This window comes from Pseudochrobactrum sp. B5 (genome assembly GCF_001939785.1).
Lineage (GTDB): Bacteria > Pseudomonadota > Alphaproteobacteria > Rhizobiales > Rhizobiaceae > Pseudochrobactrum > Pseudochrobactrum saccharolyticum.
Genome location: NZ_MOYL01000001.1, coordinates 56,192 through 170,182, shown reverse-complemented (window position 1 = coordinate 170,182; position 113,991 = coordinate 56,192). Strand labels below are relative to the sequence as shown.

Below are 113,991 nucleotides of genomic sequence, written 5' to 3'. Positions count from 1 at the left end.
AAAGACACGCAGGATCGCATTGCGCTCACCACGAACAATCTTATCAATATCACCGCCCTCGGTCGACATCAGCAAAACGCCGAGCACCGCACGGTAACGCTGGATCGGAACGGCAACCGAGACAACCAACTCGCCTTTTTCATTCCGGCGCTGTGCTTTACCGGAAGAACCGGTCAAAGCTGTAATCACTTCCGGATAGACAGAACCATTACCGCCCGGCGGCTCCTGATAGAGCGGCAGGCTGTTACGGTTAATCAGATTATTGAACCATGTGCTGATCTGCTCGCCAAAGCTCTGATCATCCTCATCCAGTACCGGCAAATCATAGCTCAGCACCTGTCCGCGCGAATAGAGATGGCGCGAGTCCAGCAGGATATTGGCATTATTATCGTAAATACGCGCACGGGTACTGGTCGGAGAAATCAATGTCCGCAGCAGTGGCGCTACTTTTTCCGGATTGATCGGAAATTCCCAGTTATCCGGAGAATCCGGTGACGGAGTAATACTCTGACCGGCCTGCAGCTCCAGCAGCTTATCCGGATCGATCATAATCGAATTGGTATCAACGCTTGCCGATGAGGCAATGGAAGCCGCGATAATCTTACCTTGCGTCAGAAGACTTTCAATCTTCGCGTCCACCAGACCATCACGAAACTGGTTGAGATACATAATCCCCGAAACCAGCACCGCAAGCGCCGCCAGATTAAGAAACAGAATACGCTTGGTCAGACTGGAGAAAACATAATTGCCCAATGTACGGCGCAGCGGTGAAAACAGTCGCCGCCAGACAAGCGAACGCTGACGGCGCGCAAGACGTTCCTTGCGGCGCAATGTCGTTCTGTTTTCCGTTTCAGCGACCATTGAGGGCGATCAGTTCCTTCAGCGAATTAAGACGGAGCGGTTATGCAATGCATTATAACCGCTCCGTGCTTTTATATCAGCTATATTTGCAAAGCTTCACGCTTCGGGCTTTTTTATAGTACGAAGCGCTTACACTTCGTACTTTCTAAAATGCGAGGCTTTTACGCCTCGTGCTTTTCTTATATTGCGAGGCTTTTACGCCTCGCGGAAGCGATAGCCAACGCCGTAAAGCGTCTCAATCATTTCAAAATCATCGTCAACAACTTTGAATTTCTTACGCAGACGCTTGATATGGCTGTCAATCGTGCGGTCATCCACATAAACCTGTTCATCGTAAGCGGCATCCATCAGCGCATCACGGCTTTTCACAACACCCGGACGCTGTGCCAGCGAATGCAGGATAAGGAATTCAGTCACCGTCAATGTAACCGGTTCGCCCTTCCATGTGCAGGTATGGCGCTCCTGATCCATTTCCAGCTGGCCGCGCTGCAATGACTTTGTCGGCTGACCCGGATTTTTAACCGCACCTTCACGAGCCGCCACACGGCGCAGCACCGCTTTAACACGCTCTACCAGCAGACGCTGCGAGAACGGCTTGGTGATAAAATCATCCGCGCCCATTTTCAGGCCGAACAATTCGTCGATCTCATCATCTTTCGATGTCAGGAAGATCACCGGCAGATCAGATTTCTGGCGCAGACGGCGGAGCAGTTCCATACCATCCATACGCGGCATTTTAATATCGAAAATTGCAAGATTTGGCGGACGCGCCATCAGACCATCCAGCGCGGAAGCACCGTCTGTATAGGTCTCGACCCGATAGCCTTCCGACTCCAGAGCAATGGAAACAGAAGTCAGGATATTGCGGTCATCATCTACGAGCGCAATGGTCTGTGTTACCGGAACTTCCCTCATCAGGTCGCTTCTCCTCAATCAAATTCGACTATTCAACTTATATAGCACGTCTTTTAAGCAGGACAAATTAAGTACAAAGTAAGGCAGCAGCAATTTTTCTGATGCTTCGCCTGCAATTTATACCCGCTCCAGACACCTTGCTTATGTGGATAGCGGCAAAATAAATTGCCATAAAAACGATTTAAATAAAATTTAAAAAATTTTAAACGATTAAAGATTTGAAATTGTCTCGCTAATCTGGTTGTGACTTTGCCTTAGCGCGGAGAGAAAATGCGCTGTCGACCAACCAATGAAAACTGCGAGTGAAAATTATGATCGAGACTGGCAATCGCAATCCAGCTGCTTCCATTGCAACGACGGGGCTAAAAGACCTCGCCGCGGTCTATTATAATTTCGGACCGGCCCAGCTCTATGAGGAGTCGATCCGCCGCGGTGAATCAACTCTGACTGCACAGGGCGCTTTGATGGCCGTGACCGGACAACATACCGGACGTAGCCCTAAAGACAAATTCGTTGTGCGTGATGCAACCACCGAAGACCAGATCTGGTGGGACAACAACAAGCCGATGAGCCCGGAAAATTTTGCCAAGCTGCATGCCGATTTCATTGAGCACGCCAAAGGCAAAGAACTGTTCGTTCAGGATCTGATCGGCGGCGCCGATGCCGAGCACAATATCAAGGTTCGCGTTGTAACCGAATTTGCATGGCACTCACTGTTCATCCGCAACCTGCTGATCCGTCCTGAAATTGCTGCCCTGCAGAGCTTCATGCCGGAAATGACCATTATTGATCTGCCATCCTTCCGTGCTGATCCTGAAAAATACGGCTGCCGTACAGAAACCGTGATCGCCTGCGATCTGGTCAACAAAATTGTGCTGATCGGCGGTACTTCCTATGCCGGTGAAATGAAGAAGTCGGTCTTTACCGCTCTGAACTACATTCTGCCTGCAAAAGGCATTATGCCGATGCATTGCTCGGCTAATGAAGCACCAAACGGCGACACCGCGATTTTCTTCGGTCTGTCCGGCACCGGTAAAACCACCCTCTCCGCTGATCCGACACGCACGCTGATCGGTGATGATGAACACGGCTGGAGCGAAAACGGTATCTTCAATTTTGAAGGCGGCTGCTACGCCAAGACCATCCGTCTCTCGGCAGAAGCTGAGCCGGAAATCTATTCCACAACACAGCGTTTCGGCACCGTGCTGGAAAATGTTGTTCTTGATGAAAACCGCCAGCCGGATTTCAACGATGGTTCACGCACTGAAAATACCCGTGCAGCCTATCCGCTGGATTTCATCTCCAATGCATCCAAGACAGGCACTGCCGGTCAGCCTAAGAATGTTATCATGCTGACAGCTGATGCGTTCGGCGTCATGCCTCCGATTGCCAAGCTGACCCCTGCTCAGGCTATGTACCACTTCCTGTCCGGTTACACCGCTAAGGTTGCCGGTACTGAAAAAGGTGTGACCGAGCCGGAAGCAACCTTCTCCACCTGCTTTGGTGCGCCTTTCATGCCGCGCCATCCGTCGGAATACGGCGATCTGCTGCGTAAACTGATTGCTGAGCACAAAGTTGACTGCTGGCTGGTCAATACCGGCTGGACCGGCGGTGCTTACGGCACCGGTAACCGTATGCCGATCAAGGCAACACGTGCCCTGCTCTCCGCAGCACTTGATGGTTCGCTCAATGGTGCAGAATTCCGCACAGACCCTAACTTCGGTTTTGAAGTTCCTGTGGCTGTTCCCGGTGTTGATTCAAGCATTCTCGACCCGCGTTCAACATGGGCGGATAAAGCTGCTTATGACGCACAGGCTAAAAAACTGGCCAACATGTTCATCACAAACTTTGCCAAGTTTGAAGACCATGTAGATGCGGAAGTCCGTTCGGCTGCACCGGCTCTGGCAATTGCTGCTGAATAAATAAATCTGCATTTCTGAAATTAAGAACGGTGCCTTTCAGGCACCGTTTTTTATTTCTGCACTTATCTTCGCAGATTTCAGATATTCCGTTATAAATCCGCTCATGACGGAACAAAACAAACATCTTATCCGCATTACCAACCGGATCAGCATTCATGAAAACCTGCTGGAGGAGAGCTTTATCCGCTCTTCAGGTCCAGGCGGACAGAATGTGAATAAGGTTTCAACAGCCGTGCAGCTGCGCTTTACAGCCATGCAAGCGGGCTTGCCGGAAGATGTCTATGCGCGTCTCATCAGCCTTGCTGGGCAGCGTGCCAATAAAGACGGCGAGATTGTGATTGAAGCCAGCCGCTTTCGCAGTCAGGAAAAGAACCGTGAAGATGCCCGCAACCGTATGATTGCGCTGATCATCGAGGCTGCCAAACCGCCGCCGCCACCGCGTAAAAAGACCAAGCCGACCAAAGGCTCTGTCGAGCGGCGCCTGAAAGCAAAGTCCGGTCGCGCAGACGTCAAGAAAATGCGCCAGCGTGTCAAAGGTGATTAGAGCGACCTTTGTGTGCCAGATCTGGCACACGGCGCTCTAATACCCGATAATCCCTGTTATTTTATACGGGTGGCTTCCTTAATTCATTTACCTGCCTATATTCTTTAAGCGGATGATATCTGACACTCAAAGGAGAAACGGAATGGGAATATTTGATTTTGTGAAATCGGTTGGTACCAAACTTGGCTTTGGTGACGATGAGCCTAAAGCAGAAGATCTGAAAAAAGAGCTGGATTCCCATAATCTCGGCACCGGCGATGTGCAGGTAACTGTTCAGGGCGACAAGGCTGTACTTTCCGGCAATGTCAAAGATCAGTCCGCTTTTGAAAAAGCGATTATTGCTGTCGGTAACTCCCTCGGCGTTTCCAAAGTAGAAGCCTCGGAACTGAAAGTTGACGGCGCTGCTGAAGGTGCGGCACCGGTTTTCTACACCGTGAAAAAGGGCGACAATCTCTGGAAAATCGCTGAAGCCCAGTATGGCAAAGGCCATGGCGATAAAAACCCGAAAATCTTTGAAGCCAATAAGCCAATGCTGACCTCACCGGATAAAATCTATCCGGGTCAGGTTCTGCGTATTCCGCCGCTGGCATAATTCCGATCAAAACAAAAAGCCCCGCTGTCGATGACAGCGGGGCTTTTTTACAACTCTGAAGTTCAGATTTTGCGCAGAGCGACTTCTTCAATCATATGATTTTCGCCTTTGCGCAGGATCAGATCAGCACGCGGGCGGGTCGGCAGAATATTCTCAAACAGGTTTTTGAGATTGATATTCGTCCACAGGCCTTCGGCAATCGACAATGCCGCCTCTTCCGACAATTGCGAATAGCGGTGGAAGAAGCTCTGCGGATCACGGAATGCCGTTTCACGCAGCTTCATAAAACGGTTGATATACCATTTGTGGATCAGTACCGGATCAGCATCAATATAGATCGAGAAATCAAAGAAATCCGACACAAACGGCACGGCTTTGCCGTCCGCAGGCAGATCACGCACCTGCAGCACATTGATGCCTTCAAAAATCAGAATATCCGGCCGATCAATGGTCACATGCTTACCGGCAACCACGTCATAGGTCAGATGCGAATAGACCGGCGCCTGAACATGGCTCATGCCTGCCTTCATAGATGACAGGAAATTGAGAATGGCACCGGCATCATAACTGTCCGGAAAGCCTTTACGCTCCATCCGGCCTTCGGCACGCAGTACTTCATTGGGATAGAGAAAGCCGTCAGTCGTCACCAGCTCGACTTTAGGGCTCGATGGCCAGCGGCTCAGCAATTCCTTCAGAATACGCGCTGTGGTCGATTTTCCGACCGCAACGGAACCGGCAATACCGATGATAAACGGTGTTTTGACCGTATCATCCTTCATCAGAAACTGTTTGCGCTGTTTGTAGAGCGATTGCAGCGCTTCCACATGGGTCGACAGCAGACGCGACAAAGCCAGATAAATCCGGCGCACCTCATCCAGATCCACCGGATCGTTCAGCGAACGCAGACGTTTCACTTCATCCAGCGTCAGGGTCAGCGGCGTATCGGCACGAAACTCTGCCCATTCCGCAGCGGTAAAAACCTGATAAGGCGAATAATGCTTCTTTTTGAAAAGATCCATGGAGTGCATTTCGATCTCTGAATAAACCCGGGAACCAGATGAATGCTTCAGTCTATTCCGGTTTTCGTGCAGCTTTTTCCTGAAGACCGGTTTGCGATGTACGTTTATCCAGTTCCTGCATCACGGATTCCAGCGACACACCCGCAATCTTCCATACTACCAGCAAATGATAGAGCAGATCGGCACTTTCAGAAATGACAGCTTTTTCATCCTGCATCATCGCCGCAATAACAGTTTCAACCGCTTCTTCGCCCAGTTTCTGGGCGGCCTTATGCTGACCTTTGGCAATCAGTGAGGCTGTATAAGATGAGCCGTCTGTTGCAGCCGCGCGATTAGCCACAATCTGCTCAAGCTCAGCAAGGGTGAAATCTGTCATGCTGCACTCCTGTTTCAGTGCAATTTATAGAATGCGCGATGAGAATCCCGCACAGCAATGCGAATGCTCTTTAAAGCAAATGAGGGATGAAAAGCACCCCTCATTGCATGAAACAACTTAATTTTATCAGTAAATCAAACTGGTTTCCTCTCAGAAAACCAGTTTGATCTGTTAATTTCGAACATCATCCAGACGCATAGCAATACCGTGACTTGCCATATAGCGTTTGGCTTCTTCAATTGTGTAAGTGCCAAAATGGAAAATGGACGCCGCCAGTACCGCACTGGCATGACCTTCCTTCACACCGGCCACCAGATCGTCCAGAGAGCCGACACCACCGGAGGCAATCACCGGAACGCTCACGGCATCGGCCACAGCGCGGGTCAGCGCCAGATCATAGCCAACTTTGGTACCGTCACGATCCATCGAGGTCAGCAGAATTTCCCCTGCTCCGCGATCAACCATTGTGCGGGCAAATTCAATCGCATCAAGACCGGTTGCATTGCGGCCGCCATGGGTGAAAATCTCCCAGCGATCCGCCTCTCCTGCGCCCGATACTTTCTTGGCATCTACGGCGACAACAATGCATTGATTGCCGAATTTATCTGCCGCTTCCGCAATCAGATCAGGATTTTGTACCGCAGCAGTATTGATAGAAACCTTGTCGGCACCGGCCAGCAAGAGTTTTCGGATATCAGCAACCGCACGCACACCGCCACCGACTGTCAGCGGCATGAAACATTGCTCAGCGGTACGCGCAACCACATCGAAAATCGTCTCGCGATTGTCGGAGGATGCAGTAATATCGAGAAAGCATAATTCGTCAGCACCCGCTGCATCATAGGCTTTTGCAGCTTCCACCGGATCTCCGGCATCAATCAGATCAACAAAGTTGACGCCTTTCACCACTCTTCCATCTTTAACGTCCAAACATGGAATAACCCGTGCTTTCAAAGTCATTGTGCGGCCTCCTTTGCGGCACGTAACAGTGCCAGCGCCTCAGCCGGATCAATACGGCCGTCATAAAGTGCACGACCGGAAATTGCACCTTCCAGCTTACGGGCATCGGCTTGCGTCATACGATGAATATCATCCATCGAGGCCAGACCGCCGGAAGCAATTACCGGAATAGACACGGCTTCTGCCAAGCCCAGAGTTGACGGCCAGTTGATGCCAGCCAGAATACCGTCGCGGTCAATATCCGTATAGATAATAGCGGCGACCCCTGCCCCTTCAAATTTCTGCGCCAGTTCAATCACGCCGAGTTCTGAAGCCTCTGCCCAGCCCTCAACCGCAACCTTGCCGCCTTTGGCATCAATGCCGACAGCGACTTTGCCCGGAAATTCTTTACAGGCTTCAATCACCAGCTGCGGATCACGCACGGCAACGGTGCCGAGAATGACGCGGGAAAGTCCCTTGGAAAGCCATGCCTCAATATGTTCCAGCGTGCGGATACCGCCGCCGAGCTGTACCGGATTTTTGGTTGCTTTGAGAATAGCCTCAACCGCCGCACCATTGACGCTGGAACCTGCAAAAGCGCCATTCAGATCAACCACATGAAGCCACTCAAATCCCTGATCTTCAAAGGCTTTCGCCTGAGCCGCAGGATCAGTGTTATAAACCGTAGACTGGTTCATATCACCCAGTTTCAGGCGAACGCATTCACCGTCTTTCAGGTCAATTGCCGGAAAAAGTATCATGGCTTCCACTTCAGGAAATTAGTAATGAGTTTAAGGCCGAGGCGCTGGCTTTTCTCCGGATGGAACTGCGTGCCGACAATATTATCGCGCGCAATTGCCGCCGTTACGCTCCCACCATAGCTGGTGGTTGCCAGCACATCAGCGCTGTTTTTCACATCAAACATATAGGAATGCACGAAATAGGCATGCAAGCCATGCTCGCCGGTTTCTATATCGTTGAATACCGGATGGGCATGGTTCAGCTCAATCGTATTCCAGCCGATCTGCGGAATTTTCAGCGCGGCATCAGACGGCTTCATTTCGCGCACATCGCCTTCAATCCAGTTGAGGCCATTGGTGATGCTTTTTTCCAGCCCCCGCGTTGAAAGCAGCTGCATCCCAACGCAAACGCCGAGAAACGGTCGTGCTTTATGCTGAACAACTTCGCTCAAAGCATCAACCATGCCGGAAACAGCATCCAGACCGCGACGGCAATCGGCATAGGCGCCGACACCCGGCAGCACAATATGATCTGCGGCCAGTACGGCTTTGGCATCACTGGTCACATCCACATGAATGGGACTGCCCATATCCGATACCGCACGTTCAAAAGCCTTGGCTACCGATTTGAGATTTCCGGAACCATAATCAATAATGGCAACACGCATGTCACGACCTTCCGTGATAATCAACCAGACCGATCATAGCGCCGTCTGCAGCATGTATTGCCGCAGGAACCGCCGTGCCGGTCACAGTGCCGGACAAAACCTTATTGTCAGAAGACACAGAGACAGGCTCTGCTTTTTCTGCCGGTTTTGCAGCACCATAAAAATAAAGAGTTTCCGCATCGCTCAAGTCATTGGCGCTGATCAGTGCCACTTCCTCATAACCCTTGCGTCTGAGCGCTGTGAGATACCAGTTACGCCCTTCCAGCGCAACAAACAGCGACAGCAAAAGTGACAGGCCGGAAACGACAAAAGCAGAAGAAAGATAAGAACCCAAAACGCTGAATGCACCCCAGCCGATCAAAGCAACCATCAGCGCATGCCACCACAAGCGATGCACCAATAACCAGAGAAACGGCAGGATCAGCGCGAAGACGGTAAACTCATCGCGCACAAAAATCGTATGGTCACCCGCAACAGCTTTAACCGGTTTCAGTTTTACCGCGTCCGTTGGTTCCAGAACGATATAGCTGGCCATAATCAGCCTTTCAGCGTGCCTTTTGTCGAAGGAATGGCATCTTTCTGCCGCGGATCGGTTTCAATCGCCATACGCAATGCGCGCGCCACAGCCTTGAAACAGGTCTCGGCAATATGATGATTATTGATACCATAGCGCATATTCACATGCAGGGTAATGCCTGCATTCTGCGCCAGCGCCTGAAAGAATTCCCGCACCAGCTCTGTATCGAATGTGCCGATTTTCGGTGCATTGAATGCCACATTCCATACCAGAAACGGACGACCTGACACATCCAGCGCCGCAGAGGTCAGCGTCTCGTCCATAGCGAGATCAATCGAGGCATAACGCACAATACCACGACGTTCACCCAAGGCTTCCGCAATAGCCTTACCGATCGCAATGCCGGTATCTTCAACCGTATGATGGTCATCAATATGCGTATCGCCCTTGGTGGTGATATTCATATCAATCAGCGAATGTCGCGATAATTGCTCCAGCATATGATCGAAAAAGCCAACGCCGGTCGAAATATCGAAACGGCCCGTACCATCCAGAAAGACTTCAGCTTCAATGCTGGTTTCTTTGGTGCTGCGGCTGACTTTTGCTATACGCTGATTGCTCATATTGATAACCCGATCTTGTTCTTCTCCGGCCTTGTTCTAGAACAGTGGTTGAGTTTTGCCAAATGCTTTGATGAAACAGGCTGTATTATTGTCCGTTGTAATTTACGTATGAGATCATAAATACAGCAGATCGATTTGATGAAGACCAATCAGCGGAGTTGCGCAAATGATTGAACATAATCCGAATACAATTTACGGCACCACCATTGTCACCGTGCGCAAGGGCAATAAAGTGGTGATCGCCGGTGACGGACAGGTGTCCCTCGGCCAGACCATTATGAAGGGCAATGCCCGCAAAGTGCGCCGTATTGGCAAAGGCGGCAGTGTGATTACCGGTTTTGCCGGTGCGACTGCCGATGCTTTCACCCTGCTTGAACGGCTGGAAGCCAAACTGGAGCAATATCCGGATCAGCTGATGCGCGCATCCGTAGAGCTGGCCAAAGACTGGCGTACCGACCGCTATCTGCGCAAGCTGGAAGCGATGATGCTGGTTGCCGACAAGAATATCACGCTGGCCATTACCGGTCTCGGCGATGTTCTGGAGCCGGAAAACGGCGTGATGGCCATCGGTTCCGGCGGTAATTATGCGCTGTCGGCTGCCCGTGCACTGATTGACACAGACATGGATGCGGAAACAATTGCCCGCAAAGCAATGACCATTGCAGCGGAAATCTGCGTTTACACAAACAGCAATTTCACTGTCGAAAGTCTTGATTGCGCGTAAGAACCTGCCAATTATGCGGTATCGTTATTTAGTTTTGTAAAACACTAAAGGTTTATCGTGACCGCATCATCACTTCCGCCTGCCGCGTCAAAGCCACATTGGCAGTGGGATAAAATCCTGCTCATCATTGCAATCACAGCAGCCATTCAGGCGGTTATTTTGTACATGATGGGGCGCGTTCCGGTCTGCGAATGCGGAACAATCCGTCTCTTCGTCAATGAAGTGAACAGCAATGAAAATTCCCAGCAATTCTTTGACTGGTATACGCTGTCCCACATCATTCACGGTTTTATTTTCTACGGATTGTTCTGGCTGATTGCACCAAAAGCACCGCTGCATGTGCGGTTGCTGCTGGCGCTCGGACTGGAAATCGGCTGGGAGCTGGTTGAGAATTCGAATTTCATTATTGAGCGCTACAGGGCCAATACATCCTCCGTGGATTATTTCGGCGACAGTATTCTCAATTCCGTATTCGATACGCTCTCCATGGTGCTGGGCTTTTTTCTCGCAGCCCGGCTTCCTATATGGGTGATAATCGTCACGGCAGTGTTTTTCGAAATTCTTGCCCTTATCGTTATTCGAGACAACCTTATTCTCAATGTTATCATGCTGCTGCATCCGGTTGACTTTATCCGGCAGTGGCAAAGCGGATCCTGATAAATATGACCACATTTTCTCCACGTGAAATCGTCTCTGAGCTTGATCGCTTCATTATCGGTCAGAAAGCTGCCAAGCGCGCTGTTGCTATTGCCCTGCGCAATCGCTGGCGCCGTCAGCAGCTGGAAGGCAATATGCGCGAAGAAGTGATGCCGAAAAATATTCTGATGATCGGACCAACCGGCGTCGGTAAAACGGAGATTTCACGCCGTCTTGCCAAGCTGGCCGGTGCGCCTTTCATCAAGGTTGAAGCAACAAAATTCACTGAAGTCGGCTATGTCGGCCGCGATGTGGAACAGATCATCCGTGATCTGGTGGAAATCGCCATTGGCCTCGTGCGCGAGAAAAAGCGCGAAGAGGTGAAAGCCAAAGCCCATATCAATGCGGAAGAACGCGTATTGGACGCATTGGTCGGCAAAACTGCCAGCCCTGCGACCCGTGACAGTTTCCGCAAGAAACTGCGCGAAGGCGATCTCGATGATAAAGAAATCGAGATTGAACTGGCAGATAACAGCTCCGGTATGCCCGGTTTTGAAATTCCGGGCATGCCAGGCGCTAATATCGGCATGATCAATTTAAGCGATATGCTGGGCAAAGCCATGGGCGGGCGGACAAAGCCGCGCAAAACCACGGTTAAAGAATCTTATGCGCTGCTGATTAATGATGAATCCGACAAGCTGCTCGATCAGGATCAGGTGACACAGGAAGCACTGGAAGTCACCCAGAATGACGGTATCGTTTTCCTTGACGAGATCGACAAGATCGCATCCCGTGAAGGCGGTATGGGGGCAGGGGTTTCCCGCGAAGGCGTGCAGCGCGATCTGTTGCCGCTTGTCGAAGGTACCACCGTTGCGACCAAATACGGGCCGGTTAAAACCGACCATATCCTGTTTATCGCTTCGGGCGCTTTCCATGTTTCCAAACCATCCGATCTGTTGCCGGAATTGCAGGGACGTCTGCCGATCCGTGTTGAACTGAATGCTCTGACACGCGAAGATTTCCGCTCAATCCTGACGGAAACCGAAGTCAGCCTGCTGAAACAATATGTGGCGCTGATGGCGACAGAAGAGGTGACGCTGGAAATCACCGACGATGCCATTGATGCGCTTGCGGATATTGCCGTTGATCTCAATTCAACCATTGAGAATATCGGTGCACGTCGTCTGCAAACGGTAATGGAAAAAGTATTGGATGATATTTCATTCAATGCACCGGATAAAAGCGGCTCCACTTTCACCGTGGATGCAGCTTATGTGCGTAGCAGCATCGGTGATCTGGCCAAGAATATCGACCTGTCACGCTTCATCCTTTAATACGGATATAAGCCGACTATAAGCATTGTGTGACATTCACACATCATATGCAGTTAAGTTTTTGAAACCCTCTCGACTTGTGCGCGAGGGTTTCATATTTTCTGCGCGAAGTTAAAATGCCGTGCTTTCCTGAAATTCCCATTCAGCAGGACAAGCAAATGCGAACGGAGCAAAAATACCTATGAACCTCGGCAACAATTTTAAACGGATAGCAATTGCTGCCGGAACAGGTTTTTTTGCGCTGACACTCGTCTCCAATGCACAGGCTACAACTGTTGTGCCGGCCGGTAACCGCAATGCCGAGCAGCCGACTATTCCCGGCGCTTCCGCCAATCGCACCAAAAAAATGCGCACGACTTATGAAGCCAAATATCAGAAAATCTACGGATTGCTGAAATCGGATCGTGGCTTGCGCACCAAAATCAAATCGGCGGCCGCAGCCTATAATATTGATCCCGTGCATATTGCCGGTGCGATTATCGGCGAGCACACCTATAATGTTGATGCCTATGACCAGCTGCAGACCTATTATGTCAAAGCTATTTCCTATGTGAAACAAGGCGTCAGCTTCAGCTATAAAGGTGAATCTGTCAGCGATTTCATCAAACGCCCTGAATTTGAGAAATGTGCGGGTCTGTCAGATAGTTATTCCCTCTGGACCTGCCGTGAAAATATCTGGGACAGCAAATTCCGCGGCAAAAAAATTGACGGTAATGCCTATCCGAATAACCGCTTCGCTGCCGTGTTTTTCCAGCCTTTCTATGCAGGTCAGACCTTTGGTCTTGGTCAGATCAGCCCGCTGACGGCTTTGCAAATGTCTGACATGGTCAACCGCGTATCCGGCCTGCCGAAGCTCAGTGCCGATGATGGTGCACAGGTTTATAAAACCATTATGGACCCTGATTTGAGCCTGCACTATATGGCGGCGACCATCAAACATTCCATCACGGCTTATAATAAATATGCCGATTTCGATATTTCGAAAAATCCGGGTATTACCGCAACCCTGTATAATACCGGCGGGGCAGACAGCCGCGCCCGCGCTCTGGCGGCCATCAATGCAGGCAAACAAAATAAACAGCTGCCGCAGGAAAATTACTATGGCTGGCTGGTCAATTCCAAAATCGATGATCTGAAATCATTATTTTAAATTGAGGTTTCAGAGCGTGTCGCGTTTAATTGTATCCGCTGCGCGCGCTGTCTTCTTGTTTTTACGCATGTCGTTATCGGAAAACCGGTGCCCGCTTTCCACGACATGCTCTAGAGCGGTTTACATTCAGATTGGATCACAGCGCTCGCTCTAGATTCTTTATTTGGTCGCATTATCACGGACGTCAAGTTGATCCAACTTGACTGTGAAATGCTCTAACGCAGGCTGCGGTGTTTTTTATGAGCCAGCCGCAGCGTTGTGCTAAGGCTTTCGATCATATTCCTGTCCAGAATACGGATATGATTAGCCAAGAGATTAGCCAGTTCTGTAGCCTCCGGCGACAGGCCAGAAGTGTCGATTGTCACACGCGGATGCGAGATCATTGCCAGATTTTGCAATTCCTCTGCCTCATCCCAGATAATATTGAAATAACCGATAATTCTTTGCAGCAGATCCCATGTCGGCTGACCGCGGCGCCCGTGCTCCAGTGCTGAAAGATAGGCGGCTGACACGCGGATAGCTGTTGCCATTTCCTTCTGGCTGACACCGCGTTCCTCACGCAATTTCCGTAAACGCTGACCAAATGGTGTCATGATAATGGCCGCTTTCCTGACGGGAAGGACTGGCGCTCTGCGAGCTTCTCAGCCGGTGTTTTGCGCAGCCTGACATAGAGCGCACCTTGACCGCCGTGATGGCGCACAGCATCCTCATAGGCGCTCACATAGAGGCGGAAGAGGGGCGTGGAGAACCAATGCGGCACAGCCTGTTTTAACACGCCGTCACTGCCCATGGATGTGCCTTTGCCGGTAATCACCAAGACAAAGCGCAGACCTCTGTGCCAGGCATCTGAGAGGAAACCATATAGCAGATCATGCGCTTCATGCTGGCGCATACCATGCAGATCGATCCGTGCCTGAATTTCAACGCGCCCCTTGGCAATCTTACGGATTGTCGGCCGGTCGATATCGTGAAGCGGATTGGTGACCACTTCCTGTTTTTTACGGCTTTGCAGAGATGTTTCACCGGCTGCTTTGGCAACAGACGCTTTGACCGGCTCGGCCTCCACACGCTGCGGAATATTGATGCCATTCTCAATATCCCACAGATGCATATCCTCGATCACAAAGGCCTGTCGTGGCTTAACAGGACGCAAAGGACGGGTTGTGCGTGCAACTGTTTCCCAGAGAATACGATCCTCATTTTTGAGAAAGCCAGAATTCTGTTTTGATAAAACCTCAGCCGGATCAGGTTCCAATTTCGGATTTTTTGGTATTTTCATTGTATTTTTATCCGAAATGCGCGTGGCAGAGCGCTTATTCTTTTTGTGTTTCATAATGCTAATCCGCCACCTTTTTTCGGGGAACCAGCATTATAAAATCAGCATCATGGCGTATTCCGCCGGCAAGCGCGCCAGCCGCATCGCCGGAACCGAAAAACAGATCGCCGCGGGCAGGGCCAAGAATGGCTGATCCGGTATCCTGAGCAATCATCAAATGACGAAAAACCTCGCCATTTTCTAAATTCTTATGTGTGTTTATGAAAAACGGCGTGCCAAAGCAATGATATTTACGATCCACCGCCAGTGATCTTTGTGCGGTCAAAGGTACTTTGGCAGCCGCCACCGGCCCGGATAAAGGATCATCCACAGGAGCTTCACGGAAGAAAATATAAGACCGATTATGCCACAGAATTTCATCAATACGGGCAGGGTGCTCTGCCAACCATTGCCGGATCGACTGCATAGTAACCTTTGCAGGTTCCAGCTCGCCTTTATCAATCAGAACCCGTCCTGCACCGGTAAAGCCATGTCCTGACTTAGCCGCATAGGTCAGGCGCATTTGCGTGCTATCGTCAAAATTCAGACGCACAGCACCTTGTACATGAGCAAAATAGGCATCCACTCTATTGGCTACATAGGCAATTTCCAGACCTTGCCCTGCCAATGCTCCCTCATCAATCGCCTGCCGGTCAAAATATTCGCTAATCTGCTCACGATCAAACCGGCCAAAAGCCATGTCCTCAGGCAAATTTTTCGGACGGTTATCCGCATCCAGCTTGATGAGATCTGGCGGCTTTCGATAAAACGGCACTGAATATTGTGCAGTTTTTACACGGGAAGCAGCAATTTCCGGTTCGTAAAAACCGGTTACAAAACCGGTTTTCCGGTCATGGGGAATGATTTTAACGGGATAAAAGCAGCGCTCAAAGAATGCACGCGCTGTCTGCCGGTCAATTTGTTGTGCCGCCGCCAATGAGCGGGCCTGCGCAAAAACAGGCACAAGGTCTTCAAATTGCGGGCCAAGACTACCGCTCTTATAGAGATGCGTTTCGGCATAGATGGCGGATTTCAAAAAAGCATTAAAAGCTGCAGCGTGATTATCTTCTGCCCAGCCAGCGCAATCGGTGAAATTGAGAAGCTCAGTGGAGCAGTGCGCAGCAGACAGATCTGACATAACACTGCTCCTCAAATATTTTTAAGTTCTGACACTTACCGATGCTGACCCAGTAACAAAGATTAATCTTCCGCTTCGGTTGCCACCAGTTTCCAGTTCGGATCGCGGTTTGCAGTGTTACGGGCAAAAGTCCAGACATCGCGGATTTCCGCAACTGTTTCCAGATCGCCGTCGATAATATTGCCTTGCTTGTCCTGTGTCGCAGAGATCATCTCGCTGACAATACGCACTGTAACCTGTGCATCTTTGCCTTTCATATCAGCCGCAATGATTTTTGCCTGATTGATACCGACAAAGGTAGAATTCACTTTTTCACCACGGGTTTCGCGCTCTTTAATCGCAGCATCAAAACCTTCGTAAACATCTTTGGAAAGCAGGTTTTTCAAAGTTTTACGATCGCCATCGGCAAAGGACAGCACAATCATCTCATAGGCCATTTTGGCACCGTTGAGGAATTCTTTCGGATCAAAACCGGCATCCTGTGCGCGAATATTGCGCAGGCCGTTGTTCAGCTCCGAGCCTTCCGGTGCCATTGCATCAATTGTTGTAAAATCTTTTGCCTGATTTTCAATTGTCTGACGTTGCGGCAGCGAAACAACGTTATCTTTCTGCTGCGACAGAGCGGCAGTATCATCCTGACGCGTTGTATAAGGATCAAAAGGCGGCCGCTCATTGCCTGTGCGTTTGCCCAATACACTGCGCAGCTGCAGGAAAATAATCACTGCAACAATGAAGAAAAAGAATGTGCCAAAACTGAAAAAATTCATACCGCTCGCCAATTATCTCCGCAGTGATCTGCCGGAACTCACAATGAACTTCTAGAGCATTTCCAGTTTAAATTGAATCATTATAAATGCTCTAGTCTTTTGTTTTTATGCGTATCTTGTTCCGAAAACCGGTTCCCACTTTTCGGGATGCACTCTAGCTATTCAGTTTCAGGTTTTGCCTGTACTGAAGAATTATACAATATCTTTTTTACAGAACATATTCTGAATATGCTGTACCAGACCGGATATTGTATAATTCTTCAGTACGGGCAATCTGCCAGATGTGCTGCAACCAGTTATTAAGACGGCTCAAAGATACCATAAAAACGCTATGTTTTGAAAAAATATATAGTTCACCGCATTCCGGCATTCAAATGCCAAACCGGAATTCTTATCTGTATATCCTGTTTAAAATCATAATCCGGCATATTTACGGTAAAATCCGTCCGTGCCGCTCCACTATCAAGAGGTTCATCACCCGTGACAAAAATGCTTGGTCCGATCAGCCTGCTGCTGTTTTTAGCCCTGCCATTTATAGAGATCGCCGGTTTTGTCATTGTCGGTTCAGAAATCGGTGTGCTGGCAACACTTGGTCTGATTATCCTCAGTGCGGTTCTGGGTTTTGCATTATTGCGTCGTCAGGGTCTGAGCCTGCTTAACCAGATGAAAGCGGAAACCGCCGCAGGGCGTGCACCGCAACGTGAAATCATTCACGGAACCTTGCTGATTTTTGCCGGTATTTTGCTGATTATTCCGGGATTTCTGACCGATATTATCGGACTTTTGCTGTTTATCCCGTTTGTCCGCGACCTGATCTGGAATCGTTTTTTACGTAACCGTGTGGTGATGGCGACTGATTTTCAGGCAGGCAGCGCCAGCTATCAACATTACGGGCAAAGACATACGCCACAGGATGACGATATTATTGATCTCGACCCTGAGGATTATTCCAGTTCATCGGATGAGGACAAAAAGAGTAAGAACTCTCCCTGGGGTACAGATCCGAAAGAGATTGAAGACAACAGAAAATGAATATGCGGCGTGAAAACCGCAGAACAGCATAATTTATTGCCGGTACTGCGTTTTTACGCCTGTCTTTTTAGTATTATCAAATAATGCGCCGCGTTATTGCCTGTAAAAGGTACATATGCTAGCCAAAAGACACATGTTTCGGATTGCTTTTGCAACAGCCATTGTTTTCTGAAATCAGGGGTTCAATTTTATGGTTCAATTGCTTCTTGCGAAGTTTGTTTTACAATAAAATTGTATAAGCTTTCAAAGTGTTACAGCACAAATCATGTGTTGTCATACTGTTCGACGGTCTGTCGATCATCGTTAACAAAAAGGTATATGATAATGGCAGAGACGCCAAACGAAGCACAGAACGGTAACGGTAGTGCACAGCCATCCCTCAACATTCTGGCTCAGTATATCAAGGATTTTTCCTTTGAAAGCCCGAATGCACCGCTTTCCCTGCGTCCGCGTGAAAATGCGCCAAACATCAGCATCAATGTTAATGTGAACGCAAATCCGATCGCTGAAGGCGATTTTGACGTTGTTCTGACCCTGACCGCACAGGCCGGTGAAGGCAAAGAAGTTCTGTTCAGCACAGAACTGGTTTATGGCGGCGTTTTCCGCATTCAGAACATTCCGCAGGAACATATGCTGCCGATCCTGTTCATCGAATGCCCGCGTCTGCTGTTCCCGTTTGCCCGTCAGATCATTGCTGATGCAACACGCAATGGTGGCTTCCCGCCGCTGATGATCGACCCGATCGATTTCGCCACCATGTTCCAGCAGCGTATGGCTGAAGAACAGGCAAAAGCTCAGGTTAAAAACTAAGCTATCTGAAGAGTTTTAAAAAGCCGCTGCGTCTCAGACACAGCGGCTTTTTTATTTTCTAAGCAATAATCAGTTCAGATATTTTTTCCAGATTGCCTTATCACCCATTTTATCAATGAGCTTCTGATGCGCAGCAAGATCATCAGCAGTCAGGCGTGAGGGCAGGGGCTGAGGACGCGCTTTCAGAACAATCTCTGCAACAGGTTCATTGCCGTTCTTGTCTTCATTGGCAGATTGTACGCTCAGACCCAAAGATGTCTGACGGCCGCCGAGCAGCTCAATATAAACTTCCGCCAGCAATTCTGTATCGAGCAATGCACCGTGCAATTTACGATGCGCATTATCGACGCCATAGCGCTTACACAGTGCATCCAGCGTGTTTGGCCCCATTGGGTGCTTGCGTCGCGCCAAAGCCAGCGTATCGATCACCACGTCGGTAGAAATCGGTGTCCGGTCAATCCGCTCCAGTTCGGCATTCAGAAAGCCGATATCGAACATCGCATTATGCGCGACCAGTTTTGCGCCTTCGATAAAAGTCAGAAACTCGTCCGCAATTTCAGGAAAGGTCGGCTTATCCAGCAGACTTTCATCGGTAATACCATGAACAGCCAATGCGTCCGGATGAACCTTTTTGCCCTGCGGATTGATATAGATATGAAATGTTTTGCCGGTGATGAATTTATTCACCATCTCGATACAGCCGATTTCAATCACCCGGTCTTCATTTTTCTCAAGGCCGGTGGTTTCCGTATCGAAAACAATCTCGCGCATAGTTCGTCCTGTAAATTGCTTATACAGCTGTGTTTAACAGCTTTTTTAAAATCTCTGAAACTTGCTGACGGGCAAATTCTTTGTCCTGCCCCGTATCAACAATAAAATCGGCTTTTGCGCGTTTTTCAGCATCCGGCATCTGACGCGCCAGAATAGACTGAAATTTCTCTTCCGTCATATTCTCTCGGGAAAGCACCCGTTCCCGTTGCATTTCATAAGGTGCACTGACCACAAGGATTTTATCCACACGGTTCGTTCCGCCGGTTTCAAACAGCAGCGGAATATCCAGAACCACCAGCTTAGCACCTTTGACCTCAGCATCGCGCAAAAACTGCTGTTCTTTAGCATGGACGAGCGGATGAACAATGTTCTCAAGCTTTTTAAGCTCATCCGGCTTGCCCAGAACACTGGCCGACAGGATTTTACGATCAACTTGTCCGCCAATAACAGCTTCAGGAAAAGCTTCCGCAATCAGCGGCACGGCTTCAGACTGATAAAGCTGATGGACGACCGCATCGGCATCATAAACCGGCACACCTCTATCCGCAAAAATCTGTGCGGTTGTGGATTTCCCCATGCCGATTGAGCCTGTCAGTCCAAGCTTTATCATAAGTCTGCCTATCAAGATTTTTGAACATCATTCAATATGATCTGACGCAGTTCATCTGTCACCTCAGGACGCACGCCGAACCAGTGTTCAAAGCCCGGCACTGCCTGATGCAGCAACATGCCAAGACCATCAACACAGCGTAATCCAGCCTGACGCGCCTGAGCCAAAAACGGTGTTTCCAAAGGAATATAGACAATATCCGTTGCAACCGCACCGGCTTTGGCTGCAGAGAAATCAAGCGGAAAGGCCTCTGCCTCGCCATGACCGCTCATGCCCAGTGAAGTTGTATTCACAATCACATCGGCAGAGCTGACAAAGCCTTGTGCCTGATCCCATCCTGCCGCTTCAATTTTTGAACCAAAATGATCAGATAATGCCTGCGCCCGTTCCACAGTACGGTTCACTACAATAATTTTCTCAAATCCACGATTCAGCAAAGCATAAAGTATCGCGCGGCTGGCACCGCCTGCGCCCAGAACCAAAGCCGTTTTGCCGCCTTTGTCCCAATCCGGCAATTGCGCATCGAGATTTGCGGCAAAACCATAGGCGTCCGTATTGCCGCCATTGAGCTTGTTTTCCGCATCTATCCACAGCGTATTCACAGCCCCGATGGCCTCTGCGGCGGCATCACGTTTTTCACATAATGCAAAGGCCGCTTCCTTATGCGGAATCGTCACATTCCCGCCGCTTAAGCCTTGTTCTGCAAGGGTTTTAGCAAAATGCGGAAAGTTCTCAGGGCTGTTTTCAATAGCCTTATAAGAGCCGGTCAAACCATAGCGCTGCAGCCAGTAATTATGAATTAAAGGCGAGCGCGAATGTTTAATCGGAAAACCGGTTACAAAAGCCTGTTTCATCTCAGCCATCAATAATTCCTCTGGCACGCAATTCTTTCAGCAAAGGCAGTAATGGCAGGCCGACAATGGTGAAATAATCACCGTCTATTTTGTCGAAAAGCTGAATGCCTTCACCCTCAACCTGATAAGCACCGACACTGGAAAGCGCAATATCACCGACCCGCGCCAGATGACGGCCGATAAAGCCCGGCTCCAGATGACGCATTGTCATATTGGCAACTGAAACATGGCGCCATACGGTCTGGCCGTTTTGCACCAGCACCACCGCGCTGTTCAGCTGATGGGTTTTACCGGACAAAGCCAATAAATGACGGCGCGCACCGTCCATATCCGCAGGCTTGTGAAAAATTTCATTGCCGAGTGATAATGTCTGATCGCAGCCGATAATCAGTGCATGCGGAAAACGTTCACTCACTTCTTCCGCTTTGGTTTCTGCAAGGATCAGCGCCACGTCTTCCGGCGTTGCACCGGTTTCATAAAGCGGTGCCTCCACAGCGCGCTCATCAATATTGGCTTTCTGTGATGTAAACTGAATGCCCGCATTTTTTAAAAGTGCTGCACGAAAAGGGCTTTGAGAAGCAAGGATCAAAGGCAGTGCCATATTGAAAACTCCGTTCAAATATCAAAAACTCACTGCCATATACGCAGCTCAAAATACTTCTCTGAAGAATATCAGATATTTCACTACACAGCACAGTGAAAAAATACCTATCAATCATCCGATCTTACACGCGGGCGCAGAGCCAGAATAGCTGCGGCTGTCTCTTCAATCGAACGACGCGTCACATCAATCACCGGCCAGTTATTGCGCTCACAAATATTGCGCGCATAGGCCAGCTCCTGCGCAATATTGATACGATCCGTATAGCTTTCCGTATCCAGCCCCGGAGACGTACCCAGCAAACGGTTCTGGCGGATGTGAGAAATACGCTCGGCACTGGCAATCAGCCCGACAACAAGCGGCTTTTTCACATGGAGCAGCGCTTCCGGCAGCGGTATGCCTAAAACCAACGGAATATTGGCAGTTTTGATACCGCGATTGGCAAGATAAATACTGGTCGGTGTTTTGGATGTGCGGGAAATGCCGATCAGAATAATATCGGCTTCTTCCAGATCCGGCGGCAATTGCCCGTCATCATGTTCCATCGTGAAATTCAGCGCATCAATCCGGCGGAAATAATCGGCGTCCAGCACATGCTGCGCACTGGCACGGCGATGGGCAGGCGCACCGAGATAGGATTGAAAAGTTGCCAGCACCGGTTCCAGCACCGAGACGCTTGGAATACCCATCTGCGAGCAGGCTTCATCAATCTTCAAAGCCAGTTTCTGATCCACCACTGTGTAGAGAACAATGCCCGGTTCGGCATCAATATTCTCCAGAATTTTAGCCAGCTGTTTCTCGGTACGGATCAGCGGATACATATGCTCAATCGCCCGCGCATGGCTGTATTGAGCGGCCGCCGCACGGCCTGCTGCAAGGAGAGTCTCTCCTGTTGCATCTGAAATCAGATGAAGATGAAAGTAAGAAAGAGTCTTTGTCACAGATTTCTCACATCCCTGTTGATGGCTGTGTGTAAAAAGTACCGGCTCAGAGACGTCTTTCTTTGCCTGTTGATTTAAACAGGATTCATCCACAGCGCGCCGGACTGTATATTCGTGACAATAAACACTGTGGGTAACAGGAGCAATTCAAACTTGCACGGAATTCATTCAATGGTTTTCCACAGGATAGCTTTAGTGATATTTCCAATAAGTTACGGTTTTTATTGAGAAATTTTTGGTCGCATTGCTTTTTCCCGTTTGATGGGCAATTTATCCACATCAGCCGGTTTTCATGATCGTCCTGTGGGAAAACTCAGGGAAACATTTAATCCCCGTTATCAACAGACTCTAAGAATCATAAGAATCCAAAAATCATCACTTTCTTTATGGGATAACCGGGGAAAACCGGTGTGGGTAAATCGCATGACACGTAAAGTTCTGAACGTTCTCAAAGGTGAAACCGTCTTTCCACCACCAATCTGGATGATGAGACAAGCAGGACGTTATCTGCCGGAATATCGCCAGACACGGCAGCAGGCAGGAAGCTTTCTTGATCTGTGCTATAATCCTGAACTGGCAACGGAAGTGACACTTCAGCCTATCCGCCGTTATGGCTTTGATGCAGCCATTCTCTTTTCAGATATTCTTGTCATCCCTCACGTTCTTGGACGTGACCTTCGCTTTGAAGAAGGAAGGGGGCCTTTAATGACACCTGTGACAGTTGATGAAATCAAAGATCTCGACATTACAGGTAAAGCAGCCAAATTAAGCGCTGTTTATGAAACCGTCAGCCGTTTGCGCGAACAATTGCCTAATGAAACCACGCTGCTCGGATTTTGCGGTGCTCCGTGGACTGTTGCCACCTATATGATTGCCGGCCACGGCACACCGGATCAGGCACCGGCACGTTTGTTTGCCTATCAGCACCGCGATGTTTTCATCAAGCTGCTGACTGATCTTGCAGATATTTCCGCTGAATATCTGATTGAACAGCTTAATTGCGGTGCCGATGCAGTTCAGATTTTCGATTCATGGTCCGGCGTTTTAGATGAAGATTGCTTTGAAGATTTCTGTATCAAGCCGGTTGCCCGCATTGTTAAAAAAGTCCGTGAAACCCATCCTGATGCAGTGATTATCGGTTTTCCGAAAGGGGCAGGGATGCTCTATCGGGATTACCGCGCCAAAACCGGCGTCAATGCTCTGGGACTGGACTGGTCTGTGCCTTTGACCTTTGCTCAAGGATTACAGCAACAGGGCGCTGTACAGGGCAATCTCGACCCGTTGCGTGTGGTTGCCGGTGGCAAAGCTCTGGATGAAGGTATTGATGTCATTCTTGAGAAGCTGGGGCAGGGACCGCTGATCTTTAATCTCGGTCATGGCATCACACCGCAGGCGCCGCTCGAAAATGTCGCTCAAATGGTCAACCGTATCCGTCAGGCAGGTGCATAATGGATAAATCCGGCACAAATACAGGCAATCCTGCTGTGAGAGCAGTGATTGCTGTCGCTATCACTGCCATTGCAGCCTATGCGTTGTTTTTTGCGACAACTGATGCAGCCTATCTCTGGATCAAAGCATTTCATATTATTGCTGTGATCGCATGGATGGCGGGCATGTTATATCTGCCGCGGCTTTTTGTGTATCACAGTCAGGAAAAGTCCGGATCACAAGCATCCGAAACTTTTAAAATCATGGAACGCCGGTTGCTGCGCTATATCATCAATCCGGCGATGATTGTGACCTGGGTTTTAGGCCTGTGGCTGGCGTGGAAAATCTTTGAATTCCGCGGCGGCTGGCTGCATGGCAAGATTTTGCTGGTTGTTTTGCTGTCCGGTCTGCACGGCTATCTTTCCAAGAGCGTGCGGATGTTTGCTCAGGATAAAAATACCAAATCGACCAAACATTGGCGCATTGTGAATGAAATTCCGACAGTTCTGATGATTTTGATCGTCATTCTGGTTGTCGTAAAGCCGTTCTGATCCCTATATAAGAATAAGAAATTACGCTTTGAGCGCTGTTCAGAGCGTAATTTCCCTCTCTGAGACGATTTTATAGAGCTGCAGAGCGGTCTGCCTCTTGCTCAAATCACCGGAACCGGTTAAGGAAAGACACCTTCCTTCAAGAATAGCAGGTTTCCGATGCCGGTCATGCCCCTCATGACCATTATGAGCGCTCAACTGCATTTTTCTTTTTTCAATCTTTTATAATATGAGTTCCGCACCCATGCAGGAAATGAAACTACAAGATCTTAAGAACAAGACACCTGTCGATCTGCTCGCTCTCGCTGAAGAGCTGCAGGTTGAAAACGCCAGTGTTATGCGTAAACAGGAACTGATGTTCGCTATTCTGAAGAGCCTTGCCTCTCAGGAAGTTGAAATCATCGGTGAAGGTGTCGTCGAATTATTGCCGGACGGCTTTGGCTTCTTGCGTTCCGCAAATGCCAACTATCTGCCAGGTCCGGATGATATCTATATTTCTCCTTCGCAGATCCGCCGTTTTTCGCTGAAAACCGGTGATACGGTTGAAGGACCGATCCGCAGCCCGAAAGAAGGCGAACGTTATTTCGCACTTCTGAAAGTGAATACAATCAATTTTGAGGATCCGGAAAAGATCCGTCATAAAATCCATTTTGATAATCTGACACCGCTCTATCCGAATGAGCGTTTCAAAATGGAACTGGATGTTCCGACCAATAAAGACAATTCAGCCCGTGTGATCGATCTGGTTGCACCGCTTGGTAAAGGCCAGCGTGGTCTGATCGTGGCGCCGCCACGTACCGGTAAAACGGTTCTGCTGCAGAATATTGCGCATTCGATTACCGCCAATCATCCGGAATGCTATCTGATCGTCTTGCTGATTGACGAACGTCCTGAAGAAGTGACCGATATGCAGCGCTCGGTAAAGGGCGAAGTTGTATCTTCGACCTTTGATGAGCCGGCATCCCGTCACGTTCAGGTTGCCGAAATGGTGATTGAAAAGGCAAAACGCCTTGTTGAGCATGGCCGTGATGTGGTCATTCTGCTTGACTCGATCACCCGTCTCGGCCGCGCTTATAACACCGTAATTCCTTCATCCGGTAAGGTTCTGACCGGTGGTGTGGATGCGAATGCATTGCAGCGTCCGAAACGCTTCTTCGGTGCCGCCCGTAATATCGAAGAAGGCGGCTCGCTGACCATTATCGCAACCGCGTTGATCGATACCGGTTCGCGTATGGATGAAGTTATCTTTGAAGAATTCAAGGGTACCGGTAACTCGGAAATCGTGCTTGACCGCAAAGTTGCTGATAAGCGCATCTTCCCTGCGATGGATATTCTCAAGTCCGGTACACGTAAGGAAGATCTGCTGGTACCGCGTCAGGATCTGCAGAAAATCTTTGTTCTGCGTCGTATTCTTTCGCCAATGGGTACAACCGATGCGATTGAATTCCTGATCGATAAGCTGAAGCAGACGAAGAATAATGCTGAATTCTTCGATTCAATGAATACGTAATTTGTTTCATTATGCTGATATTAAAAACGCCGCCTCAAAAGGGCGGCGTTTTTGTTTAGAGCATTTCACAGTCAAGTTGGATCAACTTGACGGCTGTGATAATGCGACCAAATAAAGAATCTAGAGCGTGCGTTGTGTTTCAATCTGGAAATAAATCGCTCTAGAGCAGCTTCTCAAGATCAGCGGCATAATAGACCGGCGGTAAACAGACCTGATTGCGGCACAGAATGGCACAGGAGCGTTCGCCAGCCAGAGACAGGAAAGAAGCCCATTGCGGCTGCTGTGAGGCTTGGCTACGGCTTAGAATGATATCTATACGGCAAGGATCGGCATGACGTGATGCACAGCGGTATAAATCGTCATCTTTATTCTCAATAATCAGCACAAGCTTAACCGGATCAAGCAGTTGCACTGAGGCATTGAGAATTCCTGCTTGTCCATAAGCCATTGTTTGACCGCGCCCCAAGGCACGCTCTGCAAGTCTGTCGGCCTTTATTAAAAGCTCTTCATCCTCAGCTATCAGCGCCAGTCTTGTACAGGCTTCGATAATCTGGCTGGTGCTGCTTGGAATAGCTTCATCCTGATCGCCAAAAAGATAGAAAATCACATCATCATTATCCAAAGCTGTTAGCCGGTAATCACCATTCTGATCGAGATGGTGCTGATTAAGCGCGATCAGCAATGATTTGGCATCTTCAAGATAGTTTTGCTGCGGATCAGCCTGATAAAGCGACAAAGCTGCATTGATGAGTGCTGCATAATCAGAGGACAGGGCAGGGAGCTTTGATGCTGTCTTTGACCAGACATGGCTGATCGCTGCGCCTTGTTGAGGATATAATAGGTGATAGGTTGTTTTTGCGAGTTCCAGCCAATCGGTACGTTCAAAAACACGGGCAGCTTCAGCCAAAGCACGAATGAAATAGGCATTCCAGTCTGTCAGACATTTTTCATCGCGGCCGGGTCTGGTTCGCTGATTTCTGATGCCAAGCAGTTTTTCCCGCAGTGGTTTAAATATTTTATCATCTTCTTCGCTGAAATTCAGCATATCCAGCCGGTGAAGAATATTGCTGCCTTCCCAGTTTCCAGCAGGACTGACATTGTATTTTGTGATGAACTCAGGAGCATCTTCGCCGAGAATGGCCTCTATTTCTGACTGATCCCATATATAAAATTTGCCTTCAACACCTTCGCTGTCAGCATCAAGACCGGAGGCAAAACCACCATCAGGCAACACCATTTCAGATGACAACCATTGAATAACTTCTTCGATTCGAACCCGAAACAATGGATTATGCGTGCTGCTCCATGCCCACAGGCACTGCCTGATCGTCTGCGCATTATCATAAAGCATCTTTTCAAAATGCGGCACGAGCCAGAATGCATCGGTACTATAGCGGGCTAAGCCACCGGCAAGGTGGTCATAAATTCCGCCATTGAGCATTTTCTCCGTGCTGAGAATAAACAGATCATGATGCTGTTGTTGCTGGCTGATTTTCCATGATGTCCAGAGCATCGACATGAACGGAAAATTTGGAAATTTAGGTTGTCCGCTGAGACCGCCATATGTCGTATCAATACGTCTGGCTATTGTATCAGCATAGCGTTGGAAAGCGCTTTCATTATTCTCAGCAGGTTTAGCATCCGGTGTTAAAACAGTCTGCAAATGTGTTTTAAGCGCTGCCACATTGCCATTAATTCGCTCGCGGTCATTCTTCCATAAAGTGCCGAGGCTTTGAAGAATATCCATAAAGCCGGGCAGACGACCATTGGCATGTTTTGGAAAATATGTGCCACCCCAAAAAGCATCCCCCTGCGGCGTCAGAAAAATTGTGAGCGGCCAGCCACCTTGCTCTCCCATGGCTGTGAGGGCTGACATATAAATCTGGTCAATATCCGGTCGTTCTTCCCGATCCACCTTAATATTGATGAAATGCTCATTCATCAGTTGAGCAACTTGCTCATCCTCAAAACATTCATGCGCCATGACATGGCACCAGTGACAGGCGGAATAGCCGATCGAAAGCAAAATCGGCTTATCATGAATACGAGCGAGTTCGAGCGCTTCATTGTCCCAGAGCTGCCAGTTGACCGGATTTGCACTGTGCTGTTTCAAATATGTGCTGTTCGCTGTATGAAGGCGATTAGAGCTGGCATTGTTTTGTGTCGGGCTTTGCGTCGGGTTCATGGCTTTGCCTTTCCGATTTTCAAGCCGATACAGTAGTGCTTAAGGCAGCTAAAGAACGGCAATCATTCTCTTAACTTGTAACGGATTTTCGATGTCAGTGCAGTCTTTTCATCACGATACTATTTTTGCGCTTTCAAGCGGACGTTTGCCTTCGGGTGTAGCAATTATCAGATTATCAGGCCCACAAACTCGATTCATTACTGAAACTATCATTGGAAAATTGCCGGAAGCGCGAAAAGCCGTATTTAGTAATCTTAGAAGCAAAACAGGAGAAGTTCTGGACAGTGGATTGACACTCTTTTTTGAAGGCCCAAAGAGCTTTACCGGAGAAGATTGTGCGGAATTTCATATTCACGGCGGAATTGCTGTGGTGGAAAAATTTCTGGAAAGCCTGTCAGAATTTGAAAAATGCCGTTTAGCCGAAGCCGGAGAATTTACGCGTCGCGCATTTGCGAATGGCAAGATGGATTTGACGATGGCCGAAGGGCTGGCCGATCTGATTTCCGCTGAAACAGAAACGCAAAGACGTTTAGCGCAGCAAGTTGCTTCCGGCGCGCAACGCAATCTTTACATGGACTGGCGACAAAAACTCATTCAAGCGCGTGCATTTATCGAGGCGGAACTTGATTTTGCCGATGAAGGCGATGTACCGGGATCAGTATCGGATCGCGTCTGGAGTGAGATGCAGGATCTTAGTGTAAAGATTGAAAAGCATATTGAAGATGGCAAGCGCGGTTCGATGCTGCGTGACGGTTTTCATATTGTTATTATTGGCGCACCAAATGCCGGAAAATCCAGTTTGATGAATTTGTTAGCTGCACGTGATGTGGCAATTATTTCTGATGAAGCCGGCACAACACGCGATCTGCTTGAAGTGAAGCTAAATCTGAATGGCGTTGCAACTTATGTAACAGACACAGCCGGCATTCGGGAAACCTCCGGTAAAGTTGAACAGATTGGTATTCAGCGCGCAATGGATAAAGCTGCGGAAGCAGATTTGATTTTATACATAGAGGATATATCAAATCCCATCACGGTAGATATTTCTGAGTTCCAGACAGATATCTGGACGATTGGAAACAAAGCCGATCTTAAATCTGAAACCATACCAAACTATGATTATTTGATTTCTACCAAAAATAATGAAGGCATCAATAACCTTCTGGACAGGTTGAGTGCTTATATTTCAGAGAAAACAAAACTTCAAAACGATGTTGTTCCGACGCGCCGCAGACATATTGATTTATTAAATCAATGCAAATCTGAAATTGAGAAAGCCGTTAATTCGAAAACTCTACCATTGGAATTAAGAGCTGAAAATCTACGTATCGCCTCCCAACACCTTGGAAAAATTACCGGTGACGTAGACGTAGAGGATATTCTCGATCTCGTATTCTCTCAATTTTGTATCGGAAAATGATTCACGTGAAACAAATTTCATGATATAGACTGATTAACAATCAGAGATGTTTCACGTGAAACATTCTGTGGAATCTAAAAACATAATTTGACTCGATTGAATTATTCTGAGTCGACAGATTCCCACTTCTGAAATTCTTGTACACTCTTGAGTTATGTGTTCCCTTTTCAGAGAGAACATGAGAATGATGATTCACGTGAAACCAAACAAGTTTTGGATATGATTATGACAGGTTTTTACGACGTCATTGTTATTGGTGGTGGTCATGCCGGTACAGAAGCTGCCGCAGCATCAGCAAGAACCGGCGCTAAAACTGCTTTAGTAACGCATCATTTTGATACGATTGGTGTTATGTCCTGTAATCCAGCTATTGGCGGATTAGGAAAGGGACAGCTTGTCCGTGAAATTGATGCGCTTGATGGCTTGATGGGCAAGGCGGCTGATCAGGCAGGTATTCAGTTTCGTCTATTGAATCGTCGTAAAGGTCCTGCTGTTCGTGGCCCGCGCACTCAGGCGGATCGCAAATTATACCGTCTGGCTATTCAAAACTTCATCAGAGAACAGCAAAACCTGACGGTCATTGAAGGTGGTGCAGCAGATATTCTCGTTGAAAATGGTGTAGTCAAAGCTGTTCAACTCATGGATGGTACAATTATCAATTGTGCATCTGTTGTGCTGACAAGTGGAACATTCTTGAATGGCCTGATTCATATTGGTGAGAAAACTATCCCTGCTGGACGCATGGGTGAAAAACCGGCACTAGGACTATCTGAACGTTTGATTGGTCTTGGCTTTGCTTTAGGTCGTTTGAAAACCGGTACGCCTTGCCGTATTGATGGCAAGACGATTGACTGGGCAAGTCTGGATAAACAATCAGCAGATGAAGATCCGGTTCCGTTTTCAATGATGACGGATAAGATCACAGTACCACAAATTGATTGCGGAATTACACGGACAACGGATGCGACGCATCAATTGATCCGCGATAACATCCATCGCTCGGCAATGTATTCAGGGAATATTGAAGGCATTGGCCCTCGTTATTGTCCGTCGATTGAGGATAAAATCGTCAAGTTCGGTGACCGTGACGGGCATCAGATTTTTCTTGAGCCGGAAGGTCTTGATGATGATACTGTTTATCCGAATGGTATTTCGACCAGCCTGCCGGAAGATGTGCAGCTTGATATTTTGAAAACCATACCCGGATTGGAGCATGCCGAGATGCTGCAGCCGGGCTATGCTATTGAATATGACTTTATTGATCCGCGTGAGTTGCAGCGCAGTCTTGAAACACGTCGGGTTAAAGGTCTGTTCTTAGCTGGCCAAATTAATGGTACAACCGGTTATGAAGAGGCCGGAGCACAAGGCTTACTTGCTGGTTTGAACGCTTCCCGACATGCCGGTGGCAGTGAGCCGGTTATTCTTCAGCGTACAGAAGCCTATATCGGTGTGATGATTGATGATCTGACAGCGCGTGGTGTTAGTGAACCATATCGCATGTTTACATCGCGTGCAGAGTTCAGACTTTCACTTCGTGCAGATAATGCCGACAGTCGTTTGACGCCTTTGGGTGAAAACTGGGGACTTATTGGTTCAGCGCGGCAAACACGCTTTAATGACAGAAAACAAGAGCTGGATCAGGCAAGGGAGCTTGCTCAATCTTTGTCCATTACACCGAATGCTGCGGCTGGTTTTGGTTTGAATCTCAACAAAGATGGGATTCGCCGCACGCTTTATGATCTGCTTTCCTATCCGGATATTAATCTCGAGCGTCTCACAGAAGTCTGGCCGGAGCTTTCTGGTTTGTCTTCTGCGACAAAAGAAGCTCTGGAAATTGAAGCGCAATATTCCGTTTATCTGGATCGCCAGACAGCTGATATTGCTGTGATGGAACGCGAAGAGCAGTTGATTATACCACGATCAATACATTTCTCGACAATTTCTGGTCTGTCCCTTGAATTGAAACAAAAACTTGAGAAACGCCAGCCCTCAAATATTGCAGAAGCGCAAAGAATTGAGGGGATGACGCCTGCTGCAATCGCATTATTGATAACACATATCCGCAGACATGGTATTGCACAGGATATTTCGGGTGATTTGGCAAAACCAGCATGACAAAAGATAAATATTTTGATTCACTGAAACAAATATACCCATCTGTTTCACGTGAAACAGCCGATGATTTGATTGGTTTTGAAACGCTGTTCAAAAAATGGTCCAAAGCAATCAATCTGGCTTCGCCGAATACACTGGAAACACTGTGGGAACGACATATTCTTGATAGTGTTCAGCTTTTTAAACTGGCACCTCAAGCAAAACAGTGGCTGGATTTGGGATCAGGCGGCGGTTTCCCAGGTGTGGTTTTGGCAATACTGCTGAAAGAAACCGGCGGTTCAATAAGACTGGTTGAGAGTAACAGTAAGAAATCAGCGTTTTTGAGAAATGCATTGGCTCAGTTCCAGACGCGCGGACAGGTTGTGAATGCCAGAATTGAAAGCTGTTATCAGCAAATTCAGGTTCCGGAAATCATCACTGCCAGAGCCTTGGCTTCGCTGGACAAGCTGTTTGAACTGACAGAACCGTGGATGACAAAAGGTGCTAAGGCTTTGTTTCAAAAAGGGCGGGACTATCAGCGTGAAATTGATGAAAGTCTGCTGAACTGGAAATTTGACCTTGTACGACATGGAAGCGCAATAGAAGCGGATTCAGTCATTTTGGAAATCAGTAATTTACAACGCCGTTGAATGGCAATGACATTGAATGAGCATTGAAAACGGAAGTTATTCGGGACAATTATTATGAATAACAGAACACGGATTATAACGATCGCGAACCAGAAAGGCGGTGTGGGGAAAACCACAACGGCTATTAATCTGGCGACTGCTTTGGCTGCAATCGGTGAAAATGTATTGATTGTTGATCTCGATCCGCAGGGCAATGCCAGTACCGGACTTGGAGTAGACCGTAAAAATCGTCCATTGTCATCTTATGATGTGCTGACGCAGAATGCTTCTGTGCCGGATGCAGCAATTGCGACTGATGTACCAAATCTTTATCTGGTTGCATCGACACTGGATTTGCTCGGTATTGAAATGGAAATTTCCCATGCACCGGACAGAACCAGACGTTTGCGTGATGCGCTGCGCTTTGATTCAGGTATTGCCGATCATTTCAGCTATATTCTGATTGATTGTCCGCCGTCACTCAATCTTCTGACATTGAATGCAATGGCTGCCGCAGACTCTGTTCTGGTGCCGTTGCAATGTGAGTTTTTTGCTCTGGAAGGTCTGAGCCAGTTGCTCGAAACTGTCAATCAGGTGCGCAATTCGCTTAATCCTGAATTGTCGATTCAGGGGGTTGTGCTGACCATGTATGACAGCCGAAACAATCTGGCCAATCAGGTTGTTGATGACGTGCGCGCCTTTATGGGCGAGAAGGTTTACCGGACTGTTATTCCGCGCAACGTGCGGGTATCGGAGGCACCGTCTCATGGTAAACCGGCTATTCTTTATGATCTGAAATGCGCGGGAAGTCAGGCCTATCTTCAACTGGCATCCGAAGTGATCCAGCGGGAACGCCAGCTTCGTACCGCAGCATGAAACTGACTATTCGATTCGACTACGTAACAATTTGCAGAAAGCATTCAACTGATGAACGATGATCCTTCAAAAAAGCGTCTTGGTCGCGGTCTGGCAGCTCTGATTGGGGATATCGACCGGCCTGTGGAAGAACGTAAGGCACCGGTTCCGCTTGAACGTTATGTGCCTATTGAATTTGTAAGCCGTAATCCGCGCAATCCGCGTCGCATTTTTACGGAAGCTGAGCTGGAAGATCTGGCACAGTCCATTCGTGAACATGGCATTGTACAGCCAATTGTCGTGCGTCCGGCACCGGAAAATCGTGAGCATTTTGAGCTGATTGCCGGTGAACGCCGCTGGCGTGCGGCACAGCGTGCCGGTTTAACCGAAATTCCGGTTATTATGCGCGATGTGGATGATCGCGTTGCTCTTGAGCTGGCAATTATCGAAAACGTTCAGCGTGCTGATCTGAACCCTGTTGAAGAAGCAATGGGCTATCAGCTGCTGATTGATGAGCATGATTATACGCAGGCCGATCTGGCGCAGGTTATCGGCAAGAGCCGCAGTCATGTTGCAAATACGTTGCGTCTTCTTAAACTGCCGACAGAAGTGCAGGGACTGATCAATGATGGTGCTTTGACTGCCGGTCATGCGCGCACACTGATTACAATGGAAAATCCTCAGGCTGTTGCAGAACGCATCGTCAAAGAAGGTCTGTCAGTCCGTCAGGTTGAGGCTCTGTCTCAGGCTGAGAGCAAGGGTATTCCGGCGGTTAAGCCAGAACGTGCACCGGTAGAAAAAGATGCTGATACACGGGCATTAGAAAAACTGCTTTCTGATGTAACCGGTATGAAAGTTGAAATTAATCATCGTGATCGTGGTGGTGAAGTTCGCATCCGTTATAGTTCTCTTGAACAATTGGATGAAATTTGTCGCCGCTTGCAAAGCTGATTTACTAAAAAATAAAAGAAAAGCCGGTCTGAGTACCGGCTTTTTTATTATGATGAAATCAACGTCTTTGTTTATTTCTTATTGCTTCTACTGTCAGAGCAATAAAAGCCTGTCTGATGATTGCAGTTGAAAGTGCCGAATTCTGACGACTTTCCAGAACTGTGCGCTGAAGCCTGTCTGTCACCTTGTTGAGCGCTGCAACGCTCCAGAGTCCTAAAGCCGTCTCAACCAGCTTTTTACGGGCGAAGAAAATCGGTGGTTTTGCAGAATTGACAACAAGTCCTGCCGGTAGATTTCCTGTTTCCATAGCATAGCGCAATGTCTGTAATTGGCTGAACTGGCGGATAGCCGAATTGACGAGCAGGAAAGGGTGGGTGCCGGTATTAACCACGCGGTCAAAGGCAATGTTGAACTTTGGCAGATCACCGATCAGAACAGCGTCGATTACCTCATCCTGAGAAAGAGCGGCGACATCGCCGACAGATTCCCGCACATCTTCAAGCTCAATACGCTGCTGGCCGCGCGCATAAAGGCAAAGCTTTTCAAGTTCACCGCGTGTGGCCAGACGGTCGCCACCAAGGCTCAGGCGCAGAAACTGACGGGCATCATTGGAAATTTGCAAATGATTGGCTTGCAACACATCGTCGATCAAACCGTCAATGCCGCGCGCATCATCGCTATAGCAGGGCAGAGCCATGGCTGTGGAGCCGTTTTCCACATTGGTGCGCAGTGCTGCACCTTTTTTCAGATCACCGGCCTCAACCAGAATATAGGTGTCCTGAGGTGGTTCTGAAATTAGGTTTTTAACGGCCTCAGCCAGATTTTTTTGTGCCGAAGCATTTTTAATCCAGATCAGACGATCTCCGCCGAACATGGAAATTGTTCTGGCTTCATCGATCAGGCGGGCAGGGTCTTTGTCTATTTCATCCGCTTCAATGCGCAAAACCGCAAACGGATCATCGAGAGGCAGGCCGGTCAATTTGGCGAATTTTGCGCCGCGCTCACTAACAAGACCTTTGTCGGGACCATAGAGCAAGACTACCGTTCCGGTTTGAGCCGGACGCGCGAGAAACCCGTCAACTTCATGTGCTTTTTTCTGTGCCATATGTCTGCTTACAACAAAGGCAGCTAAAGTGAAATCCGTGTTTCAGCTTTCAAATAAAAATGCCGCGGGATGAGCGCGGCATTTTCAAGTTTCAGATGACAGTCCTATTTATTGGATCAGCAATGCATCATCATCCAGTGTTTCACCACGTACTTTTTTGAACATATCAATCAGGTCTTTAACAGTGAGGTTCTTACGCTCATCGCCGGAAACATCGAGGATGATATTACCGCCATGCAGCATGATTGTACGGGTACCGTAATCAAGTGCCTGCTGCATGGAGTGCGTTACCATCATCGTCGTCAGCTTGTTTTCACTGACCAACTTGGCTGTGAGTTTCATGATGAAATCTGCCATGCCCGGATCAAGCGCAGCCGTATGTTCATCAAGCAGCAAGACTTCTGATTTTGTCAGGGTGGCCATGATGAGAGACAGTGCCTGACGCTGACCACCGGAGAGCAGATCCATACGATCCTGCACACGGTTTTCCAGACCGAGATTAAGCCCTGCAATGCGCTCGCGGAACAGTTCACGACGCTTATGATTAAGCGCATGGGACAAGCCACGCTTTTGGCCGCGCATGGCAGCGAGGGCAAGGTTCTCTTCAATCGACAATGCCCCGCAGCTGCCGGTCAGCGGGTCCTGAAACACGCGTGCTACCATGGAGGCACGGTCAGCGGTCGATTGTTTGGTGACATCTTTATTGCCGATCAGGATTTTTCCTTCAGAGGCCTGAACATCACCGGCGAGGGCACCGAGCAGGGTTGATTTACCCGCACCATTGGAACCAATCACGGTAACAAATGTGCCTTCTTCAATCTTCAGATTGATGCCGGAAAGTGCCTGTTTCTGCAGAGGTGTGCCACGACCGAATACAACACCAAGATTTGAGACTTCAATCATTTGGAAGCTCCTCCGCGACGAAGGCGTGGCAGAATGAGTGCCAGTGTCACCAGTACAGCTGTTGCCAGATTAAGGTCAGATGCTTTGAGCCCGATGAAATCACTGCTCAGCGCCAGCTGGATGGCGATACGATAAAGTATGGAACCAATGATACAGCCGATCAGCGCCCAAAGCAAAAAGCGCGTGCGGAATAATGTTTCACCGATAATCACCGCGGCAAGACCGACAACAATTGTACCGACACCGGAGGTGACATCTGCAAAGCCGTTTGTCTGGGCAAATAATGCGCCGCCAAGAGCAACCAGAGCATTGGACATAGCCATGCCGAGATAAATCTGACGATCGGTTTTCACGCCCTGTGCGCGTGCCATACGCGCATTGGTACCGGTTGCACGCATGGCAAGGCCGATATTGCTTTCCAGAAAACGCCAGATGAGCAGGGCGGCGATGATAACAAGAACGCCAACAAAAAGCGGACGCACATAATATTCAGGAACACCTAATCCATAAAAAGGTGAGATCATTGTATCCTGATTAATCAGAGCGACGTTCGGCTTGCCCATCACACGCAGATTGACTGAGAAAAGCGCAGTCATGGTAAGGATGGAGGCCAGAAGATTAAGGATGCCGAAGCGGATATTCAATGTTGCGGTTACAAGTCCGGTAACAGCGCCTGCCATCATGGCAATCAGCGCGGCAAGCCACGGATTAACACCGGCAATAATTAAAACAGCAGTAACAGCGGCGCCGAGTGGAAAGGAACCATCCACAGTCAGATCTGGAAAATCAAGCACACGAAACGACAGATATACGCCGAGGGCTACAAATGAAAAGACCAGACCTAATTCGACCGCACCCCAAAAAGCGATCAGACTCACAATAATGTTCCTTCGGCTTGTGCAGACGGCCGGCACTCTCAAACGGGTCAATCACAGTTCTGTTTTGACCGTCTGATAATACGGGGCAGCCTGCCTGTTGAAATCTGAGTATCTTTTGTTTTGCGGTCTGTGCCGGATTTAAAAGATACAAAGGAGATGATCCGGATATTGAGGTCTTAAAAATTGAACCCGAATATCCGGATGATGAAAAACCGGTAAAGCTGCTTTACCGGCTAGAGCATAATTCCTTAAACTTGAATCAGTTTAAGGTAAAATTATGCTCTAATTTTAAAGTGTTAGAGCAAGTTTTGTGTGCCAAGTCTGGCACACGGCGCTCTAGAATATAGATTATTCTTTGATGACTTTGCTTGCGCGGTCGACCACAGCCTGCGGGATTTCAATCCCCATTTTCTTTGCTGCAACCAGATTGACAACCAGATCTGTACCGGCGGCAACTTTCACCGGAATATCACCTGGCTTTTCGCCCTTCAGAATACGGACAACAACTTCACCGGTCTGCTTGCCAACATCATAATAGTTGAAACCGAGAGCGATGAAAGCACCGCGGCTGACGGAATCTGTATCGGCAGTCATCAGAGGAATCTTGGCTTCTTCCGCAACACTGACCGCACCTTCAAGCGCAGAAATAATAGTGTTGTCGGTCGGGATATAAATCAGGTCTGCTTTACCGATCAAAGCGCGGGCTGCGCCCTGAACTTCAGCCGATTTGGTTGCAGCTGATTCAACCACTTCCAGACCACCTTCTTTGGCCGCAACTTTCAGGCCTTCGAGAAGCGAAATCGAATTGGCCTCACCGGAATTATAAAGGAAGCCGATGGTCTTTACATTCGGAGCTACTTCTTTGATCAGTTTGATGTGATCAGCAACCGGTGAAAGATCGGACAGACCGGTGACATTGCCGCCAGGCTTTTCCATGCTTTTAACAAGCTGTGCGCCAACCGGATCAGACACGGCAGTAAACACAACCGGAATATCACGGGTGCCGGAAACCACGGCCTGCGCAGATGGTGTGGAGATCGGTACAATTACATCCGGTGCTTCACCGATGAACTGACGGGCGATCTGTGCAGCTGTCGCAGGATTGCCCTGAGCAGACTGATAGGTGAATTTCAGATTTTCACCTTCTTTAAAACCGGCTGCGGCCAGTGCATCTTTTACACCGTCGCGGGCAGCATCAAGAGCCGGATGTTCAACAATTGCTGTGACAGCAACACTGACATCTTTGGCATTTGCCGGTGCAGCAATCATTGTTGTGGCCATAGCTGTCGACAGCAAAGCCAGGAAAAGTGTACGCATGAAAATCTCCCTCTGTTCCGCGTCCCGATCAAAACGAATAATCAGTTCTCGGAGAGAGGTCAACGCGCATCATATGGGATAGTCAAGAGGCGGACACTTTAGCGCTATTCTTACCGGCAGGCGTGGCGGTAAAAGCATAGTTGTTTCACGTGAATCATCGTGGTTAGCAAAAACTTAACGGCATTTTTTATGATTTATCGATTTCACGAAATCAAAATCCGTTATGCATATTGTTTATTCAGCTCAAGATATTCGCTCAGCTCTTTAGCTGCTGCAGCGCCTGCGCGATTGGCTCCGATGGTTGATGCCGATGATCCATACCCAACCAGATGAATGCGCGGATCTTTGACAACTTCTGTTGCCAGTCTGCCGCCCATAATAATGCCGCCATTGGTTTCGCGGATTTGTAATGGTGCAAGATGATCCAGTGAGCTGCGGAAGCCGGTACACCATAAGATGACATCGGCACGTTGTTCTGTGCCGTCTGCCCAACGGATACCTGTTTCTGTTATCTCGCTGAACATTGGCAGGCGGTTTAATGCACCACGTTCACGGGCAGCATGCAAAGCAGGGGTGAGGGGAATACCGGTTACAGAAACAACAGAGCCGGGTATCAAACCGCGGCGGACACGATCTTCGACAATAGCCACAGCTGCTCGGCCATCTTCTTCTGTAAATGGTGTTTCACGAAATTGCGGTTCGCTGCGGGTTACCCATGTTGTTGTGGTGACTTGTGAAATTTCATCAAGCAGCTGCAGAGCGGAAATACCGCCACCGACAATGACAACATGTTTACCGATGAATGCTTCAGCTGTCTGATAATCGCGGGTATGAAGCTGCTGTCCTTTGAAAAGTTCAGCACCGGTATAATGCGGTATGACCGGTGTCTCCCATGTGCCGGTGGCATTGATTAATCCGCGGGCAGTGAAAGTTTCCCTATCGGTTTCAATACGAAAACGCTCATTGCGCTCACAAACAACATTGACGCTCACCGGTCTGTAAACCGGCAAATGAAACTTCTTTTCATAGGCCGCATAATATCGGGGAACAGCAATGGATGCTTTGACCTCTGATACTTCGGGCTCCAGAACATCTGCGAAAGACATACCCGGAAGGTCATGAATCCGGTTTACTGTGCTGAGTGTGAGGGAAGGCCAGCGATATTGCCATGCGCCGCCGGCATCGGGCGATTTATCGAGAATGATAAAATTGCGGCCTGCTTTCAGACCCAGTTTTTGCAGATGATAAGCAGATGATAAACCGGCCTGTCCGGCACCAATAATCAGAATATCGGTTTTAAAGGCCATATGCAGTGCCGGTTTTGTTACAGTCTCTTGATTATCATTCATGGCCAGAATCCGCTTTATTGAACAACTAAACCTTACTTAGGTTTTTGTTCCGTTCATACAAGCGGTTGGTAGGGGGAGAGAGAAATGGTGATCCCGACTGGATTCGAACCAGTGGCCTACAGATTAGGAATCTGTCGCTCTATCCTACTGAGCTACGGGACCGGATAGTATGGTGCACACATACTGATTTTTTGACCGTAAGCCAAGGGCAGGCAGGGCAGAAAATACCGGAATAGTCTGATGAGAAATAAAAAAGCGAAGAGGGGATTATGCCTCTTCGCTGAACAGAAACCTGTTTAATTTGCAGTCTGAGATCAGGCTGCGATTTTCTCAGCCGGCGCTAGCTGCGCGTCTTTGAGACGATATTGTGCAAGCTCAACCCAATAGCTCATGCCAAAGGGCAGGGCATCATCATTAAAATCATAGGCCGGATGATGCAGGTTTGCGCTCTCGCCATTGCCGAGGAAAATATAGCAACCCGGACGCGCTTCGAGCATATAGGAGAAATCCTCACCACCCATCATTGGTTCAACTTCACGGGTGATCGGGCCATTGATACTGACCTTGTCAGCAACATCGGCGGCGATTTCTGTCTGGCCGGAATGGTTGAATGTCACCGGATAGTTGTTTTTAAAATCAAGATCGATCTTGATATTGTTGAGCAGACCAAAGGCTTCACAATGGGCACGCATACGCTGTTCGGCAAAAGCACGGTTGTGCTTTGTGAGGCTGCGTACTGTGCCCGCGAGCACGGCTTTTTCCGGAATGATATTGTAAGCTTCACCGGCATTAAATTTGGTGACCGAGATTACCAGTGAATCCAGCGGGTTTGATCCACGTGAAACAATGCTCTGCAATGCGGTGACCAGCTGGGAGCCGATGACGATCGGATCAATATTGCGATGCGGCTGTGCGGCATGGCCGCCTTTGCCGTTGATGGTGATGGTAAACTCATCAGTCGCGGCCATGATCGGGCCTTTGCAAACGGCCAGTTCACCGACAGGAATGCCCGGCATATTATGCATGCCGTAAACTTCAACAATATTGAAGCGCTCCATCATACCGTCTTTGACCATAGCCAGACCACCGGCACCGCCTTCTTCGGCAGGCTGGAAAATGACGATGACTTCGCCGTAGAAATCACGGGTCTCGCAGAGAATTTTTGCAGCACCGAGCAGCATGGATGTATGACCGTCATGGCCGCAGGAATGTGCCTTGCCCGGATTTTGCGAAACCCATTCCGGTGTGCCGGTTTCAGTTAGCGGTAATGCATCCATATCCGCACGCAGACCGATTGCCTGACCCGCACCTTTTTTGCCTTTAATGACGCCGACAACACCGGTGCGTCCGATACCGGTCACAACTTCATCACAGCCGAATTCACGCAGTTTTTGTTCTACAAATGCCGCAGTTTCATGCACGTCATAGAGTAATTCCGGTTTGCTGTGTAAATGTCTGCGCCACAGGCTGACTTCCTGTTTTAATTGTGCGGCGCGATCTAAAAGCGGCATTTCTGTTCTCCGAACCTGTGTGCCTCTCCTCCGAGGCATTATGAGCGAGGCGGTATGTGGACTGCATAAAACTGAAATCACTCGTCACAGTAATGATGCAATAAAATTATACACACTATGAGCGGGTGTGGGTAAAACACAACGCTCTCAGATAACATAGTGTGTTTTATAAAATTTCGCCAATCGGTCTTTGCCTTTTATGCGGTGTCTGAGGTAGAAAAGTTTACTTAAGAAAAATGTGCAGGCATTTTTTCTGATGACCGGATTTTTGCCGCTTTATACCGTTTGTAGACCTGACAAAACAAATGCAGGTTCTGATCTGCGGTGAAGCAGGATATAGTTCCGGATATCTGAATACCGAATATTACGCCTTGAAAGGTGGTCATCCCATGATCCCGAATATTTTAAAACAATCTGTTCTGGCAATGACTGTCTCATGCCTTGCAATTTCGCAGGCTGTTTCAGTGGCGCAAGCCAATCCCTACATGGCTGTTGATGTGTCGACCGGTAAGGTATTGGCGCATAATGATGCTTTTAAGCGCTGGTATCCGGCATCGCTGACCAAAATGATGTCAGCCTATGTGGTGTTCCGTGCTTTGCGCTCCGGTCAGAAAACACTGGAATCGCCGGTGCGTATGTCTGTTGCAGCGACAAAAGAACCGCCGAGCAAAATGGGCTATAAGGCCGGTTCGGTGATGACACTGGACAGTGCTTTGAAAATCATGATGGTGAAATCCGCCAATGACGTGTCCGTTGCGGTGGCTGAATCCGTTGGCGGCAGCAAAGCCGGATTTGCAAAAATGATGAATGCCGAGGCAAGACGCATTGGCATGTTCGGTTCAAACTTTACCAATCCGCATGGTCTGCCTGATCCGAACAATTATTCGACCGCGCGCGATATGGCTTTGCTTGCCGCGCAGCTGCGTCGTGAATTTCCTGAATATGCCCATTACTTTAATACGGAAGCGATTGATCCGGGTGAGGGCAAAAAAGTTCAGGCCAATTACAATATTCTGCTCGGCCGGTTTAACGGCGCTGACGGTATGAAAACCGGCTTCATCTGCGCTTCCGGATTTAACCTCGCCGGCTCTGCAACCCGAAACGGCCGTACAATTGTTGCTGTTGTGCTGGGTGCTGCCAAACAGGAAGACCGCGCTGTGCAGGCTGCGGAATTGCTGCAAAATGGGTTTGCTACCCGTGGCGGCGGCGGTGCAACACTTGCCAGCCTTGTGCCTTATGGCAGCAATAATAATCAGGTCACAGATTTGCGGGCGCAGATTTGCAGTCAGCAGGCTATGTCGGACCGCTGGGACGGTCGTGATGTGGAAGGCCGTTTGAAAATCAATTCGCCTTATATTACGGCGATGACCCGTGAACCGGTTGCGGTTCCTGTCGGACTGGTTGCCAAAGCACCGGAAGTGCAGGCAGGCGGCGTGCTGCATATTTCACAAGTACCGATTCCGCTGCAGCGTCCTATGCGCGGTAATCTGACAACAGCAGTGAATTAACATGTCCTTCAAACCGATCAGCGTTTCTGTGCTCACAGGTTTTCTGGGAGCAGGAAAAACCACATTACTCAACCGGCTGCTGAAAGATCCTGCCTTGCAGGATACGGCGGTTATCATCAATGAATTTGGTGATGTCAGTATAGATCATCTGCTTGTTGAGCAGACGGCTGACGGGGTTATCCAGCTTGCTGACGGTTGCCTCTGCTGCACCGTTCGCGGTGAGCTGGTGGATACGCTGGCGGATCTGATTGAACGGGTCCAGATGGGCAAGATCAACGCTTTGCAGCGCATTGTGATCGAGACAACCGGTCTGGCTGATCCGGTGCCGGTATTGCAGGCGCTGATGGGGCATCCGGTTTTAATGCAGGTTCTGAAACTGGACGGTGTGATTACCGCAGTTGATGCTGTGAATGGTATGGCGACATTGGATGCCCATATCGAGGCCGTGAAACAGGTTGCTGTTGCCGACCGGATTGTTCTGACCAAATCTGATCTTGCCGATACAGCACAGCTTGCAGCTTTAAAGACGCGGATCAGAAACCTTAATCCGGCAGCCGAAATCTATGACAATGTTGCAGACGATATCGGTTATGCAGCTTTGTTTGATTGCGGATTGTACAATCCGGCAGGCAAGACACCGGACGTGCAGAACTGGCTGAAAGCAGACAGTTATGATGATCATCATGACCATCACGACCACGTTTGTGAGATACATGGTGCAGGCTGTTCCGGCCATCATCACGGTGAACATGGACATCATCATCACCACCATCACGATGAGACAATCCGTTCATTCTCGCTGAAACATGATGCGCCGGTACCTTTTGCAGCCATTGAAATGTTTCTGGATTTGCTGCGCTCTACCCACGGCGACAAATTACTGCGCATGAAAGGGATTATCGCTGTTGCAGAAGATGCTGAACGACCGCTGGTTATTCACGGTGTGCAGCAGATTTTGCATCCGCCTGTGCGTCTGAAAAGCTGGCCGCAGGAATTGCAGGACAGCAAATATCAGACACGTCTGGTTCTGATTACCAAAGATCTGGATGAGACCTATATACGTGATCTGTTTGATGCGTTTTTAGGCAAGCCGCGTATTGATCAGGCTGATGCACAGGCGCTAACCGACAATCCGCTGGCTATCCCCGGTTTTTCCATGAAGGGCTAAAAGTCTTAGAGCGGTTTACGTCCAGATTGGATCATAGTGCTCGCTCCAGATTCGTTATTTGGTCGCATTATCACGGGCGTCAAGTTGATCCAACTTGACTGTGAAATGCTTTAGCCCTTTTGTATCAGAAAATGAAAAACCCGACCCTCATTCTGCTGTTCCAGCAGAATATGCCCTTCTGACTGGCAGAAATGGGCAATATCGAGTGGGGAAAGCGGATCAGTGGTTTCAATCCTGATCCGGTCACCGGCAGACAAGTCTTGCAATTTTTTACGGGTTTTCAAAACAGGTAAGGGGCATTGCAGCCCCTTAAAATCATAAAAAACTTCAGCTTCAGCGGTCATTTTATTGGCCGGTCAGCCGGTTCCAGAGAGATTTCTTCTCAGCTGTTGTAGCCGGCATATCCGGTGTTACCTGAGGGGCAACAACGGCTGCTGCTGCCGGATTATTGTTCGGCACAGGAACAGAAGCGGTTGCATTCTGATCCAGAACAGGCTGGGCTGCTGCCGGTACATTAGCTGCAACCGAGGTTGCAGCAGGTGCTGTTACAGGTGTCTGAGCGATCGCTGTCGGTGCTGCAGTATCCGGTGCGCCCGGTGTCTCGGAAGAGGCAGGGCTTAAGGATGGCGGCGTGCGGGATACTTTCTCACCACGTGCGCGGCGTGCACTCCAGTCAGATACCAGTTTTGCTTCCTGAACACCCATGATTGAAGGCGCAGGCTGTTTTTTCGATGATTTATTCAGCGCGCTCGAAAACGCTGCATCATAGGTTTTCTGGTAGCTGGAATAAGCAGACTGGATTGAATCCGGCTGTGACATTGGCGGGCAGGCGGCAGAAGCCGAAAGTCCCTGCTGTCCCGGGAAGTTCTGATTAAAGACGTAACGCTTGCCGCAAACATCGACTTTCGGCGGTACTTTTGTAATTTCGAACTGGTCATAGCCTTCTTTAAGCATGGTCCAGAACTGATAATTCGGATCATTCTTATAACGCGCCATATTGGCGGCAGTCATACGGAACGGATAGGCCTGAACCTGAAAATCGCGCTGACCGCCCTTAAAGGCATCGCGTCCGAAAGCATAAATTTCGGACATGCTTTCGTCAGTCATGGAATAGCAACCGGCGGAAGAACAAGCGCCATGCACCATCAGATGCTGACCGGTACGGCCATTGGCGCGGTCATAGGCATTCGGAAAGCCAAGATTGAATGACAGGTAATATTGGGAGTTCGGGTTCATCTGCGCAGCAGAGACCGAATAGAAACCTTCCGGTGCCTGACGGTCACCCTCTATATATTTAGGACCGAGCTTGCCTGACCATTTGCAGATCTCATAGGACGCAACCATGTCATAGCGGCCATTGGTTTTCTGTTTCCAGACTTCCAAAACGCCTTCTTCCTTGAAGATACGCGCCATAACCGGCGATGTCTTGTTCATGCCCTTGGCTTTGATTTTAGCCAGAACTTTGGAAGGCAGCTCACGCTCTGCTTTGGCACCGACACCATCAAAGACTGAACCCTGACAACCGGCAAGTGCTACGGTTGCGATCAGTGAAGCAAAAATTGCAGTTCTGAGTTTCATGAGTGTCACCGGCAATATTAGGCAAGAGTTGGAACAAAATATCCTGAAATAGCAAAAAGGCAAATTTTCAGCCGCGATCAGTTTGTCCCGTAGTATCGGTCAGTATGATTGATAAAGTGTTATTAACTTAGCATCGGGCAATATTTACAGCAAATGACCTGTATTGACCATATGCCTTAGAGCAGTTCCTGTGACGGCTGAATTGCCGGAACAGCTCTCTTTTTTTGTTAAGCACATTGTCCAACGTAAAACGGCTTAGCACTTTTGCCGGAAATGCTCTTAAAACATAAAGGCCGCGCTGGTTGCGCGGCCTTTATGTGGAACAAGTGGTTGAAATCACAATCAGAGATTACGACCCATGGCCAGATATTTCTGACGACGTTCCTGTTTCAGTGTTTCACCGTCCACGCCTTCAAGAGATTTCAGCGCTGTTGCAATCACTTCGCCTGCAGCATCGATAATCGCATTTTTACCGCGATGTGCGCCGCCGAGAGGCTCAGGAATAATATTATCAATGATTTTCAGCTCAAGCAGATCCTGCGCTGTGATGCGCATATTGGTGGCTGCATCTTTGGCACGGGTCGAATCACGCCACAGAATAGAAGCAGCACCTTCCGGTGAGATCACCGAATAGATTGCATGTTCGAGCATGTAAACGCGGTTGGCGACAGCAATCGCAATCGCACCACCGGAACCGCCTTCACCGATCACAACCGTGATAACCGGTACACGCAGTTTCAGGCTCATTTCCAGCGAGCGGGCAATGGCTTCTGCCTGACCGCGCTCTTCCGCACTCACACCCGGATAGGCACCGGCAGTATCAATGAATGTGATTACCGGCAGTTTGAAACGGTCAGCCAGCTCCATGATACGGATGGCTTTACGATAGCCTTCCGGACGCGGGGAACCGAAATTATGTTTCAGGCGGGTCTTGGTGTCATTGCCTTTTTCCTGACCGAGCACCGCAACAGCCTGACCGTTAAAACGCGCAAAACCGGCCTGAATGGCCTGATCTTCGGCAAAGTTACGGTCACCGGCCAGCGGCGTGAATTCTGTAAACAAGCGGTTCACATAATCCAGGCAATGCGGACGGTCCGGATGACGGGCGATCTGCACTTTCTGCCAAGGGGTGAGTTTGCGGTAAATATCTTTCAGCGCGTCGCTAGAGCGCTTTTCAAGGCGCCGTATCTCATCACTCATCTCGACACTGCCGCTTTCCTGCGCCAGCTTTTTCAGTTCGAGGATCTGACCATCGAGATCTGCGACGGGTTTTTCGAAATCAAGGTAATTATACATATGACCTGACTATTACGCTCCGGAGACTAAAACCATCAGACATTAAGGTCTGAGAGAGGGTTTCATCTGTCCTATATAGATTGTCTGACAGAAAAATCTATCTGCCGAATATGTTTCTCTTAAACTTCATAGCGTCAATCGGCAAGCGGATGATGCGTTGCAACGAGCTGATGCAGTCTTTCTTCCAGCACATGGGTATAAATTTGTGTCGTAGAAATGTCCGAATGGCCTAATAATTGCTGAACGGCACGTAAATCTGCACCATTTTGCAAAAGATGACTGGCAAAGGCGTGACGCAGCACATGGGGAGAAACCGCAGCCGCTGCAATACCGGCACGCGCTGCCAGTGCTTTCAGATCACGGGCAAAGACCTGCCGTGCCAGATAACCGCTTTCTGAGCGGGCAGGAAACAGCCAGGGACTATCCTGCCATTCCGGTACTCTGTCACGCAGACCCACATAAAGCTGCAGGACATTCTGCGCTTTGACCGAGAGCGGCACCATGCGTTCCTTGGCACCTTTACCGCGCACCAGCAGAAAGCGTTGATTGCTGCGGATGGTTTTTTCCGGCAATCCTACAAGCTCGCTGACACGCATACCGGTGGCATAGAGCAGTTCCAACAACGCATGCAGACGCACGGCGTTGAAGTAGCCGCTCATATCTTCCTGGGGCTGCGCTTCTGTTTCAGCCTGCGCCAGCAGCTTTGAAACTGTGTCTTCGCTCATAATTTTAGGCAGTGCCTGATTTTTCTTCGGCGCATCGATGATACCGGTCGGATCGTCGCTGCGCATACCTTCAGTATAGAGAAAGCGGAAGAATTGTCGCAAAGAGGAGAGGCGGCGTGCCTGTGAAGTGGAAGCGAAGCCCTGAATATTCATCTCATCAAGGCAGGCTTTAATATCGACGGAATTGGCTGAAACCAGTCCGGTTTTGCGGCCTGCCATAAATTCCGCAGCGGTTTCCAGATCGCGGCGATAGGATTCCAGCGTATTCTCGGCGGCACCCCGTTCAGCACTCATCATTTCCAGAAACGAGTCGATTGCAGCATCTGTTGAGAGATTATTCTGCATCTTCAGCCTCCGGTTCACCCTCTGTATAGGGCGATGGCACAGGGGCCGGGCTGACAGGTGCTGTATCGCGCGGTTGCTGCACCATTTTATGCGCCGGTACGCGAACAATAATCTCTGATGTCACCGGACTGACCGTTTTCACAAGCACCAGCATCAGCCCGTAAATACAGGCAGAAATCAGAGCCAGAATGATAATCAGGCGGGTGAGAGTCGGCATAAGGGTAATAGTGCTTTCACAGTGACAAAGATATTTGGTGCCATTGTGCCCTGATAATCTCAATAAAGCCTAACCAAATTCGACAGGAAAAAGAAAAGGCCCGGTAAAAACCGGGCCTCGCATTCTGTATAATCCGCAGATTACATCAAACCAATTATATCAAGGCGCTAAGATGCTGACGCATCACGCCTTGAAAAAGTTCAATCGCCACTCGGGCTTAACCAAAACTCCATGAGTCATACTCATAGGGTTTTGGTATTACATATGAATTGGCTTGTCATAAGTGGCCATTGCCGATTCACGAACAGCTTCCGACATGGTCGGATGTGCGTGGCAGGTACGGGCCAGATCTTCAGAAGAACCGCCAAACTCCATCAAAACGGTCAGTTCGTGGATCATTTCACCGGCATTGTAACCGAGGATATGCGCACCCAGAACTTTGTCTGTGGCTTTGTCAGCCAGAATTTTCACAAAACCGTCTGTGTGCTGCATAGCGCGTGCACGGCCATTGGCTGTGAACGGGAATTTGCCGACTTTATATTCAATACCGGCAGCTTTCAGTTCTTCTTCGGTTTTGCCGACAGAAGCAACTTCCGGCTGGGTGTAAACAACGCTCGGGATCACATCAAAATTGACGTGGCCTTTCTGACCGGCGATGATTTCTGCAACGGCAACGCCTTCATCTTCGGCTTTGTGCGCCAGCATCGGGCCTTTAACCACGTCGCCGATTGCATAAATGCCGGCAACATTGGTCTGCCAATGGTCGTTGATCGCAACGCGGCCGCGTTCATCAAGAGCAACACCGGCTTCGGCCAGACCCAGACCATCTGTGTAAGGACGACGGCCGGTCGAAATCAGAACGGCTTCAGCTTCAAGGGTCACTGCATCGCCGCCTTTAACAGGTTCGAAAGTCACCTTGGCGCCATTGCCGGATTTTTCAACTGCAGTCACTTTGGCGCTGAGTTTGAAATCAATGCCCTGTTTAGCCAGCATACGCTGGAACTGCTTGGAAACTTCACCGTCCATGCCGCCGAGGATCTTGTCGAGATATTCAACAACAGTCACTTTGGCACCCAGACGCGACCATACGGAACCGAGTTCCAGACCGATCACGCCGCCGCCGACAACAACCAGAGTTTCAGGCACTTTGGTGAATTCCAGCGCGCCGGTTGAAGAAACAATGACTTTCTCGTCAATATCAACATTAACGCCCGGAATACCGGCAACATCAGAACCGGTGGCGATGATGATGTTTTTGGTTTCGAGTTCTTTGACAGAACCGTCTTCAGCAGTGACAGAAACTTTGCCTGCAGCAACAACTTTACCAAAACCGGTGAAAGCTTCGATCTTGTTCTTCTTGAACAGGAATTCAACGCCGCTGGTGTTGGCTTTAACAGTTGTTACTTTGTGCGCCAGCATTTTTTCGAGATTCAGCTTCGGTGCGCTCACTTCAACGCCGAGCGCGTCGAAAGAATGACCGGCTTCCGCAAAAACTTCAGAAGCGTGCAGCAATGCCTTTGAAGGGATACAGCCGACATTGAGGCAGGTGCCGCCGAAAGTGCTGCGTTTTTCAACAACGGCAACTTTCAGGCCGAGCTGGGCAGCTTTGATAGCTGCAACATAACCGCCAGGGCCGGTACCGATAACAACGACATCATAAGACATTGCTTAATCCTTTTAACTCTTTTTAAGTCCGTTCAGGCAGGGGATTTCTGCATGAAGACAAGGGTCGATCTTTTATTCTTCGGGTGTGCAGGCTTTAAAGCGAAACACTTCCCAGTTCAGCGGCTCGGCCGGTTTGGCCGTTCCAAAATCATAACTGTCCAGCATACTGACAAAATCCGGCAGGAGGATTGCTGCGGCAGCCGGTTCATCATTGCGGGGCAGAAACTCTGCATCTGCACCATCTTTAAGCGCATATACTACGCCCTGCCAGATTGTGCAGTCATCAATTTCATCTTCAGCATTATCGTCACCCGCACAATTATAGGTGATCATGGCTGTCGGGCGGGCTGCACCGTCTGTCCATTGCACAGTGCCCTGTAATTTGAATTCAGGTTTGTCATTGGCAATGATGGTGAAACTGTTGCCTGACTGCTCATCATCTTTTTGAACAGGGCTGAAAGTCAGTGTGTAATTCTGGTCTTTGTCGGAATAGGCGGCGCGGTTCTGCATACAGGCGGCTGAGGCAGCAGCAGTGGCGGTCAGCAGAATCGTACAGCTTGCGAGACAGGCAATAGTCTTTTTGAAAATGGCTGATTTGATAGGCATTGTTCCCTCACCGGGCTTGTCAATTCTGATTTACAGCATCGGCCTGAAGCACGATCCGTAGTTCTAATGGGCTTGCTGACTGGCCAGCTTAATTCCTAATCCGATAAATACCATACCGGTCACGCGATTAAACCATGCACCCAGAGCGAAAAAGCGTTTACGCACGGGTTCCAGCGTAAAGAACAAAGTCACAATTGCAAACCAGCCGATGACGACGATTGCGATCAGAATCCCGTAAATACCCTGAATTGCAGCCGGTGTTTCATGGCTGACAAGGGATGAGAACAGGGAGAGGAAAAACAACACGGCTTTCGGGTTCAGCGCATTGGTGATGAAACCCATAGTAAAGCAGCGCTTGGCCGAAATTGCTTTTTGTTGTGGTTGAGCAGCTTCGCCGTCTGTCTGAAGAATTTTATCTGCATCGGCTGCATTGAGCGGTTTTTCCCGCAGCGCCTTGATGCCGAGATAAAACAAATAGGCAGCACCTGCCCATTTAATCAGCGAAAACAGAAACAGAGACTGGGATACGATCAGGCCGATGCCGAGGATCGTATAGGAGATGTGGAACATCAGCGATGCGCCGATGCCAAGACTGGTGATGAAGGCTGCACGGCGGCCATGCACAATGCTCTGACGCACAATCAGCGCGAAATCCGCACCGGGTGCTACGAGCAGGATCACGAATACCGCCATCAGACCGGTGAATTCGATCACATACTGCATGAGAGGCTCCGTGAGATCAGAAAAAGAAAGAGCCGCAGGGCTCAGAAAAGATGCAGTTGAAAAGAGCGCTGTCGCGGGACAGCGCTCTTAGTCAGTTTATTACAGGTCGAGAACCAGACGTTCCGGATCTTCCAAACTGTCCTTCACGCGAACGAGGAAGGTCACAGCTTCTTTGCCGTCTACGATACGGTGATCGTAGGACAGAGCCAGATACATCATCGGACGGATAACGATCTGACCGCCGACAACAACCGGACGTTCCTGAATTTTGTGCATGCCGAGAATACCGGACTGCGGTGCGTTCAGGATCGGGGAAGACATCAGGGAACCATATACACCACCATTGGAGATGGTGAATGTGCCGCCCTGCATATCAGCCATGGAAAGCTGACCGTCACGGGCTGCACGGCCGAGACGACCGATTTCTTTTTCGATTTCAGCAATCGACATCTGGTCGGCATCGCGAACAACAGGAACCACGAGACCCTTGTCAGTACCGACAGCAACGCCGACGTGAGCAAAGTTCTTGTAGATGATGTCTGTGCCGTCGATTTCGGCATTAACAGCAGGAATTTCTTTCAGAGCATGGGTTACAGCTTTGGTGAAGAAACCCATGAAGCCGAGCTTAACGCCGTGCTTCTTCTCGAAGATATCTTTGTAGCGTGAACGCAGATCCATAACAGCCGACATGTCGACTTCGTTATAAGTGGTCAGCATGGCTGCAGTGTTCTGAGCATCTTTCAGACGACGTGCAATAGTCTGACGCAGACGGGTCATTTTCACGCGTTCTTCGCGTGGTGCATCACCAGCAGGGGATGCAGGACGTGCAGCAACTGGAGCGGCGGCGGCTGCAGGTGCAGTGCCTTTTGCCAGAGCGGCAAGAACATCACCTTTGAGAACCTGACCACGCTTGCCGGAACCGTCAACCTGATCACTGTTCAGACCGGCTTCAGCCATCAGCTTGGCAGCAGCAGGAGCGGCTGGCATGGAAGAGGTAGTTGCGGCAGGTGCAGCAGCGGCTACAGGCGCTGCGGCTGGCGCAGCAGCAGCAGGTTTGGCTTGAGGAGCAGCAGTTGCGCCCGATGCATCAATCTGGCCGAGGAGGGCATCGAGACCAACATTGTCACCTTCCTGAGCGGTGATTTCTGTCAGAACGCCGGAAACAGGCGCAGGAACTTCAATAGAAACCTTGTCGGTTTCCAGTTCAACCAATGGTTCATCAGCAACGATAGCGTCGCCGACTTTTTTGAGCCATTTGCCGATGGTTGCCTCTGTGACGGATTCCCCGAGGGTGGGAACGCGGATTTCGGTTGCCATGGTTTTATCTTCCCTGGATCTTTAATCTGAATGATAGGCGACCCGCTGAGGATAAATCAGCGGGTCAGAAATTTAAATTTTAAGAACCGAGCGCATCTTCAAGGAAGGCTGCGAGCTGTTCAAGATGCTTGGACATCAGACCTGTTGCAGGCGATGCGGCAGCCGGACGGCCTGCATAGCGGGCACGCGGATATTTCGCATCAATATGCGCCAGAACCCATTCCAGATAAGGCTCGATGAACGACCATGCGCCCATATTCTTCGGCTCTTCCTGACACCAGACGATTTCTGCACCGCGGAAGCGGGACAGTTCGTTGATGAGAGCTTTTGCCGGGAACGGATAAAGCTGTTCAACACGCAGCAGGTAGATATCGTCGATACCGCGTTTTTCACGCTCTTCGTAAAGATCGTAATAGACTTTACCGGAGCAGAGAACCACGCGACGGATCTTGGCATCTTTCTGCAGCTTGATCGGCTGATCCTTGAGATATTGCGCATCATCCCACAGCAGGCGGTGGAATGTGCTGTCTCCGGACAGTTCGCTCAAGGAAGAAATCGCACGCTTGTGACGCAGCAGGGACTTCGGTGTCATCATGATCAGCGGCTTGCGGAAGTCGCGTTTCATCTGACGACGCAGAATGTGGAAGTAGTTTGCCGGTGTCGTAACATTGGCAACCTGCATATTATCTTCCGCGCAAAGCTGCAGATAACGTTCCAGACGTGCTGACGAATGTTCAGGACCCTGACCTTCATAGCCGTGCGGCAGAAGGCAGACGAGACCGGACATACGCAGCCATTTGCGCTCACCAGAAGAGATGAACTGGTCGAATACAACCTGAGCACCGTTGGCGAAGTCACCGAACTGGGCTTCCCACAGCACGAGTGCGCGCGGATCTGTCAGCGAGTAACCATATTCATAACCGAGCACAGCTTCTTCCGAAAGCATCGAGTTGATGGCTTCGTAAATTGCCTGGCCCTTCTGAAGATTATTCAGAGGGATATAGCGGCTCTGATTTTCCTGATCGTAAAGAACAGTGTGACGCTGCGAGAATGTACCGCGTTCCACGTCCTGACCGGAGAAACGGATCGGGTGACCTTCAAGGGACAGCGAACCGAATGCCAACGATTCAGCTGTTGCCCAGTCAATGCCTTCACCGCTGTCGATCATCTTTGAGCGATTGTCGAGGAAGCGCTGAATGGTGCGGTGTACGTTGAAGCCTTCAGGGGTTTCGGAAAGTTTCTTACCGATTTCCTTGAGGGTTTTCGCCGGTACGCCGGTTTTACCGCGACGCTGTTCATCAGCATTGTCAGCTGTGCGCAGACCTGCCCATGCACCGTCGAGCCAGTCGGCTTTATTCGGCTTGTAGTTCTGGCCGGCTTCGAATTCTGTTTCCAGCTTGTCGCGCCAGTCAGCTTTCATCTGGTCGATGTCAGCCTGTGTCAGAAGACCTTCGCCAATCAGCTTTTCACTGTAGAGCTGTACAGTGGTTTTGTGCTTGCGAATTTCTTTGTACATCAATGGCTGTGTGAACGCAGGCTCGTCGCCTTCGTTGTGACCGAAGCGGCGGTAGCAGAACATGTCCACAACAACCGGCTTATGGAAGGTCTGGCGGAATTCGGTTGCAACTTTTGCAGCGAAGACAACAGCTTCCGGATCATCACCATTGACGTGGAAAATCGGGGCTTCAATCATTTTCGCTACATCGGAAGGATATGGCGAAGAACGGGAGAAGGCCGGATTGGTGGTGAAACCGATCTGGTTATTGATGATGAAGTGAACTGTACCGGCAACGCGGTGACCGCGCAGACCCGACAGGCCGAGACATTCTGCAACAACGCCCTGACCGGCAAATGCCGCATCACCATGCAGCAGCAGCGGCATGACTTTGGCGCGTTCTGCCAAAGGTACGATTTCATCACGGGTACGACCAGCCAGCAGATCCTGCTTGGCGCGGGCTTTACCCATAACAACCGGATTGACGATTTCGAGATGCGAAGGGTTGGCTGTCAGCGACAGGTGAACGGAGTTACCGTCAAATTCGCGGTCGGAAGACGCACCCAGATGGTATTTAACGTCGCCTGAACCTTCCACATCATCCGGCGCATAGGAGCCGCCTTTGAATTCGTGGAAAATAGCGCGGTGGGGCTTGCCCATAACCTGAGAAAGCACGTTCAGACGGCCGCGGTGAGCCATACCGAAAATGATCTCTTTCACGCCCATGGAGCCGCCGCGCTTGACGATCTGTTCAAGGGCAGGGATCAGAGATTCACCGCCATCAAGACCAAAGCGCTTGGTGCCTTTGTATTTCACGTCGATGAACTGTTCAAAGCCTTCAGCTTCGATCAGTTTGGACATGATGGCTTTCTTACCTTCCGGTGTGAAAGCAATGCTCTTATTGGCGCCTTCGATACGCTCCTGAAGCCAGGCTTTTTCAGCCGGATCAGAAATGTGCATGAATTCAAAGCCGATTGTCGAGCAATAAGTACGCTTCAGAATATCGAGCATTTCGCGAACGGTCGCATATTCGAGGCCGAGCACGTTGTCGATGAAGATTTTGCGGTCAAAATCAGCCGGTGTGAAACCGTAATTTTCCGGAGCCAGTTCGTTATGATCATCCGGCTTTTCGGAAAGACCGAGCGGATCAAGATTGGCATGCAGGTGGCCGCGCATACGGTAAGCGCGGATCATCATGATCGCGCGAACACTGTCGCGTGCTGCCTGTGTAATTTCTGCTTCAGACAGAGCCGGTGCAGCAGCTGCAGCTTTGCCGCCTTTGCCTTTCAGCTTGTCTGTCATATGTTTTTCAACATCTGCCCAGTTGCCGTCGAGAGCATTGGTCAGCTCATCTTTCGGCGTCACAGGCCAGCTGCTTTTTTCCCAGGATGCACCGCGGGCATTTTCAATCACATCTTTCGGATTGTCACCGAGATTTGCGAAAAAATCGCGCCATTCTGCATTGACCGAATTCGGATCGGTTTCATATGCAGCATAGAGCTCCTCAATATAGTCGGCATTGCCGCCATAGAGAAACGAGGTCAGGGCGAAAACGTCATTGGCTTCTTCTTGCCGTGCCATTGTCCTTGCCGGAGTATCCACTCCGTCTCCTTATACCGGCCATACCGGAAAATCTTCCGGTCCCGTTTTAAGTTGCTGGTCTGTTGTCTCTGTTCTGAGAAATAGTGCGTTTGTACTGATTTCCAACAGAAACGGGCATAAGTTTTAGTCTAGCGAACCCGGTTCAGGCTTCAGGCGTGCCATGGGCCACGAACCGGGCTTTTTAGAGGCAGTCACGCAGTGCGACTGCCAATATTCTTTTAGTTCAAAGGGATTACCCCCCTGAGAACCTCAGCCTAAGGGCATTAGCCCTTGAGAACTTCAACAAGAGTCTTGCCGAGCTGTGCAGGAGATGGGGAAACGCGGATACCGGCTTCTTCCATAGCTGCAATCTTGTCTTCAGCGCCGCCCTTGCCGCCGGAGATAACAGCACCGGCATGACCCATGGTGCGGCCTTCCGGAGCAGTACGACCGGCGATAAAGCCAACCATTGGCTTCTTACGGCCGCGCTTGGCTTCGTCTTTGAGGAACTGAGCTGCTTCTTCTTCAGCCGAACCACCGATTTCACCGATCATAACGATCGATTTGGTGTTGTCGTCAGCGAGGAACATTTCCAGCACGTCGATGAATTCTGTGCCTTTAACCGGATCGCCGCCGATACCGACAGCAGTGGTCTGGCCGAGACCTTCATTGGAGGTCTGGAACACAGCTTCGTAAGTCAGTGTACCGGAACGGGAAACAACGCCGACCGAACCTTTTTTGAAGATGTTGCCCGGCATAATGCCGATTTTGCATTCTTCAGGGGTCAGGATGCCCGGGCAGTTAGGGCCGAGCAGGCGTGATTTTGAACGTTCCAGACGTTCTTTCACGCGTACCATGTCCATAACCGGAATACCTTCGGTGATGCAGACGATGAAGCCGACTTCAGCTTCGATTGCTTCGATGATGGCATCAGCTGCACCTGCAGGCGGAACGTAGATTACGGATGCATCTGCACCGGTACGTTCTTTAGCTTCAGCAACAGTTGCAAAAATCGGCAGGTTTTCGCCCTTGGAGCCTGTCCAGGTTTCGCCGCCCTTTTTAGGGTGGATACCGCCGACCATCTGGGTGCCGTAATAGGCAAGAGCCTGTTCAGTGTGGAAAGTACCTGTCTTACCGGTCAGACCCTGAACGAGAATCTTGGTGTCCTTGTTTACAAGAATAGACATGGATTAATTTCCCTTCACTGCAGCAACGATTTTCTGCGCTGCATCGTCGAGATCGTCAGCTGAAATAACATTCAGGCCGCTCTCGTTGATGATTTTCTTGCCGAGCTCAACATTGGTGCCTTCGAGACGAACAACCAGAGGAACTTTAAGGCCAACTTCTTTAACAGCAGCGATCACGCCTTCAGCGATAACGTCGCATTTCATGATGCCGCCGAAGATGTTCACGAGAATACCTTCAACAGCCGGATCAGCAGTGATGATCTTGAATGCAGCTGTTACTTTTTCTTTGGTAGCGCCGCCGCCAACATCGAGGAAGTTTGCCGGTTCTGCACCGTAAAGCTTGATGATGTCCATGGTTGCCATAGCAAGACCGGCACCATTGACCATGCAGCCGATATTACCGTCGAGGGCAACATAGGCCAGATCATGCTTGGAAGCTTCGATTTCTTTTTCGTCTTCTTCCGACAGATCGCGCAGTTCCTGAATGTCAGGATGACGGAACAGAGCATTGCCGTCGAAGGATACTTTGGCATCCAGCACGCGTACACGACCATTGGTCATGACGATCAGCGGGTTGATCTCCAGAAGGCTCATGTCTTTTTCAACAAAAGCTTTGTAGAGGATCGGGAACAGCTTCAGAGCGTCTTCACGGGCTTCGCCTTCGAGCTTCAGAGCATCGGCAAGCTTGGCATTGTCTTCATCGGTCACGCCTTTGGCAGGATCGATTGCAACATTGATGATCTTTTCCGGTGTTTCTTCCGCAACAGCTTCGATGTCCATACCGCCTTCGGTGGAAACAACGAAAGCCGGACGGCCGACGGAGCGGTCGATCAGCAGGGAGAGATACAGTTCGCGGTCGATGTCCGCACCATCTTCGATGTAAAGACGGTTTACCTGCTTACCGGCAGGACCGGTCTGCTTGGTCACCAGAGTGTTGCCGAGCATTTCTTTAACGTTCGCAACAACTTCTTCGATGGATTTGGCAAGACGCACGCCGCCTTTAGCATCGGCTGGCAGTTCTTTGAACTTACCTTTACCGCGGCCGCCGGCATGGATCTGGCTCTTGACCACATAAAGCGGGCCAGGAAGGGTCTTTGCCCATTCTTCAGCCTGTTCAGCGGAGTAAACAGCCACGCCGTTGGCAATCGGTGCGCCGTAGGAGTGGAGCAGGCGCTTAGCCTGATATTCGTGAATATTCATCTTATTGAGTTTCCTTTAGAAGCTTTTCCATATCATCGAGTACGTAAACTTGATGAATATTAATATTGGTAAGCCCTTTATTGCTCAGCCCAATGTCTTTCCTCATAGCCAATAAAATGTCACCTACATGCAGTAAAATAGTATTGGATGATGCGTTGGAGTTTAATCTCCAACGACCAATGGAAAGAACAACTTCAGGTGAACCATAAGCTAGTACACCTTTCATGAGTTCATATAGGGAATCTTGTAACTCTTGGGATTCTGCGTAAGGTGTTGTTGGATTTTTATTCTTAGTCTCTTTTAATATGCGAAAAACGATATCAAAAAAAATCGAATAAATTTCTGTTTTTTTCTCTCTATGAGCTTCTTGGCGTGATTTCTCACGTTCTTTCCAATACGCAAAAATTAAAGAGATTAACGCAACAAATCCTGCAATTATTGATGAAGCAAGTGCTTTATCTAAGCCCAAAAAAGAACGGAACAACCAATTAATGATATACCATCCTGCTATCATTAAGACAGCTAGAATGAGTAATCCAAAAATTGTTTGTCCGATCTTTTTTTTCATAGGCAATTATTTCAGATTTGGTGCAATCGCGATGCAGGCGTCGCAAAGACCCTGAACTGCAGCAACTGATTTCTCAAATGCGGCCTGTTCTTCTTTGTCGAGCTGGATTTCGATAACCTGTTCAACGCCGTTCGCACCGATAATGGTCGGTACGCCGACATACATGTCTTTCACGCCGTACTGGCCGGTCAGCTGAGCTGCAACAGGCAGAACGCGGCGCTTATCCTTGAGGTAGGATTCAGCCATCTGGATAGCGGAAGAAGCCGGTGCATAATAAGCAGAACCGGTTTTCAGCAGGCCGACGATTTCAGCACCGCCGTCACGGGTGCGCTGAATGATCTTGTCGAGCTTGTCCTGTGTGGTCCAGCCCATTTTGACCAGATCCGGCAGAGGAATACCGGCAACAGTCGAATAGCGGCTGGAAGGAACCATAGTATCGCCGTGACCGCCGAGAACGAATGCGGTGACGTCTTCAACGGAAACGTTGAATTCTTCAGCGAGGAAGTAGCGGAAACGGGCGCTATCAAGCACGCCAGCCATACCGACAACTTTGTTTGCCGGCAGACCGGAGAATTTCTGGAGAGCCCAAACCATCGCATCAAGCGGGTTGGTGATGCAGATTACGAAAGCATCAGGGGCGTATTTGGCAATACCGGCGCCGACCTGTTCCATGACTTTCAGATTGATGCCCAGCAGGTCATCGCGGCTCATGCCCGGCTTGCGCGGTACACCGGCGGTAACGATAACAACATCTGCGCCTTCGATGGCGGCATAGTCATTGGCACCGGTGAACTTGGCATCGAAACCGTCAACCGGTGAGGATTCCGCGATATCGAGGCCTTTGCCCTGCGGGATACCTTCGGCGATATCGAACAACACAATGTCACCGAGCTCTTTGAGACCGGCCATATGGGCGAGCGTTCCGCCGATCATGCCTGAACCGATGAGAGCAATCTTATTGCGAGCCATGCTGGTTACTTCCCTGATCTAAAATCTAACTAAAACAGCTTTACCTCTGCTTGAGCTTTCCGATCGGTTACGCCCGCAGAGGCCATTACGCTGTATGGTCGATATGCCCGTTTTCAAAATAACTCAACTAATAATTTTGTATTTAAAGATTTCAATCGTTTAGCTAAATATGTTCTTACGTAAACGTAAGTCGTTTTTGACAAAAGCCGAAGTTTTTCCTGTTTCATATCATGAAATCAGGGAAAGGAATTTTACCGGAATTTTTGTCCGCTTACAGCTGATTTTTGTTTGTTCAGAATGGCTTACAGTCAGCCCGATTGCGGAATGCTTATTTGATGAATCATAAGTGCTCTTATGATTCCCCTGACTGGCATAAATTAGGCCATGATCGTCACAAAATAGTGACGATCAGAGAATTGGCCTGTGTTTCACCTGTTACTCAGGCTGTTGCCCGTATTGCAGCTGATTCATTTGTCTCAAATGCTTCAAGATATTCCGCACTCTGCATCTCAAAAAGACGCGATGCGGTACGGTCAAATTCAAAAGCTTCTGTGCCGCTGGAGGCACTATAGAGTTTGTCGGGTGTCGCTGCGGCAGAGATGATAACACGGGCGCGCTGGTCGTAAAGTGTATCCACCAGCAGAATGAAACGTTTGGCTTCATTTCTCTTGGCAAGATCCAGCACCGGTACATGATCGATAAACATAGTGCGGAAACGCGCCATGATCGCCAGATAATCAGCAGCAGCCAGCGGTTTGGCGCAGAGTTCATCAAAAGTCACACGCACGGCTTTGCCGACAGTGCGGTTCAGATGAATGCTGCGGCCTTTGACCTTGATAACCTCTGCCGTCTCAAGCCCGCCTTCCGTCAGAATATGCCATGCCTCGTCCATTCTGGCATCTGTTTTGAGCCCGAGCGGTGTGAGATAGACCGGCTGGCGATCGAGCTTTTCAAGCCGGTAATCCGTGCGCGAATCCAGATTGATCACATCAACACGGGTTTTGAGAATGCTGACAAAAGGCAGGAACAGCTGACGGTTGAGACCATTCGGATAGAGATTATCCGGTGCCACATTGGATGTGGCAACCAGCACCACGCCACGCTCGAACAGCGCTGAGAACAAACGCGACAGGATCATCGCATCGGCAATATCTGTGACGGTAAATTCATCAAAACACAGAACCCATGCCTGTTTTTCCAGTGCTTCAGCAACCGGCGGGATCGGGTCTTCCTGTTTGGTTTCACCTTTTTTGAAAGCCTGACGGTGAGCATGAATACGCTCATGAACATCAGCCATGAAATCATTGAAATGTGCGCGGCGTTTGCGTTCAACCGGCAGCAATTCAAAGAACATATCCATCAGCATGGTCTTGCCGCGGCCGACTTCACCGTGGATATACAGACCCTTGATCGGCTCAGCCACTTTTTTGGATTTGCCGAACAGCCAGCCCAAAGCACTGGATTTGCGGGAAAGGCGTTTGCTGCAAATTGCATCAATCAGAGCATCAAAGCGCTTTGCCAGAATTTGCTGCTGCGGGTCTGCTTCAATATCTCCGGCCATGGCCAGAGAGTCGTAGCGTTCTGACACGGACGGATAGGCTTTCAGCGTTTCATTGAAAGACATGACAACCTCATTCGGGCTCATTCAGGCGCTGTTCTATAAATGAAAAGCCGCAGATTGTGTCTGCAGCTTTTATAATTCTATAATGTCAGCAAGTTTTTAGCGGGACAGGCTGATCGGCTGGCCACCGGAAGTCTGACCGTCAAAGCGGCCGTCAGCAGACGAATAGAGAGAAGCTACTGTGCCGCCATTTGCATCATAGAGAACCAGCTGCTTGCCGTTGACGGACCATGAGGACAGATTGGCGAGTTCACCCGGGCAACGCAGCGGACCCGCGCGGTAACCCTGACCGAATTTGGTCTGCGGGGTGGCAACTTTACAGCTCTGACCGGCAAGCGATGCATTCCACACACCGGCAACTTTGCCCGGTGTCAGGTCTACGGACGATGCAGGCGGCAGGCTGGCAACCTGTGTATTGCCCTGCGGCTGTGAATTCATATCATTCGGATTGGCCGGAAACTGCGATGCGTTCACATCATTCAGCGAGCCGGACTGAACCGATGTCGTCGGAGCAGGGCGCAAAGGAGCAGGCTGTGCCTGCGGGGGAGTGTTGCTGGCCATATTGTCAAAACGCGAACTCTGGCAACCGGCGAGAATGGTGGCAGCTGCAAGTCCGAGCAGGCCAATCTTAGAAACTCCCATACCCATCTCCTTGATAGTGTGGTTTCCGAAGCGGAATCTTTGAAACAGTTCCGTCCTCAGGTCAATATTGAGGCAAAATCCGCTGCACTTTAGACCATTTTGTAATCAAAAGGAATCATTGAACAAAAGGGAAATAAGTAGGATTGCACGATTTTACGGCTTCAGCCTTGTTTTAATCTGACAGGTTATGGCCTGACAATGTGAAAGCCTGTCTGGCAGCAAAATTTGAGCAGATTATGTTTTAAAGATAAACATATTTTACCGGCAGGCCAAGGCGTGATCGGTCTTCTACGGCAGATTCAGGCAAAAACGCATCACTGCTTTTCGAATCATTGGCACATATACTGGCAATTTGAGAGAAGTTCCGCCATATAGGCCTGTAAATGTATATCCGGAGTGCCTTGCGCAAAGTGTGAAGCGCTTTCAGGATGTGCTTTCAGGCAAAATCTCCGGATGCTGCCTGTTCCTCGTATCTCTGCGAACCGAATTTTGTCGATGTTCCGCATTAAGGCTGCTGATATGCCGTAACCGGAATATATCTTATAATTGTGAAACTATGTCTGTAGCTATGTCAGTTGATGCTGCTTTTGCCAAAATGAATGGCCTTGGCAATAAAATTATTGTGGCGGATATGCGCGGCCGGAGTGACCGGATCACGCCTGATGCCGCACGCGCACTGAATGCTGATACTGCGACCGGTTTTGACCAGATCATGGCGATCCATGATCCGAAAACGGCGGGTACGGATTATTATATCCGCATTATCAATTGCGATGGCAGTGAAGCGCAGGCTTGCGGCAATGGCACACGCTGTGTGGTGCAGGCACTTGCTGCGGAAACCGGCAAATCGCAATTTGCCTTTGAGACACTGGCAGGACTATTGCTGGCCGAGGAACTGCCGGACGGCCAGATCCGTGTGGATATGGGCAAGCCGCGTTTCGAATGGCAGGCTATTCCGCTTGCAGAAGAATTTCGTGATACCCGCATGATCGAATTGCAGATCGGACCGATTGATGCGCCGGTGCTGCATTCGCCGTCTGTGGCTTCGATGGGCAATCCCCATGCCATTTTCTGGGTCGATAAGGATGTCTGGTCCTATGAGCTGGATAAGTTCGGCCCATTGCTGGAAAATCATCCGATCTTTCCGGAAAAGGCAAATATTTCAATCGCGCAAGTCACGGGCAAAGACGAGCTGACCATCCGCACCTGGGAGCGTGGTGTTGGTCTGACGCGGGCTTGCGGCTCTGCTGCTTGCGCTGCCGGTGTATCGGCAGCGCGCACACGTCGTACGGGGCGCAATGTAAAAGTCATTGTGCCGGGCGGGCCGTTGCAGATCGACTGGCGCGATGATGATCATGTTTTAATGACGGGACCGGCTGAATGGGAGTTTTCGGGGCAGTTTGATCCGGCAACAGGTCTTTGGACAAAAGACACAACAGCGGAAGGTGCCTGATTATGGCGGTTGAGGTTGTAACATTCGGCTGCCGGCTGAATACTTATGAATCCGAAGTGATGAAACGCGAGGCTGATGAGGCCGGTCTCGGTACATTGGAAAACGGCGCGATTATTTTCAACACCTGTGCGGTAACGGCGGAAGCGGTGCGTCAGGCACGCCAAGCCATTCGTAAAGCACGTCGGGATAATCCGGAAGCCCGTATTATCGTGACCGGTTGTGCAGCGCAGACCGGTGCCGATGATTTTGCGGCGATGGACGAGGTTGATCTGGTTCTCGGCAATGAAGAAAAACTGAAATCCAATTCTTATCGCATGTTGCCGGACTTTGGTGTGAACCAGTTCGAGAAGGTGCGCGTCAACGATATTATGGAAGTGCGCGAAACCGCCAGCCATATGGTGGATGCGATTGAAGGCCGTGCCCGTGCTTTTGTACAGGTGCAAAATGGCTGCGATCATCGCTGTACTTTCTGCATTATTCCCTATGGCCGTGGTAATTCCCGCTCTGTCCCGATGGGCGGTGTGGTTGAACAGGTCAAGAGACTGGTCGGCAACGGCTATGCCGAAGTGGTGCTGACCGGCGTGGACATGACCTCCTACGGGCCTGATCTGCCGGGCAATTTACGTCTCGGCAAACTTGTGAAAACCGTTTTGGCGCAGGTACCGGATTTGCAGCGTCTGCGTCTGTCTTCCATCGATTCGATTGAGGCGGATGAAGACCTGATGGAAGCGCTGGCTAATGAAAAACGCCTGATGCCGCATCTGCATCTCTCATTGCAGTCAGGGGATAATATGATCCTCAAGCGGATGAAACGTCGCCATTTGCGTGATGACTCCATCCGGTTTTGCGAAGATGTGCGTAAACTGCGTCCGGATGCGGTGTTTGGTGCGGATATTATCGCCGGTTTCCCGACCGAGACGGAAGAGATGTTCCAGAATTCTATCCGTATTGTCGAAGAATGCGGTCTCAGCCATTTGCATGTTTTCCCATACAGCCCGCGTGAAGGCACACCTGCCGCACGCATGCCGCAATTGCGTCGTGAGGTGATTAAGGAACGGGCTGCCCGTCTGCGTGTTGCCGGTGATGCGGCTTATCGCCTGCATTTGGAAAGCCTCAAAGGCACTGTGCAGAATATTCTGGTAGAACGTGATGGCTTAGGCCGGACTGAAGGCTTTACACTGACTGGACTGGATACACAGGATCTGACAGCAGGACAGATTGTCAGCCGCGTGATCTCCGGTCATGATGGGGACAAGCTGCTGGCTGTTCCGCAAAATATCTGATCATCATTCGAAAATAAGAAGCGCTGTATTCATGGCTATGGGTTTTATAAAAAAGATTTTTTCTTTCGGCAAAAAGGAAGAGGTATCTTCCGCTCCGTCAGAGGAAGTCCAGTCGCCTTTAGCGGAAGAGGGCGCACCGGTTGCAGCAGAGCACACGCATGTTGAACCGCATCATGAGACTGTGCTGGAAAAGATCGAAGACCTGCTTTCCCAGCCGGTTATCGCTGATCCGGCGACGATTGAACTGAAACCGGTTTATGATACGCCGGAGCCGGATGAGACTATTGACGAAGAAAAGCCGCAGGCGGAAGAGCCGCCTCACGAGACTTTTCTGGAAAAGGTTGAGGAATTGCTTTCCCAACCGGTGATTGCCGATCCGGCAACCATTGAGCTGACACCGGTCTATCCTGAAACCGAGCCTGAAATTACCGAAGTTGATGCGGAAGTTGTCCCTGCGCCAAAACCGGTAAAAGTGACTGTCAGCAAAGCGGTTGAAGCAAAACAGGAACCGGTAGTCGTTGAAGCCGAACCGGAAAAGAAACTGTCATGGTTTGAGCGGCTGCGCAGCGGCCTGTCGCGCTCTTCACAGCAGTTGGGCGACTCCATCGGCGGTATTTTCACCAAGCGTAAACTGGATGAAGACACACTTCAGGAACTGGAAGATGTGCTGATTCAGGCTGATCTTGGTCTGGAAACCGCAATGCGCATCACAGACAGCCTGTCTTCCGGCCGTTACGGCAAAGATATTTCGACCGATGAAGTGCGCCGCATTATGCGCTCCGAGATTGAAAAAGTGCTGGTGCCCGTGGCAAAGCCTCTGGAACTTGACCTGTCGCACAAGCCGCATGTCATTCTTGTGGTTGGTGTGAATGGTACCGGTAAAACCACAACAATCGGCAAGCTGGCGGCAAAACTGACCGCAGGCGGATTGAAAGTGATGCTGGCAGCAGGTGATACATTCCGTGCCGCAGCGATTGAGCAATTGCATATCTGGGGCGAGCGTACCGGTTCACCGGTTGTGTCATCCAAGCTTGGTGCCGATGCTGCCGGTCTGGCATATGACGCATGGCAGCAGGCCAAAGATGCCGGCAGCGACGTGCTGATTATTGATACGGCAGGGCGCTTGCAGAACAAAGCCGAACTGATGGATGAGCTTGCTAAAATTGTGCGCGTGCTTGGTAAACATGATCCAGAAGCGCCGCATACAGTGTTGCAGACGCTGGATGCTACCACCGGTCAGAATGCGCTTAATCAGGTTGAAATTTTCAAAAATATTGCCGGTGTGAACGGCTTGGTGATGACCAAGCTCGACGGTTCCGCACGCGGCGGTATTCTGGTGGCGATTGCCGCCAAACATAAATTGCCGGTCTATTTTGTTGGTGTCGGTGAGCAGATTGATGATCTTGAACCGTTTACGGCGCAGGATTTTGCAGGAGCGATTGCAGGAGAAGCACGATGAACGATCATATTTTTGAGCGCGATCCGTCTGACCCGCAACGCAAGGAAGTGCCGCCGCTGTTAAAGCTGGCACTGGAACTCGGGCCTTTGCTGGTGTTCTTTTTTGCCAATTCGCGCGGTGAGTGGCTGGTTGAGCGTTTTCCGGTTCTGGCACAGATCGGTCAGCCGATTTTCATTGCAACAGCCTTGTTTATGGCCGCTACTGTGATTGCGCTGGTTGTATCATGGATCATGACACGCAGCCTGCCGATCATGCCGCTGGTTTCGGGTATTGTGGTGCTGGTTTTCGGCGCGCTGACCCTGTGGCTGCACAATGATACTTTCATAAAAATGAAACCAACCATTGTTAACAGCCTGTTCGGTGCGATTCTGCTGGGCGGTCTGCTGTTTGGCAAAGCTTTGCTCGGCTATGTCTTCGATCAGGCTTTCAAGCTGGATGCCGAAGGCTGGCGTAAGCTGACATTGCGCTGGGGTTTGTTTTTCTTCGTGCTGGCTGTGATTAATGAAGTTGTATGGCGGAATTTCCCTACCGATACATGGGTCACATTCAAAGTGTGGGGCGTCATGCCGCTGACCATTGCTTTTACAATGTTCCAGCTGCCATTGATTAAAAAACATTCTCTGGTGCCGTGGGGCGCAGAAGATGACACCGCATCAGTGAATAAAAAATAAGCGGGAGCGAAACGGATGGCTCGTCTTGAAATTGAACAGTTCTATTGTCGCGAAGATAATTTCGGCGTTCTGATTCATGATCCGGAAACGGGGCTGACAGCATCGATTGATGCGCCGGAAGAACTGGCAATCCGTTCGGCTTTGGCGCGTCGCGGCTGGAAGCTCGATTATATTTTTACGACCCATCATCATCTCGATCATGTCGATGCGAATGAAGCATTGAAACGCATCTATGGTGCGCAGATCACAGGACCCGCAGCGGAAAAGATTCCGGGTGCGGATCGTGGCGTGAAAGACGGCGACAAGTTTCAGTTCGGCTCGTTTGAAGTGCAGGTGATTTCTACACCCGGTCATACGGCCGGAGAGGTGAGCTATTATCTGCCGCAGGCAAAAGTTGCTTTTACAGGCGATACATTATTTGCGCTGGGTTGCGGCCGCCTTTTTGAAGGCACGCCGGCAGATATGTATGCATCGCTGCAAAAGCTGGCTTTGCTGCCGGTTGATACAAAAGTCTATTGCGGGCACGAATATACGCTGAATAATCTGCGTTTTGCGCTGGATGTTGACGGTACCAATCCGGCATTGAAAGAGCGCGGTCGTGAGATTGAGCGGCTGCGGGCGGAAGGTCTGCCGACCCTGCCAACCAGTATCGGGTTGGAAATGGCCACCAATCCGTTCTTGCGCGTGCATGACAGTGCAGTGCGCAAACAGCTTGGGATGGAAGATGCCAGCGAGTTGCAGGTTTTTGCGGAACTGCGTAAACGCAAAGATCATTTTTGACAAAAGCCGTTTGAGGCAAAGGTATAGTATGGTTTGTCTGTTCCGCCGTCCGGCTGTTACAATTATTGCCGGTTCTTTTCTCGCAGCGGGTTTTTTCGCTGTTATGCCTTTGACCGGTCATGCGGCATTTGCGCAGAGCTTTTCGGAAGTGGCCAAACCGGAAGTGCCGGCGGAAGTGAATAATTATCCGCTTGATGAGAAGTTTCTGACCAAGATGGAAGCCGCACAGGCCGAGCTCAACACGATGGATATGTCCGGCAGCGGTGATGATGAGGCCGGAACCGGCGATCATTCACCAAAGGCGCTGGCTGCCCGCATTGAAAAGCAGCCGAAAGTGATGGCTGTGCTCGAAAAGCACGGCCTGACCGCGCAGGATTATATTTACGGCTATTTCGCTCTGGTCAGCAGTGTAAGCGCTGTGGAATCTGAAAATGAAGAACAGCTTGTTGATGAATTAAAAGGCATCAATCCGGCTCATATAACTTTCGGCAAACAATATATTGACCGTATCCATAAGCTGTTGGGCGAATAATTGACCCTCTGGGCATATTGCTGATCATTTCGTCTGCTCGAAACGTGTTGCACGGACTTTAACCGTGCCGATCTGTGTACCGACACTGGCGGCCACAGGAGCGTAAATTCCCGCACCCTGTTTATCCGTATTCAGCGAGGCGAAACTGATAGTGATTTTGCTTTTGTCCGCCAGATAGCGCACGGATTTCTTGTCTTTCTCATAGCCGGAGACAGGGACAAATTTAGCATTGCAGGTGATTGCAGTGCCGTCGAAACCTTTGATCGAAAAGGCCTCAGTTCCTGCCGGACTTAACCGGATCTGCGCGCGTGTCTGCCCGTCAAAGATCTGTAATGTCCGGTTACAGACTGCTGCGGCAGTGGGGCTGGTAATCATCATCGCGCTGATCGGATCAAAGACTGCTTTCAGATCATCGGGACGGGTTTCCACCCACGGATCGTTTTTCCGGATCGGCGGCTGATTGTCGAAAGCACTGACCGAGCCGTTTTTGAAGCTGATGGCTGTGCGCTTGTGTTTTTTACCGCTGCGATAGGTGGTGAGATAAGAAACGGGCTGAACAGCGGCGGCAGCGCCTTGCTTGCGCATATTGCCATTAATAGTGATGGAGCCTTTGGTACTGTCAAAAATACGGGCAACTCCGGAGCTGTGAAAACTTCCGTCGAGTGCGTAAGCATTATTCGTGATTCTGGTGTTCAGTTCGGAACGCGCGATTGTTATGCCGAAAACGGAAATACCATATTCCGTGCGGTAGCCGGAATCAGCGGCAAAAGCGGTAGCGGGCATTACGGAGAGGGCAGTGAGAATTGCTGCTGCAAATATCCGGTTCTGACCGGTTGCTATATGGATTCTTGCAGCCTTGTCCGTAAACATCATTCAGATCTCCCTGAGACTCACCTGAGCGGATAATGTGCAGCACCCAGTCTGAAAATGCAGAACAGGTGACTTTTGTGCCCGCTATTTGTATGATAAAAGCGGCAAAATGCAGTCAATGACAGTCAATTCCTTGTCATTCCTGCAATTGAACCCGTAATCAGCTTGAAACGGCTTGACGGGAAGGGCTGCTTTCACTATAGAAACCCGACTTTCCCAATGGGCCGCTGTCCGATATTGCGCGCCGCGACATATCAATCACGGATTGATTATGATAGTAGCGAAGACGGTATCGGATATTTGTGCCGGGGCCTGAAACAGAATTTTGAAGGTGAGACCAATGTCCCGCGCTTGTGAACTGACCGGTAAAGCGGTCCTCTACGGCAACAATGTAAGCCATGCGAACAACAAGTCGCGTCGCCGTTATTTGCCAAATCTTTGCAATGTAACCCTGATGTCCGATGCAATGGGCCAGAGCTACCGTCTGCGCGTTACTGCGCATGCGCTGCGTACTGTTGAGCATCGCGGTGGTCTGGATGCATTCCTTGCGAAAGCTTCTGACAATGAACTGTCACAGCGCGCACGTCTGCTGAAGCGTCAGGTTGCCAAGAAACTGGCCGAAGCTGCTGCTTAATAGCTTTTACGGCTGAATTTAGTTTTGCTAAAGGCCGGTTCGTCCGGCCTTTTTGCTGGTTCCATTACCCAGGATAAAAAAATGCCTCTACAGCATAATTCCGCTATTAAAGCGTTGATTTTTCCCGTTCTGGCCATGTGTGCGGCCGTCGCCGCCTCCAATATCCTTGTGCAATATCCGGTTCATTATTTCGGCTTGCAGGATATTCTTACCTATGGCGCATTCACTTATCCGTTTGCCTTTCTGGTCAATGATCTGACAAATCGCCGCTTTGGCCCGCAGCGCGCCCGTCAGGTCGTTTATGCCGGTTTTGCGCTGGGTGTTATCATGTCGATCTGGCTTGCAAGCCCGCGCCTTGCTGTGGCCTCAGGAAGTGCATTTCTGTTTGCACAATTGCTGGATATCAGTGTGTTCAGCCGTTTGCGTCGTTTGCGCTGGTGGAAAGCACCGCTGGCGGCAGCACTTTGCGGTTCTGTGCTGGATACGATCCTGTTCTTCTCGCTGGCTTTTGCGGCACCGTTCAGCATGCTTGATACGGCTTTCGGACTGGCTGACAGCTCCATGACCGATCAGGTGCAGTGGTTTGGCCTTGCAATGCCACTGTGGCTGTCTCTGGCGCTTGGTGACTTTGGTATCAAGGTTTTGATGAGTGTGGTGATGCTGGTGCCTTACGGAGCGATTCTGGCACTGTTTGCCCCGTCTATTTATGGTGCAGGTAAATCCGACACTGCAAAACCGGCTATCCGGTAAGCGCCTGCAGAACAAGCATATCAAAAAAGCCTCCCGAAGAGATCATCCTCGGGAGGCTTTTTTATTCAGCTTTGCAAATCAGCGCCGTGCTGTCCGGCCTTTCGGCTGATCCTGATCATCAAACAGCGAGGCGAGCTGCTCAGTCATCGCACCGGCCAGTTCTTCCGCGTCAACAATGGTCACCGCGCGCTGATAGTAGCGGGTCACATCGTGGCCGATACCAATCGCAATCAGCTCAATCGGTGAGCGGTTTTCGATTTCATCAATCACTGCACGCAAATGACGTTCCAGATAATTGCCCGGATTAACCGACAGGGTCGAATCATCAACCGGCGCACCATCAGAAATCACCATCAGGATTTTGCGCTGTTCAGGACGGCCGAGCAGACGGTTATGCGCCCACATCAGCGCTTCACCGTCGATATTCTCTTTCAGCAGGCCTTCACGCATCATCAGGCCGAGATTGCGTCGTGCGCGACGCCAAGGGGCATCAGCGCCTTTATAAACAATGTGGCGCAGATCATTGAGGCGACCCGGCTGGGCAGGTTTGCCGCGATCGAGCCATGCCTCACGGGACTGGCCGCCTTTCCACGCTTTGGTGGTAAAGCCGAGAATCTCAACCTTCACGCCGCAGCGTTCCAGCGTGCGTGCCAGAATATCGGCGCAGGTGGCAGCCACAGTAATCGGACGTCCGCGCATCGAGCCGGAATTGTCGATAATCAGGCTCACAACCGTATCGCGGAAATTGGTATCGCGTTCGGTTTTGAAAGACAGCGGCTGGGTCGGGTCAATCACCACACGCACCAGTTTGGCGCTGTCGAGATGCCCTTCTTCCAGATCAAACAGCCATGAACGGTTTTGCTGCGCCATCAGACGGCGCTGCAGTCGGTTGGCGAGACGTCCGACCACGCCTTGCAAATTCGCAAGCTGCTTGTCGAGGAAACCACGCAGACGATCCAGTTCCGCATCATCGCAGAGATCGGTTGCTTCTACGATCTCGTCAAATTCACGGGTGAAAACTTTATAGTCATGATGCTTGTCGAAATCGGAAAACGGCTGGTTAGACCGGCGCGCTTCGCCCGGTGTTTCCGCATCTTCCTCTTCACCGTCATCAGCATCTTCATAGGCGGCATCTTCAGCTTCAAGATCACCGCGCTCACGGTCATCATTGGTGTCTTCAGAACTGTCGCCGTCGCCGGACTGGTTTTCTGCATCTTCTTCTGATGCACCTTCCTGCGATTCTTCCGGATCAGCCTGTTCTTCCTGTTGGCTTTCCTCGTCGTCGCTCTCGGATGGTTCGGCCAGTTCTTCAGCCATATCCAGCGCAACCAGCATTTCACGCACCAGACGGGCATAATCCTGCTGGCTGTTCAGGCGGTCGCCGAGTGTTTCGAGGCGGTCGCCGATTTTGTCTTCAATCCAATCGCGCCACAGCTCAACCACATTGCCCGCCTGTACAGGCGGACGGTAGCCGGTGAGTTTCTCACGAACCAGAAGGGAGATGGCTTCTTCAATCGGCGCATCATCGCGCGATGTAATTGCGGAATAATTGGCACGGCTGTATTTGTCAGCCAGCATGGCCGACAGATTGCTTGCCACGCCTTCCATAGCCAGAGCGCCGATCGCTTCAACGCGAGCCTGTTCTACGGCGTCATAAATAGCGCGGGCTTGGCTCCCCTGCGGCGCAAGCTGCGCATGAATGCGCGGATCATGACGTGCATGACGCAGCGCCATCGAGTCACCAAGACCACGGATGATGGAAATATCTTCTGCAGTCGGGCGCTTTGGCAGATCCGGCAGACGGGCATGATTGCCGGTCAGTGCCGGACGGTCATGGCTGAAGCCGACCTCAAATTCATTGCTGCCGGCGATTGCACGCACACAGGCTGTGACCGCGCGTTTGAAAGGTTCGGAATCGACCGGACCTTTAGGACGTTCGCGTGTGTTATCGCCGGGGCCTGCCATGATGAAACTGCCTTATATCAGAAGAACTTAACCTTGTTTCGCTGTCTTAATGAAGCGAGAGCGCCCCTGTGATGACAGGGACGCTTTGTGCGTTTTATGCAAGCACGACATTAACTGCGGATTCAGGCAGTTCCTGTCCGAAAGCACGCTGGTAGAACTCAGCAACAATCGGGCGCTCCAGCTCGTCGCATTTGTTCAGGAAGGTTAAGCGGAATGCAAAGCCGACATCGGTGAAAATATTGGCATTTTCGGACCATGTAATCACAGTACGCGGGCTCATAACGGTCGACAGATCGCCATTGATGAAAGCCTGACGGGTCATATCGGCAACGCGAACCATTTTCGAGACGATCTCACGGCCTTCCGCATTCTGGTAATGCTTGGACTTGGCGAGAATGATCTCAACTTCATTGTCATGCGGCAGATAATTCAGCGTGGTGACGATCGACCAACGGTCCATCTGCGCCTGATTGATCTGCTGGGTGCCGTGGTAAAGACCGGTGGTGTCACCGAGACCGACAGTGTTCGCGGTTGCAAACATGCGGAATGCCGGATGCGGGTTGATAACGCGGCTCTGATCGAGCAGGGTCAGACGGCCGGACGATTCCAGAACACGCTGGATAACGAACATCACGTCCGGACGACCGGCATCATATTCGTCGAACACCAGAGCAACATTGTTCTGATAGGCCCATGGCAGAATACCGTCTTTGAATTCGGTAACCTGCATACCGTCTTTGACGACGATGGCATCTTTACCGATCAGATCAATACGGCTGACATGGCTGTCGAGGTTAACGCGAACACATGGCCAGTTCAGACGGGCTGCAACCTGTTCAATATGGGTGGATTTACCGGTGCCGTGATAGCCGGAAACCATAACGCGGCGGTTATAGGCAAAGCCGGCGAGAATCGCCAAGGTTGTCTGGCGGTCAAAAATGTAATCCGGATCTGCATCCGGTACATGCGGATCTTTTTTGCTGTAAGCGGGCACGATCATATCGGAATCAATCCCGAACACGTCACGCACCGATACAGTTGTGTCCGGCATATTGTTTATGTCGAGATCAACCTTGCTCATCATGCCTCCTGAGCGGCGCCTGCATGCCGCTGTATCATCATATGTTCAGAGAGCCTTTCCCTTTTCCTGCAGCGGAAAACCCCTCTATCGCTTTCTGTTCGTCTTGGCTCAGTTCTTCCGGCACAAACAGTTCCGGTTTTTGCTGAAACTGTCTGAAGTGCTGTGCCGGTGTAGTTGTTTCGGCAGGTTAACAGGGAACGAAAGTTTTTTGCTTCCGTAATTTCCCTTAGTTCCCTGCAAATAATCTTTGTTTTACCGCATGTCTTTCACTCGAAACAGATATCCGTTTTCGGGCGGCATGCTTTAGTCTTTGCCTGTTTAGCAAAAACCTGCGGTCTTTAGCAATTGATAAGCTTGCACAACTTCGCGGAAACGTTCTTCCGAACCGCGATCGCCGCCATTGGCGTCCGGATGATGCTGCTTTACCAGCTCTTTATAGCGCGATTTGATCGCGTCACTGGTCGAATTTGCCGCAATGCCCAGGGTCGCAAAAGCCTTGGATTCGAGCGGACGGGGGCGTCTGGTCGGGGTTGCCGCTTCCGCACGGGCGCGTGTTTGTTCAAAGAGGTTCAGCGGATCACGGATCTTGTTGTGATAGGCTGCAGTGCCTGAACGCATACGGGCAAATTGCGGGGCTGACTGGCGCGAAGTGGAGTTTTTGGTGGTTGTCCATGTCGGACGGTCACCAACGGCCGCATTCTTCTGGAACTTGGCGATTTCCTCATCGCTAAGACCGGAGAAAGCATTGAAGTTTTTATTATATTCGCGGACGTGATCCAGACAGAAGTGCAGATAAAGACCTTCACGCGCACCGCCCGCAGGCGCTTTGTGTGTTCCGGTTTCTTCGCATCCTTCCCACTGGCACTGCGGGCCAGCCGGTTTTTTGTCTTCCTTGCGGGAACGGATACGGATGCTGTCAAAAAATTTTGAATTCGTTGCCATGATATCAATATTACGGGGTCAGATCTGATGATACAAGAATTGACATTTCACGACGCATGACCGAACCCTGCGGGGCCGAGAGTCGAAGCGGACGTGAAATCGGGATTTAGCTGCATTATGTATACCGGAATGGTAACGCATGCACATAACATAGTCCCTATATGGGGGCAGGAGAGCAGAATGTCTATTCCTTTGACGCGTCAAGAACGGATTACCGCAAAACTATCTGAGGCTTTTCAGCCTGTGTTGCTTGATGTCATCAATGAAAGTCATCTTCATGCCGGTCATCATCACACAGACGGCGGTCATGAGGAAGTGTTCGACGGTACCGGTGAAACACATTACCGCGTTATAATTGTGGCAGAGGCTTTTACAGGTTTGAGCCGCGTTGACCGTCATCGTGCGATCAATGCGCAGCTTGATGAAGAACTGCAGAGCGGTCTGCATGCGATTGCGCTGGAACCGAGCGCACCGGGGGAGCCGACCCGCCGTACCCGCAAGCCTGCCTGATTATTTAAAACAAGTAACCGCAGACTTCCGGTTACTTGTTTCCTTTGTCATCTGCTGTTATGAGGCAGCAGTGAGCTTTTGGCTCTTCCGTAAGCGTTTAACGTTAAGCAACGCATCCATGCCGGTCTTACACCGGACAAGCTCCTGTCTCGGGCGGGAGGGATGTGCTGATGTGTAAGACCGCAAATTTACGGAAATGATTATGCAATCTTCCAAATCTGTTCCTGCTTTTCCGAAGCTTCCGGCACGGTACATTCCGGTTGTGATGCCTTTTATTCTCTCTGTCCTGATGACTTTTGTTGTGTCTCTGATTGCGACGCTAAAAAACCTCGGGTTCAGGGCTGATCTTTTATCGCACTGGATGCCCGCATGGGGCTTGTCGTGGATCGTGGCGTTTCCGGTATTGTTGCTGGTGCTGCCACTGGTGCGGCGTCTGGTCGGCATTGTCTGTCACAAGCCATAAGGGCTTAAACAAAAACCGCTCGCAAAACTCATTTGCGAGCGGTTTTTTAAATTGGTGATATGGAGTTTTAAGCCAGTTTTTCCTGCAGGAAAGCCTGTACATCTGCCGCATTCACATCTTTGGCGATGAAAGACTGGCCAAGACCACGGGTCAGGATGAAAGTGAGCGAACCGCGAGACACTTTCTTGTCCTGTGCAATATAAGACATCAGCACATCTGCGGAAGGCAGTCCGGCAATCTCTTTCATGGAAACCGGCAGGCCGACAGCTTTCAAATGCTTTTCTACCCGCACAGCAATATCTTCTGAAATCAGACCGAGGCGTGCAGAGAATTGATGCGCCAGTACCATGCCGATGGCAACGGCTTCACCATGCACAAGGCGTGAGGAATCATAATTGGTGGCAGTTTCCAATGCGTGGCCGAATGTATGGCCGAGATTGAGCAAAGCACGGTCGCCGGTTTCACGCTCATCGCGGGCAACAACGGCTGCCTTGGCGCGGCAGGAGGTAGCAATGGCCTGCTGGCGTGCAGCACCGCCTGTAAAGATACCCTGCCAGTTGTTTTCCAGCCATTCGAAAAATTCCGGCTGGTCAATCAGACCATATTTGGCAACTTCTGCATAACCGGCAGCAAATTCACGCTTGCTCAGCGTGTCGAGAATATCCGTATCGGCCAACACCAGTTGCGGTTGATTGAAAACGCCGACAAGATTTTTACCGTAAGCGGTGTTGATGCCGGTTTTACCGCCGACAGAAGAATCAACCTGCGCCAGCAGTGAAGTCGGGATCTGGATGAAATTCATACCGCGGCGCACAATACCGGCAACGAAACCGGCAAGATCACCGATCACACCACCGCCCAGAGCAATCACGGCATCGCCACGCTCAAGGCGGGCTTTGAGAATGTCATTGGTCACGGTTTCAAGCGTGGCAAAGCCTTTGGATTTTTCACCGGCTGCAACCACGACCGGTGTTGCATTAATACCGGCAGCTTCCAAAGCGCTGAGCAGGGACGGCAAATGCAGCTTGGCAAGGTTTTCATCGGTGACCACAGCCGCACGGATGCCCGGCAGACGTGCAGCAATTTCCTGACCGGCGCGGGCAATCAGGCCGCTGCCGATCAGAATGTCATAAGAGCGGTCTCCCAGTGATACATGAACGGTTTCGGTTGCAACATGTCCGGTAGATGTCATGGGACGATACTCGTGATTATGATTTAGTCTTGGATTGGTTCGGTCTTGCGTAAATGATCGAGCAGCAAGGTGATGACTTCCTGTGCAATCACTTCACGTTTTTCATCGCGGGAGATGATGCTCAGATCAGCTGTGGCATAGACCGGATAACGTTCGGTCATCAGCTTCTGCATCACTGCACGCGGATCGTCATTTTTCAAAAGCGGACGATCCTGACGGCGCAATACGCGCTCCATCAGCACATCCAGTTCCGCATTGAGCCAGACGGAAATACCGGCAGAAGCAATATTCTCGCGGGTCTGTTCATTCATGAAAGCGCCGCCGCCGGTGGCGAGGATCATTGAACCGCCTTCCAGCAGGCGCTGCATAACACGGCGTTCAAGATCGCGGAATTCCGGCTCGCCATAGGAGGCAAATAATTCAGTAACGCTCATACGGGAGACATTTTCGATTTCCGTATCGAGATCGAAAAACGGCAAATCCAGCATTGCGGCCATTTTCTTGCCGATAGTGGATTTTCCTGCTCCCATAAGTCCGACAAGCACCACAGGGCGCTGGTTGAGGAGGGCTTTAATTTCGTCGGCCTGACTGCGCAAATGCGTCTGGTCAGCTTTTTTATTTGGGTTCGGCATCGTCTTCTTCTCGTGACGGTGCTTCCATTTGAAACACTTGAGTAAAGTCAATCGCTGCTGATCTGCGGCTTGTCAAGAAAGATCGGAGATTTTCTGCCGCTATTGATGGTGCTTAAGGGTGCGCACGGGGGTGTGCTTTATCATAAATCTCAAGCAGGCGATCGGTATCCACGCCGGTATAGACCTGTGTGGTGGAAAGGCTGGCATGGCCGAGCAGTTCCTGAATAGTGCGAAGATCGCCGCCGCGGGCCAGAAGATGGGTGGCAAAAGAATGCCGCAAAGCATGGGGAGTTGCGGTTTCCGGCAGGTTGAGCGCGGAGCGCATTTTCTGCATTTCGCGCTGAATAATACCGGCATGGAGTGCGCCGCCTTTTGCTCCGCGAAACAGCGGCATTGTGCCGTTCAAATGAAAGGGGCAGAGGCGGCGATATTCGGCAATTGCCTGATGAACAGCAGGCAGCAGCGGTACGAGGCGGCTTTTGCCGCCTTTACCCTGAATTGTCAGGGAGCGGGCTGTTGTGTCGGCCACGGCATCCGGTGTCAGACCAAGCGCTTCGGAAATACGCAAGCCGCAGCCATAGAGTAAAGTGAGAACAGCGGCATTGCGTGCGGCAATCCATGGCTCTTCCGCCAGCTGTTGCTGTGTGTTGACAACCCGCAGTGCTGCATCTGCGCTCAAAGGTTTGGGCAGAGATTTCGGCTGGCGCGGTGCGCGTATAGCACTGGCACCAGCTGCATTGGCCAGCCCCTGTTTTTCGAGATAGCGCAGCAGCGAGCGGACACCGGCAAGACCGCGCCCGAGAGTGCGGGCGCCTGCGCCGTCATTACGGCGTGAGGCCAGATAGGAGCGCAAATCTGCAATGCGTAGGTTCGAGACATCTTTCAAAGCCGGTGGTGCGCCCAGATGACCGGTCATGAATTGCAGAAACTGACGGGTATCGCGCTCATAGGCATCCAGCGTATGGGCGGCCAGTCTGCGGCTGTTGGTTAAGCTGCCGAGCCAGTCCTGACGCGCCTGATTGAGGTCGGGCGCAGCGATAATCAGAAATTCTGCTTTTGAGGTTTCGGTTTTGGCCGTTTGCATGGATTGAATCTGTAATCCGGTTATCTTAATAAAAATAGAGTTTCTCACGGCGAGGTTACGGAACCGTTGCCGCCACAGTTTAAGGTTTTTCATGTCTTCTCAGAAAAAAGGCAGTCCGGTGCGGGTTGCAAATCTTGATAATCCGGTTCAGCTCGCCGTTATCGGCGCTGCCCATGGCATCAAAGGGGAAGTGCGCGTTAAAACCTATACGGGCGACCCTATGGATCTGGGCTCCTATGGTCTGCTTTATGATGCGTCCGGTAAAAGCTATGAAGTGCTGTCGATCCGCCCGAGTAAAACCGTAGTCGTGGTGCGCTTTGCCGGTGTTGAGGATCGCAATGCGGCGGAAGCGCTGAATGGCAAAGAGCTCTATGTCGATCATGCGCAGCTGCCGCAGGATCTTGATGAGGACGAGTTTTATTACACCGATCTGATCGGCCTTGCCGTGCGCGACAGCGCAGGCGTGTCCTATGGTAAAGTCTCTGCCGTGTTTAATTTCGGCGGCGGTGATGTGCTGGAGATTAAGGAAAGCGGCAAAAAGCCGGTTATGATCCCGTTCACACTGACTTCTGTACCGGAAATCCTGATGGAAGAAGGCGCGATTCTGATTGATCCGCTGGCGGCAGGTCTTGTTGATGATGGTTCAACCTCTGCGGATGAAGAGGGTGATGAGCCTGAGACACCTGAGACTGATGATGACGGATGGGCGCGGTAATGAGTTTCAAAGCATCTGTCCTGACCCTTTATCCTGAGATGTTTCCGGGGCCGCTGGGCTCTGCCCTTGCAGGCCGCGCCTTGCGCGATGATAAATGGCAGCTGGAAACCGTCCAGATTAGAGATTTTGCGCTCGATAAGCACCGGATGGTTGATGACACACCGGCTGGCGGCAGTGCCGGTATGGTGATGAAGCCGGATGTTGTGGCGCGTGCGCTTGATAGCTTAGAACAGGATAATCGCCCGCGTATTCTGATGAGCCCACGTGGGCGACCTTTGACTCAGGATTTGGTGCGCGAACTGGCGAGCGGCGAGGGCGCAGTGATTCTCTGCGGCCGCTTTGAAGGCGTGGATGAACGGGTTATTGAAGCGCGCAACCTGATGGAAGTATCAGTCGGTGATTATATTCTCTCCGGCGGTGAAACCGGTGCGATTGTGCTGCTTGACGCGATTGTCCGCCTGATTCCGGGTGTGATGGGCAATCATGAATCCGGTGAAACCGAGAGTTTTGAAACCGGCCTGCTGGAGCATCCGCATTATACCCGTCCGCAGGAATGGGAAGGGCGTTCGATTCCTGCGGTGCTGACGTCTGGTAATCATAAGGCTGTCGATCAATGGCGGTTGGAAGAAGCAAAGCGCATTACCAGTGAGCGCCGTCCCGATTTGTGGGAGGCCTATCAGAACAGGAGTAAATAATGCAGATTCTGAGACGTGCGGAATATGCAGCTATTTTGCTGATTGCTCTGGGGTTTTATGCGCAAAGCGGTGAGGGCTGGTGGTGGTTTGCGCTGTTGTTTCTGGTGCCTGACATTACTATGGCAGGTTATGCATTTGGCAACCATATTGGTGCGCTGGTCTATAATGCCGGTCACAGTTTTCTGAGTGTGGCCGCGCTTGGCCTACTGATGTATGTGTCAGGGCAGCAATGGTTGTGGCCTTATGTGCTGATCTGGACTGCCCATATCACTTTTGACCGGATGCTGGGCTACGGGCTGAAATATGCGTCTTCTTTTCAGGATACGCATTTGGGACGGATCGGTCGCAACTGAATCAGAACTTCTTGCAGAGTTGAGTTGATTCACAGGCGGTAATGGTGTATTGCCGCCTCACATTTCGGGATTTCCTGAAATCCGATTTTCGTTGACCTGAAATCAATGAGTAGTGAAACCGCTCCTGCCTTAACGGCATAGCATGACGGCAAAGACTGTTTTGCAAGTGATAGCGCTCTGACTGTTCGAGAAGAATCAGAAGGATTAAAACTATGAACATTATTAAGCAGCTTGAAGCTGAACAGATTGCAAAGATTGCTGAAAAGCGCGTTCTGCCAGATTTCGACGCCGGTGATACAGTTCGCGTTCTCGTACGCGTAACTGAAGGTACACGTACCCGTGTACAGGCTTACGAAGGCGTTTGCATCGGCCGTTCGGGCGCAGGTCTGCAGGAAAGCTTCACCGTTCGTAAGATTTCTTACGGCGAAGGCGTAGAGCGCGTATTCCCTGTTTATTCTCCGCTGGTTGAAGGCGTTGAAGTTGTTCGCCGCGGTAAAGTCCGTCGTGCGAAACTTTACTACCTTCGTGGTCTTACCGGTAAGGCTGCCCGTATCGTTGAGAAAAAAGACAATCGTTCGAAAGCTGAACGTGAAGCAGACAAGCGCGCTGCTGAGCGTGATGCTGCTGCCAAGGCAGCTGCAGAATAATTTTCTGCATCTTTCTGCGATTATAAAATTTCCAGGGATAAGGGCGGCCTCAGGGTCGCCCTTTTTCTATTTGCAAAGATTAAATGCCGCTTGGGTAATAATCTTGCTGCGACACCCTGTTCCGCTTGTCATTTCTTGACGAAATCGCATAGCGGGTGCATATGAACCATAATCATATCGGTTCTGTGGTCCTGTGATTGCCGGGAGGTAATGGCTGCAGAACGCTTGCAAAGGATACTAAGAGCCATGAGCGCGCCGCGTACACTCTATGACAAGATCTGGGACGATCATCTGGTAGATCAGCAGGATGACGGTACCTGCCTGCTTTATATTGATCGCCATCTTGTGCATGAAGTGACCAGCCCTCAGGCTTTTGAAGGTCTGCGTATGGCTGGCCGCAAAGTGCGCCATCCGGAACGCACCCTTGCTGTTGTTGACCATAACGTGCCGACTTCGGCAGATCGTGTGAATGGCATCAAGAATGAAGAAAGCCGTATTCAGGTTGAAGCTCTGGCCAAAAATGCGGCCGAGTTCGGCGTTGAATATTATTCCGAGCGCGATAAGCGTCAGGGTGTTGTGCATATCGTCGGTCCTGAACAGGGCTTCACCCTGCCAGGCATGACGATTGTTTGCGGCGACAGCCACACTTCTACCCACGGCGCTTTCGGCTCGCTGGCGCATGGTATCGGTACGTCCGAAGTGGAACACGTACTGGCCACCCAGACCCTGATCCAGAAAAAGGCCAAAAACATGCTGGTGCGTGTGGATGGCAAACTGGCAGCAGGTGTGACTGCGAAAGACATTACACTGGCGATCATCGGTAAAATCGGCACTGCCGGCGGTACCGGCTATGTGATCGAATATGCCGGCGATGCAATCACCTCTTTGACCATGGAAGGCCGCATGACGGTCTGCAATATGTCGATTGAAGGCGGCGCACGCGCTGGTCTGATCGCGCCTGATGCGACAACTTTTGATTATATCCGTGGCAAGCCGCGCGCACCTAAGGGTGAGCAGTTTGAACAGGCGCTTGCTTACTGGAAGACCCTGAGCTCTGATGAAGGTGCGCATTTCGATAAGATCGTGACCCTTGATGCCGCTGAAATCTCACCGGTTGTCACATGGGGTTCTTCACCGGAAGACGTGGTTTTTGTGACCGATGTGGTGCCGAACCCTGATGACATTCAGGATGATACCAAGCGTTCATCGAAATGGCGTGCGCTGGAATATATGGATCTGAAGCCTGGCACCAAGATCACCGATATTGCGATTGATCGCGTCTTTATCGGCTCCTGCACCAATGGCCGTATTGAAGATCTGCGCGATGCTGCACGCATGGTTGAAGGTAAAAAAGTTGCCTCCACTGTCAATGCGATGATTGTTCCGGGTTCCGGTCTTGTAAAAGAGCAGGCTGAAGCTGAAGGTCTGGACAAGATTTTCATCGAAGCAGGCTTTGACTGGCGTGAGCCGGGCTGCTCGATGTGTCTGGCAATGAATGATGACCGTCTGAAGCCGGGTGAGCGTTGTGCATCCACTTCAAACCGTAACTTTGAAGGTCGTCAGGGCTTTAAAGGCCGTACTCATCTGGTGTCGCCTGCAATGGCAGCGGCAGCAGCCGTGGCGGGGCACTTTGTTGATATCCGCGACTGGAACTAAATACCTGATCTAAAAGTCGCCATGCTTGGCTGCAAATGGCAATTTTCTGTGCTTCCGATGCTCACGTACTCATGGCGCCGCACGTCCGTAGGACGTGCAAAGGACGCCATGATCTTTAGTTGCTGCATAATCTTATCTTTCATCGTATGATGAAAGGATTATGCAGAGGTACGCTGTGCGTCGGTTCTCGAAATCACCATTTTCGCTTGCGCCTGCCGCTTTTTGATTCAGGTATTAATTCGGCATCCTAAGAAAAAGCCCGCTCATTGCGTAAGATCAATGGGCGGGTTTTTCTTTTCAGCTAAAGCAGCATTGATTAGGCTGGTTTTTTTTAACGAAGCAGCTACTCTAGTGGATTGAATTTGACGTTTGGCTGCCGACTGACACAAGCGCTGCTCCAAACGTCAAATTCAAAAAATCCACTAGTTTTATATAGTCTTTAGTGGTCTTTTTGATTCCGACATTTGCTCTGCACAATACCCCACGGAATGCAAATGTCGGAATCAGACCACTAGTTCTTATTCGCCAAAAGGGAAGGCATCATGACACAGGATCACGCTATTGATATTTCATTGCTTCACTTACGTGATGCCCGTGAACTTGCGCCTTTGCTGGCCGATTATGCGCAGGCGCTGAAGCGTGGTGCACCGCGTCGTCCGGATGAATATTATGCGGAAAAGCTGTTGCAGGATCGCAGTGCTGAATTGCTCGGTGCGCGGCTTGATGGCGTACTGGTCGGCTTTGTGATTTTCTATGATCTGCCGGAGCCGGTATCGGGCATGCGCGCAGGGCAGGTGGATCATATTTACGTCCATCACGAGCACCGCAAAAAAGGTATCGCCAAGGCTCTGATTGATGTGCTGGCTGATAAGGCCGAAGAACGCTCATGGAGCAAGCTGGCACTCAATGCACCGCGTCAGCCGGAAGATGGCCGCAAGCTGTATGAACAGGTCGCGGCCACAGCGGACTGGAGCAGTTTTGTGATTCGTTTTGCACCACATCTCCAGTAAACCTGTTGAAACACTGTCCGGCGGCTCATAATCAGGACAATTTAACTGCCGCCGGATTTTATTTTTATCGCGGATGTCAGGTAATAGGCCGCATAAAACCGTTTAAAACGTCATCTCTCTGCTCAGGTGCGACTAATTGCATGGCTGGTCGCATGGTTGTGACTTTGACGTGGTGACAAAAGCGCAGTAGATAAGCCCTAACATGGTCGTCCTTTAAACGATCTTGGCCGTATTCGCTCTACTGCGCGGCTCCTGAGCTTGTGAAGCTTCAAGAATTGCGCAGCATGTTAAAATGACAGAGTTTATATCTATGCTGGGCGCAGGTTCATCATAGATATAGACTCTGTTGGGCATGAACAGACCATAGATTTTGCCGGTATAGCGGCATGTTTAGCAAGGCCTGTTTATCGGTAACATTTACCAGGATAGCTATGACAACAAGACCAATAGTCAAAAGCCAGCGCCCGCTGTCACCGCATTTGTCGATTTATAAACCGGCAATTACCATGACAACGTCGATCATTCACCGCATTACCGGCGGCGCACTCTATTTCGGCACCGTATTGCTTGCCGTATGGCTGATTTCCGCAGCGGTCAGTGAAGATTGCTTTAATTTCGTCAACGGCCTGTTCGGCTCATGGATCGGACGCCTTGTGCTGTTCGGCTACACATGGGCTTTGATGCAGCATCTGGCAGGCGGTATCCGCCATTTCATCTGGGATATGGGCGCAGGCCTCGAAAAACACACCGCCAGCAAAATGGCTTGGGCGACTGTGGTATTTTCCGTGATTGCGACAATCCTGATCTGGGTTGTGGCTTATAGCCTGCGCTGAGAGGACTGATATATGCAAGATATGCGCACCCCTCTGGGTAAGGTTCGCGGCCTTGGTTCCGCCAAGGAAGGCACCGGCCATTTCTGGACACAGCGTATGAGTGCTGTCGCACTTGTGCCGCTGGTGATTTATTTCATCGGCCTGATTATCTGCCTCAATGGTGCAGATTATGCAGAAGTCCGCGCTGCAATCGCCCATCCGTTTAATGCGATTGTGATGGCACTGTTTGTTCTGACCGGTGTTTATCACATGCGTCTGGGCATGCAGGTTATTATCGAAGATTATATTCACGGCGAAGGCCTGAAGATTGTTTGCGTTATGCTCAACACCTTCTTTGCGATTGTTGTTGGCGGCGCGAGTGTATTTGCAATCCTCAAGCTCAGCTTCGGAGGTTGATAGGCCAAATGGCAACAACTAAAGACACAGCTGCTAACGGCAGCAAATATACCTATGTCGATCACAAATTTGACGTTGTGGTTGTCGGTGCCGGTGGTGCAGGCTTGCGTGCAACACTGGGTATGGCAGAGCAGGGCTTTAAAACAGCCTGTATTACCAAGGTTTTCCCGACGCGCTCCCACACGGTTGCAGCGCAGGGCGGTATTGCTGCTTCGCTTTCCAATATGGGTCCGGACAGCTGGCAGTGGCATATGTATGACACTGTTAAAGGCTCCGACTGGCTCGGTGATACAGACGCCATGGAATATCTGGCCCGTGAAGCGCCTGCGGCGGTTTATGAGCTGGAACATTACGGCGTACCGTTCTCGCGTACAGAGGAAGGTAAAATCTATCAGCGTCCGTTCGGCGGCCATATGCAGAACTTCGGTGACGGCCCTCCGGTACAGCGTACCTGTGCTGCTGCCGACCGTACCGGTCACGCTATTCTGCACACTCTCTACGGCCAGTCACTCAAGAACAATGCGCAGTTCTTCATTGAATATTTCGCGCTTGATCTGATCATGACTGACGGTGTTTGCACCGGCGTTGTGGCATGGAATCTGGATGACGGCACCATTCACCGTTTCTCCGCTAAAATGGTCGTTCTGGCCACCGGCGGTTACGGTCGTTCGTATTTCTCGGCAACCTCTGCCCATACCTGCACCGGCGATGGTGGTGGCATGGTTGCACGTGCCGGTCTGCCTCTGCAGGATATGGAATTTGTTCAGTTCCACCCGACCGGTATTTACGGCGCAGGCTGCCTGATTACTGAAGGCGCACGCGGTGAAGGCGGTTATCTTGTGAACTCTGAGGGTGAGCGCTTCATGGAGCGTTATGCACCTTCCGCTAAGGATCTGGCATCGCGTGACGTTGTGTCCCGCTGCATGACCATTGAGATCCGTGAAGGCCGCGGCGTTGGCAAGAACAAAGATCACATCTATCTGCATCTGGATCATCTTGATCCGGCAATTCTGCATGAGCGTCTGCCGGGTATTTCGGAAAGCGCCAAGATTTTCGCCGGTGTTGATCTGACCAAAGAACCGATTCCGGTTCTGCCGACAGTTCACTACAATATGGGCGGCGTGCCGACCAATTATTGGGGTGAAGCGCTGAACCCGACGGAAGACAATCCTGATCGTGTACAGCCTGGTCTGATGGCTGTGGGTGAAGCCGGTTGTGCGTCTGTGCATGGTGCAAACCGTCTTGGCTCAAACTCACTGATCGATCTCGTGGTATTCGGCCGTGCGGCTGCAATCCGCGCCGGTGAAGTGATTGACCGCGCTGCAAAAATTCCTGATCTCAATCTCGCTGCCTGCGATAAGATCATGGAACGTTTTGACCGTCTGCGCTTTGCTGACGGTGGCACTCCGACTGCTGTTCTGCGTGAAAAAATGCAGCGCACCATGCAGGAAGATGCCGCAGTATTCCGTACCTCAGAATCCCTGAAACAGGGTTGTGAACGTATGGCTGCGATCTGGAAAGAAATGCCGGATATTAAAGTGACTGATCGCTCATTGATCTGGAACTCCGACCTGATGGAAACATTGGAGCTGGAAAACCTGATGGCCAATGCGATGACCACTGTTGTGGCCGCTGAAGCCCGTAAGGAAAGCCGTGGTGCCCATGCCCATGAGGATTTCCCGAACCGTGATGACGTGAACTGGCGCAAGCATTCGCTGTCCTGGCTCTCAGAAGACGGTAAAGTTACGCTTGGCAGCCGCCCAGTTCATCTTGACCCGCTGGTCAAGGAAGAAGACGGTGGTATCAGCCTCGCTAAAATTGCGCCTAAAGCGCGCGTTTACTAAGGATTGGGGAAAGAGCAATGGTAGAACTGGCACTTCCCAAGAATTCGCAGATCCGTCCCGGCAAAGTCTGGGACAAGCCTGCGGGTGCAACGAACCTGCGTGAATTCAAGATTTATCGCTGGTCGCCGGATGACGGTCAGAACCCGCGTCTCGACACATTTTATGTCGATCTTGATGATTGCGGCCCGATGGTTCTCGATGCACTTCTGTATATCAAGAACAAGATTGATCCGACGCTGACGCTGCGCCGCTCCTGCCGTGAAGGTATTTGCGGCTCCTGCGCCATGAATATTGATGGTTCGAATACGCTTGCATGCACCAAAGGCATGGAAGATATCAAAGGCACTGTTAAGATCTATCCTCTGCCGCATATGCCGGTTGTGAAGGATCTGGTGCCTGATCTGAGCCATTTCTATGCACAGCATCGCTCGATTGAGCCATGGCTGAAAACGGTTTCGCCTGAGCCGCAGAAAGAGTGGCTGCAGAGCCATGAAGACCGCGCCAAATTGGACGGCCTTTATGAGTGCATTCTCTGCGCCTGCTGCTCGACCTCGTGCCCGAGCTACTGGTGGAACGGCGATCGTTATCTCGGTCCTGCCGTGCTGCTGCAGGCTTATCGCTGGTTGATTGACTCACGTGATGAAGCAAAAGGCGAACGTCTCGATAATCTCGAAGATCCGTTCCGTCTTTATCGCTGCCACACAATCATGAACTGTGCGCAGACATGCCCTAAAGGCCTGAACCCTGCGAAGGCGATTGCTGAAATCAAGAAAATGATGGTCGAGCGCCGCGTATAATCACGGCGAATAACCAAAAAACTAAAAGGCACCGTTCGCGGTGCCTTTTTTATTGGCCTCATAAATCTGCCCGATTAAGCGCACTTAAATTTTTATGCTTTAGTCTGCAACTCTTACGCGCTGTCAGCGTTTCGTGTTTACATAAGTTGTGTAATCTTTGGCGGAGGCCGCTATGCTGGATCAGATCGGATTTATGGTCACCAATAAAGATAAAGCGCGGGCTTTTTACTCTGCTGCTTTGGCACCACTGGGCATTGATGCTGTCACGGAATTCGGCAACTGGCAGGGCTATGGCCGTCATGGCAAGCCGGAATTCTGGATCGGCTCACAAAAAGGTTCTGCCTATCAGGGGCAGATGCATCTGGCATTTCTGGCGGGCACACGCGGCGAGGTTGAGCGCTTTTATCAGGCAGCACTCAGTGCAGGCGGTGTTGAGCACAGCGCACCGGTTTTACGCCCGAATTATCATGCGGACTATTTTAGTGCTCAGGTTAAAGACCCGGACGGGCATATTATTGAAGTTGTCTGTCACATGCCCGCTTAGAGCGGTTCCAGCTCAAGTTAATAGTTAGAACCGCTCTTTTTATATGATTTGACGCACATCTTATTCCGAAAACCGCTTCACACTTTTCGGGATGCGCTTGAAAGAAAAAAGCCGCAGATCAAATCTGCGGCTTTTTTAATTGTACTCAGATTTAAAGCAATGTGGCCGTGAGATTGATTTCCAGCGCATTCAAAGCGCGGGAGACTGGACAATTTTCTTTGGCTTGTTTGGCCAGTTTCTGAAAATCATTTTCGGAAATATTGGCGACACGTGCGCGCAAGGTCAGATCGCTTTTGGCAATAGAAAAACCGCCGCCTTCATTCGGCACGGTGCTGATGGTCGCGGTTGCCTGTAATTCCGTTGGCGGTGTGCCATTGGTGGAAAGCAGGGACGACAGCATCATGGCAAAACAACCCGCATGGGCAGCACCAATCAGTTCTTCCGGATTGGTGCCTGCATTGCCGTGTATATCTTCAGTGCGTGATTTAAAGCTGTAAGGCAGCTCATTGAGTGCGGTGCTCTGGGTTGTCAGTTTTCCGGTGCCGGTTTTCAGGTCGCCGTTCCAGATGGCCGTGGCAGTTCGGTTCATTGTCTCTCTCCTAATTGATCCCGTGTCTGAGACTCTATGAAAAGAAATAGTTTTGACGTGCCTATTATCCAGTGCAATCCAAGCAGATTTTTGTCAGATCGCTTCACCTTGTAACAGGCGCGGGTTTTCCTTACCGAAACCGGCGGCCTGTTTGATGAAATAGTTCTTCATCACCGGCAGGCGGTCAACAAGACCGAGGCCGATATCGCGCACGGTGCGCAGTGCCAGATTGTCATTAGAAAACAGTCGGGTCAGTACATCGGTGCTGACGCCCATCTGCACGGTGTCGAAGCGGCGCCATGTCTGGTATTTTTCCAGCGCAGCAAATGAGCCGATATCGAGACCGAGGCGCTCGGTATCAACAATCACCTGTGCCAGCGTTGCCGCATCGCGGAAGCCGAGATTCAGTCCCTGTCCGGCAATCGGGTGAATACCGTGTGCGGCATCACCGACCAGTGCGAAGCGTGGCTTTACAAATTCACGCGCCAATGTGAGACCCAGCGGAAAAGCACGCTTGTTGCCTTCAACACGAATTTCACCCAGATGATGACCGAAGCGCTGTTCCAGTTCGGCTTCAAAAACAAAATCATCCTGCGCAACCAGACGGTTTGCATCTTCAGTGCGCTCTGCCCAGACGAGGGAGGAGCGGTTGCCTTTGAGCGGCAGAATGGCAAAAGGCCCGGCAGGCAGGAAATGTTCAATCGCGCGGCCTTCATGCGGACGCTCATGGGAGACATTGCAGACAATGCCGGACTGGCCATAGCTCCAGTGAACGGTTTTAATACCGGCCTGATCGCGCATACGGGAGCGCACGCCATCGGCGCCGACCAGCAGTCTTGTTTCCAGTATGCGGCCATCGGCCAGTGTTACAGTCACGGCATTGGATTCGGTGGTAAAACCGTCAACACCGCAGCCTTCAATCACATGAATACCGAGTTCAGCTGCCTTGGCATGAAGCGAGGCATTGAGAACCTTGTTTTCAACCATATGGGCGAAGGGTTCACCCGGATTTACTTCACCGGCAAAGGTCAGGAAAACAGGGCGCACCGGATCGGACACGCGGGAATCTGTGATCACCATGTCATTGATCGGCTGTGCATCCGGTTTGATCGCCTGCCAGCAGCCAAGCTGTTCCAGCATACGGGTGGCAGCAGCGGCAATCGCTGAAGCGCGCGGATCTTTTTTCCACTGACCGGCCGGTGCCGCATCAATGATTGTGACATCCAGCTGAGGTGCGCCGGTTTTAATGGCAACCGCCGTGGTCATCCCCACATAACCCGCGCCCGCGATCAGAACATCTGTTTTGACCGGAGCAGATGCCGCCTCAGCAGCAGCCGGAGATGATTTGCGGGACGATTTGGCCATGACGGTTTCCTTCTCTGCACGACAGGTTTGCAGGACTGTCAGTTCTCTTTCAACCAGTTCGTGCTTTATAACACATAGATGTAGATAGGCTTTAAGCCGGTTTGTCTCAAGCGGAAATGCCGCAGTTTTTACCCGCAATCCCTTGCGCCGTCAGACGACCGGTTGTAGCCATAGTTTAGAGCGGTTTATATCCGGAGTGAGGCACAGCGCTCGCTCTAGGTTTTTTGTTTGGTCGCATTGTCACGGGCGTCAAGTTGATCCAACTTGACTGTGAAATGCTCTAGCTGTCGCAGAAAATGAGTTTCCTATGTCTGAAGCAATGAAAGAACTTTTGTCGATCCTTGATCTGGAGCCGCTGGAACATAATCTGTTCCGTGGTCGCAGCCCTCAGGTGGGCTGGCAGCGGGTTTTTGGCGGGCAGGTGATCGGTCAGGCACTGGTTGCGGCACAGCGCACTGTTGAGGAAGGGCGTTTTGTCCATTCCCTGCACGGCTATTTCATGCGCCCCGGCGATCCTTCCATTCCGATTATTTATCGTGTGGAACGGCTTCGTGACGGTTCGAGTTTTTCGACCCGTCAGGTTGTGGCGATCCAGCATGGCGAGGCTATTTTTACTTTGTCTGCCTCGTTCCAGATTGATGAAGCAGGGCTTGAGCATCAGATTCCGATGCCGCTTCATGTACCGATGCCGGAAAAACTGCTCAGCATCAAAGATATGAAAGAGCAATATATTCAGATGGCGCCAAAGGCCGTGCGCAAATATCTGGAGCGCGACCAGCCGATTGATATGAAACCGGTATCGCTCAGCCATTATCTCACCAAAGATCCGCTGCCGCCGGAGCAAAATGTCTGGGTGCGCGCCTGCGGTGAGGTGCCGGATGACCGTGCATTGCAGGCGGCAATTCTGGCCTATCTCTCAGATATGACTTTGCTGGATACGTCACTGCATGCGCACGGGCGCGCAGTATTTGATCCGGGTATGCAGGTTGCCAGTCTTGATCATTCGATGTGGTTCCATCATCCGTGCCGGCTGAATGACTGGCTGCTCTATAGTCAGGACAGTCCTATGGCGACCGGTGCGCGCGGCTTCAACCGTGGTTCAATCTTTACCCGTGACGGTGTGCTGATTGCCTCTACGGCGCAGGAAGGTCTGATCCGCGTCCGCGACTGAGATATGCACTGCAAAACAGAGTGAAAATACAGAAACACGCCCGAAAACGGGCGTGTTTCTGTATTTTAAGCCTGCTGAATATGTCAAGGAATGATGGACTCATGGTTAATGCTGTCTTAACTACCGTTATTGTATGATCGGACGCGATTCATAAAATTTACCTGTCTTCCGCATTTCTGCGGATTGAAACAGGTGAAAAAAATTGAGGCAGGTTTCATGCGGCAAGGCTATTCACCGTCCTACGGGCCAGATGAACAGGAAATTCGGGGAGAACGTCTGAGGCTCAGCGCTTTGCTGCGTCGTCAGATTGATATTTTCTCCGGCCTGTTGCTGCTGGCTTTGGTGGCGGGCGCTGTTGCCGCACTTGCCACATGGAATGTGGCTGATCCGAGTTTCAGCCATGCGACTGCCAATGAAGTGACCAATGCTGCAGGTTATCCGGGTGCGGTTTTTGCCGATCTTGCCATGCAGTTTTATGGTCTTTCCAGTGTTGTTGTGCTGCTGCCGCTGGTTTTCTGGGGCATTTTGATGATCGTCAATGGTCGTATTGACCGTTTGGCACGACGTATTTCCGCATGGTTTTTTGCATCCTTGCTGTTTGCTGCGATTGCCAGCTGTGTCACGCCGCCGGAAAGCTGGCCGATGCAGATCGGGCTTGGCGGTGTGTTCGGCGATATGGTGCTCAAAGTACCGGGTGTGTTTTTGGGGGAATTCCCTACCGGTGTGATTGCGCTTGGTATTGCTGTTATTTTGTCTGTTCCGGCTTTGTGGTTATGCGCCTTTGCCAGTGGTTTGATCGGCCGTGAGCGCAGCCTGACAAAACCTGTCCGTGCCAAAGCCCGTCAGGTCGCAGATGATCATTATGATGAAGACTATGATGAGGAAACCGGTGAAATCCGCGCGGGCTTTTTCTCAACCCTGTCCGCATCGACCTTGGGTGCTGCATCGCACTGGATGCTGAGCGCCAAGGCATCGGTACGGCGCATGTTCGGTCTGAAGCGCAATCCGTCTTCATCGCGCAAACGCAACCGTGATGATGATCCGTTCGGTGATGTAACAGTCGCGCGTCGGGGTGCAGGTCAGCGCTTTGAACCGGGCTTTGAACCTGCCGGTCATGCTGCTGATGACATGCATTTTGACGATGATGATTATGATGATGGACCGGCACCGCAGCAACCTGCGGCTGCACAGGCACAAGCACCGCGCATGCAGGCGGCACGAAAGGCACCGACAGCCCGTGCACCAACGCATCCGGTGAATAATGGCGGTCGCTTCATGTTGCCGGATCTCAATTATCTGAGCGAACCGAAAGTGGTTGCGCGTGACCCGTCACTGTCAAAAGAAGCGCTGGAGCAGAATGCCCGTGTTCTGGAAGGTGTGCTGGAAGATTTCGGTGTGCGCGGTGAGATTATTCAGGTCAAGCCGGGTCCGGTTGTGACCATGTATGAGCTGGAGCCGGCGCCGGGGATTAAATCTTCCCGTGTGATCGGTCTGGCCGATGATATTGCCCGCTCCATGAGTGCAATTTCTGCCCGTGTGGCGGTGGTGCCGGGGCGCAATGCGATTGGTATTGAACTGCCTAATCCGAAGCGCGAAATGGTATTCCTGCGTGAAATGCTGGCGAGCCGTGATTTCATGCAGACCAAAACCAAACTGGCACTGGCATTGGGCAAGACCATTAATGGCGAGCCGGTGATTGCCGATCTCGCCAAAATGCCTCACGTGCTGGTAGCCGGTACCACAGGTTCCGGTAAATCTGTGGCGATTAATACCATGATCCTGTCGCTGGTCTATCGCATGACCCCGCAGGAATGCCGCCTGATTATGATTGATCCGAAAATGCTGGAACTTTCCGTTTATGACGGTATTCCGCATTTGCTTACCCCTGTTGTGACTGATCCGAAAAAAGCGGTTGTCGCCCTGAAATGGGCTGTGCGCGAGATGGAAGACCGCTATCGCAAAATGTCGAAAGTCGGTGTGCGCAATATTGACGGCTTTAACAGCCGTGTTTCACTGGCTGAGAAAAAAGGCGAGCAGATTTCCCGCACGGTGCAGACCGGTTTTGACCGCAATACCGGTGAGGCGGTTTATGAAACCGAAGAGCTGGATCTGTCGCCAATGCCATATATCGTCGTGATTATCGACGAAATGGCCGATCTGATGATGGTTGCCGGTAAAGATATTGAAGGTGCGGTGCAGCGTCTTGCGCAGATGGCGCGTGCTGCCGGTATCCATGTGATTATGGCAACGCAGCGCCCGTCGGTGGATGTGATTACCGGTACGATCAAGGCGAATTTCCCGACCCGTATTTCGTTTCAGGTTACCTCCAAAATTGACAGCCGTACGGTGCTGGGCGAGCAGGGCGCTGAACAGCTGCTGGGTATGGGTGATATGTTATTTATGGCCGGTGGCGGGCGTATCCAGCGTGTTCACGGGCCTTTTGTCGGCGATGATGAAGTTGAACAGGTGGTTCAGCACCTTAAAGCGCAAGGCGTGCCGGAATATCTGGATGCCGTTATGGAAGATGATGAGGACGAGGGCGGTTCCGCACCTTCCGGTACGTCCAATCTGGAAAATTCCGATGATCCTTACGATCAGGCTGTAGCCGTGGTGCTGCGCGATAAAAAGGCTTCAACCAGCTATATCCAGCGCCGTCTCGGCATTGGTTATAACCGCGCAGCTTCGATCATCGAGCGTATGGAGGAAGAGGGTATTGTGGGACCTGCCAATCATGCGGGCAAACGCGATATTCTTGTCCCGACGCAGGATGATGATTACTGATCTTGCTCTGCCACAGTCAGGTCAAACTGCCGGTTTAAAAGATAAAAGAACACGGTGAAAACCGTCATAACGAATACGGGAGCATATGTCTCTGATGAAACTGAAATTGCCTTTCATGGTCGCAAAATATTTCACTGCTGCATCCATTGCTCTGGGCGTGCTGCTGCCTGCCGGTTTTGCGCAGGCGCAATCAGCAAATAGTGGTGCGCAGGCGCAGGCTATTGCCAATCAGTTTACAGCTGTGAAAACCATGACCGGTGAATTTGTGCAGTTTGGCCCGAAAGGTGATCAGACCGGCGGTAAATTCTACATTGAGCGTCCGGGAAAAATCCGATTCAACTATGATAAATCGCCGATCACAGTGATCTCCGATGGCGAATCCGTCGTCGTCAATAATAAGAAGCTGGATACATGGGACTTGTATCCGCTGTCGAAAACACCACTGAAACTCTTGTTGAGCGATCATGTTGATCTGGGCGGCGGTCGTTTACGCGGTTTGAAAAACGAACCGGATGCGCTGACTATGATTTTGGGCGACAAAGCGGTTTTTGCTGATGCCACAATCGCGCTGATGTTTGATCCGGCCAATGCGGAACTGAAGCAGTGGACGATTACTGATGCGCAGCGTCAGGATACCACGGTGATGATCTTCAACGTGCAGAAAGGTGTGCGTTTTGCGGATAATATGTTCAAGATTGACTATCAGCGTCTGGCTATGAAGCGCAAAAATCGCTGATCCTTGTTCAAACTATTGAAAATGCCGCGCCTGCTTTAGCGCGGCATTTTTTATTTATCCGGCATTTGCACATCCTGCATAAGCGGCTTATGTTACGCAAACTATGGTGAAACCTCACCTGTTTTGTCTTTTACCCTTCAGCCCGTTGAGCAGTTTAATGAGTTTTTCCGTCGCCACCTGGAATATCAATTCAGTTCGCCTTCGTTTGCCGCTGGTTCTGGACTTTCTGGAGAAGCACACACCGGATGTGTTGTGCCTGCAGGAAACCAAATGTCCTGATAACCAGTTTCCGCTCAAAGAGCTGCGAAATGCCGGTTATGAACATATCGCGATCAGCGGCCAGAAGGGCTATCACGGTGTGGCCACACTGTCGCGCAGGCCGATGGAAAATACGGAAACTATCGGCTTCTGTGATATGGGGGACTGCCGCCATCTCAGCAGTGTTGTGCAGGCGGGTGGTAAATCAATCCGCATCCATAATTTCTATGTGCCTGCCGGCGGGGATGAACCGGATGTGACGATCAATCCGAAATTTGCCCATAAGCTGAATTTCCTTGAGGAAATGCGGGCAGTAACGGCAGATCGCGGTGATGGTTTTTCTTCCATTCTGGTGGGCGATCTGAATATTGCACCGCTGGAAAATGATGTCTGGTCACATAAGCAGATGCTGAAAATTGTCAGCCATACGCCGGTTGAAACCGAGACACTGGAAGATTTGCGGGTGAAAGGCGGCTGGAGTGATCTGATGCGGCAGGTTATCCCTGCAGATCAGAAAATTTACACCTGGTGGAGCTACCGTGCCAAGGATTGGGATGCATCTGATCGTGGCCGTCGTCTCGATCACGTCTGGGGTTCCAAAGATCTTGAACCGCATATGAAAGAATTGCAGGTTCTGCGCCATGCCCGTGGCTGGGAGCGGCCTTCCGATCACGTGCCGGTTATTGCCCGCTTCGATCTCGACTGAAGCATTCAAGGCATCGTGACTTGAATAAGTCACGATGCCTGTCTAAATAAATGTCACGGCTACTCATGCCGGTTAAAAGTGTATTTGAGGAGTTCATCACAATGAAGCAGACAGCACAGTTTTTCTTAACTGATGTTTTTGTTGTTTCACTGGATGCTGCTCTTGATAACTCTGTACACACTGCAAAATATTTCTGCGCAAACGCCTGACGGCCGCAGTCTTTTTCAAAATCTTTCTCTTCATCTGTCCCGTGAACGTACCGGTCTGATCGGGCGTAACGGCACGGGTAAATCAACTTTGTTGCGTATCATTGCCGGTGAAACAGCACCGGCCAGTGGTTCGCTGACCAGTCATGCCAAACTCGGATTCCTGCATCAGAATACGAATGAAGCGCATGAAACGATTGCCGACTTGTTTGGTGTGACGGCGCAACTGGCTGCACAGGCGCGTATTCTGGCAGGTGAAGGCAGCGACGATGATCTGGCTGATGCGGACTGGACATTGGAAAGCAGGATTGAGGATACGCTCTCTCAAATGGGTCTGCCAGAACTCCACCCGCAAACGCAACTGAGTACTTTAAGCGGCGGGCAGAAAACCCGTGCCGCTCTGGCTGCCCTGATTTTTCACGAGCCGGATCTGATCCTGCTGGATGAGCCGACCAATAATCTGGATATGCAGGGGCGTGAGGCTGTACTGCATTTGCTGCGCAACTGGCGTGGCGGGGCGCTGGTGGTCAGCCATGACCGCACATTATTGCGCGAGATGGACCGGATTATTGAGCTGACGTCGATTGGTGTGTCGTCTTATAGTGGTAACTGGGATTTTTATGAGACGCGCAAAGCGGAAGAACTTGCCACTGCCCGTCATGATCTTGCTGTGGCTGAAACAGCTGTCAAACAGGCGGAGAAACAGGCACGGCTCATCAGGGAACGGCAGGAAAAGCGGGATTCTGCCGGTAAGAAATCCCGTTTCAGTGCAGGGCAAAGCAAATTGCTGCTGGATGCCAGAGAAGATCGCGCAGAGGCAACCGGCGGGCGTAATAATCAATTGGCGCAAAAGCAGGGAGAAAGCAGCCAGCAGGCACTGAGCGAGGCGCAGAGCAAGTTTGAGCGGCTGATCCCGCAGAATTTTGCTCTCGGCAATCTCAGTCTTGCCGCAACGAAAACGGTACTCGTTGCGGAACATCTTACAATGGCTTTTAATGGTCACCAGCCGTTATTTCAGGATTTGTCTTTGCAGATTACCGGCCCGGAACGCATTGCATTATGCGGGCCGAACGGATCAGGAAAAACGACTTTGCTGCATATATTGGCGGGAAAGCTGACACCGCAGCAGGGCAGTGTACAATATTATGTCCGTCATGCCATGCTGGATCAGCATGTGAGCCTGTTGAATGATGATCTGAGTATCAGGGATAATTTCAAGCTTCTGCAACCTGAAGCTACGGACAATGATTGCCGCGGCGCGCTGGCGCGCTTCATGTTCCGTGCGGATGCGGCTTTGCAAAAAACTGGAGAACTCAGCGGTGGTGAGAGGCTGCGGGCAGGTTTGGCCTGTGTGCTGGGTGGTGTTCAGGCACCGGAACTGCTCATCCTTGATGAGCCAACCAATCATCTGGATATTGTCGCATTACAATCGGTGGAAACGGCGCTCAATGCCTATGAAGGCGCATTGCTGATTACCAGCCATGATGAGGTGTTTTTGAACGCAATCGCACTTACGCGGCGTATCGAATTGCCGCTTTAAAGCATGTCAGGCAAAGCTGGAGATGTTTTAATCGGAAAAACGGGATGACAGCTTGTCGATCTGCTCGACCATCTCATTCAGATTATTGCTGATATGCAGATAGAGCGAAGCGGCAAGCTCCGGATATTCTTCCAGAATGCGGTGGAAGATGGAGCGGCTGAGACGGATGACTTCGGTTTCTGTATCAGCGACGGCGCCGGTCAGGCGGCTGGTCTGCGCAATCAGTGCCATTTCACCCAGCACTGAACCGGTGCTGATTGAGCGCAGATTGACGCGTCCCTGCTTGCCTTCATGAAAAAGGGTAATGCTGCCGCTGACAACAATATAGGCGCAGTCAGCACTTTGCCCCTCATGAAACAGTTCCCTGCCGGTACGCAGAACCATGCGTTCTGCGCCAAAGGCAAGCAGCCGCAGGTGCTGAGCCGAGAAGGCCTCGAAAAGACCAATCGTACTCAGGAACTGAATGTCATCATCGAGCGCCATATGTCTCTTTCTTACACATAATCCTTATTTCGGAACCGGTTCCCGCTCGGGAATAATCGTGTCCTGTTCCGGAAGAATTATGCTGTAACCCAAATTACCGAAAAATATCTAAAGTTTTCGATAAAATCATCTTTTATGCAGAATATTAAGCAGCCCGGACAGAATGAATGCCGGGCTGCCTTCATTCTCAGGGAACCAGCTTATACCCGCCGCTTTCGGTAATCAGCAGGCTGGCATTGGACGGATCCAGTTCGATTTTCTGACGCAGGCGATAGACATGGGTTTCCAGCGTGTGCGTGGTAACGCCGGAATTATAGCCCCAGACTTCTTCCAGCAAGACATCGCGTCCGACCACACCACCGGCGCGGTACAGGAATTTGATGATTGCCGCTTCTTTTTCAGTGAGGCGGATTTTATCGCCTTTCTGGTCAAGCAGCAGCTTCTGGCTTGGTTTGAATGTATAAGGCCCGACGATAAAGGTCGCGTCTTCGCTCTGTTCATGCTGGCGCAGCTGCGCACGGATGCGGGCAAGCAGCACTGCAAAACGGAACGGCTTGGTCACATAGTCATTGGCACCGGACTCAAAGCCCAGAATGGTGTCGCAATCTGTATCGTGACCGGTCAGCATGATGATCGGTGATGTAAAACCACCGGCACGCAGCTGTTTGACGGCATCACGGCCATCCATATCCGGCAGGCCGACATCCATAATCAGCAGGCTGATATTATTTGCCCGTGCGGTCTGAATTGCTTTGCCGGCAGTATCTTCCTGCAGGATCTGAAATTCAGGATGAAGTGACAGCTGGTCGATCAGGATGGAACGAAGATCCTCATCATCATCAACGATCAGAAGTGTATGGGCGATCATATCTGCCTCATTCGGTTTCAAAAACGGGAGCTGAACATCAGCAAGATGGGTGATTTATGACATTTAACGAAGAAAAACTAAAGAGAGGTCAGATGAAACAAAATTTACCTTATAAAATACGCCTTTAATGCTGCTTTTAAGCGATCTGACATCAGTTTATGGATGTGAATAAAATTAGCTGTGTAAATATATGGCAGGAGAAATGATTCTCTGGTGTTTCCAGAGCGTTACCGGAAAATAGCATACAAAACCGGTCCGGAGGGGGCCTATACATATGATACTCGGCAGAGAAGCAAAGCAAAGCGGCCTGATGCAGAGCGACACAGGCAGAAAAACATCCCGCACGATTAAAGTTATGGATGTTCATGTGCGTCCCGGGCATCGCAGTCAGGGTTATCTGGTTGCCGGACCGCTGGTGCTGCGCTGTGCTTTGGGCAAGGGTGGCGTGTCCTCCCGCAAGCGCGAAGGGGATGGTGCAACGCCTTTGACGCAGATGCGTCTGCTTTACGGATACCGCCGTCAGACACCGGTGATCGGGGATCAGCCGGCAACAGCATTGCGCTTTCGGGCTACGCAGCCGCAGGATGGCTGGTGTGATGCCGCCAATGACCGCAATTATAACCGGCCGGTCGCAGCCACCTATCAGCGCAGCCATGAGAAGATGTGGCGCAAGGATGAACTCTACGATATTTGCGTGGTCATGGACTGGAATATTACCGAGCGCAAAAAAGGCTGCGGCAGTGCAATATTTTTCCATCTTTCACGGGAAACCTATACGCCGACAGAGGGCTGTATTGCCCTGAGCCGTCGCGATATGATGCGTTTATTACCGCATCTTTCGGGAGATACGGTTATCCGTGTGCGACGCGGCTGATTTATCTCACATTCATGTCGCGGGCAGATACATGATCTGTCTGAGCGTATCGAAAATCTTCGGATGAACGGACTGGGCAACATTAAACCGCATGAATCGGCTGCATGTCTGTGACTGGCTGAAAATATTACCGGGTGCCAGAACGATATTGTGATCCAAAGCGCGTCTGGCAATCATGTCGCTGTCCACGCCTTCCGGCAGATCATCCGGCAATTGTGCCCAGAGAAACATGCCGCCAACCGGCTCACACCAGAGCTTGAAGCCTGCATTGAGAAGCTTCTGCCGCGTCCGTGTCTGACATTCTGCCAGTCGGACGCGGATTTTCTCAATATGGCTGCGGTAACTGCCGTCTGTCAGCAATTGATAGATGATCTGTGAGGACAGTGCGTTACTGGCGAAGTTGGTTGCCAGTTTCATGTCGGTAAGATTTTCCAGCCAGTCAGGACGCGCGGCAATATAACCGGTGCGTGTGGCCGCTGACAGGGATTTGGAGAAGCTGCCAATATGGATCACCCGCTCCAGACCGTCGAGTTCTGCTAAGAGCGGAGGCGGATTCTGATGAAAGTCCGCAAAAATATTATCCTCAACCAGAATCAGATCATGCTGTTCGGCAAGTTTGAGCAGGCGATGCGCCGTTGCCGGTTGTATGGTGGCACCGGTCGGATTGTGAATGCCGGAATTGCAGAGATAGAGTTTTGGCCGGTATTGCGTGCAAAGGCGTGCGAAGCTTTCCAGATCAGGTCCTTGGGGGGTGTAAGGTACGCCGACAAGATTGACGCCCTGCGCGAGTAACAGGCCACGGAAATTGAAATAGCACGGATCATCAATCAGCACCGTATCGCCGGAGCGGATAAATGTACGGCAGATCAGATCAAGTGCATTGGTACCGGAATCGGTGAGCAGGATTTGTGACGGGGCTGCTGTAACGCCCTGTTCACGCAGACGGGTGCTGAGCAACTGGCGCAGCAATGGCAGGCCGAGCGGTTCGTCATATTCCGATATATTCGATGCAGGGTTGCGGGCGATCTGGCGCAAGGCGCGGCGGATGGCTTCTTCCGGCAACCAGTCTGACGGCAGCCAGCCGCAACCCGGTCTGAAGGTGGTTTCTGTATTGCTCAGTGATTGCCGCATCACCCAATAGGGATTGATATTGCGGTTATGAGTGTCTGCAAAATCCGAGCTGATGAGCGGCGGATGATTTTTCTCAGCGACATAAAAACCGGCACCGCGCCGCGCCTGAATAATACCTTCAGCCACCAGCCGGTCATAGGCCTCCACCACTGTGGATTTGGATATGGACATGGTTTCCGACAAGCGACGGATGGAGGGCAGGCGCGCGCCCGGCATCAGGCTCATGGCGTTGATACGGTCGCGGATGATTGTCATCACCTTCTCAACCAGTGTTGTCGCTTCCAGAATTTCCTGACTGACGGAAAGCTGATCAGCCGTATCGCTTGCTGTTTGCAGCGCGTCCGGCGCTGTATATCCGGAATGATAAGTCATCTGTATCTCCGAATTGAGCAGTACAGTTTGTTTAAATTGTACTGAAATTGTATCTGACAATTTTGCCTGTGTATCAATATTTATCGCGAAATACGCAATAAATTTCGAGAATATGTGAAAATGAATAAGCAAGCGGATAGCCAAAGTGCTGGCTGGATCAGCGGTTTTATAGGTGTTTTAATTTTCAGCGGCTCTCTGCCTGCAACGCGTTTGGCTGTCTTGCAGATTGATCCGGTTTTTCTGACAGTGCTACGGGCGACCATTGCCGGTCTTTTGGGCGGCGCTCTGTTGCTGGCATTTCGCGAGAAATTGCCGACGCCATCTGAGCTGATTTCACTCGCGCTGGTTTCAGGCGGTGTGGTGGTCGGGTTTCCGTTATTTACAGCGCTGGCTTTGCAATATGTGACCTCTGCCCATGCAATTGTCTTTATCGGTCTGCTGCCGCTCAGTACTGCAATTTTTGCGGTGTTGCGGGGAGACAGCAATCCGTCATGGCGGTTCTGGATGTTCTCGCTGGCAGGCAGTGCAGCGGTGGCATTTTTTGCCTTGGCGAAAGATCAGTCTGACGGTGAATTTTCGCTCTATGGCAATGTTATGATGCTGTTGTCGATCATTGTCTGCGGTTATGGCTATGCGGAAGGTGCGCGGCTGTCCCGCACGATTGGTGGCTGGCAGGTGATCTGCTGGGCGCTGGTATTGGCGCTGCCGGTAATGCTGGTGCTGGCTGTCGCGTTGCGGCCGGATAATTTTGCGGGTATTGAAGCGCCTGCATGGCTGGGTGTGGGATATGTGTCGCTGTTTAGTATGCTGATCGGCTTTTTCTTCTGGTATCACGGGCTGGCACTTGGTGGTGCGGCAGGCGTGGGCCAGTTGCAATTATTGCAACCGTTTTTCGGTCTCGCTCTGGCAGCCTTTGTACTGGGCGAACCGGTGAGCATAGCGATGATGGCTGTGGCATGTGTTGTGGTGATGTGTGTTGCCGGAGCTAAGCGCTATATTTGAGCACTATTGCACAAATATAGCGCTTAGCGACAAAGTTAAAAATATGCGAAGCGATGTGCAGGTGCTGCATAAGACACAAATCAGGCGTAGCTCTCAGCTACGCCTTTTTTGTTTTACCATAGTGCCAGACGGTGGTGCGCTTTACGTCTGCATCTTCCAGGGCGCAGGTAACCGGTACGGAATAGACTTCCAGCTCTGTCAGACGGTGCCGCGGCAGATAAGACCGTCCGGGATCTCCGACGATAATCTGCATGCCTTTAGCAGCCAGCGTATCAAACCAGACGATCAGCCGGTCAGCCAATGACTTGTCATAAAAAACATCACCGGCCAGCAGAACATCAAAAGAGCCGCTTACATCCTGCCCGATCAGATCAGAGTCACTGAAGTCGCAGGATACTTTGTTCAAAACACTGTTCAGGTTGATGGCATGGCGGGCAAAAGGATCGATATCATTGGTGGTCATGGAACTTGCGCCGCTCAAAAGGGCGGCAATGCCGACCAGACCGGAGCCGGAAGCAAAATCCAGTACGCGTTTATTTTGCAAAGCCTGCGGATGATCGAGAATATAGCGGGCAACGCCCTGTCCGCCTGCCCATGCGAAAGCCCAATAGGGCGGCGGTAATCCGATTTCGGAAAGTTCTTCTTCGGTCTTGTGCCAAAGATCATGAGCCTCATCGGCAAGATGAAGCGCGATTTCCGGCACATGGGGAGGGTGGTGAATGCCGGTATTGTCGAGGATGAATTGCGTAGCGCGCGTCGAGTCCGGGATCAGGAGGGGCATAGACGCTCCGGATCAAGCAGAGGATAAGCGACTGCAAACGCAGAACGCTTCCGGAATAGTGTTTGGGTTGCGTTCTGCATTGTTGTGCTCTTAAATTTTGGTGTGGTCTAATCCGCCCATGCGGCAGACCTCGATCCATTCGTCTTCTTTGACCGGCTGTACGGAAAGACGCATGGATGTGACCAGCGCCATATCGCTCAACAGCGGATTGACCTTCACATCTTTCAATGTCACCGGCTTCGGCATATCGCAGACGGCGCGAATATCCACACATTCCCAGCGGTGATCGTCCGTTGTGCTGTCAGGATGCGCCAGCGCGCAAACTTCCACAATGCCGACGACTTCCAGTCCTTCATTGGAATGATAGAAAAAGCCTTTATCGCCAAGCTGCATAGCGCGCATATTATTGCGTGCCTGATAATTACGCACGCCGTCCCATTGCTCGCCGACAGCGCCTTTGGCTTTCTGCATTTCCCACGACCATTTGAATGGTTCAGATTTAAACAGCCAATATGCCACAGTTTTCTCCGGATTTATTCAGCAGGCCAAGTTTATTCAGCAGGTTTGTTGATGACCCAGTTCCACGGGCGCACAGTCACATTGTCGAACAGACCAGCCAATGCATAAGGATCTGCAGCGGCAACGGCTTTTGCATCTTCAATGGTTTCAGCTTCAACCATCAGCATGCTGCCAACCGGTTTCTGATCGGCTTCGCTCAGAAAAGGGCCGCCGAATTTGATCTTGTCGCCAAGGCTTTTCAAATAATCGAGATGGGCAGGACGGGTATCAAGACGCAGTTGCAAATGATCGGCTTTGTCATTGCAGAGAATGGCGAACAGCATGAGGTCAGGTTCCTAATCTTCGTTTTTCAAAGGACGGGACAGTAATCCGGTAACAGCCGCATCAATAGTAATACTGCCATTGAGCAAAGCCGCAATAGTGATGATAATCGGTGCATTGATCTGCTTGCGCGCGCAAAGCTCGGCAATCACCGGCGCAGTGGCCACACCTTCGGCGAGCAACAGGCCTTCCAGCGGTTCGCCGCGTCCCAAGGCCAGCCCGTAGGAATAATTGCGCGATTGCGGTGAGGAGCAGGACAGCATCAGATCGCCGAGGCCGGATAATCCCATCAGGGTTTCAGGCCTCCCGCCAAAGGCCACAGCAATACGGCGCAGTTCTGCAAAAGCGCGGGTGACCAAAGCTGCCTGTGCCGATGCGCCAAGACCTTTACCGATCGTGGCACCGGCTGCAACGGCAATGACGTTTTTCAGCGCGCCGCCGATTTCAACACCGGTCAGATCATCGGAGGAATAGCAACGGAAGGTGCTGCCGGAAAACTGTGCAGCCAGATCATCGGCAATAGCAATATTTTCACAGGCAATCGTCACGGCAGTCGGAAAGCCGCGGGCAACATCGCTGGCGAAGCTCGGGCCGGAAAGGGCGGCAATCGGATGATCGGGTAAAATATCAGCAATGATCTGCGACATCAGCCGTCCGGTGGAGCGTTCAATCCCTTTGGCGCAAAGCACAACAGGGCAATCAGCCGGAATGAGCGGTTTCAGTTCCTGTAATGCCGCAGCCATGGATTGTGCAGGGATAACAGCCAGAACCGTATCGGCATTGCTCAGAGCTGCGGCTGCATCGCTGGTCGCACGAAGATTATCATGCAGGGCGATATTGCCAAGATAGCGGCGATTGCGGTGGTTGTGGTTGATATCATCAACCGTTGCCGGATCGCGGGCATAGAGCACGACCTCATGGCCGTTCTGTGCGGCCATGCAGCCGAGCGCTGTTCCCCATGCGCCGCCACCTAAGATCGTAATTTTTTTACTCATGCTTTTGCTCCCCTGCGGCCAAAGCCGACCAGCGGCGCTGATGTGCTGTCCAGCGGCCAACGCGAGCGCGGTGCAAAATCGAGATTGTCAGGCTCCGTGCGTGCTGCATGTTCGGCGCCTGCCCATGCAATCATGGCCGCATTGTCGGTACACAGAATATGCGGAGGTGCGAGGAAATCGAAACCGTGTTTTTCACAAAGCGTTTCAAGGCCTTTGCGCAGCACTTTATTGGCAGCAACACCACCGGCAACAACCAATGTCGGATTTTCTTTATCCGGATAGGTTTCACGAAAACGGAGCAGAGAACGCTTCACACGGTCATTCAGCGTATCGGCAACGGCAGTCTGAAAAGATGCGCAGATATCCGCCACATCCTGATCGCTCAACGGCACAAGCTGAGTTGCTGTCTGGCGTACGGCGGTTTTAAGGCCGGAGAAGGAGAAGTCCAGCCGTGCTTCACCTTTGAGCGGGCGCGGCAGTTCAAAACGTGAGGCATCACCTTTCAAAGCCGCCTGTTCAACGGCAGGGCCACCCGGATAAGGTAGTCCCAGCAGCTTGGCGGTCTTGTCAAAAGCTTCACCCAACGCATCGTCGATGGTTGTGCCGAGGCGTTCATAATGGCTGAGGCCGTGCACGAGAATAACCTGCGTATGCCCGCCGGATACCAGCAATAACAGATATGGAAAAGCCAGTCCGTCGGTCAGGCGTGCTGTCAGGGCATGGCCTTCGAGATGATTGACGGCATAGAAGGGTTTGTCTGCAGCAAAGGCCATGGCTTTCGCCGTCATCAGTCCGACAATCAGCCCGCCGATCAGGCCGGGCCCTGCAGTTGCAGCGACAGCATCCACATCATTGATGGTCATATCCGCATCGGAAAGCGCTTTGGCAATCAATCCGTCGAGCGCTTCCACATGGGCGCGTGCGGCGATTTCCGGCACCACGCCGCCATAAGGTTCATGCTCGGCAATCTGGCTGAGAACAACATTAGACAGGATGCGTGAAGACACCCCGCCTTGTTCATTTTCATGGCGTTCAATGATAGCTGCGGCTGTTTCGTCGCAACTTGTCTCTATTCCAAGCACGCGCATAAGCGATTAGACCCGTATTAACAAAGCATTTCCGGCAAAAAGCGTGAAGCACTTTTGCATAAGGAGAATGCATTCAATAAACAAACTTCGCTGATCTTTCTGTCTTGCACCGGATAGTGGCATTATATTCATGATATTACAGTCATGAATTTGCCCCTGAGGTGAAAGGCAGTTAGAGAAGCCTTTGACATTCGCGTATCACGGACAGAGCCAGATGCAAACACCACGTTTAAAAATCGGAACACGTTCCAGCGCTTTAGCACTGGCACAGGCAGAAGAAACACGCGCACGCCTGATGGCTGCGCATGGTTTAAGCGAAACGGATGTTGAAATCGTGCCGATGTCCACACAGGGCGACCGTATTCAGGATCGTGCATTGTCGGAGATTGGTGGTAAAGGCCTGTTTACCCAAGAGATTGAAGATGCGCTGTTACAGGGACGTATTGATATTGCAGTGCATTCTTCCAAGGATATGCCGACGGTTTTGCCTGAGGGTTTGCATCTTTCCACCTATCTCGAGCGTGAAGACCCGCGTGATGCTTTTGTCGGCAAAACCAGCGCAAAACTGACCGATCTGCCGCATGGGGCAACAGTCGGTTCATCCAGTCTGCGTCGTCAGGCACAAATCCGGCATATCCGTCCTGATCTCAATGTTATTATTTTTCGCGGCAATGTGAATTCCCGTCTGCGCAAGCTTGATGAAGGTCAGGTTGATGGTACATTTCTTGCTTTTGCAGGGCTGAAGCGCCTCGGGCTGGAGCATGTGGTGACTGAGTTGATGGATACAGAACGGTTTTTGCCCGCGCCGGGACAGGGGGCGATCACCATTGAAAGCCGAGTGAATGATGCACGTGTCGATGCATTGCTCAAGCCGCTCAATCATGAAGAAACATTTATCCGTCTGACTTGCGAACGCGCATTTCTGGCGCAGCTTGACGGTTCCTGCCGCACGCCGATTGCCGGTCTGGCGGAAGTTAAAGACGGGCATTTGCATTTCTCCGGTATGATTTTGACACCGGACGGTTCACGCCTGCATCGCGTTTTCATAGATGGTGCTGCAGCAGATGCGGCGGCGCTTGGCAAGGAAGCCGCGGAGCGGATCCGTGCAGAAGCCGGTGCTGATTTCTTCACCAGCTGGGCTTGAAACATGCGCAGGGTTCTGGTCACACGCCCGCAACCGGATGCAGCTTTAACCGCTGCGAAACTTGAAGCGGCAGGTTATCAGCCGGCTTGTCTGCCGGTGAGTGAAACTGTGGCGACGGGCGCATCATTGCCGCTGGGCAGTTTTGATGCCGTTGCTGTGACCAGTGCCAATGCCTTGCGCCATATCAATCCTCATTTACTGGCACCCTACCGGCATTTGCAGCTTTATGCGGTGGGTGAAAAAACGGCATCTGTTGCGCGGGATGCGGGCTTTGAGACAATCTATGCCGGTGATGGCTGGGGGCTGCATCTGGGGCGCCATGTGGCAGCTGTTATGTCTGCGGGCAGCCATGTGCTTTATCTGACCGGCAAAATCCGGCGGCCGGATTTTGAGGCGCAACTGTCAGCGGCCGGTATCAATCTGACGGTTACTGAGACCTATGACACCCGCCCTGTTGCCTATAGCGATGCCGAGCTGAACGGGATTGCTGATACCGGCAGTGCAGAGGTGATTTTGCTCTATTCCGCTGTCGCTGCACGGCAGTTTGTTGCACTGGACAAGCAGGCAAAGGGTGCTTTTATCCAGAACGCGAAATATATTTTTTGTCTTTCTCAGCGGATTGCTGCAGAATTACCAGATAATTGTAATGCGCAGGTGCGTATCAGTGAAACGCCGGATGAGGATGCTTTATTACGCCTGCTGGCATTGATCTGACGAAAATATGCAACCATTTGTTCAATTTCGTCATTTAGGTTGCATCTGAAGTTTAAAATACAGATTTTGCGAGAGGACTCATGGCTAAATCCACAGTGTCACGTCACAGCAAGACCACCCGTAAACCGGTGGTGATTGATCTTGATCCGTCTGATGTGAAAGCTGTTGAGGCATCCGCTGCAAAATCTGCGGGTAAAACTGTGCCGGATGCAGAGCCGGTGGGCGATCCGAAACCTGTGGCACAACCGGCTGCAAAATCTTCCGCACCACCACCGCCAAAAGCGCAAGTTGAAGCGAAATCTGCAACCTCGGTTCCGCCGCAGAGCACATCCCGACCGGCTTCTTCAGCCGGTGTCTCCGGCCCTAATCCTTTTGCATCAGGAAAAACCATGAATTCTGCCAGTAGTTCCGCACCGCAGACGAAAAAAACAACTTCACCCTGGATTGCCGGACTGGCGGGTGGTGTGATTGTTCTGCTGGGCACGACCGCACTGCAATGGGCGGGGCTGGGTTTGTTTCCGGCACAGACCAGCAATCGTGATGAGGCGGCAATTGCAGAAATCGCAGATCTGAAACAGCAGATTTCCGGTTTGCAGGCCGCAGCCAAACCGGATGCGGATTTGTTAGCACGTCTGGAAGCCGCAGAGAAAAATGCTGCAGAAGCTCAGCAACGCCTGAATGCATTGCCGCAAGCCAGTGAAACACCTGCCGGAAATGATGAGGCGATCCGTGCCGATGTGACAGCTTTGCAGGAGCAGCTGAAAACACTGGCAGGGCAGGCGCAACCTGCGGATAGCGCGCTGGTGAATGGTCTGACCGAGCGCCTGAATGCGATGGAAACAAAGCTCAATACGATCGGCTCTCAGGCAGAACAGGCCAATGCCGCATTAAATACTGATACGGACGAGGTCAAAGCGCTGCAACAGCAATTGGGTGCTTTGCAGACGAAGATAGATGCGCAGGCCACACAGCCGGATATGGCGGCGATTATTGCGGCCAATGCTTTGAAATCCGCGATTGATCGCGGTGGTTCTTATCTGAATGAATTGCAGACCTATAAGTCATTGCTGCCGGAGCAGGCAGGTTCTGTTGCCGCGCTTGAAGCGCAGGCGGAAACCGGTATTCCGACACTAAGCCAGCTGAACACACAATTTGCATCATTGGCGGATGATATGGTGGCCGCGGTGAACAAGCCTGCGGCAGATGCCGGTATCTGGGATCAGCTGGTGGGCAGTGCAAAAAATCTGGTACGGTCACGGCCAATCGGTGATGTCGCTGGTTCCGGTGTCGGGCCGGTGACTGCACGCATAGAATTTGCTTTGCAGAATGGTGACGTGCAGCGGGCTATGACCGAATGGGCGCAATTACCGGAAGCGGCTAAACAGGTTGGTCAGAGCTTTTATAATGCATTGAATGCACGGCGCGATGCGGATGCATTGCTTGCACAGCTGATGACCGCTTCAACGCAGGCATCTGAGCAAAAACCGGCTGCGCAATAAGCGGAACAGGAAAGGGAGAACGGTATGATACGGGTAATCCTGTTTCTTGTTGTAGTCGCAGTGCTGGGGCTGGGTTTCGGCTGGCTGGCGGATCGTCCCGGTGATCTGGTGTTCACATTTGCCGGAGAGCGGCACAATATTTCTCTGATGACTGCCGCCAGTATGGTTGTGGCTGCCATTGCCTGTGCCATGCTGCTGTGGTGGATTGTCAAAAATCTTGTTCGCTCGCCTTATATTTTGCAGCGTCATTTTCGCGCCCGCAAGCGTGACCGTGGCTATCAGTCACTCTCGACCGGCCTGATTGCTGCCGGTGCCGGTGATGCCGAAGCGGCGCGGCGTATGAGCAAACAGGCGTCCAAATTGCTGAGCGTGGATCAGGAGCCGTTGATCCGGTTGCTTGATGCGCAAACCGCTTTATTGGAAGGGCGTAAAGATGATGTGCGCCGTTATTTTGAAGAAATGATTGCGGATCCTGAAACCAAATTGCTGGGTTTGCGGGGATTATATCTCGAGGCCAGCCGTGAAGGCGTGCAGGAAGCAGCCTATCAATATGCGCAGGAAGCCAGCACGATGGCACCGCAGCTGGAATGGGCGTCGAATGCAGTGCTCGGACATAAGGTTTTGCAGGATGATGTTACCGGTGCATTGCGGGTGCTTGAGGCACGCAAAGCGGTTATTCCTTATGGCAAAGACGGTAAAGCTGCTCGTGAGACATTGAAACGTAATCGCGCGGTTTTGCTGACGGCACAGGCAATGGACAGTTTTGAAACGGATGCTGTGGCTTCCCGCGAGGCAGCGAATGAGGCGTTCAAGCTGGAACCGGAACTGATACCGGCTGCATTGATTGCTGCGCGTTGCTTGCTGCGTGACGGCAGTATCCGCAAGGGTAATCGTATTCTTGAAGCGGCATGGAAACGCGAGCCGCATCCTGAGATTGCCGAAGCCTATATTCACGGACGCGCCGGAGATACGGCGCTTGACCGGCTGAAAAAAGCGCGCCAGCTCGCAAGTTTGCGCAGTCACCATGCGGAATCGGTTTTGATTGTTGCACGGGCTGCGCTGGATGCCGGAGAGCTGACGCTGGCACGGGAAAATGCCGAAGCTGCATTGAAGCTTAATCCGCGTGAAAGCGCTTATTTGCTGATGGCTGATATTGAAGAAGCGCAGACAGGCGATCAGGGGCGCGTGCGTGAATGGCTTGCACGGGCTGTCAAAGCGCCGCGCGATCCGGCATGGACGGCTGACGGTATTGTTTCTGACCATTGGGCACCGGCCTCGCCGGTGACAGGTCGCCTGAACGCCTTTGAATGGAAGGTGCCGTTTACGGAAATAGCGGCGGATACGTCTCCGGTTCTCGATGATGACAGTTTGAAAGAGCCGTTTTTACCCGTCACTTATTCGCGTGCGGAAGAGGCTGAGCCGGTAAACATGCCTGCCGTGAAGGAGCCGATCTTTGCCGATGATCCTGATGATGCGGAAACTATGCCTCTTGTTGCGGATAAAACTAAAGCTGCTCCGAAGAAAACGGAACCGCAGGACAATAATCTGCGCAATGCCAAAGTAACCATTCTCACTGAGACGGGCGATAATCCTGCGGTGCAGGCCGCAAAAGATTCGCAGCCTGATAGTTCCGACGCTGCGAAGGATAAGCATAGTCTGATTGTTGATGATCCGGGTGTGGCGGCAGAACATGATGTGCCGTTACGTAAGGAAGGGACGTTCCGGCTGTTTTAATACTGCGTCCGGACGGGTTTGCAGAATGAAGTCCGTTACTTCCGCTGCAAAACAGTATTTTTGTTGCAGCTTGGTGACTCTGAGAAAGATTAGAAGATACTTGTAAGACAAAACATGTCTGTATGCTTGGCATCCTTCCGGATGCTGGTCTATGTGTAAGACCTGTCAAAGGCTGTATAAGCACTGGAGCATGTATGTTTGAGCGTCTGATCAGTTTTTTCAAAGAATTGCCGGGTTTTGATCCCTCGAAGAAAAAACAAACATTCTCTGATGAAGACCCGCGTCTGGCCGCTGCTGCATTGATGTTTCATGTCATTGAAGCGGATGGTGAGCAGCACGAAAAAGAGCGCAAACGTCTGTCGGATTTGCTGTCGCAGGCCTATGATTTGCAGGGCGATGACTTGCAGGCTTTGATTAAAGCGGCAGAAGTTGCGGATCAGGAATCGATTGATCTTTATCGTTTCACCAGTGTTTTGAAACGCCATCTGGATATGCCGGCTCGTTTGAGCTTTATCGAGGTGCTGTGGGAAATGGTTTATGCCGATGGTGATGTCGGTGAAATCGAAGATAATATTATGTGGCGTATTGCCGAGCTGATCGGTGTGGATCAGGAGCAGCGCATCGGGATTAAATTACGGGTCGCTGAGCGTGCACGTTCAATGCGCGATGCCTTGGCTTCAATATCCATGGCTGAAGAGCAGACCAATGCCGAGGCCGAAAAGGCTGAATAAAAGCAGTGGATTTGAAAGTGTGAAGGCCGTCATTGACGGCCTTTTTTATTTTTTGCGGTCAATCAGTCTTTCGCGAGAAGACCTTTCCAGATGATTGCGCCGATAGCGGCACCGATCAGCGGAGCAACCCAGAACAACCAGAGCTGGCTGATGGCAGCTGTATCTGCGAACAGGGCTGCAGCTGTGGAGCGGGCCGGATTGACGGATGTATTGGTCACCGGAATTGAAATCAGGTGGATCAGTGTCAGACCGAGACCAATCGCGATTGGTGCAAAACCGGCCGGTGCCCGCGATGAGGTGGAGCCGAGAATAATAATCAGGAAGAAGGCAGTCAGCACGACTTCAATGGCAAGGGCTGCCCCAAGGCTATATTTGCCTGGTGAAAGATCGCCGTAGCCGTTGGAAGCGAAGCCGCCTGCACTGAAATCAGCTTTACCGCTGGCAATAAAATACAGAATTGCAGCAGCAATAATGCCGCCGACCAGCTGTGCGATCCAGTAGGGAATGAGGTCTTTAGCCTCAAAGCGCCCGCCCAGAGTAAGGCCGAGAGTGACAGCCGGATTGAAATGTCCGCCCGAAATACCACCGACAGCATAGGCCATTGTCAGGACAGTCAGGCCGAATGCCAGCGCGACACCGGCAAAGCCGATACCCAGTTCCGGAAAGGCTGCACCGAGAACGGCGCTGCCGCAACCGCCGAAGACCAGCCAGAAGGTGCCAAAACACTCTGCCGACAATTTATTCATCATGGAAGGCGTATCTTGCATGTTAATCCCCGTAGACGATTGAACAAAAATGAAATCTGCACGGAACTTATATTGCCCGCCGAATATGGACAGATTTGTCAGGATTGAACAGTCTTTTTTTGAACACAATTGGTGTAAATATTTGTCTTACAAAGAAATATTCTGTCTTATATTATAATTATTATAAAATAGGCGCAGATGTCAGGCCGAGGGTAAGCAACTATCCTGTTATTAACCGGCAGCAACAGACGGCTGATTGCAGGATTGTGGCGGTTTTCATTTTTTCGGGCTGTTATGGTGTTTTAAAGTGTTGTACCGTCTTGGGAATTCATGAGCGGTTTCGACGCTTTATAAGGTTTCGGGATAATATTAACGGTTTCCGGAGTACCGGCTTGATGTCTAGGTTCGAGCGCCGACTGGCTTTTAATTTCAAACTGTTCTGTTTGCCTTTGGCTGCTGTGCTGGCAGGTTGCACAGGGACTGCAACGGCATGGACTGAAAAAGTCACGATTGAACAGGTTGAACTGCCAAAAGAATGCGCCGGATGGCAAAAGATTAATATGAAGCAGCGTGCTTATTACATGCTGATGCGTGATGATCCTGCGCTGATTATGGAAATTGATTCCCATAATCTTAAAGGTAAAAATCTTGGTTGCTGGCAATAGCCGTATGGCGGTGTGACATGGCAGCTTCATTGAAACATGCAGGGCTGCTCAACTGATTCAGGGTAAATGATGCATCTGGATATTATAGAGCTGCAGTCATTTTATTCGACAGCATTGGGCAAACTGGCTGCTTCGGTTATTACGTCAGCACTGGATCCTTTATGGCTGCCAATGCCGCAGGAGCGGCTTGTCGGGATCGGCTATACGCTGCCTTATCTGGATCATTTTGCATCACAAGCGGAGCGGGCATTTGCTTTTATGCCAGCACGGCAGGGCGCAACCGGCTGGCCGCATGGCGAGGCACTGAGCACGGCGCTGGTCTATGATGAGGAGCTGCCTTTGCCGGATAGTTCTGTAGACCGCATCTTACTGGTACATACGCTTGAATTTTCTGAAAGCAGCGCGGAAACGCTGAAAGAAATGTGGCGTGTCTTATCACCTAACGGACAGTTGATCGTCGTGGTGCCAAACCGCCGTGGTGTCTGGGCGCGTATGGAACATACGCCTTTCGGCAGCGGACGCCCCTTCAGTCGCGGGCAGTTATTGCAGGCTTTCAGAGAAGCAAATTTCACACCGGGAAAAGTGGTCAATGCGCTGCATGTGCCGCCGACACGCTGGCGCTGGCTGCAACAATCATCCGGCTTGATAGAAACGGTCGGAACCCGTCTCTGGCCGCTCTTTGGCGGGGTGGTGATCGGGGAGGCGCATAAGCGCCTCTATCAGGGACTGCCGGTGCTGAAGCGTGCTTCACGCCGTGTTTTCGTGCCGGTGCTGACACCGCAGGGAACTGCACGGCAACAACCGGTGAAGGTGAAAATTCACGATCACCGTGAGCGCTTCGGTCAATAAACCGGATTTAAGAAATTATGCTCTAGCGTTTAAGCAGAAACACAGCCTGCTGGCCGAGCAGGTTCCACATGCCCCATGGCAGGCTGAACGGCATGCGCTCACCATTACGGTTCAGTGCCACAGCATCTTCAACCGTTGCACCGACCTCTTTGGTCATATCGACAAAATCGCGGATGGTGCAGAAGTGAATATTGGGCGTATCATACCAGCTGAACGGCAGTTCTTTGGTCACCGGCATACGGCCGCGAAACAGCAGTGAACCACGCACCCGCCAGTAGCCGAAATTCGGAATGGAAACGATCGCACGCTCACCGATGCGCAGTAATTCGCTCAGGACCTTTTTCGGATTAAGCGTGGCCTGCAAAGTCTGCGACAGGATCACATAATCGAAGCTGGAATCGGGATAATAGACCAGATCACGGTCAGCATCGCCTTGTATCACCGACAATCCGCGCATCAGGCACTGGTTCACACCGCTTTGTGATAATTCCACGCCGCGTCCGTCTACATTGCGGCTGTCGCGCAGCAATTGCAACAATTCACCGTCACTGCAGCCCACATCCAGAACCCGTGTTCCTGGGCGTACCAGCGAGGCGATAATATCAAAATCAACGCGGTTATGGATATGCAGGTTTTCGGTATTTTCAGCTGCGAAAAATGTCGTGTCGCCTGAACCGGCTTTGGTATCAGTCATCGGATTACAGACCTTTCGCACGGGCTGCGGAGCGGATGAAACCGTCAATGGTTGAGAAAAGAACCGGTTCATCCAGCAGGAAAGCATCGTGTCCGCGGTCTGTTTCGATTTCAACGAATGAAACAGACGCCCCTGCCGCATT

Annotated in this window: 115 protein-coding genes and 1 tRNA gene (2 of these 116 only partly in view); 54 read left to right on the top strand and 62 right to left on the bottom strand. The window is 50.9% G+C overall.

Annotated features, from left to right (window positions below; all coding sequences use genetic code 11):
* A protein-coding gene (locus BKD14_RS00860) for a sensor histidine kinase (protein ID WP_075653929.1) crosses the window boundary here: on the bottom strand, positions 1-861 show its beginning. Its footprint begins 981 nt before the window's first position; only the first 861 of its 1,842 coding nucleotides appear in the window; the start codon lies at positions 859-861; its stop codon lies beyond the left edge, outside the window.
* Positions 862-1,056: 195 nt separating this feature from the next.
* Positions 1,057-1,776, bottom strand: a complete 720-nt coding sequence (locus BKD14_RS00855; RefSeq protein ID WP_022709262.1) for a response regulator transcription factor — start codon at positions 1,774-1,776, stop codon at positions 1,057-1,059.
* A gap of 311 nt (positions 1,777-2,087) precedes the next feature.
* Here BKD14_RS00855 and BKD14_RS00850 point away from each other — a divergent pair, with 311 nt between their 5' ends.
* The 3 genes from BKD14_RS00850 to lysM all read left to right on the top strand — a co-directional run bounded on the left by BKD14_RS00850 (position 2,088) and on the right by lysM (position 4,834).
* A complete protein-coding gene (locus BKD14_RS00850) occupies positions 2,088-3,698 on the top strand; it encodes a phosphoenolpyruvate carboxykinase (RefSeq protein ID WP_028233223.1) in 1,611 nt (536 codons plus the stop codon).
* A 91-nt stretch (positions 3,699-3,789) separates the two neighbouring features.
* On the top strand, positions 3,790-4,242 hold the full coding sequence (gene arfB, locus BKD14_RS00845) for an alternative ribosome rescue aminoacyl-tRNA hydrolase ArfB (protein ID WP_175576074.1): 453 nt from the start codon (positions 3,790-3,792) through the stop codon (positions 4,240-4,242).
* A gap of 142 nt (positions 4,243-4,384) precedes the next feature.
* Positions 4,385-4,834, top strand: coding sequence for a peptidoglycan-binding protein LysM (gene lysM / locus BKD14_RS00840; RefSeq protein WP_075653927.1), 450 nt, complete (start codon positions 4,385-4,387; stop codon positions 4,832-4,834).
* A gap of 62 nt (positions 4,835-4,896) precedes the next feature.
* On the opposite strand, the gene coaA is transcribed toward lysM, so the two are convergent.
* From coaA to hisB, 7 genes are all read right to left on the bottom strand, one after another.
* Positions 4,897-5,862 (bottom strand): type I pantothenate kinase, encoded by a 966-nt coding sequence (gene coaA / locus BKD14_RS00835; RefSeq protein WP_162994456.1) that lies wholly within the window; start codon positions 5,860-5,862, stop codon positions 4,897-4,899.
* Between the two features lie 43 nt (positions 5,863-5,905).
* Entirely contained in the window at positions 5,906-6,229 is a 324-nt protein-coding gene (locus BKD14_RS00830) for a phosphoribosyl-ATP diphosphatase (protein WP_075653926.1), read from the bottom strand.
* 171 nt (positions 6,230-6,400) lie between these two features.
* Positions 6,401-7,189, bottom strand: a complete 789-nt coding sequence (gene hisF, locus BKD14_RS00825; RefSeq protein WP_075653925.1) for an imidazole glycerol phosphate synthase subunit HisF — start codon at positions 7,187-7,189, stop codon at positions 6,401-6,403.
* The gene (gene hisA, locus BKD14_RS00820) at positions 7,186-7,929 is read right to left on the bottom strand and encodes a 1-(5-phosphoribosyl)-5-[(5-phosphoribosylamino)methylideneamino]imidazole-4-carboxamide isomerase (protein ID WP_075653924.1); all 744 of its coding nucleotides are present in this window, start codon (positions 7,927-7,929) and stop codon (positions 7,186-7,188) included. Before hisA ends, hisF begins: the two co-directional genes overlap by 4 nt.
* On the bottom strand, positions 7,926-8,576 hold the full coding sequence (gene hisH, locus BKD14_RS00815) for an imidazole glycerol phosphate synthase subunit HisH (RefSeq protein ID WP_022709157.1): 651 nt from the start codon (positions 8,574-8,576) through the stop codon (positions 7,926-7,928). Before hisH ends, hisA begins: the two co-directional genes overlap by 4 nt.
* A gap of 1 nt (position 8,577) precedes the next feature.
* Positions 8,578-9,111, bottom strand: a complete 534-nt coding sequence (locus BKD14_RS00810; protein WP_075653923.1) for a DUF2628 domain-containing protein — start codon at positions 9,109-9,111, stop codon at positions 8,578-8,580.
* 2 nt (positions 9,112-9,113) lie between these two features.
* Complete coding sequence (hisB, locus tag BKD14_RS00805) at positions 9,114-9,722, bottom strand: imidazoleglycerol-phosphate dehydratase HisB (RefSeq protein ID WP_175576073.1); 609 nt, start codon at positions 9,720-9,722, stop codon at positions 9,114-9,116.
* A 160-nt stretch (positions 9,723-9,882) separates the two neighbouring features.
* Between hisB and hslV the strand changes: the two genes are divergently transcribed.
* From hslV to BKD14_RS00785, 4 genes are all read left to right on the top strand, one after another.
* Positions 9,883-10,440 (top strand): ATP-dependent protease subunit HslV, encoded by a 558-nt coding sequence (hslV, locus tag BKD14_RS00800; protein WP_022709154.1) that lies wholly within the window; start codon positions 9,883-9,885, stop codon positions 10,438-10,440.
* Positions 10,441-10,554: 114 nt separating this feature from the next.
* Positions 10,555-11,097 (top strand): DUF2585 domain-containing protein, encoded by a 543-nt coding sequence (locus BKD14_RS00795; protein ID WP_245293568.1) that lies wholly within the window; start codon positions 10,555-10,557, stop codon positions 11,095-11,097.
* Positions 11,098-11,102: 5 nt separating this feature from the next.
* Complete coding sequence (gene hslU / locus BKD14_RS00790; protein ID WP_075653920.1) at positions 11,103-12,410, top strand: ATP-dependent protease ATPase subunit HslU; 1,308 nt, start codon at positions 11,103-11,105, stop codon at positions 12,408-12,410.
* 181 nt (positions 12,411-12,591) lie between these two features.
* Positions 12,592-13,560, top strand: coding sequence for a DUF1402 family protein (locus BKD14_RS00785; RefSeq protein ID WP_083646729.1), 969 nt, complete (start codon positions 12,592-12,594; stop codon positions 13,558-13,560).
* A gap of 215 nt (positions 13,561-13,775) precedes the next feature.
* Here the strand turns inward: BKD14_RS00785 and BKD14_RS00780 are convergent, their stop codons facing one another.
* The 4 genes from BKD14_RS00780 to BKD14_RS00765 all read right to left on the bottom strand — a co-directional run bounded on the left by BKD14_RS00780 (position 13,776) and on the right by BKD14_RS00765 (position 16,780).
* On the bottom strand, positions 13,776-14,153 hold the full coding sequence (locus BKD14_RS00780) for a helix-turn-helix transcriptional regulator (RefSeq protein WP_022709150.1): 378 nt from the start codon (positions 14,151-14,153) through the stop codon (positions 13,776-13,778).
* Positions 14,150-14,839, bottom strand: a complete 690-nt coding sequence (locus tag BKD14_RS00775) for a Smr/MutS family protein (protein ID WP_083646839.1) — start codon at positions 14,837-14,839, stop codon at positions 14,150-14,152. Before BKD14_RS00775 ends, BKD14_RS00780 begins: the two co-directional genes overlap by 4 nt.
* A gap of 58 nt (positions 14,840-14,897) precedes the next feature.
* Positions 14,898-16,013, bottom strand: coding sequence for an MltA domain-containing protein (locus tag BKD14_RS00770; protein ID WP_075653919.1), 1,116 nt, complete (start codon positions 16,011-16,013; stop codon positions 14,898-14,900).
* 62 nt (positions 16,014-16,075) lie between these two features.
* Positions 16,076-16,780, bottom strand: coding sequence for a Tim44/TimA family putative adaptor protein (locus BKD14_RS00765; RefSeq protein ID WP_022709147.1), 705 nt, complete (start codon positions 16,778-16,780; stop codon positions 16,076-16,078).
* Between the two features lie 489 nt (positions 16,781-17,269).
* Here BKD14_RS00765 and BKD14_RS00760 point away from each other — a divergent pair, with 489 nt between their 5' ends.
* Positions 17,270-17,812: an FxsA family protein gene (locus BKD14_RS00760; protein WP_022709145.1), complete on the top strand. Its 543-nt coding sequence runs from the start codon at positions 17,270-17,272 to the stop codon at positions 17,810-17,812.
* Between the two features lie 324 nt (positions 17,813-18,136).
* Positions 18,137-18,622, top strand: coding sequence for a protein-export chaperone SecB (gene secB / locus BKD14_RS00755; protein WP_022709144.1), 486 nt, complete (start codon positions 18,137-18,139; stop codon positions 18,620-18,622).
* 69 nt (positions 18,623-18,691) lie between these two features.
* Here the strand turns inward: secB and dnaQ are convergent, their stop codons facing one another.
* The 5 genes from dnaQ to BKD14_RS00730 all read right to left on the bottom strand — a co-directional run bounded on the left by dnaQ (position 18,692) and on the right by BKD14_RS00730 (position 22,399).
* A complete protein-coding gene (gene dnaQ / locus BKD14_RS00750) occupies positions 18,692-19,393 on the bottom strand; it encodes a DNA polymerase III subunit epsilon (protein ID WP_022709836.1) in 702 nt (233 codons plus the stop codon).
* Positions 19,394-19,412: 19 nt separating this feature from the next.
* The gene (coaE, locus tag BKD14_RS00745; RefSeq protein ID WP_075653918.1) at positions 19,413-20,003 is read right to left on the bottom strand and encodes a dephospho-CoA kinase; all 591 of its coding nucleotides are present in this window, start codon (positions 20,001-20,003) and stop codon (positions 19,413-19,415) included.
* Between the two features lie 11 nt (positions 20,004-20,014).
* On the bottom strand, positions 20,015-20,866 hold the full coding sequence (locus BKD14_RS00740) for a shikimate dehydrogenase (protein WP_075653917.1): 852 nt from the start codon (positions 20,864-20,866) through the stop codon (positions 20,015-20,017).
* A complete protein-coding gene (locus BKD14_RS00735) occupies positions 20,859-21,458 on the bottom strand; it encodes a Maf-like protein (RefSeq protein WP_022709833.1) in 600 nt (199 codons plus the stop codon). Before BKD14_RS00735 ends, BKD14_RS00740 begins: the two co-directional genes overlap by 8 nt.
* Positions 21,459-21,568: 110 nt before the next feature.
* Positions 21,569-22,399: a pyruvate, water dikinase regulatory protein gene (locus tag BKD14_RS00730; RefSeq protein ID WP_075654708.1), complete on the bottom strand. Its 831-nt coding sequence runs from the start codon at positions 22,397-22,399 to the stop codon at positions 21,569-21,571.
* A gap of 423 nt (positions 22,400-22,822) precedes the next feature.
* Here BKD14_RS00730 and hemE point away from each other — a divergent pair, with 423 nt between their 5' ends.
* The 3 genes from hemE (at position 22,823) to rho (ending at position 25,888) form a co-directional block, all read left to right on the top strand.
* A complete protein-coding gene (hemE, locus tag BKD14_RS00725) occupies positions 22,823-23,848 on the top strand; it encodes a uroporphyrinogen decarboxylase (protein WP_022709831.1) in 1,026 nt (341 codons plus the stop codon).
* Complete coding sequence (gene hemJ / locus BKD14_RS00720; protein ID WP_075653916.1) at positions 23,848-24,378, top strand: protoporphyrinogen oxidase HemJ; 531 nt, start codon at positions 23,848-23,850, stop codon at positions 24,376-24,378. The genes hemE and hemJ overlap by 1 nt, the downstream gene beginning before the upstream one ends.
* A 244-nt stretch (positions 24,379-24,622) precedes the next feature.
* Positions 24,623-25,888: a transcription termination factor Rho gene (gene rho, locus BKD14_RS00715; protein WP_022709829.1), complete on the top strand. Its 1,266-nt coding sequence runs from the start codon at positions 24,623-24,625 to the stop codon at positions 25,886-25,888.
* Between the two features lie 160 nt (positions 25,889-26,048).
* Here rho and BKD14_RS00710 read toward each other — a convergent pair whose 3' ends face one another.
* Positions 26,049-28,073 carry a thioredoxin domain-containing protein gene (locus BKD14_RS00710; RefSeq protein ID WP_075653915.1) on the bottom strand — a complete coding sequence of 675 codons (2,025 nt, stop codon included), beginning with the start codon at positions 28,071-28,073 and terminating at the stop codon, positions 26,049-26,051.
* 91 nt (positions 28,074-28,164) lie between these two features.
* Between BKD14_RS00710 and mnmE the strand changes: the two genes are divergently transcribed.
* The 5 genes from mnmE to BKD14_RS00685 all read left to right on the top strand — a co-directional run bounded on the left by mnmE (position 28,165) and on the right by BKD14_RS00685 (position 34,022).
* Positions 28,165-29,493, top strand: a complete 1,329-nt coding sequence (gene mnmE, locus BKD14_RS00705) for a tRNA uridine-5-carboxymethylaminomethyl(34) synthesis GTPase MnmE (RefSeq protein WP_075653914.1) — start codon at positions 28,165-28,167, stop codon at positions 29,491-29,493.
* Positions 29,494-29,712: 219 nt separating this feature from the next.
* A complete protein-coding gene (gene mnmG, locus BKD14_RS00700; protein ID WP_075654707.1) occupies positions 29,713-31,608 on the top strand; it encodes a tRNA uridine-5-carboxymethylaminomethyl(34) synthesis enzyme MnmG in 1,896 nt (631 codons plus the stop codon).
* Complete coding sequence (gene rsmG / locus BKD14_RS00695) at positions 31,605-32,237, top strand: 16S rRNA (guanine(527)-N(7))-methyltransferase RsmG (protein WP_022709110.1); 633 nt, start codon at positions 31,605-31,607, stop codon at positions 32,235-32,237. The genes mnmG and rsmG overlap by 4 nt, the downstream gene beginning before the upstream one ends.
* Positions 32,238-32,291: 54 nt before the next feature.
* Entirely contained in the window at positions 32,292-33,092 is an 801-nt protein-coding gene (locus BKD14_RS00690; protein WP_022709109.1) for a ParA family protein, read from the top strand.
* Positions 33,093-33,143: 51 nt separating this feature from the next.
* Positions 33,144-34,022: a ParB/RepB/Spo0J family partition protein gene (locus BKD14_RS00685; protein WP_075653913.1), complete on the top strand. Its 879-nt coding sequence runs from the start codon at positions 33,144-33,146 to the stop codon at positions 34,020-34,022.
* A gap of 58 nt (positions 34,023-34,080) precedes the next feature.
* Here the strand turns inward: BKD14_RS00685 and holA are convergent, their stop codons facing one another.
* From holA to BKD14_RS00650, 7 genes are all read right to left on the bottom strand, one after another.
* On the bottom strand, positions 34,081-35,127 hold the full coding sequence (holA, locus tag BKD14_RS00680) for a DNA polymerase III subunit delta (protein WP_075653912.1): 1,047 nt from the start codon (positions 35,125-35,127) through the stop codon (positions 34,081-34,083).
* A 108-nt stretch (positions 35,128-35,235) separates the two neighbouring features.
* On the bottom strand, positions 35,236-36,030 hold the full coding sequence (locus tag BKD14_RS00675) for an ABC transporter ATP-binding protein (protein WP_022709106.1): 795 nt from the start codon (positions 36,028-36,030) through the stop codon (positions 35,236-35,238).
* Positions 36,027-36,908: an ABC transporter permease gene (locus BKD14_RS00670; protein WP_075653911.1), complete on the bottom strand. Its 882-nt coding sequence runs from the start codon at positions 36,906-36,908 to the stop codon at positions 36,027-36,029. Before BKD14_RS00670 ends, BKD14_RS00675 begins: the two co-directional genes overlap by 4 nt.
* A gap of 348 nt (positions 36,909-37,256) precedes the next feature.
* Complete coding sequence (locus BKD14_RS00665) at positions 37,257-38,225, bottom strand: ABC transporter substrate-binding protein (protein WP_075653910.1); 969 nt, start codon at positions 38,223-38,225, stop codon at positions 37,257-37,259.
* Positions 38,226-38,446: 221 nt separating this feature from the next.
* A complete protein-coding gene (locus BKD14_RS00660; RefSeq protein ID WP_175576046.1) occupies positions 38,447-39,574 on the bottom strand; it encodes an NAD(P)-binding domain-containing protein in 1,128 nt (375 codons plus the stop codon).
* 85 nt (positions 39,575-39,659) lie between these two features.
* Positions 39,660-39,736, bottom strand: a tRNA-Arg gene (locus BKD14_RS00655).
* Positions 39,737-39,888: 152 nt separating this feature from the next.
* Positions 39,889-41,085 carry a M20 aminoacylase family protein gene (locus BKD14_RS00650; protein ID WP_075653909.1) on the bottom strand — a complete coding sequence of 399 codons (1,197 nt, stop codon included), beginning with the start codon at positions 41,083-41,085 and terminating at the stop codon, positions 39,889-39,891.
* 425 nt (positions 41,086-41,510) lie between these two features.
* Here BKD14_RS00650 and BKD14_RS00645 point away from each other — a divergent pair, with 425 nt between their 5' ends.
* Together BKD14_RS00645 and BKD14_RS00640 are read left to right on the top strand one after the other, a co-directional pair.
* Positions 41,511-42,593: a D-alanyl-D-alanine carboxypeptidase family protein gene (locus tag BKD14_RS00645; RefSeq protein ID WP_139316338.1), complete on the top strand. Its 1,083-nt coding sequence runs from the start codon at positions 41,511-41,513 to the stop codon at positions 42,591-42,593.
* Position 42,594: 1 nt separating this feature from the next.
* Positions 42,595-43,761 (top strand): GTP-binding protein, encoded by a 1,167-nt coding sequence (locus BKD14_RS00640; RefSeq protein ID WP_075653908.1) that lies wholly within the window; start codon positions 42,595-42,597, stop codon positions 43,759-43,761.
* Between the two features lie 110 nt (positions 43,762-43,871).
* On the opposite strand, the gene BKD14_RS00635 is transcribed toward BKD14_RS00640, so the two are convergent.
* From BKD14_RS00635 to BKD14_RS00560, 16 genes are all read right to left on the bottom strand, one after another.
* Positions 43,872-44,105 carry a sulfurtransferase TusA family protein gene (locus tag BKD14_RS00635; RefSeq protein ID WP_022709333.1) on the bottom strand — a complete coding sequence of 78 codons (234 nt, stop codon included), beginning with the start codon at positions 44,103-44,105 and terminating at the stop codon, positions 43,872-43,874.
* A gap of 1 nt (position 44,106) precedes the next feature.
* Entirely contained in the window at positions 44,107-45,339 is a 1,233-nt protein-coding gene (locus BKD14_RS00630; protein WP_075653907.1) for a murein L,D-transpeptidase family protein, read from the bottom strand.
* A 342-nt stretch (positions 45,340-45,681) separates the two neighbouring features.
* Positions 45,682-46,635, bottom strand: a complete 954-nt coding sequence (locus tag BKD14_RS00625; RefSeq protein ID WP_075653906.1) for an acetyl-CoA carboxylase carboxyltransferase subunit alpha — start codon at positions 46,633-46,635, stop codon at positions 45,682-45,684.
* A gap of 134 nt (positions 46,636-46,769) precedes the next feature.
* Positions 46,770-47,705, bottom strand: coding sequence for a site-specific tyrosine recombinase XerD (xerD, locus tag BKD14_RS00620; protein WP_075653905.1), 936 nt, complete (start codon positions 47,703-47,705; stop codon positions 46,770-46,772).
* Positions 47,695-47,922: a hypothetical protein gene (locus tag BKD14_RS00615; protein ID WP_075653904.1), complete on the bottom strand. Its 228-nt coding sequence runs from the start codon at positions 47,920-47,922 to the stop codon at positions 47,695-47,697. The genes xerD and BKD14_RS00615 overlap by 11 nt, the downstream gene beginning before the upstream one ends.
* Positions 47,923-48,180: 258 nt before the next feature.
* Positions 48,181-49,587, bottom strand: coding sequence for a dihydrolipoyl dehydrogenase (gene lpdA / locus BKD14_RS00610; RefSeq protein WP_022712271.1), 1,407 nt, complete (start codon positions 49,585-49,587; stop codon positions 48,181-48,183).
* A 72-nt stretch (positions 49,588-49,659) separates the two neighbouring features.
* The gene (locus tag BKD14_RS00605) at positions 49,660-50,097 is read right to left on the bottom strand and encodes a hypothetical protein (protein ID WP_139316337.1); all 438 of its coding nucleotides are present in this window, start codon (positions 50,095-50,097) and stop codon (positions 49,660-49,662) included.
* Between the two features lie 159 nt (positions 50,098-50,256).
* A complete protein-coding gene (locus BKD14_RS00600) occupies positions 50,257-50,916 on the bottom strand; it encodes a LysE family transporter (protein ID WP_022712273.1) in 660 nt (219 codons plus the stop codon).
* Positions 50,917-51,015: 99 nt separating this feature from the next.
* Positions 51,016-52,233 carry a 2-oxoglutarate dehydrogenase complex dihydrolipoyllysine-residue succinyltransferase gene (odhB, locus tag BKD14_RS00595; protein WP_075653902.1) on the bottom strand — a complete coding sequence of 406 codons (1,218 nt, stop codon included), beginning with the start codon at positions 52,231-52,233 and terminating at the stop codon, positions 51,016-51,018.
* A gap of 79 nt (positions 52,234-52,312) precedes the next feature.
* On the bottom strand, positions 52,313-55,309 hold the full coding sequence (locus tag BKD14_RS00590; RefSeq protein ID WP_075653901.1) for a 2-oxoglutarate dehydrogenase E1 component: 2,997 nt from the start codon (positions 55,307-55,309) through the stop codon (positions 52,313-52,315).
* 284 nt (positions 55,310-55,593) lie between these two features.
* Positions 55,594-56,496, bottom strand: coding sequence for a succinate--CoA ligase subunit alpha (sucD, locus tag BKD14_RS00585; protein WP_022712276.1), 903 nt, complete (start codon positions 56,494-56,496; stop codon positions 55,594-55,596).
* A 3-nt stretch (positions 56,497-56,499) separates the two neighbouring features.
* Positions 56,500-57,696: an ADP-forming succinate--CoA ligase subunit beta gene (gene sucC / locus BKD14_RS00580; protein ID WP_022712277.1), complete on the bottom strand. Its 1,197-nt coding sequence runs from the start codon at positions 57,694-57,696 to the stop codon at positions 56,500-56,502.
* A gap of 1 nt (position 57,697) precedes the next feature.
* Positions 57,698-58,264, bottom strand: coding sequence for a hypothetical protein (locus BKD14_RS00575; protein ID WP_075653900.1), 567 nt, complete (start codon positions 58,262-58,264; stop codon positions 57,698-57,700).
* 6 nt (positions 58,265-58,270) lie between these two features.
* Positions 58,271-59,233, bottom strand: a complete 963-nt coding sequence (mdh, locus tag BKD14_RS00570; RefSeq protein ID WP_022712278.1) for a malate dehydrogenase — start codon at positions 59,231-59,233, stop codon at positions 58,271-58,273.
* A gap of 439 nt (positions 59,234-59,672) precedes the next feature.
* On the bottom strand, positions 59,673-60,857 hold the full coding sequence (zapE, locus tag BKD14_RS00565; RefSeq protein ID WP_075654704.1) for a cell division protein ZapE: 1,185 nt from the start codon (positions 60,855-60,857) through the stop codon (positions 59,673-59,675).
* A gap of 96 nt (positions 60,858-60,953) precedes the next feature.
* Positions 60,954-61,496, bottom strand: a complete 543-nt coding sequence (locus tag BKD14_RS00560) for a protease inhibitor Inh/omp19 family protein (protein WP_028233952.1) — start codon at positions 61,494-61,496, stop codon at positions 60,954-60,956.
* A gap of 568 nt (positions 61,497-62,064) precedes the next feature.
* Between BKD14_RS00560 and dapF the strand changes: the two genes are divergently transcribed.
* The 6 genes from dapF to BKD14_RS19490 are packed head-to-tail and all read left to right on the top strand — an operon-like array spanning position 62,065 to position 67,674.
* Positions 62,065-62,949: a diaminopimelate epimerase gene (dapF, locus tag BKD14_RS00555; protein WP_075654703.1), complete on the top strand. Its 885-nt coding sequence runs from the start codon at positions 62,065-62,067 to the stop codon at positions 62,947-62,949.
* A 2-nt stretch (positions 62,950-62,951) separates the two neighbouring features.
* Positions 62,952-64,232, top strand: coding sequence for a tRNA (N(6)-L-threonylcarbamoyladenosine(37)-C(2))-methylthiotransferase MtaB (gene mtaB, locus BKD14_RS00550; RefSeq protein WP_022712283.1), 1,281 nt, complete (start codon positions 62,952-62,954; stop codon positions 64,230-64,232).
* A 31-nt stretch (positions 64,233-64,263) separates the two neighbouring features.
* Entirely contained in the window at positions 64,264-65,691 is a 1,428-nt protein-coding gene (gene ftsY, locus BKD14_RS00545) for a signal recognition particle-docking protein FtsY (protein WP_075653899.1), read from the top strand.
* On the top strand, positions 65,688-66,362 hold the full coding sequence (locus BKD14_RS00540) for a septation protein A (RefSeq protein WP_075653898.1): 675 nt from the start codon (positions 65,688-65,690) through the stop codon (positions 66,360-66,362). Before ftsY ends, BKD14_RS00540 begins: the two co-directional genes overlap by 4 nt.
* A gap of 15 nt (positions 66,363-66,377) precedes the next feature.
* A complete protein-coding gene (gloB, locus tag BKD14_RS00535; protein ID WP_075653897.1) occupies positions 66,378-67,142 on the top strand; it encodes a hydroxyacylglutathione hydrolase in 765 nt (254 codons plus the stop codon).
* 28 nt (positions 67,143-67,170) lie between these two features.
* Positions 67,171-67,674 carry a hypothetical protein gene (locus tag BKD14_RS19490; RefSeq protein WP_022712287.1) on the top strand — a complete coding sequence of 168 codons (504 nt, stop codon included), beginning with the start codon at positions 67,171-67,173 and terminating at the stop codon, positions 67,672-67,674.
* Between the two features lie 24 nt (positions 67,675-67,698).
* On the opposite strand, the gene BKD14_RS00525 is transcribed toward BKD14_RS19490, so the two are convergent.
* On the bottom strand, positions 67,699-68,547 hold the full coding sequence (locus BKD14_RS00525; RefSeq protein WP_139316300.1) for a DUF3108 domain-containing protein: 849 nt from the start codon (positions 68,545-68,547) through the stop codon (positions 67,699-67,701).
* 337 nt (positions 68,548-68,884) lie between these two features.
* Between BKD14_RS00525 and rpmB the strand changes: the two genes are divergently transcribed.
* Both rpmB and BKD14_RS00515 read left to right on the top strand, forming a co-directional pair.
* On the top strand, positions 68,885-69,178 hold the full coding sequence (rpmB, locus tag BKD14_RS00520; protein ID WP_022712289.1) for a 50S ribosomal protein L28: 294 nt from the start codon (positions 68,885-68,887) through the stop codon (positions 69,176-69,178).
* Between the two features lie 81 nt (positions 69,179-69,259).
* The gene (locus BKD14_RS00515) at positions 69,260-69,928 is read left to right on the top strand and encodes a VUT family protein (protein ID WP_075654701.1); all 669 of its coding nucleotides are present in this window, start codon (positions 69,260-69,262) and stop codon (positions 69,926-69,928) included.
* Positions 69,929-70,006: 78 nt separating this feature from the next.
* Here BKD14_RS00515 and cobT read toward each other — a convergent pair whose 3' ends face one another.
* From cobT to BKD14_RS00500, 3 genes are all read right to left on the bottom strand, one after another.
* On the bottom strand, positions 70,007-71,893 hold the full coding sequence (gene cobT / locus BKD14_RS00510) for a cobaltochelatase subunit CobT (RefSeq protein WP_075653896.1): 1,887 nt from the start codon (positions 71,891-71,893) through the stop codon (positions 70,007-70,009).
* 94 nt (positions 71,894-71,987) lie between these two features.
* On the bottom strand, positions 71,988-72,974 hold the full coding sequence (gene cobS, locus BKD14_RS00505; RefSeq protein ID WP_022709759.1) for a cobaltochelatase subunit CobS: 987 nt from the start codon (positions 72,972-72,974) through the stop codon (positions 71,988-71,990).
* 318 nt (positions 72,975-73,292) lie between these two features.
* A complete protein-coding gene (locus BKD14_RS00500) occupies positions 73,293-73,916 on the bottom strand; it encodes a J domain-containing protein (protein WP_022709758.1) in 624 nt (207 codons plus the stop codon).
* 180 nt (positions 73,917-74,096) lie between these two features.
* Between BKD14_RS00500 and BKD14_RS00495 the strand changes: the two genes are divergently transcribed.
* Together BKD14_RS00495 and BKD14_RS00490 are read left to right on the top strand one after the other, a co-directional pair.
* Positions 74,097-74,426: a BolA family protein gene (locus BKD14_RS00495; protein WP_022709757.1), complete on the top strand. Its 330-nt coding sequence runs from the start codon at positions 74,097-74,099 to the stop codon at positions 74,424-74,426.
* A gap of 202 nt (positions 74,427-74,628) precedes the next feature.
* The gene (locus BKD14_RS00490; protein WP_022709756.1) at positions 74,629-74,889 is read left to right on the top strand and encodes a DUF2798 domain-containing protein; all 261 of its coding nucleotides are present in this window, start codon (positions 74,629-74,631) and stop codon (positions 74,887-74,889) included.
* Positions 74,890-74,956: 67 nt separating this feature from the next.
* Here BKD14_RS00490 and aroB read toward each other — a convergent pair whose 3' ends face one another.
* The 3 genes from aroB to BKD14_RS00475 all read right to left on the bottom strand — a co-directional run bounded on the left by aroB (position 74,957) and on the right by BKD14_RS00475 (position 77,797).
* Positions 74,957-76,081, bottom strand: a complete 1,125-nt coding sequence (aroB, locus tag BKD14_RS00485; RefSeq protein WP_075653895.1) for a 3-dehydroquinate synthase — start codon at positions 76,079-76,081, stop codon at positions 74,957-74,959.
* A 23-nt stretch (positions 76,082-76,104) separates the two neighbouring features.
* A complete protein-coding gene (locus tag BKD14_RS00480; protein WP_022709754.1) occupies positions 76,105-76,713 on the bottom strand; it encodes a shikimate kinase in 609 nt (202 codons plus the stop codon).
* A 112-nt stretch (positions 76,714-76,825) separates the two neighbouring features.
* Positions 76,826-77,797, bottom strand: a complete 972-nt coding sequence (locus BKD14_RS00475) for a tyrosine recombinase XerC (protein WP_075653894.1) — start codon at positions 77,795-77,797, stop codon at positions 76,826-76,828.
* A 91-nt stretch (positions 77,798-77,888) separates the two neighbouring features.
* Here BKD14_RS00475 and rimM point away from each other — a divergent pair, with 91 nt between their 5' ends.
* The 11 genes from rimM (at position 77,889) to BKD14_RS00420 (ending at position 87,287) form a co-directional block, all read left to right on the top strand.
* The gene (rimM, locus tag BKD14_RS00470) at positions 77,889-78,512 is read left to right on the top strand and encodes a ribosome maturation factor RimM (RefSeq protein WP_075653893.1); all 624 of its coding nucleotides are present in this window, start codon (positions 77,889-77,891) and stop codon (positions 78,510-78,512) included.
* The gene (gene trmD / locus BKD14_RS00465) at positions 78,512-79,207 is read left to right on the top strand and encodes a tRNA (guanosine(37)-N1)-methyltransferase TrmD (RefSeq protein ID WP_075653891.1); all 696 of its coding nucleotides are present in this window, start codon (positions 78,512-78,514) and stop codon (positions 79,205-79,207) included. The genes rimM and trmD overlap by 1 nt, the downstream gene beginning before the upstream one ends.
* A complete protein-coding gene (locus BKD14_RS00460) occupies positions 79,207-79,560 on the top strand; it encodes a DUF4260 domain-containing protein (protein WP_075653889.1) in 354 nt (117 codons plus the stop codon). The genes trmD and BKD14_RS00460 overlap by 1 nt, the downstream gene beginning before the upstream one ends.
* 212 nt (positions 79,561-79,772) lie before the next feature.
* A complete protein-coding gene (rplS, locus tag BKD14_RS00455) occupies positions 79,773-80,207 on the top strand; it encodes a 50S ribosomal protein L19 (protein WP_022709749.1) in 435 nt (144 codons plus the stop codon).
* A gap of 246 nt (positions 80,208-80,453) precedes the next feature.
* On the top strand, positions 80,454-81,863 hold the full coding sequence (gene leuC, locus BKD14_RS00450) for a 3-isopropylmalate dehydratase large subunit (protein ID WP_075653887.1): 1,410 nt from the start codon (positions 80,454-80,456) through the stop codon (positions 81,861-81,863).
* 542 nt (positions 81,864-82,405) lie between these two features.
* Positions 82,406-82,873 (top strand): GNAT family N-acetyltransferase, encoded by a 468-nt coding sequence (locus BKD14_RS00445; protein WP_022709747.1) that lies wholly within the window; start codon positions 82,406-82,408, stop codon positions 82,871-82,873.
* Positions 82,874-83,304: 431 nt separating this feature from the next.
* A complete protein-coding gene (gene sdhC / locus BKD14_RS00440; protein WP_022709746.1) occupies positions 83,305-83,706 on the top strand; it encodes a succinate dehydrogenase, cytochrome b556 subunit in 402 nt (133 codons plus the stop codon).
* A gap of 12 nt (positions 83,707-83,718) precedes the next feature.
* The gene (gene sdhD / locus BKD14_RS00435) at positions 83,719-84,102 is read left to right on the top strand and encodes a succinate dehydrogenase, hydrophobic membrane anchor protein (protein WP_022709745.1); all 384 of its coding nucleotides are present in this window, start codon (positions 83,719-83,721) and stop codon (positions 84,100-84,102) included.
* Positions 84,103-84,110: 8 nt separating this feature from the next.
* Positions 84,111-85,946, top strand: coding sequence for a succinate dehydrogenase flavoprotein subunit (sdhA, locus tag BKD14_RS00430; RefSeq protein WP_075653885.1), 1,836 nt, complete (start codon positions 84,111-84,113; stop codon positions 85,944-85,946).
* Between the two features lie 17 nt (positions 85,947-85,963).
* Positions 85,964-86,743, top strand: a complete 780-nt coding sequence (locus tag BKD14_RS00425) for a succinate dehydrogenase iron-sulfur subunit (protein WP_022709743.1) — start codon at positions 85,964-85,966, stop codon at positions 86,741-86,743.
* Positions 86,744-86,915: 172 nt separating this feature from the next.
* Positions 86,916-87,287 (top strand): VOC family protein, encoded by a 372-nt coding sequence (locus BKD14_RS00420; RefSeq protein ID WP_075653883.1) that lies wholly within the window; start codon positions 86,916-86,918, stop codon positions 87,285-87,287.
* Positions 87,288-87,438: 151 nt separating this feature from the next.
* On the opposite strand, the gene BKD14_RS00415 is transcribed toward BKD14_RS00420, so the two are convergent.
* Together BKD14_RS00415 and BKD14_RS00410 are read right to left on the bottom strand one after the other, a co-directional pair.
* Positions 87,439-87,876 (bottom strand): OsmC family protein, encoded by a 438-nt coding sequence (locus BKD14_RS00415; RefSeq protein WP_022709741.1) that lies wholly within the window; start codon positions 87,874-87,876, stop codon positions 87,439-87,441.
* Positions 87,877-87,969: 93 nt separating this feature from the next.
* Positions 87,970-89,241, bottom strand: a complete 1,272-nt coding sequence (locus tag BKD14_RS00410; protein ID WP_075653881.1) for a ubiquinone biosynthesis hydroxylase — start codon at positions 89,239-89,241, stop codon at positions 87,970-87,972.
* Between the two features lie 307 nt (positions 89,242-89,548).
* On the opposite strand from BKD14_RS00410, the gene tesB reads away from it, so the two are divergent.
* From tesB to BKD14_RS00385, 5 genes are all read left to right on the top strand, one after another.
* Positions 89,549-90,412 (top strand): acyl-CoA thioesterase II, encoded by an 864-nt coding sequence (gene tesB, locus BKD14_RS00405; protein ID WP_033315854.1) that lies wholly within the window; start codon positions 89,549-89,551, stop codon positions 90,410-90,412.
* A gap of 216 nt (positions 90,413-90,628) precedes the next feature.
* Complete coding sequence (locus tag BKD14_RS00400) at positions 90,629-93,193, top strand: DNA translocase FtsK (RefSeq protein WP_075654700.1); 2,565 nt, start codon at positions 90,629-90,631, stop codon at positions 93,191-93,193.
* 94 nt (positions 93,194-93,287) lie between these two features.
* Entirely contained in the window at positions 93,288-93,929 is a 642-nt protein-coding gene (locus tag BKD14_RS00395; RefSeq protein WP_075654699.1) for an outer membrane lipoprotein carrier protein LolA, read from the top strand.
* A gap of 157 nt (positions 93,930-94,086) precedes the next feature.
* Complete coding sequence (locus BKD14_RS00390; RefSeq protein ID WP_075653879.1) at positions 94,087-94,893, top strand: exodeoxyribonuclease III; 807 nt, start codon at positions 94,087-94,089, stop codon at positions 94,891-94,893.
* A gap of 162 nt (positions 94,894-95,055) precedes the next feature.
* On the top strand, positions 95,056-96,639 hold the full coding sequence (locus BKD14_RS00385; RefSeq protein ID WP_245293536.1) for an ABC-F family ATP-binding cassette domain-containing protein: 1,584 nt from the start codon (positions 95,056-95,058) through the stop codon (positions 96,637-96,639).
* A gap of 27 nt (positions 96,640-96,666) precedes the next feature.
* On the opposite strand, the gene BKD14_RS00380 is transcribed toward BKD14_RS00385, so the two are convergent.
* Together BKD14_RS00380 and BKD14_RS00375 are read right to left on the bottom strand one after the other, a co-directional pair.
* Positions 96,667-97,122, bottom strand: a complete 456-nt coding sequence (locus BKD14_RS00380; protein ID WP_022709734.1) for a cyclic nucleotide-binding domain-containing protein — start codon at positions 97,120-97,122, stop codon at positions 96,667-96,669.
* Positions 97,123-97,309: 187 nt separating this feature from the next.
* Positions 97,310-97,990 (bottom strand): response regulator transcription factor, encoded by a 681-nt coding sequence (locus tag BKD14_RS00375; RefSeq protein WP_028233341.1) that lies wholly within the window; start codon positions 97,988-97,990, stop codon positions 97,310-97,312.
* 310 nt (positions 97,991-98,300) lie between these two features.
* Between BKD14_RS00375 and BKD14_RS00370 the strand changes: the two genes are divergently transcribed.
* Positions 98,301-98,864, top strand: coding sequence for a L,D-transpeptidase family protein (locus BKD14_RS00370; RefSeq protein ID WP_075654697.1), 564 nt, complete (start codon positions 98,301-98,303; stop codon positions 98,862-98,864).
* A 12-nt stretch (positions 98,865-98,876) separates the two neighbouring features.
* Here the strand turns inward: BKD14_RS00370 and BKD14_RS00365 are convergent, their stop codons facing one another.
* Positions 98,877-100,250, bottom strand: a complete 1,374-nt coding sequence (locus BKD14_RS00365) for a PLP-dependent aminotransferase family protein (protein ID WP_245293566.1) — start codon at positions 100,248-100,250, stop codon at positions 98,877-98,879.
* A 237-nt stretch (positions 100,251-100,487) separates the two neighbouring features.
* On the opposite strand from BKD14_RS00365, the gene BKD14_RS00360 reads away from it, so the two are divergent.
* Positions 100,488-101,369: a DMT family transporter gene (locus BKD14_RS00360; RefSeq protein WP_075653875.1), complete on the top strand. Its 882-nt coding sequence runs from the start codon at positions 100,488-100,490 to the stop codon at positions 101,367-101,369.
* Positions 101,370-101,466: 97 nt separating this feature from the next.
* Here BKD14_RS00360 and BKD14_RS00355 read toward each other — a convergent pair whose 3' ends face one another.
* The 5 genes from BKD14_RS00355 to tsaD form a co-directional block, all read right to left on the bottom strand.
* Positions 101,467-102,150 carry a methyltransferase gene (locus BKD14_RS00355; RefSeq protein WP_075653873.1) on the bottom strand — a complete coding sequence of 228 codons (684 nt, stop codon included), beginning with the start codon at positions 102,148-102,150 and terminating at the stop codon, positions 101,467-101,469.
* A 90-nt stretch (positions 102,151-102,240) separates the two neighbouring features.
* Positions 102,241-102,669, bottom strand: a complete 429-nt coding sequence (locus tag BKD14_RS00350) for an EVE domain-containing protein (RefSeq protein ID WP_022709673.1) — start codon at positions 102,667-102,669, stop codon at positions 102,241-102,243.
* Positions 102,670-102,701: 32 nt separating this feature from the next.
* Entirely contained in the window at positions 102,702-102,992 is a 291-nt protein-coding gene (locus BKD14_RS00345; RefSeq protein ID WP_022709672.1) for a YciI-like protein, read from the bottom strand.
* A 12-nt stretch (positions 102,993-103,004) separates the two neighbouring features.
* Positions 103,005-103,985 carry an NAD(P)H-dependent glycerol-3-phosphate dehydrogenase gene (locus tag BKD14_RS00340; RefSeq protein ID WP_075653871.1) on the bottom strand — a complete coding sequence of 327 codons (981 nt, stop codon included), beginning with the start codon at positions 103,983-103,985 and terminating at the stop codon, positions 103,005-103,007.
* Complete coding sequence (gene tsaD / locus BKD14_RS00335) at positions 103,982-105,073, bottom strand: tRNA (adenosine(37)-N6)-threonylcarbamoyltransferase complex transferase subunit TsaD (RefSeq protein ID WP_075653869.1); 1,092 nt, start codon at positions 105,071-105,073, stop codon at positions 103,982-103,984. Before tsaD ends, BKD14_RS00340 begins: the two co-directional genes overlap by 4 nt.
* A 214-nt stretch (positions 105,074-105,287) precedes the next feature.
* Here tsaD and hemC point away from each other — a divergent pair, with 214 nt between their 5' ends.
* From hemC to BKD14_RS00310, 5 genes are all read left to right on the top strand, one after another.
* Positions 105,288-106,217, top strand: coding sequence for a hydroxymethylbilane synthase (hemC, locus tag BKD14_RS00330; protein ID WP_075653867.1), 930 nt, complete (start codon positions 105,288-105,290; stop codon positions 106,215-106,217).
* A 3-nt stretch (positions 106,218-106,220) separates the two neighbouring features.
* A complete protein-coding gene (locus tag BKD14_RS00325) occupies positions 106,221-106,931 on the top strand; it encodes a uroporphyrinogen-III synthase (RefSeq protein ID WP_075653865.1) in 711 nt (236 codons plus the stop codon).
* An 80-nt stretch (positions 106,932-107,011) separates the two neighbouring features.
* Positions 107,012-108,430 carry a hypothetical protein gene (locus BKD14_RS00320; protein WP_075653863.1) on the top strand — a complete coding sequence of 473 codons (1,419 nt, stop codon included), beginning with the start codon at positions 107,012-107,014 and terminating at the stop codon, positions 108,428-108,430.
* Positions 108,431-108,454: 24 nt separating this feature from the next.
* Positions 108,455-110,164: a heme biosynthesis protein HemY gene (locus BKD14_RS00315; RefSeq protein ID WP_075653860.1), complete on the top strand. Its 1,710-nt coding sequence runs from the start codon at positions 108,455-108,457 to the stop codon at positions 110,162-110,164.
* Between the two features lie 194 nt (positions 110,165-110,358).
* Positions 110,359-110,895, top strand: a complete 537-nt coding sequence (locus BKD14_RS00310; RefSeq protein WP_075653858.1) for a TerB family tellurite resistance protein — start codon at positions 110,359-110,361, stop codon at positions 110,893-110,895.
* A 62-nt stretch (positions 110,896-110,957) separates the two neighbouring features.
* On the opposite strand, the gene aqpZ is transcribed toward BKD14_RS00310, so the two are convergent.
* A complete protein-coding gene (gene aqpZ, locus BKD14_RS00305; RefSeq protein ID WP_075654696.1) occupies positions 110,958-111,644 on the bottom strand; it encodes an aquaporin Z in 687 nt (228 codons plus the stop codon).
* Positions 111,645-112,036: 392 nt separating this feature from the next.
* Here aqpZ and BKD14_RS00300 point away from each other — a divergent pair, with 392 nt between their 5' ends.
* Together BKD14_RS00300 and BKD14_RS00295 are read left to right on the top strand one after the other, a co-directional pair.
* The gene (locus tag BKD14_RS00300; protein WP_075653856.1) at positions 112,037-112,306 is read left to right on the top strand and encodes a hypothetical protein; all 270 of its coding nucleotides are present in this window, start codon (positions 112,037-112,039) and stop codon (positions 112,304-112,306) included.
* Between the two features lie 69 nt (positions 112,307-112,375).
* The gene (locus BKD14_RS00295) at positions 112,376-113,155 is read left to right on the top strand and encodes a methyltransferase domain-containing protein (protein ID WP_075653854.1); all 780 of its coding nucleotides are present in this window, start codon (positions 112,376-112,378) and stop codon (positions 113,153-113,155) included.
* 22 nt (positions 113,156-113,177) lie between these two features.
* Here BKD14_RS00295 and metW read toward each other — a convergent pair whose 3' ends face one another.
* Both metW and BKD14_RS00285 read right to left on the bottom strand, forming a co-directional pair.
* The gene (gene metW / locus BKD14_RS00290) at positions 113,178-113,849 is read right to left on the bottom strand and encodes a methionine biosynthesis protein MetW (protein ID WP_022709661.1); all 672 of its coding nucleotides are present in this window, start codon (positions 113,847-113,849) and stop codon (positions 113,178-113,180) included.
* Between the two features lie 4 nt (positions 113,850-113,853).
* A protein-coding gene (locus tag BKD14_RS00285) for a homoserine O-acetyltransferase (RefSeq protein ID WP_022709660.1) crosses the window boundary here: on the bottom strand, positions 113,854-113,991 show its 3' end. 1,044 nt of this gene lie beyond the right edge of the window; only the last 138 of its 1,182 coding nucleotides appear in the window; the start codon falls outside the window, past its right edge; the stop codon is at positions 113,854-113,856.

What these genes read in the sequence shown, in the direction of transcription:
- BKD14_RS00590 (WP_075653901.1), bottom strand. Translation starts at nt 55,309, where the DNA reads ATGGCACGGCAAGAAGAAGCCAATGACGTTTTCGCCCTGACCTCGTTT.
- BKD14_RS00645 (WP_139316338.1), top strand. Translation starts at nt 41,511, where the DNA reads ATGACTGTCTCATGCCTTGCAATTTCGCAGGCTGTTTCAGTGGCGCAA.
- cobS (WP_022709759.1), bottom strand. Translation starts at nt 72,974, where the DNA reads ATGAGCAAGGTTGATCTCGACATAAACAATATGCCGGACACAACTGTA.
- leuC (WP_075653887.1), top strand. Translation starts at nt 80,454, where the DNA reads ATGAGCGCGCCGCGTACACTCTATGACAAGATCTGGGACGATCATCTG.
- lpdA (WP_022712271.1), bottom strand. Translation starts at nt 49,587, where the DNA reads ATGTCTTATGATGTCGTTGTTATCGGTACCGGCCCTGGCGGTTATGTT.
- BKD14_RS00500 (WP_022709758.1), bottom strand. Translation starts at nt 73,916, where the DNA reads ATGGCAACGAATTCAAAATTTTTTGACAGCATCCGTATCCGTTCCCGC.
- BKD14_RS00410 (WP_075653881.1), bottom strand. Translation starts at nt 89,241, where the DNA reads ATGGCCAAATCGTCCCGCAAATCATCTCCGGCTGCTGCTGAGGCGGCA.
- hisA (WP_075653924.1), bottom strand. Translation starts at nt 7,929, where the DNA reads ATGATACTTTTTCCGGCAATTGACCTGAAAGACGGTGAATGCGTTCGC.
- BKD14_RS00325 (WP_075653865.1), top strand. Translation starts at nt 106,221, where the DNA reads ATGCGCAGGGTTCTGGTCACACGCCCGCAACCGGATGCAGCTTTAACC.
- BKD14_RS00420 (WP_075653883.1), top strand. Translation starts at nt 86,916, where the DNA reads ATGCTGGATCAGATCGGATTTATGGTCACCAATAAAGATAAAGCGCGG.
- tsaD (WP_075653869.1), bottom strand. Translation starts at nt 105,073, where the DNA reads ATGCGCGTGCTTGGAATAGAGACAAGTTGCGACGAAACAGCCGCAGCT.
- cobT (WP_075653896.1), bottom strand. Translation starts at nt 71,893, where the DNA reads ATGGCAGGCCCCGGCGATAACACACGCGAACGTCCTAAAGGTCCGGTC.
- hemE (WP_022709831.1), top strand. Translation starts at nt 22,823, where the DNA reads ATGACACGTAAAGTTCTGAACGTTCTCAAAGGTGAAACCGTCTTTCCA.
- hslV (WP_022709154.1), top strand. Translation starts at nt 9,883, where the DNA reads ATGATTGAACATAATCCGAATACAATTTACGGCACCACCATTGTCACC.
- hisH (WP_022709157.1), bottom strand. Translation starts at nt 8,576, where the DNA reads ATGCGTGTTGCCATTATTGATTATGGTTCCGGAAATCTCAAATCGGTA.
- BKD14_RS00625 (WP_075653906.1), bottom strand. Translation starts at nt 46,635, where the DNA reads ATGTATAATTACCTTGATTTCGAAAAACCCGTCGCAGATCTCGATGGT.
- BKD14_RS00490 (WP_022709756.1), top strand. Translation starts at nt 74,629, where the DNA reads ATGCAATCTTCCAAATCTGTTCCTGCTTTTCCGAAGCTTCCGGCACGG.
- sdhD (WP_022709745.1), top strand. Translation starts at nt 83,719, where the DNA reads ATGCAAGATATGCGCACCCCTCTGGGTAAGGTTCGCGGCCTTGGTTCC.
- aqpZ (WP_075654696.1), bottom strand. Translation starts at nt 111,644, where the DNA reads ATGATGAATAAATTGTCGGCAGAGTGTTTTGGCACCTTCTGGCTGGTC.
- BKD14_RS00415 (WP_022709741.1), bottom strand. Translation starts at nt 87,876, where the DNA reads ATGAACCGAACTGCCACGGCCATCTGGAACGGCGACCTGAAAACCGGC.
- BKD14_RS00300 (WP_075653856.1), top strand. Translation starts at nt 112,037, where the DNA reads ATGTCTAGGTTCGAGCGCCGACTGGCTTTTAATTTCAAACTGTTCTGT.
- BKD14_RS00540 (WP_075653898.1), top strand. Translation starts at nt 65,688, where the DNA reads ATGAACGATCATATTTTTGAGCGCGATCCGTCTGACCCGCAACGCAAG.
- BKD14_RS00320 (WP_075653863.1), top strand. Translation starts at nt 107,012, where the DNA reads ATGGCTAAATCCACAGTGTCACGTCACAGCAAGACCACCCGTAAACCG.
- BKD14_RS00740 (WP_075653917.1), bottom strand. Translation starts at nt 20,866, where the DNA reads ATGGCTGAGATGAAACAGGCTTTTGTAACCGGTTTTCCGATTAAACAT.
- rsmG (WP_022709110.1), top strand. Translation starts at nt 31,605, where the DNA reads ATGACAAAAGATAAATATTTTGATTCACTGAAACAAATATACCCATCT.
- BKD14_RS00380 (WP_022709734.1), bottom strand. Translation starts at nt 97,122, where the DNA reads ATGGCGCTCGATGATGACATTCAGTTCCTGAGTACGATTGGTCTTTTC.
- BKD14_RS00785 (WP_083646729.1), top strand. Translation starts at nt 12,592, where the DNA reads ATGAACCTCGGCAACAATTTTAAACGGATAGCAATTGCTGCCGGAACA.
- holA (WP_075653912.1), bottom strand. Translation starts at nt 35,127, where the DNA reads ATGGCACAGAAAAAAGCACATGAAGTTGACGGGTTTCTCGCGCGTCCG.
- rho (WP_022709829.1), top strand. Translation starts at nt 24,623, where the DNA reads ATGCAGGAAATGAAACTACAAGATCTTAAGAACAAGACACCTGTCGAT.
- xerD (WP_075653905.1), bottom strand. Translation starts at nt 47,705, where the DNA reads ATGCAGAATAATCTCTCAACAGATGCTGCAATCGACTCGTTTCTGGAA.
- rpmB (WP_022712289.1), top strand. Translation starts at nt 68,885, where the DNA reads ATGTCCCGCGCTTGTGAACTGACCGGTAAAGCGGTCCTCTACGGCAAC.
- mnmE (WP_075653914.1), top strand. Translation starts at nt 28,165, where the DNA reads ATGTCAGTGCAGTCTTTTCATCACGATACTATTTTTGCGCTTTCAAGC.
- BKD14_RS00665 (WP_075653910.1), bottom strand. Translation starts at nt 38,225, where the DNA reads ATGCGTACACTTTTCCTGGCTTTGCTGTCGACAGCTATGGCCACAACA.
- BKD14_RS00780 (WP_022709150.1), bottom strand. Translation starts at nt 14,153, where the DNA reads ATGACACCATTTGGTCAGCGTTTACGGAAATTGCGTGAGGAACGCGGT.
- BKD14_RS00310 (WP_075653858.1), top strand. Translation starts at nt 110,359, where the DNA reads ATGTTTGAGCGTCTGATCAGTTTTTTCAAAGAATTGCCGGGTTTTGAT.
- BKD14_RS00650 (WP_075653909.1), bottom strand. Translation starts at nt 41,085, where the DNA reads ATGCCGCTTTTAGATCGCGCCGCACAATTAAAACAGGAAGTCAGCCTG.
- BKD14_RS00765 (WP_022709147.1), bottom strand. Translation starts at nt 16,780, where the DNA reads ATGAATTTTTTCAGTTTTGGCACATTCTTTTTCTTCATTGTTGCAGTG.
- BKD14_RS00600 (WP_022712273.1), bottom strand. Translation starts at nt 50,916, where the DNA reads ATGCAGTATGTGATCGAATTCACCGGTCTGATGGCGGTATTCGTGATC.
- BKD14_RS00525 (WP_139316300.1), bottom strand. Translation starts at nt 68,547, where the DNA reads ATGATGTTTACGGACAAGGCTGCAAGAATCCATATAGCAACCGGTCAG.
- BKD14_RS00830 (WP_075653926.1), bottom strand. Translation starts at nt 6,229, where the DNA reads ATGACAGATTTCACCCTTGCTGAGCTTGAGCAGATTGTGGCTAATCGC.
- ftsY (WP_075653899.1), top strand. Translation starts at nt 64,264, where the DNA reads ATGGCTATGGGTTTTATAAAAAAGATTTTTTCTTTCGGCAAAAAGGAA.
- BKD14_RS00475 (WP_075653894.1), bottom strand. Translation starts at nt 77,797, where the DNA reads ATGCAAACGGCCAAAACCGAAACCTCAAAAGCAGAATTTCTGATTATC.
- mdh (WP_022712278.1), bottom strand. Translation starts at nt 59,233, where the DNA reads ATGGCTCGCAATAAGATTGCTCTCATCGGTTCAGGCATGATCGGCGGA.
- zapE (WP_075654704.1), bottom strand. Translation starts at nt 60,857, where the DNA reads ATGTCTTTCAATGAAACGCTGAAAGCCTATCCGTCCGTGTCAGAACGC.
- BKD14_RS00375 (WP_028233341.1), bottom strand. Translation starts at nt 97,990, where the DNA reads ATGATCGCCCATACACTTCTGATCGTTGATGATGATGAGGATCTTCGT.
- BKD14_RS00660 (WP_175576046.1), bottom strand. Translation starts at nt 39,574, where the DNA reads ATGAATGATAATCAAGAGACTGTAACAAAACCGGCACTGCATATGGCC.
- coaE (WP_075653918.1), bottom strand. Translation starts at nt 20,003, where the DNA reads ATGATAAAGCTTGGACTGACAGGCTCAATCGGCATGGGGAAATCCACA.
- BKD14_RS00760 (WP_022709145.1), top strand. Translation starts at nt 17,270, where the DNA reads ATGCTTGGTCCGATCAGCCTGCTGCTGTTTTTAGCCCTGCCATTTATA.
- BKD14_RS00360 (WP_075653875.1), top strand. Translation starts at nt 100,488, where the DNA reads ATGAATAAGCAAGCGGATAGCCAAAGTGCTGGCTGGATCAGCGGTTTT.
- dapF (WP_075654703.1), top strand. Translation starts at nt 62,065, where the DNA reads ATGTCAGTTGATGCTGCTTTTGCCAAAATGAATGGCCTTGGCAATAAA.
- BKD14_RS00690 (WP_022709109.1), top strand. Translation starts at nt 32,292, where the DNA reads ATGAATAACAGAACACGGATTATAACGATCGCGAACCAGAAAGGCGGT.
- BKD14_RS00390 (WP_075653879.1), top strand. Translation starts at nt 94,087, where the DNA reads ATGAGTTTTTCCGTCGCCACCTGGAATATCAATTCAGTTCGCCTTCGT.
- BKD14_RS00560 (WP_028233952.1), bottom strand. Translation starts at nt 61,496, where the DNA reads ATGGGAGTTTCTAAGATTGGCCTGCTCGGACTTGCAGCTGCCACCATT.
- BKD14_RS00345 (WP_022709672.1), bottom strand. Translation starts at nt 102,992, where the DNA reads ATGCTGTTCGCCATTCTCTGCAATGACAAAGCCGATCATTTGCAACTG.
- BKD14_RS00685 (WP_075653913.1), top strand. Translation starts at nt 33,144, where the DNA reads ATGAACGATGATCCTTCAAAAAAGCGTCTTGGTCGCGGTCTGGCAGCT.
- BKD14_RS00460 (WP_075653889.1), top strand. Translation starts at nt 79,207, where the DNA reads ATGCAGATTCTGAGACGTGCGGAATATGCAGCTATTTTGCTGATTGCT.
- BKD14_RS00400 (WP_075654700.1), top strand. Translation starts at nt 90,629, where the DNA reads ATGCGGCAAGGCTATTCACCGTCCTACGGGCCAGATGAACAGGAAATT.
- sucC (WP_022712277.1), bottom strand. Translation starts at nt 57,696, where the DNA reads ATGAATATTCACGAATATCAGGCTAAGCGCCTGCTCCACTCCTACGGC.
- rimM (WP_075653893.1), top strand. Translation starts at nt 77,889, where the DNA reads ATGTCTTCTCAGAAAAAAGGCAGTCCGGTGCGGGTTGCAAATCTTGAT.
- tesB (WP_033315854.1), top strand. Translation starts at nt 89,549, where the DNA reads ATGTCTGAAGCAATGAAAGAACTTTTGTCGATCCTTGATCTGGAGCCG.
- sucD (WP_022712276.1), bottom strand. Translation starts at nt 56,496, where the DNA reads ATGTCTATTCTTGTAAACAAGGACACCAAGATTCTCGTTCAGGGTCTG.
- BKD14_RS00315 (WP_075653860.1), top strand. Translation starts at nt 108,455, where the DNA reads ATGATACGGGTAATCCTGTTTCTTGTTGTAGTCGCAGTGCTGGGGCTG.
- BKD14_RS00640 (WP_075653908.1), top strand. Translation starts at nt 42,595, where the DNA reads ATGTCCTTCAAACCGATCAGCGTTTCTGTGCTCACAGGTTTTCTGGGA.
- BKD14_RS00630 (WP_075653907.1), bottom strand. Translation starts at nt 45,339, where the DNA reads ATGAAACTCAGAACTGCAATTTTTGCTTCACTGATCGCAACCGTAGCA.
- hisF (WP_075653925.1), bottom strand. Translation starts at nt 7,189, where the DNA reads ATGACTTTGAAAGCACGGGTTATTCCATGTTTGGACGTTAAAGATGGA.
- coaA (WP_162994456.1), bottom strand. Translation starts at nt 5,862, where the DNA reads ATGCACTCCATGGATCTTTTCAAAAAGAAGCATTATTCGCCTTATCAG.
- BKD14_RS00810 (WP_075653923.1), bottom strand. Translation starts at nt 9,111, where the DNA reads ATGGCCAGCTATATCGTTCTGGAACCAACGGACGCGGTAAAACTGAAA.
- BKD14_RS00635 (WP_022709333.1), bottom strand. Translation starts at nt 44,105, where the DNA reads ATGACCGCTGAAGCTGAAGTTTTTTATGATTTTAAGGGGCTGCAATGC.
- BKD14_RS00675 (WP_022709106.1), bottom strand. Translation starts at nt 36,030, where the DNA reads ATGATTGAAGTCTCAAATCTTGGTGTTGTATTCGGTCGTGGCACACCT.
- BKD14_RS00850 (WP_028233223.1), top strand. Translation starts at nt 2,088, where the DNA reads ATGATCGAGACTGGCAATCGCAATCCAGCTGCTTCCATTGCAACGACG.
- hslU (WP_075653920.1), top strand. Translation starts at nt 11,103, where the DNA reads ATGACCACATTTTCTCCACGTGAAATCGTCTCTGAGCTTGATCGCTTC.
- rplS (WP_022709749.1), top strand. Translation starts at nt 79,773, where the DNA reads ATGAACATTATTAAGCAGCTTGAAGCTGAACAGATTGCAAAGATTGCT.
- BKD14_RS00370 (WP_075654697.1), top strand. Translation starts at nt 98,301, where the DNA reads ATGCAGAGCGACACAGGCAGAAAAACATCCCGCACGATTAAAGTTATG.
- BKD14_RS00295 (WP_075653854.1), top strand. Translation starts at nt 112,376, where the DNA reads ATGCATCTGGATATTATAGAGCTGCAGTCATTTTATTCGACAGCATTG.
- BKD14_RS19490 (WP_022712287.1), top strand. Translation starts at nt 67,171, where the DNA reads ATGGTTTGTCTGTTCCGCCGTCCGGCTGTTACAATTATTGCCGGTTCT.
- hemJ (WP_075653916.1), top strand. Translation starts at nt 23,848, where the DNA reads ATGGATAAATCCGGCACAAATACAGGCAATCCTGCTGTGAGAGCAGTG.
- BKD14_RS00495 (WP_022709757.1), top strand. Translation starts at nt 74,097, where the DNA reads ATGTCTATTCCTTTGACGCGTCAAGAACGGATTACCGCAAAACTATCT.
- BKD14_RS00480 (WP_022709754.1), bottom strand. Translation starts at nt 76,713, where the DNA reads ATGCCGAACCCAAATAAAAAAGCTGACCAGACGCATTTGCGCAGTCAG.
- hemC (WP_075653867.1), top strand. Translation starts at nt 105,288, where the DNA reads ATGCAAACACCACGTTTAAAAATCGGAACACGTTCCAGCGCTTTAGCA.
- BKD14_RS00515 (WP_075654701.1), top strand. Translation starts at nt 69,260, where the DNA reads ATGCCTCTACAGCATAATTCCGCTATTAAAGCGTTGATTTTTCCCGTT.
- lysM (WP_075653927.1), top strand. Translation starts at nt 4,385, where the DNA reads ATGGGAATATTTGATTTTGTGAAATCGGTTGGTACCAAACTTGGCTTT.
- trmD (WP_075653891.1), top strand. Translation starts at nt 78,512, where the DNA reads ATGAGTTTCAAAGCATCTGTCCTGACCCTTTATCCTGAGATGTTTCCG.
- BKD14_RS00770 (WP_075653919.1), bottom strand. Translation starts at nt 16,013, where the DNA reads ATGTCAGATCTGTCTGCTGCGCACTGCTCCACTGAGCTTCTCAATTTC.
- sdhC (WP_022709746.1), top strand. Translation starts at nt 83,305, where the DNA reads ATGACAACAAGACCAATAGTCAAAAGCCAGCGCCCGCTGTCACCGCAT.
- BKD14_RS00340 (WP_075653871.1), bottom strand. Translation starts at nt 103,985, where the DNA reads ATGAGTAAAAAAATTACGATCTTAGGTGGCGGCGCATGGGGAACAGCG.
- odhB (WP_075653902.1), bottom strand. Translation starts at nt 52,233, where the DNA reads ATGGCAACCGAAATCCGCGTTCCCACCCTCGGGGAATCCGTCACAGAG.
- BKD14_RS00615 (WP_075653904.1), bottom strand. Translation starts at nt 47,922, where the DNA reads ATGCCGACTCTCACCCGCCTGATTATCATTCTGGCTCTGATTTCTGCC.
- secB (WP_022709144.1), top strand. Translation starts at nt 18,137, where the DNA reads ATGGCAGAGACGCCAAACGAAGCACAGAACGGTAACGGTAGTGCACAG.
- aroB (WP_075653895.1), bottom strand. Translation starts at nt 76,081, where the DNA reads ATGACATCTACCGGACATGTTGCAACCGAAACCGTTCATGTATCACTG.
- gloB (WP_075653897.1), top strand. Translation starts at nt 66,378, where the DNA reads ATGGCTCGTCTTGAAATTGAACAGTTCTATTGTCGCGAAGATAATTTC.
- BKD14_RS00605 (WP_139316337.1), bottom strand. Translation starts at nt 50,097, where the DNA reads ATGCAGAACCGCGCCGCCTATTCCGACAAAGACCAGAATTACACACTG.
- metW (WP_022709661.1), bottom strand. Translation starts at nt 113,849, where the DNA reads ATGACTGATACCAAAGCCGGTTCAGGCGACACGACATTTTTCGCAGCT.
- mtaB (WP_022712283.1), top strand. Translation starts at nt 62,952, where the DNA reads ATGGCGGTTGAGGTTGTAACATTCGGCTGCCGGCTGAATACTTATGAA.
- BKD14_RS00425 (WP_022709743.1), top strand. Translation starts at nt 85,964, where the DNA reads ATGGTAGAACTGGCACTTCCCAAGAATTCGCAGATCCGTCCCGGCAAA.
- BKD14_RS00575 (WP_075653900.1), bottom strand. Translation starts at nt 58,264, where the DNA reads ATGAAAAAAAAGATCGGACAAACAATTTTTGGATTACTCATTCTAGCT.
- BKD14_RS00395 (WP_075654699.1), top strand. Translation starts at nt 93,288, where the DNA reads ATGAAACTGAAATTGCCTTTCATGGTCGCAAAATATTTCACTGCTGCA.
- dnaQ (WP_022709836.1), bottom strand. Translation starts at nt 19,393, where the DNA reads ATGCGCGAGATTGTTTTCGATACGGAAACCACCGGCCTTGAGAAAAAT.
- BKD14_RS00855 (WP_022709262.1), bottom strand. Translation starts at nt 1,776, where the DNA reads ATGAGGGAAGTTCCGGTAACACAGACCATTGCGCTCGTAGATGATGAC.
- BKD14_RS00735 (WP_022709833.1), bottom strand. Translation starts at nt 21,458, where the DNA reads ATGGCACTGCCTTTGATCCTTGCTTCTCAAAGCCCTTTTCGTGCAGCA.
- BKD14_RS00775 (WP_083646839.1), bottom strand. Translation starts at nt 14,839, where the DNA reads ATGAAAATACCAAAAAATCCGAAATTGGAACCTGATCCGGCTGAGGTT.
- sdhA (WP_075653885.1), top strand. Translation starts at nt 84,111, where the DNA reads ATGGCAACAACTAAAGACACAGCTGCTAACGGCAGCAAATATACCTAT.
- BKD14_RS00445 (WP_022709747.1), top strand. Translation starts at nt 82,406, where the DNA reads ATGACACAGGATCACGCTATTGATATTTCATTGCTTCACTTACGTGAT.
- BKD14_RS00355 (WP_075653873.1), bottom strand. Translation starts at nt 102,150, where the DNA reads ATGCCCCTCCTGATCCCGGACTCGACGCGCGCTACGCAATTCATCCTC.
- BKD14_RS00365 (WP_245293566.1), bottom strand. Translation starts at nt 100,250, where the DNA reads ATGACAATCATCCGCGACCGTATCAACGCCATGAGCCTGATGCCGGGC.
- BKD14_RS00710 (WP_075653915.1), bottom strand. Translation starts at nt 28,073, where the DNA reads ATGAACCCGACGCAAAGCCCGACACAAAACAATGCCAGCTCTAATCGC.
- mnmG (WP_075654707.1), top strand. Translation starts at nt 29,713, where the DNA reads ATGATTATGACAGGTTTTTACGACGTCATTGTTATTGGTGGTGGTCAT.